This is a genomic window from Bradyrhizobium sp. CCBAU 51745, from assembly GCF_028128715.1.
Classification (GTDB): domain Bacteria; phylum Pseudomonadota; class Alphaproteobacteria; order Rhizobiales; family Xanthobacteraceae; genus Bradyrhizobium; species Bradyrhizobium manausense.
On record NZ_LBJP01000085.1, the window covers coordinates 115,344 to 230,686 of the forward strand.

Consider the following 115,343-nt stretch of genomic DNA (forward strand, 5'->3'; position numbering starts at 1 on the left):
AGGCCGGCGTGATCGAGCCGAACATGAACGGCGCAAACACGCCCGCAACCGCAGCAAGCCCGAGTCCAATTCCGAACGCCGCGGCCGAGACACGATCGACATCGATGCCCGAGGCCAGCGCCTCGTCGCGTCGCGACATCACGGCGCGCGTCAAGGTGCCGAGCCGCGTGCGATAGAGATAGACGTAAACGAGACCGATCGCGACCAGGCTGATTCCGGCAGCAATCACCCACGGCGCGGGAAATCCCTGGCCGAGGATGCGGATCGGACCGTTCTGCGGCTTGCCGCCGAACAGCTGGACCTTGATGGTCGAGAACACCGTGCCGAGCAGCCGGCTCTGGATCGAGCGCTCGCTGGTGCCGGCGAAGATCGTGGTGATGGCTTCGACCACCTGCGACAGGCCGAAGAACAGGATGATCGACAGCATCTCGGGATTTGCCGATCCCTGCAGACGCGGCACCAGCACCCAATAAAGCAGCGTGCCGACCAGCAGAAACAGCACGAATGCCAGCGGCACCGCAAACAGCGGGTCGATTCCGGCCAGGGTGACGACGCCCAGCGCCACGAAGGCGCCGAGCATCAAGACGTCGCCATGCGCAAGGTTGACGATGCGCATGACGCCGAAGACGAGATTGAGCCCCATACCGACCAGGCTGAAATACAGCCCGAACAGGACGCCGGCGACCAACGCGTAGGTCAACATCAGCAGCCGACTCCCAGCACTTGCTCAGCGGGGTTTCCCGTCATGGACGCGGATAGACCGGCTTTCCGGTCGCCGTCTCATGGGGATAGATCGAGATGAACTTGAGATGCCCGTGATCGCCAAGCTCGAGCTGGCCGAGCGGCGTGAGCTCACCGATCTGACCGCCCATCTCATCGAGCGCGAACGTGCCGTCCAGCGTTTGCAGCTGGTTGGACAGGCTGAAGGTTGCCTTGCGCAGCTCGAGCTGATCGAGGCTGGTCGCGACCGACAGGGTCTTTTCGATCACCAGAGCCGTGGTGTAGCCGGCAACCGAGTTGAAGCCGAACTCGACCTTGCCGTCAGGATATTTCTTGTTCCAGGCCGCTTTGTACTCGTCGATGTTCATGCCGAAATTCACCGGATATTTCAGCTCTTGCGGCGGCACGTAGGTGAAGACGTGCTCCAGTCCCTTCTCGCCGACGTTCTTCTCGAGCAGCTCGGTCTCCAGACCGGCATAGATCGAGAACAGCATCTTGAAGACGACGCCGACGTCCTGAACGTTGCGAAGGAAGGCGATGTCGTTCGGCGCATAGCCGAAGTGAATCACCGCGTCCGGGTTGGTGTTGGCGATGTTGTTGATGATGACGGTGTAGTTGGTCGTCTCGGTGGGAACGCCCTGATCGTAGACGATCTCGATCGGCGCGCCCGATTCCTTGACGAACTTCCGGAAGGCATTGGCCTGCGTGCCCGTGAACTCGTTGGTCGCATAGAGGATCGCGACCTTCTTGATGCCGAGGCCAGGTCCATCATGCGAGACGAAATCGGCGACCGGCTTCGGCCAGACGGTCGACACCGGGTCGGCCATCAGGGCGATGTAGGGATTGTCCTTGGAGAAGAAGCTGGCGCCCGTACCGGTCTGGTCGAACAGGAACATCTTGTGGTCGCGAGCAATCGCAACCGCAGGCGCGGTCAGCACCGAGCCGGAATCGGCAACCAGAAGATCGACCTTATCCTGGGTGATGAGCTGATTGTACAATGTCGCCGCGGTCGCCGTGTTGCTCTGGTCGTCATAGGCAACGAGCCTGATCGGGATCTTCTTGTCGAACGCCTTCACATAGACGCCGCCTTCGGCGTTCTTCTGTTCGACCCACAGCTTCAGCCCATAGTGAACCGGCATCGAGATCGAGGCATAGCGCCCGCTCGAGGCGTAGAGCGTTCCGATCTTGATCTCGGCCGGCGCATCCGCAGCAAGGGCCGGCGCAGCGAAGGTCAGACCTGCAACCAGCGCAACGCCTACTGATCTCAACATGGAATCCTCCCGATCTCTTCTTGTCTCGGCACTTATGTACCGTGCGAACTTACTGGCACACAAGCACGCCGTCAGCAATTGTGCGCATGGTGGAATACGGGGCGTGCAGAGCTCAGTGCTGGACCGTTGACGCGCGATAGTCAATTGGCGCATCAAGATTGAAACAGACGAGCATCGAGTTCTCGCCTTTGGGAGGAGCTGCCGACATGGCCGAACCGCAGCGCGCACGACCGAAACCAACGCCGGAGACCCAGCATTTCTGGGACGGCACCAAAGCGGGCGAGCTGCGCCTGCAACGCTGCGATGCCTGTGCGCATGTCTACTTTCCGCCGCGCCCGTTCTGCCCGTCCTGCGCCTCACGCAAGGTCTCCGTCTTCAAGGCGAGCGGCAAGGGTTTCCTCTACAGCTACGTCATCAACCACCGCCCTGCCGCGCCGGGCTTCACGCCGCCTTACGCGATCGCTGTCGTTGAGCTCGACGAGGGACCGCGGATGATGAGCAACATCATCGACTGCCCGCAGACGCCGGAGGCGCTCGCGCTCGACATGAAGCTTGAGGTCGCGTTCCAGCAGCTGGACGACAAGATCACCCTTCCCATATTCCGTCCGGCGAAGGGGTAAGCCATGCGCAAGAACCAGGTTGCCGTCGTCGGCGCGGCCGAGACCACCGAACTCGGAATCATCCCCAACGCCTCGCAGCTCCAGCTCCACGCGGATGCAGCACTCAATGCGATCGCCGATGCCGGGCTGAAGCTCTCCGACATCGACGGCTTTGCCACCGCGGTCGAAACGCCACAGCAGGTCTGCCACTATCTCGGCATCAAGCCGACCTGGGTGGACGGCACGTCCGTCGGCGGCTGCTCGTTCATGCTGCACGTCCGCCATGCGGCCGCCGCGATCGAGGCTGGTCTTTGCAAGACCGTGCTGATCACCCATGCCGAGAGCGGAAAGTCGATGATCGGCAAGGCGCCGCGCTCGATCCCCGCCGACAGTCTGCAGGGCCAGTTCGAGGCGCCCTATGGCGTCTACGGCCCGCCCAGCATGTTCCCGATTCCCGTGCTGCGCTTCATGAAGACCTATGGCATCACCCATGAACAGCTCGCGTCGGTCGCCGTCGTGCAGCGCGAATGGGCGGCCAGGAATCCGCGGGCGATGATGAAGGATCCGATCACGGTCGCCGACGTGCTGAACTCGCGCATGATCGCCTATCCGTTCCGGCTGCTGCAGTGCTGCCTCGTCACCGACGGCGGCGGCGCGCTGATCCTCACCTCGGCCGACCGCGCCAGGGATTTTCCGCGCAAGCCCGTTTATATCATGGGCACCGGCGAGAGCGTGGAAACGCCGATGGTGAGCCAGATGGAGACGTTCAACTCCTCGCGCGCATTCAAGACCGCGGGACCGCTCGCGTTCAAGGAGGCCGGCATCGCGCACAAGGACGTCGATCACCTCATGATCTACGACGCCTTTGCGCATTTGCCGCTGTTCGGGCTCGGCGATCTCGGTTTCATGCCGTACGAGGAGACGGGCAAATTCATCGCTGATGGCAACACGCGGCCGGGGGCTAAGCTTCCGCTCAACACCAATGGCGGCGGCCTCTCCTACATGCATTCGGGCATGTACGGCATGTACGCGCTGCAGGAGAGCGTGCGCCAGATGCGCGGCATCGCACCGGCGCAGATAGCGAATGCGAAGATTTCCGTGTGCCATGGCGTCGGCGGCATGTTCGCGGCGTCAGGCACGATCGTGTTTACGAATGAGAGGTAACAGCCCGTCATTCCGGGGCGCGCTTAGCGCGAACCCGGAATCTCGAGATTCCGGGTCTGGTGCTTCGCACCATCCCGGATTGACGGACAAAACAGGAGGCACCACATGAGCAAATCACTGCAGGACAAGGTCATCATCGTCACCGGCGCAGGCCGCGGTATCGGGCGCGAGATCGCGCTGCTCTGTGCGGCCGAGGGCGCCAAGGTCGTTGTCAACGATCCCGGCGCGGCTGCCGACGGCGCCGGCTCGAGCGCCACGCCCGCCGAAGAGGTGGTCGAGGAGATCAAGAAGCGCGGCGGCACGGCGGTCGCCAATTTCGAGTCGGTCGCCGAAGCGATCCCCGCCAGCAAGATCGTCAAGACCGCGACCGATGCCTTCGGCAGGCTTGATGGCGTCGTCAACAATGCCGGCATCCTGCGCGACATGATCTTCCACAAGATGAGCGTGGAAGCATTCGAGGCCGTCATCAAGGTGCATCTGATGGGCTCGTTCTATGTCAGCCACGCCGCCGCGCGCATCTTCCGCGAGCAGGAAAGCGGCTCCTTCGTGCACTTCACCTCGACCTCGGGCCTGATCGGCAATTTCGGCCAGGCCAATTATGCCGCCGCCAAGCTCGGCATCGTCGGGCTGTCGAAATCCATCGCGCTCGACATGGGCCGCTTCAACGTGCGCTCCAACTGCGTGTCGCCGTTCGCCTGGACCCGCATGATCGGTACCATCCCGACCGAGACCGAGGCCGAGAAGGCCCGGGTCGAGAAGATCAAGCAGATGGGCCCGGAAAAGATCGCGCCGATCTGCGCCTATCTGCTCTCCGATGCCGCCAAGGACGTCACCGGGCAGATCTTTGGCGCACGCATGAACGAGCTGTTCCTGTTCAGCCAGAACCGCCCGTTGCGCTCGGTCCATCGCAGCGAAGGCTGGACGCCGCAGTCGATCGCCGAACACGGCATGCCGGCGCTGAAGGGCTCGTTCTACAAGCTGGATCGCTCCGCGGATATTTTCCCCTGGGATCCGGTGTAACGCTGCGCCACCGTCATTCCGGGATGGTCCGAAGGACCAGACCCGGAATCTCGAGATTCCGGGTTCGCCCTTCGGGCGCCCCGGAATGACGGCTAACCCGTATTCCTCAATCCCGCCGAGATGCCGTTGATGGTCAGCTGAATTCCGCGCAGCACCTGCTCGTCCGGGTTCTGCGCGCGATGCTCCCTGAGCAGCTCGACCTGCACGTGGTTGAGCGGATCGAGATATGGGAAGCGGTGACGCACCGAGCGCTCCAGCAGCGGGTTGCCCTGCAGCAGGCGGTCCTGCCCCATGATATCGAGCAGCGTCTCGATGCAGGAATGCCATTCGCGGCGGATGCGGCCGAAGATTTTTTCGCGCAGCGCCTCATCAGGCACCAGCTCGGCATAGCGTGAGGCGATCGCGATCGAGCTCTTCGCCAGCACCATGTCCATGTTCGACAGCAGCATGCGGAAGAACGGCCATTCCCCGTAGAGCTCTTTCAGGAACGGCATGCCCTTGTCGGGATGGTCTGTGATCCACTGCTCGACCGCGCTGCCGAAGCCGTACCAGCCCGGCAGCATCAGGCGGCATTGCGCCCAGGAGAACACCCAGGGGATCGCGCGCAAATCCTCGATCGCGCGGGTCTTCTTGCGCGAGGCCGGACGGCTGCCGATGTTCAGCGTCGCGATCTCGTTGATCACGGTCGAGGACCAGAAATAATCGACGAAGCCCTCGGTCTCGTAGACAAGACCGCGGTATGCCCTAAAGGCGAGATTTGAAAGCTCGTCCATCGCGATCAGATATTCGCGGCGCGGCGCGCTCTCGCGCGGCCGCAACAGGCTCGCATCCAGCGTCGCCGCAGCCAGGATCTCCAGATTGTTGCGTCCGACTTCGGCGTTGGAATATTTCGACGAGATGATCTCGCCCTGCTCGGTGATGCGGATCTGGCCGTTCACGGCGCCGCCCGGCTGGGCGACGATAGCGTCATAGCTCGGCCCGCCGCCACGGCCGACCGAGCCGCCGCGGCCGTGGAAAAGGCGCAGCCGCACATGATGACGCTCGAATACCTCGACGAGCCCGATCTCGGCCTTGTAGAGCTCCCAGCCCGAGGTGACGAAGCCGCCATCCTTGTTGCTGTCGGAATAGCCGAGCATGACTTCCTGCACGCTGCCACGGCTGTCGACGAGGCGACGATAATCGTGCAGCGACAGCATGCGGTCCATGATGCCTGAAGAGGCCTGCAGATCCTCGATGGTCTCGAACAGCGGCACGATGTTGATGGCGCTGCGCCCGGAGGGATGGACCAGGCCGACCTCCTTGAGCAACACCGCGACCTCGAGCATGTCGGACATGCCCTTGCACATCGAGATGATGCACTGGGGAATCGCGTCCGAGCCGAACTTCGCATGCGCCTCCGCGGCGGCATGGAAGACGTTGAGCTCGCCCATGGTCTCATCGCTGTACTTGACGAAGGGCGAGACCAGCGCGCGCGTCGAGCGCAATTCGTTGGTGAGGAGCGAGATGCGCGCCTCCTCGCCGAGCGCGAGATAGGACATTCCGGGGTTGGCGGCGTCGATCAGCTCGGCAATGGTGCGTTCGTGCACCGCCGAGTTCTGGCGGATGTCGAGCCGCGCCAGATGGAAGCCGAAGCAATCCACCGCGCGTCGCAGCAGCCGCAGCCGGCCGCGCGCGATGACGCGGGCGTTGTTGGAGATCAGCGAGCGGTGCAGCACGTCGAGATCGGCCTGCAGCTCCTTGACGCTTCCGTAGGGCGCGCCCTTGCCGACCGGCCGGCGGGTGATCTCGACCTCGAGCTTCTCGGCCGTCGCGGTCAGGCGCGCATAGATGCCTGAGACCGCAAGGCGATAGGGCTCGCCGCTCCGGTGCGGCGAGGTGTCGGGCGAGCGCTCCGCGAGGTTACGGAGCTCCTCGGAGACATCGGCGAGATGGGCGGCGATCGACAATTCCGAGCCGAGCACGTGGAGCTCGTTCAGGTAGAATTGCATCACACGGCTCGACTGCAGCCGCAGCGTGCCGCGCATCACGTCGGCGGTGACGAAGGGATTGCCGTCGCGGTCGCCGCCGATCCAGCTGCCCATGCGCAGGAACGAAGCGAGCTCGCTGGCGGCCTGCTCGCCGCCGTCCTCCAGCCGGTCTTCCAGCGCGTTGACCAGTCGAGGTACCTCGCGCAGGAAGGTGTAGTCGTAGAACGACAGGCCGTTGGCGACCTCGTCGAGCACGGTGAGCTTGGTGCGGCGGAGCAGATTGGTCTGCCACAACGTCAGCACCTCGCGGCGAAGCTGCTCGTCGCTCGCGGCGGCCTCGTCCGCGGTCAGCGCAACCCGCTCGCGGCGGTCGAGCAGCGCGGCGATCTCCATCTCGCGGTCCATGGTGCTCTTGCGACGGACTTCGGTCGGATGCGCGGTCAGCACCGGGCTGACCAGCGCGGTCTTGAAGAAGCTGCGCAGCGCGTCGGCGCCGATGCCGGCGGCCTTGGCCTTGGCCAATGTTTGCGCCAGCACGCCGGACCCGTTGGCGGCGCTGCGGCTGCGCATCTGGCGGATGTTGTTCTGGTCCTCGGCAATGTTGGCGAGGTGGGAGAAATAGCTGAAGGCGCGGACGATCCGAACCGTCTCCGAGGTCGACATGCTGTCGAGGATCTGCTCGAGCTCGCGGCGGGCAATCCGGTCCTCGTCGCGGTGGAACCGGATCGAGGTCTGCCTGATGCGCTCGACCAGGTCGAACACGTCGGCACCTTCCTGGTCGCGCACCGTGTCGCCCAGGATGCGTCCGAGCAGGCGGATATCGTCGCGCAGCCGGACATCGGCCTCCAGCGCCTGGACGTCCTCAGGCCGGTTCGGGCGAAGATCGGCAGCGTCGGATGGTACGGTCTGGAGGGACATGGCTCGCTCCTTTTTCTAGAGCTCCCAATGGCTCCCCGGCGGACCGAGTGTGCGATATTTTTCTGCCGCAGTGCAAGACGAAGTTGGGGGCGGTGCACACAGCCGCCGCTGGGGCCGGCGGCCCGGCAGAGTCAGGCCGGCACGATCACCTTGCCGATCGGCCAGAGCGCGATGCCGGCGAGCTTCAGATGGGCCCAAGCAAAGGGAAGGCCGATGATGGTGATGGCGAAGAGCACGGCGGTCAGGAGGTGGCCGAGCGCCAGCCACCAGCCGGCCAGAACGAGCCAGATGATGTTGCCGATCACCCCGAGGGCGCCGGTACCGATGTCGCTCATGCCGGTGACCTCGTCACGACTGACCGCGCGCGAGCCGAACGGCAGCAGCGTGTAGATGGCGATGTTGAACGCCGCCCGCGCCCAGGGCAGCCCGATGATGGTGATGGCCATGATCACTGAAGCCACCAGCCAGCCGAAGGCCATCCAGGCCCCGCCGATGAGAATCCAGATCAGGTTGAGCAGGATGGAAACTGGGGACATGAGTTTAAGAACCCTGGGATGATCCGGAGGCCAATGACCCCACTTATATAGGTGGGAAAATCGTCGTTGCGAAGGCGGCACCCACTTCATCGAATTGACGCACGCATTGCCCAGAATGGCACGGCGTTTGAAACATTCGGGGCGCAATGGCATTGCTGTCGCGGCCATCGGGGCCTAGGGGGGGTCGCATGTCCGATTTCGTCATCGAGGAAGGCCTGCCCTATCCACTGGGTGCCCATTGGAGCGGCAACGGCACCAACTTCGCGGTATTTTCAGCCAATGCAACCAAGGTGGAAGTCTGCTTGTACGATGGCGATCGCGAGACGCATCGCTTCGAGCTGCCGGAATATACCGATCAGGTCTTCCATGGGTACATCAGCGGCGTCGGCCCCGGCACCTTTTATGGCTATCGCGTCCACGGGCCCTATCAGCCCGACGCCGGTCATCGCTTCAATCCCAACAAGCTGCTGCTCGATCCCTATGCCCGCGCCCATGCCGGGAGCCTGACCTGGAATCCGGCCGTGTTCGGCTACATCATGGAGACGGGCGACGATACGACCTTCGACGAACGCGACAGCGCGCCGTTCATGCCGAAATGCGTCGTGGTCGATCCTGATTTCGACTGGCAGGCCGAGGCGGCGCGCCAGAACGTCCATTGGGACGAGACCATCGTCTACGAGACCCACGTCAAGGGTTTTACGAAGAAGCATCCTGCGGTGCCGGACAACCTGCGCGGCACCTATGCCGGCTTCGCCGCGCCTGAGATGATCGCGCATCTGACATCGCTCGGCGTGACCTCGATCGAGCTGCTGCCGGTCCATTCCTTCATCAACGACGACAATCTTCTGAAGAGGAACCTGGTCAATTACTGGGGCTACAACACTATCGGCTTCTTCGCACCCGACCCGCGCTACGCCTCCGACGTGCCGAATTCCTTGCGCGAGTTCAAGGAGATGGTCTCGAAGCTGCACGGCGCAGGCCTCGAGGTGATCCTCGACGTCGTCTACAACCACACCGCCGAAGGCAACGAGCTTGGGCCGACCCTATCCTTCAAGGGCATCGACAATGCGAGCTATTATCGCCTGCTGCCCGACCGGAAGCGCTATTACATCAACGACACCGGCACCGGAAACACCGTCAACCTGTCGCATCCGCGCGTGATCCAGATGGTGATGGACAGCTTGCGCTACTGGGCCGGCCATATGCATATCGACGGCTTCCGCTTCGACCTCGGCACCATTCTCGCACGCGAGGTCTACGGCTTCGACGAGCAGAGCGGATTTCTCAAGGCGATGGATCAGGATCCGCTGCTGTCGACCGTCAAGCTGATCGCCGAGCCCTGGGACTGCGGACCCGGCGGCTACCAGGTCGGCGGCTTCCCGCCCGGCTGGGCGGAGTGGAACGACAAATATCGCGACACGGTGCGCGATTATTGGCGCGGCGAGGCGCCGCCCTCCGCCCTCGCCTCGCGGCTGCTCGGCTCCGGCGACATCTTCGGCCGCTGGGGCGGCCGTCGCTCATGGGCCAGCGTCAACTTCATCACGGCTCATGACGGTTTTACGCTGAACGATTGGGCGAGCTACAACGACAAGCACAACGAAGCCAATGGCGAGGGCAACCGCGACGGTAATTCCAGCAACCGCTCCTGGAATTGCGGCGTCGAAGGCCCGACGGACAACCAGGAGATCGTCGCCCTGCGCGAGCGGCAGAAGCGAAACATGCTGGCGACCCTTTTGCTCTCGCAGGGAACGCCGATGCTGCTCGGCGGCGACGAGTTCGGCCGCACCCAGCAGGGCAACAACAACGCCTATTGCCAGGACAGCGATATCTCCTGGTTCGACTGGACGATGGGCGAGCATGCGCAGAAGCTGCTCGCCTTCACCAAGCGGGTGATCCAGCTGAGGCGCGACTATCCGATCCTGCGCCGCAGCCGCTTCCTCACCGGCGTGCATGATGCGCAGCTCGACATCCGCGATGTCGTCTGGATCAATCCCAATGGCAGCGAGATGTCGAGCGCCGAGTGGGAGAGCGGCTGGCTGAAATGCTTCGGCGCCGTGCTCGACGGCCGTGCACGCAAGACGGCCATCCCGCGCCACGGCGAGGACGACAGCGTGCTGATCATCCTCAACAGCTATGAGGGCGAAGTCGACTTCAAGCTGCCGCACACCACGGCCGGACCGTGCTGGTCGCTGCTGCTCGACACCAATGCCGCCGACGGCGCATCCGGCGTCCGGTTCGACTTCGACAGCGTCTACAAGGTACCGGGCCGGTCGTTCCTGTTGTTCGTCGGCGGAGAGCTGGTTTAGAGGTCAGCCTGTAGCCCGGATGGAGCGCAGCGAAATCCGGGGCCTTTGCATCCGGAGAGTTAAGTCCCGGATTGCGCTTCGCTCCATCCGGCTACAGGGCGTTTAAATCTTCCGCCCCGCCTGCTCCCAATAGGGATCTCGCAGGCGGCGTTTGAAGATTTTTCCGGAGTCCTCGCGCGGCAGGCCCGTGCGGATCTCGATATGCTTCGGGACCTTGTAGTCGGCGAGTGAGCTCTTCAATCGCGCACGGATGTCGGCGACGCCGAGCGTGACGCCCGGTTGCGGCTCGACCACCGCCATCAGCGCCTCGCCGAACTCGGCATCGGGGATGCCGAACACGGCGCAATCATGCACGCCCGGGATGGCATGCAGCACCGACTCGATCTCGGCCGGATAGATGTTGACGCCGCCTGATATCACCATGTCGCGCTTGCGGTCGCAGATGAAGACGTAACCATCTTCGTCGATATAGCCGACGTCGCCCGAGGTGATGAAACCGTCGCGGTCGATTTCGGCGCGCTTCTCCGGCTTGTTGTGGTAGGTGAAGTCGGCAAGCCCCGCCATGCGGGAATAGATCTCGCCGATCTCGCCGACGCCGAGCAGGCGGCCGTCGTCGCCGATGAAGCGCAGCTCGGCGCCGGGTGAGATCTTGCCGACCGTACCCGGCTTCCTGAGCGCGTCCTCGGAGGTCGCGAAGGTGACGGCGCTGGACTCGGTCGAGCCGTAGAATTCATAGATCACCGGCCCCCACCACTCGATCATGGCGCGCTTGACGTCCGCCGGACAGGGCGCGGCCGCGTGAATGACGTGACGGAGCGAGGAGACGTCGTACTTCTTGCGGACCTCCTCCGGCAGTTTCATCAGGCGGATAAACATGGTCGGCACCATGAAGATGGTGTCGATCTTGTACCGCTCGATCAGCTCGAGAAACTCTTCCGCCTCGAAGCGCGGCATCAGGACCAGCGCGCCGCCGAGCTTGCCTGCACGGATACCGAACGAGTTCGGCGCGGAGTGATAGAGCGGACCTGGCAGGATCGCGCGGGCGCCGGGTTTCAACCCATAGATCGTCGCACGCATACGCTCGCCGGCCGCCTGCTGCTCCGGCGTCGGGGCGTTGCGACGTACACCCTTGGGATGACCTGTCGTGCCTGACGTGTAGATCATGTTCATCGGCTGCGGCACGACCGGGCCGTCATAGGGCTGATACTGCTCGAGCCAGGACTCGAAATCGATTGCGAAGTCCGGCGTCTCGAGGTGATCGGGATCGATCTTGTAGGTCTTCAGGATTTCCGGTGGCGTCGGCACGCTGAGCACGGTGACGCCATCAGGAATCGCATCGCGCAGGACGTGCAGCATGTCAGCATGTCCGATCAGCACGGAGGTGCCGGTGTCACCGAGGATGTAGTTGATCTCCTCCGGCTTGAAGTGCCAGTTGATCGGCACGCCGTAGGCCCCAAGCCGCATCGCGGCGTAGGCGGCCTCGAGGAAGGCGATATCGTTGCGCATCAGCATGCAGACGCAATCACCTTGCTCGACACCTGACATGGCGAGCCCGGACGCGATGCGGTCGGCGCGATCGGCGACCTCGGTGTGGGCACGGCGGCGGTCGCCGGAGACGATGCCGAGAAATTTGGACGTTTCGCTCATTCTTGTTTTCCGATCTTTCGTCGGGTTTCGACAGAGGCACAATCATGGTCGTCATTCCGGGGCGATGCGAAAGCATCGAACCCGGAATCCATGTCACGGCAGGGAATGCGGCGGGATGGATTCCGGGCCTGCGCCTGCGGCGCATCCCGGAATGACGAACTCAATCCACATACTTCGCGGCGCGCTTCTCCAGGTTCGACCGCACCGCTTCGGTCTGGTTCGGGCTGCCGATCAGCTTCTGCTGCTCGACCGACTCCGCAAGCAGCGCAGGTCCTGGATCGACCGAGAGATTGTTCAGCAGTCGCTTGGCGGCGCGGATCGCATCGGGGCTCTTGCCGGCGATCTCACGCGCGACTTCGAGCGCCGCAGCGCGCGGATCATCGCAGATGCGAGTGGCGAGACCGTAACTCATCGCTTCCTGCGCGGAGAAGATCCGGCCCGTGTAGGTGAGATCGCGCAGGATGTCGTCGCGCACGAGGCTCGCCAGGATCGGCGTGCCTGCCATGTCAGGCACGAGGCCCCATTTGATTTCCATGATCGACATCCGCGCATCGGCGCTCAGGAAGCGCATGTCGGCGCCGAGCGAGAGCTGGAAGCCGCCACCGAAGGCAACGCCGTGCACGGCCGCAATCACCGGAACCGGAAGCTGGCGCCAGCCCCACACCGCTTGTTGCGGGAAGTTGGCCTGGCCATGCGTCCGCTTGGTGAGATCTCGATTTTCGCCACCCGGAATTCCGTTGCCGCCCTTCTCCTTCATGGCGGCAAAACGTCCCATGTCGAGACCAGCGCAGAAGGCGCGGCCCTCGCCAGACAGCACGACAGCGCGTACGCCTTTTTCCCGGGAAAGACGCTCGGTTGCCGCGACAAGCGCCTCGAACATGGCTTGATCCAGCGCATTCATCTTGTCGGCGCGCACCAGGCGCACGTGGGCAACGCCTTCCGAGATCGAGATCGAGACGCGCTCTTCCATGGATGAATTCTCCCCTGTTCTTGTTCGGTGCCGCTTTACAGAAAGCTGACGGCCGGATTTAGTCAATCGACCAATTAACTGACGATACGTACGGGAGAAACAGCCATGTTCAAGGAAAATCTTCTGGCTGGTCGGCGCATTCTCGTGACCGGCGGCGGCACCGGGCTCGGCAAGTCGATGACGGCGCGCTTCCTCGAACTCGGCGCCGAGGTGCACATCTGCGGCCGGCGCAAGATCGTCTGCGACGAGACGGCGATCGAGCTGATGGGTGAGTATGGCGGGCGCGTCACCAGCCACGGCGTCGATATTCGCAACGCGCTCGCCGTCGAGGAGATGATCGACAACATCTTTCGCGACGCGCCATTGACTGATCTCATCAACAACGCTGCGGGCAATTTCATCTCGCGCACGGAAGAGCTGTCGCCGCGCGGCTTCGATGCGGTCGCCAACATCGTCATGCACGGCACGTTCTACGTGACCCATGCGGTCGGCAAACGCTGGATCGCGCTGAAGCAGCCCGGCAACGTCGTCTCGATCACCACGACCTGGGTGCGCAACGGCTCACCCTATGTGGTGCCGTCGGCCATGAGCAAGTCGGCGATCCACGCCATGACGATGTCGCTGGCGACCGAATGGGGCCGCCACGGCATCCGCCTCAACACCATCGCACCCGGGGAAATTCCGACCGAAGGCATGAGCAAGCGCATCAAGCCCGGTGACGAGGCCGGCGCGCGCACCAAGGCGATGAATCCGATGGGCCGGGTCGGGACCATGGAGGAGCTGCAGAACCTCGCGGTGTTCCTGATCTCCGGCGGCTGCGACTGGATCAATGGCGAGACCATCGCCATGGACGGCGCCCAGGCGCTCGCCATGGGCGGCAATTTCTACCAGCTCCGCGACTGGAGCGACGACGACTGGAAGACCGCGCGCGAGAGCATCATGGCGCAGAACGAGAAGGACCGGGCGAAGCGGGGGTAGTCTCTCTCTCTGTGTAGAGAGCAGCACGGAAGTTTCGCTCCGCGCTCAAGCGTCGTCCCGGCGAAGGCCGGGACCCATACTCACCGAGAGTAGTCTGGCGAAGGCTGGTCGTGACCTGTCTTCGCAAAATTGTGTTTAGTGGTTATGGGTCCCGGCCTTCGCCGGGACGACGACGTTGAGAGAGTAGCGCCCTCCCCACCTTGTCTTCACCCGCGGATGACGCCACACTCCCCAGCCATAAAAACAAAACACCGCGGGAGAAACATGTCTACACAGCCATTGGCTGACCTCGCCGACATGGTGCGCGAGCGCGCCAAGAGCCGCGGCAACGCGACCGCCTTCGAGTTTGAGGGCCGCGTGACCAGCTTTGCCGAATTCGACGTCAACACCAACAAGGTCGCCAACGCGCTTCTCGCGATGGGCGTGAAGAAGGGCGACCGCATCGCCTATCTCGGCAAGAACAGCGATTTCTATTTCGAGCTGCTGATGGGCGCGATGAAAGCCGGCGTGGTGATGGCGCCGGTGAACTGGCGGCTCGCAGGACCCGAGGTCGCCTTCATCGTTTCCGACTGCAAGGCGCCCGTGCTGTTCGTGGGACCGGAATTCATCACGCAAATCCGTCAGATCAGGGACCAAATCCCGGGCGTGCGCACGATCATCACGACCGAGGGCGGCGCGCCGGAGTGGCAGGATTTCACGGCCTGGCGGGACGCGCAGAGCGGCGACGACCCGAAGGTTGCGATCGACACCCGCGACATCGCGATCCAGCTCTACACGTCAGGCACCACGGGCAAGCCAAAGGGCGCGATGCTGAGCCATGCAAACTTCCTCAACCTCGTGCAGACAGGCAATGCCGAGGACAAGCCGGAATGGAACCGGTGGTCGACCGACGACGTGTCGCTGGTCGCGATGCCGATCTTCCACATCGGCGGCTCGGGGTGGGGCGTGATGGGGCTCTATCACGGCGCACGCGGCGTGATCGCGCGCGAGTTCGATCCGACCAAGGTGCTGGATTTTTTCGAGCAGTCGGGCATCACTAAACTGTTCATGGTGCCGGCCGCGATGCAGTTCGTGGTGCGGCAGCCGCGCGCCAAGACGGTCGACTTCTCGCGGCTGAAATACATGCTGTACGGCGCCTCCCCCATTCCGGCGGCGCTGCTGAAGGAATGCATCGAGGTCTTCAAATGCGGCTTCGTGCAGATGTACGGCATGACCGAGACGACAGGCACCATCGTCGCACTGCCGCCGGAGGACCATATCGAGGGGCTGGAGCGGATGCGCTCGGCCGGCAAGGCGCTGCCGGGCGTCGAGATCGCGATTCTGGATGCTGACGGCCAACCTCTGCCACCGCGCCAGGTCGGCGAGATCGCAACGCGTTCCGGCTCCAACATGGCCGGCTATTGGAATTTGCCGGAGGCGACCGCCGCAACGCTGCGCAGTGACGGCTGGCTGCGTACGGGTGATGCCGGCTACGTGGACGAGGACGGCTACCTCTACATCCACGATCGCATCAAGGACATGATCATCTCCGGCGGCGAGAACATCTACCCCGCCGAAGTCGAGAGCGCGCTGTGCGATCATCCCGACGTCGCCGAAGCCGCGGTGATCGGGGTGCCCGACGACATCTGGGGCGAGGCGGTCAAGGCCGTCGTGGTGATGAAGCCGGGCAAGCAGGCAACCGCCACCGACATCATCAACTTCACCCGGACGCGCATCGCCGGCTACAAGACGCCGAAGAGCGTGGAGTTCTTGCCGGCGCTGCCGCGGAATCCCAGCGGCAAGATCCTGCGGCGGCAATTGAGGGAGGCGTATTGGACGGGGAAGGATAGACGGGTAAATTGATCCGCAGGTGCCGTAGGGTGGGCAAAGGCGCGAAGCGCCGTGCCCACCATCTCGTTCCGTATTCAAGGGATCCTGGGCACGCTTCGCTTTGCCCACCCTACGGCACCGGTGCAAGCCTCAATGCTTCCCCGGACCCATATAGCCGAACAAGAAACCCGCCACTTTGCGCATCTGGATCTCCTCACTGCCCTCGGTGATGCGGTAACGCCGGTGATGCCGATAAATGTGCTCGAACGGCTTGTGGCGTGAATAGCCCATGCCGCCGTGGACCTGCATGGCGCGGTCGGCCGACTCACAACAAAGACGGTTTGCAATATAGTTGCACATCGAGACACGGTCGGAGAGCGTGCGCTCGATCTGCTCCTCGGTGAGCTGGTCCATCTCCCAGGCGGTCTTGCGGATCAACAGGCGCAGCATCTCGGCTTGGGTCGCAAGCTCAACCAGCGGAAACTGGATCGCCTGGTTCTCGGCAAGCGCCTTGCCGAACGGCTTTCGCTCACGGGCGTATCTGACGCTCTCGTCAATGCAGTAGACGGCAGCGCCCAGCGAGCTCGCGGCCTGGCGGATGCGGTTTTGATGGACAAAGCATTGCGCCAGCGACAGCCCGCGGCCGACCTCGCCGAACAGTGCATCTTCAGGCACGAACACGTCCGTAAAGCTGACACGGGGATGGTCGGTCGGCATGTTGAAGGTCCACATATATTCCTCGACCTTCACGCCGTGGCTCTTGGCCGGCACCAGGAAGCAGGTGATGCCGCGCGCGTCGCCGTCATTGCCTGACGTGCGCGCGAACAGCGCGCAATGCGTGGCGACATGCATGCCCGTCGTCCACATCTTCTCGCCGTTGATGATCCAGCCCTTGACGTTGTCTCTGACCGCAGGCACCGCACGCGTCTCCATATGCGTGGCGTCCGAGCCGTGATGCGGCTCGGTCAGGCCAAAGGTGATGCGGTACTTGCCCTTGATCGATCCGTCGATCATCGCTTTCTGGTCGTCGCGGCCGTAGCGGTCGAGCATGGTGACGACGGGGAAGTTGCCGACGATGGAGTGCTCGTTCTGGAGGTCATTGTGGAGGCCAAGGCCCTTCGCGGCAAAATGCTCGCGGATCACCGCCATCCAGAGGTTGGAGCCGTCCTTGCCGCCATATTGCTTGGGCACCGGAAAGCGCAGATGGCCAGCCGCATCCGCAAGGTCTTTCGCCTTGCGCAGCAACGCTTCCCATTCATGCCGTGGCAGGCCGCCATTCTCGAAATCGGTGCGCGCCCATTCGCGGCGATGATCGAAAAAGCGGATGTTGTCGTCGACCTGTTCCAACGGCTTGATTTCGCGCTCAATGAAGCGATCGAGCTCTCCGAGATAGGCGACGAGATCGGCAGGCAGTGAGAAATCCACAGGTTCTCTCCCGGATCGATTTTATCGTTTTGCGTTAAGGCGCTAGGCGCGCTTTTGCTTCGCACGATTAAGGTGAGAAGAGCGCGCGCAAGTCAAGCAAGCCGACGCGTGTGAGGCGCGCAGGGCGCACCCGCGCAATTCGATGGCGCTCTCGCGCTGTGGCGCGATAGTATAATTCCATTATTCCTTCACGAGAAAATGCGGGAGCGCGCGATGGAGCTGAAATTTTCAAAGGTGGAGCGCAAGGGGCCGATCACGATCGTCACGCTGTCGCGGCCCGAGGTCTACAACGCGCTGCACATCGACGCGCATTTCGAGCTCAACAAGGTGTTCGACGATTTCGCCGCGGACCCCGAGCAATGGGTGGCCGTCGTCACCGGCGCCGGCGACAAGGCATTCTGCGCCGGCAACGATCTGAAATGGCAGGCGGCCGGCGGCAAGCGCGGCTGGGACAAGGGCGGCTTTGCCGGCCTCACCTCGCGTTTCGACTGCGACAAGCCGATCATCGCCGCGGTGAACGGCGTCGCCATGGGCGGCGGTTTCGAGATCGCGCTGGCCTGCGATCTCATCATTGCCTCGGAGAATGCGACCTTCGCCCTGCCCGAGCCGCGCGTGGGCCTTGCCGCACTCGCCGGCGGCCTGCACCGGCTGCCGCGTCAGATCGGCCTGAAGCGCGCCATGGGCATGATCCTCACCGCGCGTCATGTCAGCGCCAGGGAAGGTCATGAGCTCGGCTTCGTCAACGAGGTGGTGCCGCAGGGCGAGGCGCTCGCCGGCGCGCTGCGCTGGGCGGAAATGATCACGAAGAACTCGCCGATGTCGATCCGCGCCTCGAAGCAGACCATCCGGAAGGGCCTCGCCGTGTCGCTCGAGCAGGCGATCGAGGAGCAGCGCGAATATCCGGCCGTGAAGGCGATGGTGGCCTCGCAGGATTACATCGAGGGGCCGAAGGCGTTTTCCGAGAAGCGGCCACCGAAATGGGTGGGGAGATAAGGGCAGTCTGTCATTCCGGGGCGCGCCCTCTTGGGCGCGAGCCCGGAATCCATCGGGCTTCGGCGACGGTGGATGAATGGATTCCGGGCTCGTCGCTACGCGACGCCCCGGAATGACGGCGGAGAATGTGGCCGCCGCCTAGCCACCTCGCCCCAGCTCGCGCTTGTAGGACGCATAGTTCGGCTGGTCGACGGCAAGCTTTTCCATCGTAGTCGCCCACAGATGCTCGGCGAGGCCCGGCGTTGCGAGATCCATCTCCCCCTTGGCGATGCGCCCGGCGAGCACGCGGTTCAGCTCGGTGACCGAGCCGTCAACACCGAGCAGCGCACGCAGCCGCTCGACCTCCTTGGCGTCACTCCCCGCCTCCCGCGTCAGCTGTCGCGTGACGAGATCGAGGATGTTGATCGCAACGCGCAGCTTGAAAGCCTGATGGCCCGATATCAGCGGCGTGATGTCGTTGCGGAGGAAATCGGCGACCGCCTTGGTCAGCTCGATCGGTGTCGGTTCGTCCTGCATGCCTAATCTCCCCGCGGCGCGAGCAGCCGCAACAGATCGATCTCGGTCTCCGAGGCGCGGCGTCCGATCATGGCGCGTTCCATGGAATGATCCGGCCCCTCGCGGAATCGCTGCATCATGCCGCCGCACATGATGCCCCAGCGCAGGGTGCCCATCACTTCCCAAAACCTGACGCGCGCTGCATCGACCTTGCGGCCGGCAGCCTCATAACCGGCGAACAGCTCCTCGCGCGAGCCAAAGCCGCCGACAGGCTTGTCGATCTCGCCAAAGCGCCATGAGTTCACGCAGACCCAGCCAAGATCTTCCATGGGATCGCCGAGATGGGCGAGCTCCCAGTCCAGCACCGCCCGGACACCGTCGGCCCCGATAATGAGATTGCCGTTGCGGAAATCGCCATGGACCAGCGTCACTTCAGTCGACGGGCCCGGATCGTGGTCGCGTAGCCACCGCAGCGCAAGCTCGAACACCGGCTTTGGCCAGTTCAGGCTGCGATAGTCGCGATCGAACTCCGAGATCTCCTGCGTCGCGCTACGGCTCCGCAAGCCGGGCAATTTCTCCAGCGGAAGCTGATGCAAGCCCGCGAGCACACCGCCGATCTGCCGCGCCAGGATGGGACGCGCCGCCGCGAATTCATCATCGCGGAGAATCTTGCGGGCAATGGTCTCGCCCTCGACCCGCTGCATGATGAAACCGGTGCCGAGATCGTCATCCGGCGTCAGCACATGCATCACGCGCGGCGACGGCACGCCGGCCTCGAAGGCCAGCTGCATCAGCTGCGCTTCCGCCGCAAGCCCCGCCGCGCGCGTTGGCGCAGCACCATAGCCCTTCGGCGAACGGCGCAGGATCGCGCCGATCGGGCCGTTGGGATGGGTGATGTCGAAGCGCCAGGTCTCCTGGCTGGCGCCGCCCGACAGCTTTGCCGCGGAGGTAGCGCCGGTTGCGCCCGGACACCAGCGCTGGACGCTGCGGGAAAGCTCCGCCTCGATCATTTGCCTTTGATCATTTGCCGTTGAATTTGGCCGGCCGCTTCTCGAGGAAGGCGCCGACACCCTCGCGGAAATCCTGGGTATCGCCGGCACGGAGCTGACACTGGAATTCGAGATTGAGCTGCTCTTCGAAGGAATTTTCCGGGCTATCCCAATAGAGCTTGCGGATCAGCGACAGAGCGACCGTCGGGCCACTGGCGAGGTCGCGCGCGAGCTTCATCGCCTCCTCCATCAGCACGCCGTCATCATAGACGCGGTTGACGAGGCCCCATTCCAGCGCCTTCTCGGCCGGCAGCCGTTCGCCCATCAGCGACAGCTCGACCGAACGCGCCTTGCCGATCAGCCGCGGCAACAGCCAGGTCGAGCCGCAATCCGGCACGAGGCCGATGCGGCGGAACGCTTGCAGGAAGTAGGAGGAACGCGCGCACAAGATCATGTCGCCGAGCAGCGCGAAGCTCATGCCGGCGCCGGCGGCGGGGCCGTTGACGGCGGTCACGATCGGGCAATGCAGGTTGCGGATGCGGCGCAGGAACGGATGGAAGCCGGTCTCCAGCGTCAAGCCGGCCTTGGTCTTCTTCGACTGGTCGTTGCGGCCTTGAAGATTTGCACCGGTGCAGAACGCGCGGCCCGCGCCGGTCAGAACGACGCAGCGCACCTCGTCCTTTTTCTCCTCGATCGCGTCGAGCGCATCGGAGAGGCCGCCCAGCATGTCCACGGAGACCGCGTTCATCACCTCCTGATGGTCGAGCTTGAGGATCGCGACCGCACCATCGAATTCGAGCGTGACATGTTTGAACTGCATGGTTTCCTCGTCAGTTGCGGCGCGATGTTTCGCAGGCCGGAATTTGGTTTTGCCGGGGCGCATATTTGATTTTTGGCGCGGTCTTGTCCATGGTGATCATGGCATAACAAGCAATCTTGCGCGCAGGGGCTGATGCGCGACATACCAAGACGTCTTGCCAAAAACAGGAAACGCGCCACAAAATCCGGGGGAACGGGCAAATGTTTTCACACGTCATGATCGGCACCAACGATCTCGACAAGGCCAAGGCGTTCTACGACGCGCTGCTCGGCACGCTCGACGTGCGTCCGGCCAAGGTCGATGGTCACCGCATCTTCTACTTCACCAGGACCGGCGTGTTCTCGGTGACTAAGCCGATCAACGGCGAGCCGGCGACCTGCGCCAATGGCGGCACCATCGGCTTTGCCGCCAACTCGCCCGAGCAGGTCGACAGATGGCACGCTGCCGGCGTCGCCGCCGGCGGAACGCCGATCGAAAACCCGCCCGGCATCCGCGAGGGCGCGGGAAACAAGCTCTATCTCGCTTACTTACGCGATCTCGATGGCAACAAGATCTGCGCGATGCATCGGATGCCGAGCTGAGCTGCAGCAACCACCACTGTCATGCCCCGCGAAGGCGGGGCATCCAGTACGCCGCGACTTCTCGGTTCTATCATTGCGGCCTCTGGAATACTGGATCGCCCGGTCTTCGCCGGGCGATGACAGCGGAGAGTGAGGCGCGTGCCTGCCGCCTCCGTCCGCACCATTCAAACAACATTTCAAACGTCTCGCGAAAATTCCATCGCATGGCATGGCTCGCGCGAAAAAATACGCGCTCGCACTTTCGGGACGCTGCGACTATTCTCCCGGCCAACACGATCAGCGCCCCCGGGAGGAACAATGACAAAACACGCCTATATTCCCCGCACCACCAACTACACGCTCAATCCGGGCGATGAGCTCAATGACCTGCGCATGTCGGACCAGGTCCGGCCGCTCTACGATCACGTCAAGAAGTTCATCCGCGAGACGGTCGAGCCGATGTCGATCGAGTTCGCCAAGGCAGGCGAAGGCAAGGAGGACCGCTGGAGCTTTACGCCGGAGCAGCTCGAGGTGCTTGAGGTCGCCAAGAACAAGGCCAAGAAGGAAGGCCTCTGGAATTTCTTCCTGCCTGATGACGAGACCGGCCAGGGCCTGAAGAATCTCGATTACGCCTATATCGCCGCCGAGCTCGGCAAGAGCCCGCTTGCATCCGAGACCATGAACTGCTCGGCGCCCGACACCGGCAACATGGAGGTGCTGGAGCGCGTCGGCACCAAGCAGCAGAAGGAAAAGTGGCTGAAGCCGCTGCTCAACGGCGAGATCCGTTCGGCCTATGTCATGACCGAGCCGAACGTCGCCTCCTCCGACGCCAAGAACATCTCGACCACCGCCAAACTCGTCGGCGACGAATGGGTCATCAACGGCGAGAAGTATTACATCTCCGGCCTCGGCGACCCCCGCTGCAAGATCCTCATCGTGATGGTGAAGACCAATCCGGACGCAGCGCCGAGCAAGCAGCAGTCGCAGATCCTGGTGCCGCGCGATACGCCGGGCGTCGAGGTGCTCGGGCCCATGTACGTGTTCGGCCAGGACCATGCGCCGCGCGGCCACATGCATATGCGCTTCAACAATGTGCGCGTGCCGAAGGAGAACATGCTGCTCGGCGAGGGTCGCGGCTTCGAGATCTCACAGCTGCGCCTCGGGCCGGGCCGCATCCATCACTGCATGCGGACCATCGGCAAGGCCGAGAAGGCGCTGGACCTGATGGTGCAGCGTGGCCTCACCCGCGAGGCTTTCGGCAAGAAGATCGCCCATCTCGGCGGCAACATGCAGATCATCGCGCAGGCGCGCTGCGAGATCGAGGCGATGCGGCTGATGGTGCTGAAGGCGGCGAAGGCGATGGACGTGCTCGGCAACAAGGAGGCCCGCGTCTGGGTCTCCATGGTCAAGGCGATGGTGCCCGAGCGCGCCTGCAAGATCATCGACCAGGCGATCCAGATGCACGGCGCCACCGGCATCTCGCACTGGACCCCGCTGGCCGAGATGTACCAGGACGTCCGTCATTTGCGCTTTGCGGACGGTCCAGACGAGGTGCACTGGATGGTGGTCGGCCGCCACGAGCTGAGCATGGCGTAGAGGTCTCTCCTCTTCCCGCTCGGGAAGAGCCATAGGGTGGGCAGAGGCGCGCTCTTCGCGCGCCGTGCCCACCATCTCGGGCGTCACAAAGAGTGGTGGGCACGCTTTCGCTTTGCCCACCCTACGCAGTTCGAGCTACGTCGCCGGCGCGAGCTTGTCCTGCGTCTTGGTCTCGAAATCGGATGCGTCGTGGCGCTCGTGGAGCTGGCTGGCGGGATCGCCGGAGACACGGTTGACCATGCGGCCCCGCTTCACCGCGGGGCGCTTCGCGATCTCATCGGTCCAGCGCTGCACGTTCTTGTAGTCCTGCACGGACAGGAACTCGCCGGCGCCGTAGACCAGCCCCTTGGCGAGCGCGCCGTACCACGGCCACACCGCCATGTCGGCGATCGTATACTCCTTGCCTGCGAGATATTCGTTGTCGGCCAGACGCCGGTCGAGCACGTCGAGCTGGCGCTTGACCTCCATCGCAAAGCGATCGATGGCGTACTCGATCTTGAACGGTGCGTAGGCGTAGAAATGGCCAAAGCCGCCGCCGAGATACGGCGCACTGCCCATCTGCCAGAACAGCCATGACATCGCCTCGGTGCGGGTCTTGGTGTCCTTGGGCAGGAAGGCGCCGAACTTCTCGGCGAGGTAGAACAGGATGGAGCCGGATTCGAACACGCGGATCGGCTCGGGGCCGGAGCGGTCCATCAGCGCCGGGATTTTCGAGTTCGGGTTGATGTCGACGAAGCCACTGCCGAACTGATCGCCATTGCCTATTCTGATCAGCCACGCATCGTATTCAGCCCCCTTGTGGCCGAGCGCCAGAAGCTCCTCCAGCATCACCGTCACCTTCACCCCGTTCGGCGTCGCCAGCGAATAGAGCTGGAGCGGATGCTTGCCGACCGGCAGTTCCTTGTCGTGGGTGGGGCCGGCGATCGGCCGGTTGATGCTGGCGAACTGACCGCCATTCTCCTTGTTCCAGGTCCAGACCTTGGGCGGCACGTAAGGGGTATCGGTCATGCGATTGCTCCGGCGGAAAGATGCGCCTGCATTAATTAGCCCGCGAATAGCCGATCGCAAGCCCCGCCGGCTCTGCGTCCGGCGCGGGCCTCAGGCCATCGTCATGCAGTCCGGCCGGCCCAGCCTGCGCCACTGCTGATCTGGCCCACTCGACGACATCTTCCGGAGCCGAATGGTTCGTCCGCGACGCAACGCCTGCGCGCAAGATGCTCGCCCGAATCCGGCGTGGCATCATTGGCAAGGAAGGCCTGGCGTCGAACGGCCCGCCAAGCCAAACAAGAAGAGCACCACCAAGGCCGCCGGGGGAGAGGACCATGAAATCGCCGATCTGCGACATGCTGGGCATCGAGTTCCCGCTGCTCGCCTTCAGCCATTGCCGCGACGTCGTTGCCGCCGTCAGCCGCGCCGGCGGTTTCGGCGTGCTGGGCGCCACCGTCCACACGCCCGATACGCTCGAACGCGAGCTGAAATGGATCGACGATCACGTCGATGGCAAGCCCTACGGCATCGACGTCCTGATCCCGGAAAACATCTCTACATCAGGCGAAAAACACGTCACCTGGAAGAGCCTGGAAGCGCGCGTGCCGCAGGAGCACCGCGCCTACACGCGCGACCTCTTGAAGAAGTACGACATCGAGCTGACGACGACAGAGGTGGACGACGACCAGCCGCAACCCTTCGATGCCGAGACCGCGCTGGAGCTGCTGAAAGTCTCGTTCAATCATCCGATCCGGCTGATCGCCAACGCGCTCGGCGTGCCGCCCAAGGCCATGATCGAGATGGGCAGGAAGCACAACGTGCCGGTTGCGGCCCTGGTCGGCGCCAAGGAGCACGCGCTGCGCCAGGTCGCGGCCGGCGTCGACATTCTCGTGGTGCAGGGCACCGAGGCCGGCGGCCATTGCGGCGAGGTCTCAACCATGGTTCTGGTGCCTGAAGTGATCAAGGCGATCAAAAAGGTCCGTGACGTGCCGGTGCTGGCCGCCGGCGGCATCATGACGGGACGACAGATGGCGGCCTGCATGGCGATGGGCGCAGCCGGCGCCTGGACCGGCTCGGTGTGGCTGGCGACAGTTGAATCCGAGACCAGCGAGATCTTTCGCGAGAAGATGATCGCGGCATCATCACGCGATGCGGTCCGCTCCAAGGGCCGCACCGGCAAGCCGGCGCGGCAGCTTCGCTCGGTCTGGACCGATGCCTGGGACCGCGCCCCCGAAAGCCCGGGCGCGCTGCCGATGCCGCTGCAAAGCATCGTCAGCCGCGACGCCTTCGATTCGATCGACCGGGCAGCTGCCGCCGGCAACGCCAAGGCGCGCGCTCTCGTCAGCTATTTCGTCGGCCAGGGCGTCGGATTGATCGACAGCGTGAAATCGGCCGGCGCCGTGGTGCAGGAGTTCAAGGAAGAGTTTGCCGAAGCCATCGAGCACATGAATGCACTGGTGGCGGAGTGACGGTGTACGTGGCCAGAGCAACGCCCAGCAGCCCATCCTTCGAGGCTCGCCCGCCGGCGCGTTGCGCCGCCGGCCTCGCACCTCAGGATGACGCTTCCTCCGTAGCCGTCACCCTGAGGTGGCCGCTTCTTCAGCGGCCCTCGAAGGGCGACGGCGTGCCCAGGACCTGAAACGTAAAGCAAGAAGAAATGACCAGTTTCCCCATCCCCGATCACCGCATCCCCGTCATCGTCGGCATCGGCGAGATCGTCGACCGCCCCAAAGAGATCACCGACGGCCTCGAACCGCTCGACCTGCTCGAACGGGCCTTGCAGCGCGCAGAAGCCGACGCCGGCGCAAGGCTGATCGGTGAGGTGCAGTCGCTCGACGTCGTCAACTTCCTGAGCTGGCGCTATCGCGATCCGGAGAAGCTGCTGGCGCAACGGCTCGGCATCACACCGGCGCATTGCTATTACGGCCCGGTCGGCGGCGAGAGCCCGATCCGCTACATCCACGAGGCGGCAAAGCGCATCGCGCGCGGTGAGTGCACGGTAGCTGCCGTCTGCGGCGCCGAGGCGCAATCGACCGCGACGAAAGCCGATCGCGCCGGTGTCAAGCTGCCATGGACACCGTTCGCCCATGACGTCGAAGAGCCCAAGCGCGGCGCAGCGTTCCAGAAGCCCTTGGCGGTGAAGCTCGGCGTATTCCGCCCCGTCACGGTCTATCCGTTCTACGAGGCCGCCTCCTCCGCGCATTGGGGCCAGACACCGCACCAGGCGATGGCGGAATCCGGCACACTGTGGTCGCGCTATTCGGAAGCCGCCGCGCAGAATCCAAATGCCTGGCTGAAGCGGCGCTATACGCCTGACGAGATCACGACGCCGACGGCGGACAACCGGCTGATCGCCTGGCCTTACAACAAGCTCATGGTCGCCAACCCCAGCGTCAACATGGGCGGTGCGCTGTTACTCACCAGCCTTGCCAAGGCGCGCGCGGCCGGGATCGCCGAAGACAAGCTGGTCTATCCGCTTGGCGGCGCTTCGGCCGAGGAGCCGCGCGACTATCTGCTGCGCGACCAGTTTTATGAGAGCCATCCGCAGAACGCCGTGCTGAAGGCCGCGATGGATCTCGCGGGCGGCGACGGCAAGAAGTTCGACGCGATCGAGCTCTATAGCTGCTTTCCGTGCGTGCCGAAGATGGCGCGGCGAACGCTCGGCCTTTCCGCCGACGTACAGCCGACCGTGACCGGCGGCCTCACCTTCTTCGGTGCGCCGCTCAACACCTACATGACGCATGCGGCCTGCGCCATGGTGCGCCGGATACGCGGTGGCGACAAGCTCGGCCTGCTCTACGGCCAGGGCGGTTTTGTTACCAAGCATCACGCGCTGGTCGTGTCGAAGATTGCGGCGCGCGACGCGCTGGCACAAGAGACGAGCGTGCAACGCGAGGCCGATCGCAACAAGGGCGCGGTGCCGCAGTTCGTCACGGAGGCCTCAGGCAAGGGCAAGGTCGAGAGCTTTACGGTGCTCTATGGCCGCGGCGGAGATGTCGAGCACGGCGTGGTGATGCTGCGGACGGAAGATGACCGGCGCACGCTGGCGCGGATTCCGGCGAGCGACGAGGGCACGCTAGGGCATCTGCTGAACATGGACCGCACGCCGGTCGGCTCGCTCGGCGACATCACGATGGCCGCCGACGGCGTTCCGGAGTGGCGGGTGGCTTGATCTCGTAGGGTGGGCAAAGCGAAGCGTGCCCACGTCTTGGCTATTTGATGAAAAGACGTGGGCACGGCGCAAGAGCGCCTTTGCCCACCCTACAAGACCGCGAGCTCGATCTTCCTGCCGAGATCGCGGGCGAGTTGGATGCAATTTAGCTCACGCCGCGCGAACGTTGGTCAGGAATTTGCTGACCTCGTTCTTCAGCCGGCTCGAATCGTTGGACAGCATCTGCGCCGCCGAGAGCACCTGCGAAGAGGCCGTGCCGGTCTCGGTCGCACCGCGCTGCACGTCGGTGATGTTGGAGGAGACTTGCTGGGTGCCCTGTGCCGCCTGCTGCACGTTGCGGGCGATTTCCTGGGTCGCGGCGCCCTGCTCTTCCACCGCGGCCGCGATGGCCGAGGAGATTTCCGAGAGACGCTCGATGGTCGAGGAGATCTCCTTGATGGCGCCGACCGAGTCGCTGGTCGCCGCCTGGATGCCGGAGATCTGCTGGCCGATCTCGCCGGTCGCTTTCGCGGTCTGCTCGGCGAGCGCCTTCACCTCGGAGGCAACCACCGCGAAGCCGCGGCCGGCTTCACCGGCGCGCGCCGCCTCGATGGTGGCGTTCAGCGCCAGCAGGTTGGTCTGGCCGGCAATGGTGTTGATCAGCTCGACGACATCGCCGATACGCGAGGCAGCCTTGGAGAGCTCGCTGACCCGCTCGGTGGTGGCGCGGGCCTGGCCGACGGCGTCGCCCGCCATCCGCGCAGATTCCTGCACCTGCCGGCTGATCTCGCCGACCGAGGAGGCCATCTCTTCGGTCGCGGAAGCCACCGACTGCACGTTGGTGGAGGCTTCTTCCGACGCAGCGGCAACCGTGGTCGCCATCCGCTGCGAGCGGTCGGCGGTCGAGGTCAGCGTCGAGGCGGAGGCCTCCAGCTGGCTCGATGCCGACGACACGGTCTGGACGATCTCGCCGATCATGGTCTCGAACTCGCGGGTGATGTTGTCGACACGGCGGCCGCGCTCGATCTTGGCTTCGGCATCGGCGGCTGCCGCCTCGTCGGCGGCCTTCTTGGCGATCAGGGCCTCCTTGAAGACCTGAAGCACGTCGGCCATGGCGCCGATCTCGGTCTTCTCGCCCCGGTGCGGGACTTCGGCGGAGAGATCGCCGCGGCCGAGCGCCTGCATCGGCCGTGTGATCGAGTCGATGCCGCTGGAGACGTCCTGGACGAGGTAGAAGCCGACGCCGATGCCGGCGATCATGGCAGCACCGAGGATGACCGCGAGCAGCATGAACGCGAAGGAGTAGCTGTCGGCGGCATCCTTTGCCGCCTGATCACCGCCCTTGGTGTTGAGCTCGATATCCTTCGCCAGGACCTCGTCAGACTTCAGACCGATCTTGTTGACGGTCTTGGCATTCAACTCATGCGCCGCGTGCGGGACCTTGCCAAACTCGTTGCGCGACAATTCCATGACGTCTTCGGCGCCCTTCTGGTATTCGCTCCACAGCTTCGACCACTCCGTATAGAGCGCCCGCTCTTCCGGCGAGGTGATCATCGCCTCGTAGGCCTTTCGGGATTTACCCAGCGCCTCGGTCACGACCGCCGCAGTCTTTTCCTGCGCCAGCTTATCGTCCAGCGTCTCGGACAGCATGTGCTCGCGAACGACGTTGCGATAGGTGATGACCGCGGCCCGCATCTCGCCAAGCACCCGCACGCTCGGCATCCAGCTCGTGGTGATGTCGACGGTATTGGCATTCATCGACCGCATCTTCATGACGGCGAGCAGGCCCATGCCGGCCATTGCGGCCAGCAGGAACGCCACGACACTGATGATCTTGGCGCGGATGGAGATAGTGGCGAGCATAATCAGGTCTCTTGTGCTGGCGCGGGCGCGTCCGGGTGTCTTAAGGATCAACCAAAGGGAGCTGCGCCGACATCTGGCCGAAGACCAAATGCGACGACTCCGCGCCGATAAGGAACCCGAAAGAGATGAACAGCGCGCTAAGAATGCCCTGCGCTCAGCGCATGAGCCTCATCGCATCCGAGAAAAACTCCGGCCCGCCGAAATTGCCTGATTTCAGTGCAAGCAGCATCTCACCTGCGGCAGCGCCAACAGCGCGCAGCACCGGGACGCCCGCCGCGATCTCCACTCCGACGAGAAACCCGGGAATCCTTAATCGGTCGACGACGGCCCCGGACGTCTCACCGCCCGCGACGATCAGCCGCCGCACGCCTGATTTCACGAGATTTTCCGCGATGTCGGCCATCGTCTGCTCGATCGCGTGTCCGGCGGCGTCGCGGCCGTGGCGCGACTGAAGGGCAGCGACGTCGGCCGGCGTCGCGCTCGATGCAATCAGCACCGGCCCCTGGGCCAGTCGTTCCCTCGCCCAGTCCAGCGCGCGCTGCGCTTCATTTGTCCCCGTAAGAATACGGTCGGTGTCGAGATGCAGTACCGGCATGACGCGTTCGGCGTTGGCGATCTGCTGCAAGGTGGCTTGCGAGCAGCTTCCGGCGAGGCACGCCACCTGTCCGCCGACGGCGGCCCCCTGCTCGCTGCTGGCCGCGGCCGACTTGACCTTGCCGGTCGACACCAGCGCGCGGGCGAGCCCGAGGCCGATGCCGGAGGCGCCGACCGAGAGCCGATGCTCTGCGGCGACAAGGCCGATGGTCTCGAGGTCGCGGTCGAACACGGCGTCGATGATCGCGGCTCCAATGCCCTTGCCCGAGAATTCGGCAAGCCGGCTGCGCACGGCCTCCGCCCCGCGCGAGAGGGTCGCGAGATCGACGAGCCCGACCTGCGTCTTGCTCTGGCGCGCCAGCGCGCGCACCAGGTTGGAATCGCGCATCGGGTTGAGCGGGTGGTCCTTCAGCGGGCTCTCGTTCAGCGGCACGGCGCCGACGAACAGATTGCCCTGATAGACGGTGCGGCCGGTCTCGGGAAAGGCCGGCGTCACCAGCACGACGGCCTCGCCGCAATCGGCACGCAGCGCGTCCATGACCGGACCGATATTTCCGGCATCCGTGGAGTCGAAGGTCGAGCAGATCTTGAACAGCACATGGCTCGCGCCGCGGCTGCGCAGCCATGTCTCGGCCGCACGCGAGCGCGACACCGCGAGCCCCGGCTCGATCGAGCGGCTCTTCAGCGACACCACGACGGCGTCGACTTCGGGCAGATCAAGATCATCCGCGGGCACGCCGATGGTCTGCACGGTGCGCAGGCCCGCGCGCGTCAGCGTGTTGGCGAGATCGGAGGCGCCGGTGTAGTCGTCGGCAATGCAGCCCAACGCAAGTGTCACGATTTCACTCCCGCATAGGGCTTGAACCAGGCGAGACCATCAGTGGTCTTGCCGCGCGGATTGTATTCGCAGCCGACGAAGCCGGCATAGCCGAGCCGGTCGAGCTCTTCGAACAGGAATGGATAGTTCAGCTCCTCGCCATCGGGCTCGTTGCGCGAGGGAATGCTGGCGACCTGGATATGGCCGATGATCGGCATCATCTCGCGCAGGCGCATGGTCACGTCGCCATGGATGATCTGGCAGTGATAGATGTCGAACTGGAGCTTCAAGTTGGGCAATCGCAGCTCCTGGATCAAATCGCGCGCGAAGCCGAAATCGTTGAGGAAGTAGCCGGGCACGTTGCGCGGATTGATCGGCTCGAGCACGATGTCGATGCCGTGGGCTGCGAAGAACTCGGCGGCCCATGCGACCGATTTGTAGAAGGCCTCGATCGCGAGGCGTTCGCCGCGGTTGGCGATGCCCGCCATCAAATGCAGCCGCTTCACGCCGGTGGCCCTGGCGTAGGGCAGCGCCGTCTCCAGGCTCGCCTTGAGATCATTGAAGCGTGAGGGAAGCGCCGCAAAACCTTTCTCGCCCGCGTACCAGTCGCCCGGCGGCAAATTGAACAGCGCCTGCGTCAGGCCGTTGCGCTTGAGCCGCTCGCCAACCGCTTCCACCGGATGCTCATAGGGAAAGAGAAATTCAACGGCGGTGAATCCGGCCTGCGCGGCCGCATCAAAGCGATCGAGGAACGGCACCTCGGTGAACATCATCGAAAGGTTGGCGGCGAAACGGGGCATTGCAGATCCTCTTACTTGTCGCCGGGAAGCTTGACGCCGGTGACCTGCGCATACATTCGCGCCACCGACGCGTCGTCATCGCGGCCCATGCCTGCGGCTGAGGTCATCAGGAACATCTGCAGCGCGGCGGCCGAGACCGGCACCGGGAATCTGGCGCTGCGCGCCATGTCCTGGATGATGCCGAGATCCTTCACGAAAATCTCGACGGCACTGCGCGGCGTGTAATCGCCGTCGAGCACGTGCGGCATGCGGTTCTCGAACATCCAGGAATTGCCCGCGGATGCGGTGATCACCTCATAGACCTTGCGGATGTCGAGGCCTTGCTTGGCCGCAAACGCCATCGCCTCCGAGGCAGCCGCGATGTGGACGCCGGCAAGCAGCTGGTTGATCATCTTGAACGCGGCGCCCTGGCCTGCGGCATCGCCGAGCTCGTAGAGCTTGGCCGCCATGGCATCGAGCGCGGGGCGCGCTTTGGCGAAGGCGGCCGCACTGCCGGAGGCGAGGATCGTCAGCTCGCCTTGCGCCGCCCGCTGCGCGCCGCCGGAGATCGGCGCATCCAGATAGTGCCGGCCGGTCGCTTCCAATTGCCTGGCGAGACGACGCGCGACGTCAGGATCCATGGTGGCGGAGGAAATGAAGACGCTGTCCTTTGGCAGGGTTTCGGCGACGCCGTCCTTGCCGAACAGGATCGTCTCGGTCTGCGCCGCATTGACGACGACGCTGACGACGATGTCGGCGCCCTTGGCCGCCTCGGCCGGCGTCGCGGCTCCGGCCCCGCCATCCTTGACGAAACGCGCAACCGCATCAGCCGAAACGTCGCAGCCGGTCACCGTGTGGCCGGCCCGCTTCAGCGAGGTCGCCATGCCATATCCCATCGAGCCGAGCCCGATGACGGCGATGCGCTGATTTTGTGTCGTGGAGGCGGACATGCAACTGACCCTTCAACTAGACCTTGCGAACGTTTCCTGGAGGACCGCCTTTGCGGCGGCTCGTGATCTCGAATAACACGGCTTGGCCGCGCTGCCAAAGCGTGAGACAAGCAGGCATGACGGCCATGAAAACCGAAACGAGCATTGAAACAAGGCTACGCGAGGATATCTGCCGGTTCGGACGGTCCCTGTTCGAGCGCGGGCTGACGCCGGGCTCATCAGGCAATATCAGTGTCCGACTGGATGGCGGCGGCTGGCTGGTGACGCCGACCAATGCCTCGCTCGGCTTCCTCGATCCGGCAAAGCTGTCGCGGCTGGACGAGCAGGGCCGGCTGGTTTCGGGCGACGCGCCGACCAAGGAAGTTCCACTGCACACCGCGCTCTACGACACGCGCGGAAGCGCACGGGCGATCGTGCATCTGCACTCCACGCATTCGGTCGCGCTCTCGATGCTGCCGGAGATCGATCCACGCGCCGCGCTGCCGCCGATGACGGCCTATTACCTCATGAAATGCGGCGCCACCGCGCTCGTGCCCTATTACCGCCCCGGCGATCCTGCGGTGGCCGATGCGATCAAGGGGCTGGCCGGGAAATATTCATCCGTATTGCTCGCCAATCACGGCCCTGTCGTCGCCGGCGACACGCTGGAAGCGGCCGTGTTCGCGACGGAGGAACTGGAGGAAACGGCGAAGCTGTATCTGCTGCTGCGCGGGTTGAACCCGCGGTATTTATCGCCGGAGCAGGTGAAGGATCTGGTGCAGGTGTTCGGGGTGACTTTGCCGGAGCACGAGCACGAGCATTAGAGCCCAGCTCTCTCCTCGTCATTGCGAGCGCAGCGAAGCAATCCAGAATGCCTCTGCGGAGAGACTCTGGATTGCTTCGCTGCTCGCAATGACGGAGGATGTGGCGATGGCCGCCCACCACACCCACCGCCGTCATCCCCGCGCAACCGCGAAGCGGTTGTCGCTGGAGGTGCGAGCCTTGCGATGCGCTTGCATCGCAAGGTGAAGCCTCGAAGGATGGGCTACAGGCGCGTGCGGCGCATCCTTCGAGGCGCGCAAGGGCGCGGTACCTCAGGATGACGATTGTGGAGGCAGCCCTGGCGGCTACAGCCCCAGATACGCCTTGCGCACGTCCGGATTGCCCTTGATCTCCGCCGACGGGCCCTGCATCAGCACGCGGCCGGTTTGCAGGATGTAGGCGCGGTCGGCGATCTCCAGGCATTCGGCCATGCGCTGCTCGACAATCAGGACGGTCATGCCGGAATCCCGGATCAGCTTCACCGCCTGAAAAATCTCGTCGACCAGTTTGGGCATGATGCCCTGCGAGGGCTCGTCCAGCATCAACAGCCGCGGCCGTGTCATCAAGGCGCGTCCAATGGCGAGCATCTGCTGCTCGCCGCCGGAGAGCGTTTCGGCGCGCTGCTCGAGCCGTTCGGACAGGCGCGGAAACAGCTTGAAGACCAGATCGAGCGGTTCTTCGCGGTTGGCCTCGCCGCGATAGAGATAGCTGCCGAGGCGCAAATTGTCGCGCACGGACAGACGCGGGAACAGGCGGCGGTTCTCCGGCACATAGGCAATGCCAGCGGCCGTGATGTGATGCTGCGCCATGCCGTTGAGCAGCTTGCCGTCGAAGGTCACGGTGCCCGAGCGCGGACGCTCGGCACCGGCGATCGATTTGAGCAGCGTCGACTTGCCGGCACCGTTGGCCCCGGCGACACAGACGATCTCGCCCTTGCTGACCTCGATACTGACCGCGGAGATCGCGACCAGGCCCTGATAGGCGGTCGTGATTTCATGCACCGACAGCATGACGATCTCCCAGATATGCCTTGATCACCTTGGGATCGCGCACGACCTCAGAAGGCTTGCCCTCGACCAGGACCTTGCCGAGGTCGAGCACGATGGCGCGATCGACCAGCGGCATCACGATCTCCATGACATGCTCGACCATCAACACCGTGATGCCGGCATCGCGCACCTTGCGCACCAGTGCCACGCCGGTCTGCGCCTCGGTCGGCGTCAGGCCGGTGAGGACCTCGTCGAGCAGCAGCAGCTTTGGCTCGGTCGCGAGCGCGCGGGCGACTTCGAGACGGCGCTTCTCGGCCGGCACCAGATCGCTCGCGAGCACGTCGGCGCGCGCGGCAAGGCCGGTGAACTCCAGCACCTGGTGCGCCTTGCGGCGCGCCTCACGCATCACCGTGTTGCGGACGAGCGCACCGACAATGACGTTGTCGATCACGGTCATGGTCTCAAAACTCTTGACCACCTGGAAGGTGCGCCCCACCCCGCGCTGGCAGCGCTCGGCCGCCGGCAGATGGGTGACGTCCTCGCCGTCGAACCAGATCGAGCCCTGCGTCGGCGGCAGAACGCCGGCAATGAGATTGAACAACGTCGACTTGCCGGCGCCGTTGGGACCGATCAGGCCGACGATCTCGCCGCGACCGACCGAGATTGAGACATCGCTGTTGGCGACGAGGCCGCCGAACCGCTGCCAGACGCCCCGGGTTTCAAGGAGCGCGGTCATCGCGTGGCTCCTTTCGCTTTCGAACGAGAGAGCAGGCTCACAAGTCCCTGCGGCAGCGCCAGCGATATCAAGACGATCAGCGTGCCGTAGACGATGAGATCCACGCCGCGGCCGGAGCCGCCGATATAGGAGCGCGTCAGCTCCGTCATCGGGATCAGGATGGCCGCGCCAAGCACCGGCCCCCACAGCGTGCCAATGCCGCCGAGCACAGCCGGCAGCGCCATCAGCAGCGAGAACTGGAAGCCCATCACGCTTTCAGGATCGATATAGGCGAGGAACTGCGCGTAGAAGGCGCCGCCGACGGCGACGAGGAACGCGGAGACCGCCGCCGCCCCCATCTTGGAATTGAACACGACGACGCCCAGGCTCTCGGCCGCTTCCGGATTGTCCTTGACCGCGCGCCACCAGAAGCCCCATTTGGAGTCCTCCAGCCACCAGGTGACGAACCAGGCGATGCAGCACAGCGCCAGCGCGAAATAGAAATACGGCAGCTTGCTGCGCATGAACTGGAATTTCAGCCAGCTGTCGCCGCGTACCGGAATGGTGATCCCCATCGCAGCGCCCGCCCATTCCCAGTTCTGGAACAGCAGGAGCCCGATCTCGGCGATGACGATGGTCGCGATCACGAAGTAATGGCCGCGGAGGCGAAAGAAGGGATAGCCGAGCCCCATCGCGATAACAGCCGCGATCCCGCCGCCCGCCAGCATGCCGAACCATGGCAACACGCCGAACTTGGTGAACAGCAGCTCGGTGGTGTAGGCGCCGATGCCGAAATAGAGCGCGTGGCCCAGCGAGATCTGTCCGCAATAGCCGGAGAGGATGTTCCAGCTCTGCGACAGCGCCGCATACATCAAGGTCAGGACCAGGATGTTCTGTACATAGACGTTCTTGACGAACAGCGGCGCGAGCGCGGCAAGCGCGGCCAGCACCGCGGCAATGATGAGATCGCGGCGGCGCCGCGCGGCAAAATTCTTGTCCATCACATCGACCCGAACAGGCCACGCGGCCGAATGAAGACGACGAGCAGGTACACGGCATAGATGCCGACCGACTTCAGCGACGGCGGCAGCATCAGGGCGGTGACCGCTTCAACCAGGCCGACAATGATGCCGCCGGCAAAGGCGCCGAACACACTGCCGAAGCCACCGAGCGCCACCGTGACATAGGCGATCAGCGCAAAGGACGCGCCCACGTCGGGGTAGATATAGAAGAACACCGCCATGATCGCGCCGGCGAGACCGACCAGCGCAGCGCCAAGGCCCCAGCCGAATGCGAAGACGCGGTTCTTGTCGATGCCGACCAGTGCGACCGCACCGGGATCTTCGCGCGTAGCCTCCAGCGCGCGGCCGAAATCGGTGCGATGGATGAAGAAGTAGAGGCCGGCAAAGGCGGCGATCGAGACCAGCGCACCGACCAGCTGGGGCTCCGGCAGGAAGATGCCCGCAACCGAGACGGTTTTGCCGCCGAGCCAGGACTGCGGAATGCTGCGATAGTCCGGCGTGAAGAACAGCTGGGCCAGTCCGCGCATGACGATGGCGAGACCGAACGTGGTGAAGATCTGCACCATGCCGGCATTGGTCTTGGCCCGCATCGCGAACCGTACGATCAACAGGTAGATCACCGCGCCGAACACGAACATCGCAGCCGCGACCAGCGGTGCCGAGAGCAAGGGATCGATGGCGAAAAACGCGAACAGGAAGAAGGACGCGTACATCGCGATCATCAGGAACTCGCCATGGGCGAAGTTCGTGACGTCCATCAGGCCGAAGATCAGCGCGAGGCCGACGGCGATCAGTCCGTAGAGCAGGCCCATCAACAGGCCGCTCGCGAGACTTTGGACAATGGTTTCGACTGTCAGCAACTTGTCCCCCAGAAAAAGCCCTCACCCCGAGGGGCGACATCGAACGCGCATCGCAAAGGACGGGCGTGCCCTCGTCTTAGCCGACGCGGCCCTCCGCCTTACTCCCCATGACCAGGATCGGAAGCTATCGTGCGAGCTTCCGATTCTTTCCTCACTTCATCGGCCAGACAGCTTCGGCTACCGCCGCCTGCGCCGGGAAGATGGTAACGAACTTGCCGCCGATATATTGCAGCAGCACCGGATCGGCGTCGTTGTTCTGGCCCATGTCATCGAACTTGACCCGCTTCCAAGGCATGATGGTCTGCTCGCCCGGAATGTCGGTTGCAGCCATCGCATCGCGGATCTTCTCGCCGTCAGTCGACTTGGCGCGGTTGATGGCGTCCGCAATCACGATCATCGCCATGAATTGCCGCGACGTGTTGTCGTTGAGATCCTTGCCCGACTTCGCCTTGAACAGATCGTTGATCTTGCCGACCATCGGCCGCTTGGCGGCGAGATCGAGCGAGAAGCTGCCGCGGGTGATCGCGCCGTCGAGCTTGTCGCCGACGGCATCGTAAAGGGCCTTTTCGGAGAAGCCGGCCGCCTGGGCCAGGATCGCGTTCGGCTTGTAGCCGAGCTCGGCCATGGTCTTGACCAGCAGGATGCCGTCCGTGGTGTAGCTCGAGGGCAGCAACACGTCGGCATTGGCGGCCTTGAGCTGCTGGACTTCAGCCGACAGCGACGGCGAGTTGGCGCGGTACTTGATGTCGGCGACGATCTTGTAGCCACGCTCGGTTGCGAGCTTGGTCTGGGCGTTGGCGGAGTCGGTGCCGAAGATCGTGTCTTCGTGGAACAGTGCCAGCGTATCGGCCTTGACGCCCTTCTTTTTCATCGAGTCGAGGAAGTCGAACATCGCCGCCGAGAACATCTCGTCATGCGGCGAAGCGCGGAAATAGTACTTCAGCCCGCGGCGATGCAGGCTGGGCGAGGAATTGTCCGCCGACAGGAACGGGACCTGGTAACGCTCGCAGATCTGGCTGACCGTGACCGCGACCGCGCTCTGATAGGAGCCGAGCACTGCGCAAACCTTCTCCTGGGTGATCAGTCGCTCGGCTTCGGCGCGTCCCTTTTGCGGGTCGCCCTGGTGGTCGGCGTACACCATGCGGATCTTGGCACCACCGAGACCCGGCAAGCCGACGCCCTTTGCCAGCGGAAGGACGAAGTCCTGATCGTTGTTGATGATGTCGATTGCGGTCTCGAATGCGCGCTGCGCATCGACACCGACCTGGGCGCCGGCACCCGACAGGGGATAGGTCGCGCCGATCACCACCTCGGACGTTTGCGCGCGTGCGGCTAGCGGCAGCAGTGCGGCAGCGGCGGTGGCTCCGAGCAGAACGTCGCGGCGAGTGATCGTCATTGGCTAAGTCCCCTGTTATTCGCGCGTATCGAATGAAACGATTGGCAAACTGCGTAAAGCCCGAAGAAGCAGCAAACGCTGCCTACTAAATCACGGCCATGTTCCTGTTCTTCAGATCCGTCACCAGCATCAAGCCGGGCGAATGCGTGATTGCGAAAGGTAGCTTGGCGGCGTTGATCACCGATTGCGGCGTCACGCCGCAGGCCCAGAACACCGGAATCTCGTCATCGGCAACAGGTACGGGATCACCATAATCAGGCTTGGCGATATCCTTGATGCCGATCAAATGCGGATGGCCGAGATGCACGGGGGCACCGTGCACGGCCGGATAGCGCGAGGTGATCTGCACCGCGCGGATCGCATCGGCCGGCTTGAACGGACGCATCGAGACCACCATCGGGCCGGCGAACGGCCCTGCTTCGCCACAGGCGATGTTGGTGCGGTACATCGGAACGCGCACGTTCTCTTCGATGTGACGGATCGGCATGCCCTCGTCGAGCAACGCCTCTTCGAACGAGAACGAGCAGCCGAGTACGAAGGTCACGAGATCGTCGCGCCAATAGCTGGTGACATCGGTAGGCTCGTCCACGACCTCGCCGTCACGCCAGACACGGTAGCGCGGCACGTCGGTGCGGATGTCGAGGTCGGCGCCAAGCGCGGGGATGTAGGGGCTGCCGACATCAGACATGCCGATGATCGGGCACGGTTTCGGATTGAGCTGGCAGAAGCGGTGGAAGGCGCTGGCGTATTCGGCGGGAAGGATCGCCAGATTGCCCTGGACGAAGCCAGGGGCGACCCCTGCGGTGGATCCGACCTGGCCGCCGCGATAGGCCAGCCGCGCCTGGCGGCTCGGGAGCGTGTCGGGCGTTTCAGTTTGCTGCACTGCCACCAAAACAGTCATTTCATCGACCTGCCTATGAACTCGACAAGCCTAGCCAACATCAAGCATACTATAAAGTCTAATCGTCCTTTTTAATCGATATCGATAAAGTAACTTTATCGATCGGGAAAATCCTTCCAATGCTGGACTTCAGGTCGATCGAAACCTTCCTCTGGGTTGTGAAGCTCGGCAGCTTCCGCGGCGCCGCGGCGCGGCTCAATACCACCCAGCCGGCGATCTCCCAACGCATCGCCCAGCTCGAACGCGAGATGGGCGTCAAGCTCCTGAACCGCGACCATCGCGTGGCCTCGCCGACCCCGAGCGGCCGGCAGATGATGGTCTACGCCGAGAAGCTGATCGGCTTGCGCGCCGCGATGATGGCCGAGATCGGCGATCGCTCTGCCATGCGCGGCGTGATGCGGCTCGGTGTCGCCGAGACCATCGTGCACACCTGGCTGCCGCGGCTGGTAAAGAGCGTCAACGAGATCTATCCGAACCTGTCGCTGGAGATCGAGGTCGACATCACGCCGAACCTCACCGCGCGATTGCTCGCGCAAGAGATCGAGCTCGCTTTCGTGGTCGGACCGCTGTCGGCCTCGGGCGTGCACAACCGCATGCTCGCCGACTATCCGATCGGCTTTCTCGCCAGCCCGTCACTCGGGCTTGGCCACGGGCCTGTCACGCTCGCCGATCTCGCGCGGTTTCCGATCATCACCTTCCCGCGCAAGACCAGGCCCTACGAGGTGGTACGCGAGGTGTTCGACCGGCCCGACTTGCCGCCGATCCGTCTTCACGCCTCCGCCTCGCTCGCCACCGTGATCCACATGGCGGTGGAAGGCCTCGGCATCGCCGTGATCCCCGACGCCATCGTCGAGAACGAGCTCGCCGACGGCCGGCTGCAATTGCTCGACACCGACCTTCAGATCGCACCGCTGACATTCACGGCGAGCTGGCTCGCCTCCCCCGACGTCGTCGCAGTGCAGCGCGTCGCCGAGCTTGCATGTCAGATTGCGCAGAGCAGCCTCGCGGTTGACGCGCCCGCGCTGGCGCGTCATTGAAAAAGGCGCCGGACAACCTTTCCCGTCCTTCCGGGATGGTGCGCAAGCACCAGACCCGGAATCTCGAGATTCCGGGTTCGATGCTTCGCATCGCCCCGGAATGACAGCGAATAATGGAAGAGACGCATGAGCCGAGCCGCGACCAACCTTCAAATCGATTCCGCCCGCCTTTGGGGCTCCATCCACGAGACCGCGCAATTCGGCGCGACGGCCAAAGGCGGTGTGCGGCGGCTGACGCTCAGCCGCGAAGACAAGCAGGTTCGCGACTGGTTCCGAAAGGCTTGCGAAGACGCCGGGCTTGAGGTTCACACCGATGCGCTCGGCTCGCAATTCGGCCTGCGCAAGGGCCGCGACATGTCGAAGCTGCCCGTCGGCATCGGCTCGCATCTCGACACCCAGCCGACCGGCGGCAAGTATGACGGCATTCTGGGAACGCTCGGCGCGCTCGAGGTGATCCGGACGCTGAACGACGCCGGTATCGAGACCGAAGCGCCGATCTGCATCGTCAACTGGACCAATGAAGAAGGCTCGCGCTTCGCACCGGCAATGATGGCGTCCGCCGCTTACGTCGGCGATTTCACCACCGACGATATCCTGTCGCGCAAGGACATCGACGGCACCACCGTCGGCCAGGCGCTCGACAGCATCGGCTACCGCGGCGACAAGCCGGTCGGCTTCCTGAAACTCGGCTGCTTTGTCGAGCTGCACATCGAGCAGGGACCAATCCTCGAAGCCGAGGGCAAGACCATCGGCGTGGTCGATTCCGGCCAGGGCGTGCTGTGGTACGACGGCAAGATTTCCGGCTTCGAGAGCCATGCGGGATCGACCCCGATGCCGCTGCGGCGCGATGCGCTGGCGACACTGTCGGAGATCGTGCTGGCAATGGAGGCCATCGCGAAGAAGCACGGACCAAACGCCGTCGGCACCATCGGCGAAGCCGTGATCGCAAAGCCCTCGCGCAACGTCATTCCCGGCGAGATCGCCTTCACCATGGATTGCCGCAGCGCCGATGGCGCGATCATGGATGCGCTCGATCGGGACTTACGCGCCGCCATCGCCGAGATCGCTGCACGCCGCAAGGTCGAGGTCAAGATCGATCTGGTCTGGCGCAAGGCACCGACACATTTCGATCCGAAGCTGATCGCCGCGGTCGAGAATGCCGCCAAGACGCTCGGCTACTCCTCCCGCCGCATTACCTCCGGTGCCGGCCACGACGCCTGCAACCTCAACACCATCATGCCGGCAGCGATGGTCTTCGTCCCCTGCAAGGACGGCGTCAGCCACAACGAGCTGGAAGACGCCACGCAGCCCGACTGCGCCGCGGGCACCAACGTGCTGATGCACACCGTGCTGGCGGTTGCCGGCGTCGCATCCTGATCGGAGATAGACATGCGCGGAGTTTTCGTCGACGCCAATGAGGCGCTCGCCGTCATCATGGAGCGGCTGGAGAAGCCCGGTGATCCCAAGGTTCGCATCCACAGGGATCCCGACATCAAGCCCGAGCAATATCCTGAGATCCTCGACGGCGCCGAGATCGCGATTGTCGACCACACGGCGCTTCCGACCGAGGTTGCGAAGAAGTGCACGGGGCTGAAGCACGTCGTATTCCTTGGCACCGGCGCACGCAGCTACATGAACCCGGAGGAGCTCGCCGAGCTCGGCATCTCCGTGCATCTGATCAAGGGTTATGGCGACACGGCGGTGGCGGAATCCGCGGTCGCTCTGATGTGGGCCTCCGCCCGCGTCATCGCGATGATGGACCGCGAGATGCGCGCCGGAAACTGGCTGCGCGAGGGCGGCATGCAGCTCACCGGCAAGACGCTCGGCCTGATCGGCTTCGGCGGCATCGCGGCGGAGGTCGCACGGATCGCGTCCGGCAGCGGCATGAAGGTGATCGCCTGGAACCGCTCGCCGAAGAGCCATCCGGGCGTCGAGTTCACCGATCTCGACACGCTGCTGGCGCGGAGCGACGTCGTATCCCTGCATCTGCTGCTCAACGACGAGACGCGCGGCATGATCACCCGCGAGAAGATCGCCAAGATGAAGCCGGGCGTCGTCTTCATCAACACCGCGCGCGCCGCCATCGTCGACGAGCAGGCGATGATCGATGCTTTGAACTCGGGCCATATCCGCCATGCCGGCTTAGATGTCTTCAACATCGAGCCGCTGCCGGCGAATCATCCGCTGACGAAGATTCCGAACGTGACGCTGTCGGCGCATTCCGCCTTCCGCACGCCGGAAGCGAGCGAGAACCTGATTGAGGCGGCATGGGTCCATTGCCGCCGGATCGTGAATTCGTAGGGTGGGTTAGCCCTGCAGATGCGCAGGGCGCATCTGCTAGGCATAACCCACCTCTTTGGTTCCTCGGAGACGGAAGTGGTGGGTTACGCCAAGGGACTGCGCTTCGCGCAGCCCGGGGCTAACCCACCCTACGCCCCCATCAAATCGTGAAGGGATAAGAGCAACAACAATGGCCGACTATCGCACCATCAAGGCGGAGCCGCTCACCAACGCCATCCGCGCCATCGTCAAGGCCGGCGGCTCCTCGGACCGCGAAGCCGAGCTCGTGTCGACCAACTTGGTCGAAGCCAATCTCAGGGGGCATGACTCACACGGCGTCGGCATGATCCCGCGCTATGTCCAGAGCGTCGTCAATGGCGGCCTCGCCGTGAACGCGCACGTCAAGATCGTGCTCGACACCGGTCCGCTGCTCACCCTCGACGGCCTCACCGGCTACGGCCAGGTGATCGGCCATGAAGCGATGGAGCTCGCGGCCGCGCGCGCCAAGCAGAACGGCGTGTGTCTCGTCGGCCTCTCCAATTCGCACCACATCGGCCGCATCGGCCACTGGGCCGAGCAGTGCATCGACCACGGCCTCGTCTCGATCCACTTCGTCAACGTGATCTCGCGCCCGATCGTGGCGCCCTGGGGCGGCAGCGATGCGCGCCACGGCACCAACCCGTTCTGCGTCGGCATTCCCCGCAGGGGTAAGGAGCCGATCGTGCTCGACTTCGCCACCAGCCGGATCGCGCAGGGCAAGACCCGCGTCGCCCACAACAAGGGCGCCGAGCTCGAGCCCGGCACCATCATCGATCATGAGGGCAAGCCGACCGTCAATCCGCGCTACACCGTGATCCCGCCATACGGCGCCATCCTGCCATTCGGCGAACACAAGGGTTCGGGGCTCGCGCTGGTTTGCGAAATTCTTGGCGGTGCGCTCTCCGGCGGACAGGTGGTCAAGGGCCCGTCAGACGGCAAGTACAACGTCATCAACGGCATGCTCTCGATCATCATCGATCCAGCCAAGCTCGGCACCGCGGAGAATCTTGCACGCGAGGTCGAAAGCTTCGTCGCCTGGCACACCGGCTCGCCTCCCGGCCCCGGCGTCGACAAGGTCAAGATCGCCGGTGAACCCGAGCGCGAGACCAAGAAGAAGCGGCTCGCGGAAGGCATTCCGGTCGATCCGACCACCTGGCACGAGATCATCGAGGCCGGAAAGAAGTTCGGGCTGGACCAGGCGGCGATCGAGAAGATCGCGGGCTAGCTACGACCGAAGCTTATGTTTTAATCGTAGGGTGGGTTAGTCGTGCAGAAGCGCGAAGCGCATCTGCGCGACGTAACCCACCCTGTTCGTATCCGCGGGAACAGAAGAGGTGGGTTGCGCCCAGCGGACCACGCTTCGCGCGGCGCGCAGGGCCAACCCACCCTACGCAGGGTCACCCGCCTCAGTCCACCATATCCGCAACCGCCTTGCCGCAAGCCGTGGTATCGGCATTGCCGCCGAGATCCTTGGTGCGCAGCGTACGTTCTGCCAGCGTGCGCTCGATCGCCTCGACGATCGATTTGCCGGCTTCCTTCTCGCCGAGATGCTCGAACATCATCGCACCGGACCAGATCATGCCGATCGGGTTGGCGATGCCCTGCCCCGCGATGTCAGGCGCCGAGCCGTGCACCGGCTCGAACACCGAGGGGAAATTGCCTTCAGGGTTGATGTTGCCCGACGGCGCGATGCCGATGGTGCCGGTGCAGGCCGGGCCGAGATCGGAGAGGATGTCGCCGAACAGGTTGGAGCCGACGACGACGTCGAACCAGTCAGGGTGCAGCACGAAGTTCGCGGTGAGAATGTCGATGTGGTACTTGTCCCACTTCACGGACGGATACTTCTTGGCCATCGCCTCCACGCGCTCGTCCCAATAGGGCATGGTGATGGAAATGCCGTTCGACTTGGTCGCCGAGGTCAGGTGCTTCTTCGGCCGCGACTGGGCGAGCTCGAAGGCGAATTTCAGGATGCGGTCGACGCCGGTGCGGGTCATCACCGTCTGCTGCGTCACGAACTCCCGGTCGGTGTCGGGGAACATGCGGCCCCCGACCGAGGAATATTCGCCTTCGGTGTTCTCGCGCACCACCCAGAAATCGATGTCGCCGGGCTTGCGGCCCGCCAGCGGCGACGGCACGCCGGGCATCAGCCGCACCGGGCGCAAATTCACATATTGGTCGAACTCGCGGCGGAACTTGATCAGCGAGCCCCACAGCGAGACGTGATCCGGAATCTTCGCCGGCCAGCCGACCGCGCCGAAATAGATCGCGTCGTGCTTGCCGATCTTCTCCTTCCAGTCCTCAGGCATCATCTGGCCGTGCTTCTCGTAATAGTCGTAGGACGAGAAGTCGAAATGATCGAAATGCAAGGACACGCCGTGCTTTTTCGCCGCCGCCTCCAGAACGCGCAGGCCCTCCGGCATCACTTCCTTGCCGATGCCGTCGCCGGGAATGACCGCGATGCGGTATTGTTTCTTGCTCATCGAGAACGTCCTTGGTTGGTCCGGCAGCCGCCGTCGTTTTGACCGCACTGCAATGGACCAAAGTCGGCAGCAGTGCAACGCTGCACTGCAATGTTGACCGTGGCGCAACCGAACGCCTACTGATTTCATCCGGTACCCATTCTGCGAGTAGCTCCCATGGATCTGCATCTGCGTGGCAAGCGCGTCCTGATCACAGGCGCGTCCAAGGGCATTGGCGCCGCCGCCGCCGAGGCGTTTGCCGAGGAAGGCGCAAACCTCCTGCTCGCCGCCCGCAGCGGCGATCAGCTCAAGGCGCTGGCCGACCGCCTGCGCTCCGCGCATCAGATCGATGCCGCGACGAGTGTCGTGGATCTGCGCAAGGAAGAGGACGTGGCACGGCTCGCCAAGGACGCCGCCGATATCGACGTGCTCGTCAACAATGCCGGCGATATCCCCGGCGGCTCCATCGACAAGATCGATGAAGCGACCTGGCGCCACGCCTGGGATTTGAAGGTGTTCGGCTACATCAACCTGACGCGGCATATCTACGCGCAGATGAAGGCCAAGGGCGGCGGCGTCATCGTCAACGACATCGGCGCAGCCGGCGAAAAGTTCGACGCCAATTACATCTGCGGCAGCGCCGGCAATGCCGCGCTGATGGCCTTCACCCGGGCGCTCGGAAGCAAGAGCCTTGCCGACAATATCCGAGTGGTCGGCATCAATCCCGGTCCCGTCGGCACCGATCGCCACGTCAGCTTGCTCAAGACCCGCGCAAAACACCAGTTCGGCGATGAGAGCCGCTACAAGGAATTCCAGAAAGGCCTGCCGCTCGGCCGCCCCGCGCATGCGCGCGAGATCGGCGACCTCATGGCGTTCCTGGCATCGGATCGCGCCGGCTATACGTCCGGCGTGATCTACACGGTGGACGGCGGCATCAGCGCCGGCTGGAGCTAACTCTGTCCTCGTCATTGCGAGCGCAGCGAAGCAATCCAGACTGTCCCCGCGGATCCATTTCTGGATTGCTTCGCCGCGCTCGCAATGATGAACTCAAATAAGCACAGGAGCTAAATACTTGTCTCAAGACCTGATCCGCGAAACCGCGTGCACCGTCGTCGACATCTTGCGCTCCGGCGACGTCTCTCCGCTCGAGCTGCTGGAGGTGCTGGAGAAGCGCGTCAAGGATGTCGACGGCAAGGTGAACGCGTTGCCGATACTGTGCTTCGATCGCGCGCGGACGCACGCGAAGGCCCTGATGCAGAAGCCGGCCGGTGCGCGCGGGCTGCTGGCGGGGCTGCCGGTGCCGATCAAGGACCTGACCGATGTCGCAGGCGTGCTGAACACGCAGGGCTCGCCGATCTTCAAGGACAACATCCCAGCCAAGTCCGACCTCATGGTCGAGAACCTCGAAGCCAATGGCGCGGTGGTCTACGCAAAATCCAACACGCCGGAGTTCGGCGCCGGCGCCAACACCTTCAACGACGTGTTCGGCGCGACGCTCAATCCCTGGGACACGACGAAATCGGCGGCAGGCTCGTCAGGCGGCGCGGCCGTGGCGCTCGCCACCGGCATGGCGTGGCTCGCAGAAGGTTCCGACATGGGCGGCTCCTTGCGCAGCCCGGCGGCTTTCTGCGGCGTTGTCGGCATGCGGCCGAGCATCGGCCGCGTCGCGCATACGCCCAAGTCGGCCATCAACCGCAATCTCGGCGTGGTCGGCCCGATGGCGCGCAATGTCGAGGATCTCGCGCTGCTGTTAGATGCCATGAGCGGCGACTATGCGGAGGATCCGCTCTCGCTGCCGGCACCCACAACCTCGTTCCTGTCGGCGGCGCAATCGCCCAAAAAGCCGAAACGCATCGCCTATTCGCCCGATCTCGGCATCACACCCGTCGATTCCGAAGTGAAGGCGATCACGCGCAAGGCCGCCGAACGCTTCGCGGAGGCCGGCGCCATCGTCGAGGAGGCGCATCCGGACTGGCGCGAGGCGCATGAATGCTTCCACGTGCTGCGCGCCTTCGATTTCGCCATCACCAAGGCCAATCTGCTGCGCACCAAGCGCGACCTGCTCAAGCCCGAGGTGATCTGGAACATCGAGGAGGGCCTCAAGCTCACGGTCGATCAGCTCGCCCGCGCCGAAGCCCAGCGTGTCGGCATGACCGCGCGCGCGATCGAGTTCTTCAAGACCTACGATCTGCTGCTGACGCCGACCACGATCGTGCCGCCCTTCCCGATCGAGCACCGCTATGTCGCCGAATGCGCCGGCAAGCGGTTCGAGAATTACATCCAGTGGCTCGGCATCGTCTACGCCATCACGCTCGCCTGCTGCCCGTCGCTGTCGCTGCCCTGCGGCTTCACCGCCTCGGGCTTACCGGTGGGTGTCCAGGTCGTCGGCGCACCGCGCGCGGATGCGAAGGTGATCGCCGGCGCGAAGGTGCTGGAGGACATTTTGGGCGTGCGCGGGCAGACGCCGATCGATCCCAGGGTGAAGTAGCCGCTCTCGTGCCCCCGACGCAGCGCAGCACTCGCGCGCTGCACCTTGTCCGGGACACGAGAAGCCTCACCTTCCCCTGGCCTCCAGGCTGCGGCTGTAGCGCGACATCGCGAAGCAAAAGACGAAATAGATCGCGGCAACGAAAATGTAGACCTCGACCGAAAACTGCTGCCAGGCCGGATCGATGATCGCGGTCTTGGCGGTCGTCAGCAGATCGAAGATGCCGATGATCAGCACCAGGCTGGTGTCCTTGAAGAACGCGATGAAGGTGTTGACCAGCGGCGGGATGACATGGCGGATCGCCTGAGGCAGCACGACCAGGCGATGTTTGCGCCAGTAGGACAGCCCGAGCGCGTCGGCCGCTTCATATTGCCCGCGTGGCACGGCCTGGAGACCGCCGCGGATCACTTCGGCAAGATAGGCCCCTGCGAACAGGATGATCGCGATCTGCGCGCGCAGCAGCTTGTCGATGTTGAACCCCGCGGGCATGAACAGCGGAAACATCACGCTCGCCATGAACAGCAGGCTGACCAGCGGCACGCCGCGGATCAGCTCGACATACAGCACCGAGAGCGAACGGATCGCCGGCAGCTTTGAGCGCCGGCCGAGCGCGACCAGAATGCCGAGCGGGAAACCGAACGCCAATCCGAACGTCGCCAGGATCAGCGTCACCGGCAAGCCGCCCCAGCGATCCTGAGAGACGAACGACAGTCCGAACAGGCCGCCCCACATCAGCACGCTGATCAGCATGAGCGCGCCGATCCAGAGATAGACCAGCTCGCGCCGCCACAGGGCGCGGCGGGTGGAGAGAAAGTACAGCGCGATGAACAGCGCGACCGACAGCGCCGGCCGCCACTGCTCGTCGAACGGATAGGTCCCGAACAGGATGAAGCGGTACTTTTCAGGAATGATCGCCCAGCAGGCACCTAAGCCGCGCACGGCCTTGCAGGCGCTGGAATCGTTGGCCGGCGTGAGCCAGACCGCGTTCGCGATGCCCCATTGCACGAAGCTGATCACGCCTTTGGCCAGCACCGCCAGCAGGATGATCGAGAGAATGCCGTTGGCGATCGACGAGAACAGATTGGTGCGCAGCCAACGCAGCACCGGGTTGCCGATTTGCGGGCGGCGGGCGGCTCGTGGCAGATCCGGCATGTCGGTGATCGCGGTCATGCTCAGCGCTCCGCCAGCGCGATGCGCGCATTGTACCAGTTCATGAAGAAGCTGATGCCAAGACTGATAGTGAGGAACACGGCCATGATCAGCGAGATCACCTCGATCGCCTGGCCGGTCTGGTTCAGCGTGGTGTTGGCCACCGAGACCACGTCCTGATAGCCGATCGCGACCGCGAGCGAGGAGTTCTTGGTCAAATTGAGATACTGGCTCGTCATCGGCGGCACGATCACGCGCAGCGCCTGCGGCAGAATGATCTGCCGCAGCATGAAGCTGCGGCGCAGGCCGAGTGCGCTGGCGGCATCCCACTGCCCGCGCGGCACCGATTGGATGCCGCTGCGCACGATCTCGGCGATGAAGGCCGAGGTGTAGGTGACGAGCGCGATCAGCAGCGCAAAATATTCCGGCGCGAGCGTCAGCCCACCGACGAAGTTGAAGCCGCGCAATTGCGGCCATTCGATCGTCCAGGACACGCCGAGCAGCAGCGACATTGCGGCCGGCAGCACGGCAATGAGGCCGAGCGCAAAGGGCCAGGCCGGGCGCGGCTTGCCGTCGCGCATCTGCTGCGCGACCAGCCATCGCCTGAGGACAAGGAACGCAATGAAGCCCAGCACGGCGGTGCCGAGCACCGAGAGCTGCGGCGACAGAATCGGGATCGCCGGCAGGATCAGGCCGCGATTGGAGAGGAACACGCCGTCGATCGGCCGCCACGCCGCGCGTGCGGCCGGCAAACCCTGCATCAGCACGTACCAGAACAGGAGCTGAAGCAGCAGCGGAATGTCGCGCAGGACCTCGACATAGACGGCGGCAAGTCGCGACAGCAGCCAATTCGCCGACAGCCGCGAGATGCCGATCAGCGTGCCCAGGATGGTCGCGAGCACGATGCCGATCACCGCGACGCGCAGCGTGTTGGCGACGCCGACGACGAAGGCCCAGAGGTAGCTGTCTCTCGGATTATACGCGAGCAGGCTGTCGGCGATCGGCATGCTGGCCTCGCGGCCGAGAAAGGCAAAGCCGGTGGTGATGCGGCGCGCCGAGAGGTTGGTGACGGTGTTGGACCAGAGGAAGACGATGACGGCAACGGCAATGCCGACCACCAGCACCTGCCAGAACAGGCCCCTCAATTCGTTTGGCCCGAGCGCGCCAAGGAAACTGCGGCGCGGCGGCGGCCTGGGATCATCTGAGGTCACAGCACAAAAATCCTTCTCGAAAACAGCGATTTCCGGCGGCGCGCATCAACTGTTGCATCAAAATCGTTTCCATGCAACAAATGTTTCATGGTCGTATCAGCGAAATCCTCGCCGTTGAGCGAACTGCGCATTGCGTTGCCATCGCTCCCCCTGCGCTTGCAGGAGGTCGGACGTTTTGTCGCGGCCAACGATTACGACGCCACCACCCGCTCGATGCGTGATCTCGCGGCGGAGGCCGGCGCCGATCCTGCCGCGTTCACGCGCCTTGCCAAGGCGATCGGCTATTCCGGCTGGGATGAATTGCGCGCGGCGCTGACCGAGGCACGGCGGCCGTCCGAGACCTCGCCGTTCTCGGCTCGCGCAAAAGGGCGCCGCCACGGCCCGCATGCCGACGTCACGCTCATCACCGACAAGCTCGAGGCCGAAGCCGCCGGCCTGCCGCGCATCTCCGCTCACGCGATCGCGGACGCGGCCCGCGCGCTGCACGATGCAAACCGAATCTGGATCACCGGTTATCGCAGCTGCCGCAGCGTCGCCGAATTGCTCAACTACGAACTCAGGCTGTTCCGGCCCGAGCAGGTGCAGATCGTCGGCGCCTCCGGCCCCGACGATCTCGATCTCGGCGCGTTCCGTCCCGGCGAGGCCGTGATCGTGATCGGCTTCATGCCCTACACCAATGCCAGCGTCCGCGTCGCACAGGCCGCCTATCACGCCAGCGCAACGCTGATCGCGATCGCCGACAGCCTGGCCGCGCCGATGGCCGAAGGCGCCGATCACGTGCTGCTGTTCGAAGCAGCCTCCTCACCCGGATTCTTCCCGAGCCTCACCGGCGCGCTCGCGATCGCGCAGTCGCTGGCCGCGGTAACGTTCTCGCTCGGCGGCACGGCCGCCAAGAAGCGCCTTCAGGATACCGAGGCGCGGCTCGCCGCAGCCTCCACCTATGTCTCGAAGAAAGGTTGACCCATGAGTCCCCCCACCACCCGCGTGCTGCACCGCTCGCTGCGAGAGACGCCGCCGAAGGCGATCGGCGGCGAAGGCGTCTATCTGTTTGGCGAGGACGGACGGCGGGTGATCGACGCTTCCGGCGGCGCGGCGGTGTCCTGCCTTGGGCATCAGCATCCGCGTGTGATCGCCGCGATGGCGAAGCAGGCCTCGACGCTCGCTTATGCGCACACTGCGTTCTTCTCCTCCGAGCCGGCCGAGGCGCTCGCCGAAAGGCTCGTCGGCGATGAGCCCGGCGGCCTCGCCTACGCCTATTTCGTCAGCGGCGGATCGGAGGCGATCGAGGCCAGCATCAAGCTCGCGCGGCAATATTTCATCGAGCGCGGCGAACCGCAGCGGCAGCATTTCATCGCACGACGCCAGAGCTATCACGGCAATACGCTCGGCGCGCTCGCCGCCGGCGGCAATGCCTGGCGCCGCGCGCCCTACGCACCGCTGCTCTCGGCCGCCTTCAGCCATGTAACACCGGCGTTTGCGTATCATGAGCAGCACGACGGCGAATCCGACGCGCAATTCGTGGCGCGCCTCGCCGCTGAGCTCGAAGCGGAGTTTCAGCGGCTTGGCCCCAACACGGTCGCCGCGTTCCTCGCCGAGCCCGTCGTCGGCGCCACCGCCGGCGCGGTGACGGCGCCGGACGGCTACTTCAGGGCCGTGCGCGAGATTTGCGACCGGCACGGCGCGCTGCTCATTCTCGACGAGGTCATGTGCGGCATGGGCCGCACCGGCACCACGCACGCCTGGCAGCAGGAAGGCGTCGCCCCTGATATCCAGGCGATCGCAAAGGGTCTTGGCGGCGGCTATCAGCCGATCGGTGCGATGCTGGCGAGCAGGGCGATCATCGACACCATCCGCGCCGGATCTGGCGCGTTCCAGCATGGCCACACTTATCTCGCACATCCCCTCGCCTGCGCAGCGGCGCTCGCCGTGCAGGACGTGATCCGCGAGGACAATCTGCTCGAGCAAGTGAAGCAGCGCGGCAAGCAGCTCGAGCAGCGGCTCACCGAGCGCTTCGGCAATCACCGCCATGTCGGCGACATCAGGGGACGCGGCCTGTTCTGGGCGATCGAGCTCGTCGCCGATCGCGCCAAGCGCACATCTTTCGATCCGGCGCTCAAGCTGAACCACAAGATCAAGGCGGAAGCGTTCGCCAACGGGCTCGGCTGCTATCCCGGCGGCGGCACCGTGGACGGCGTCCGCGGCGACCATGTGCTGCTGGCGCCACCTTATATCGCGTCTGCAGATGAGATCGACCAGATCGTCGACAAGCTCGGCATGAGCGTCGACAACGTGTTGCGTAGTGTCAATCATTGAGGGGAGAGTAGCATGATGAGGAAAGTGGTTATCGCAGCGGGCGTGCTCGCGGCATCGACGGTGGTCGCCCAGGCGGCGATGCTCGATACGGTCAAGAGCCGTGGCACGCTGGTGTGCGGCGTCAGCGCCGGCTTTGCCGGCTTCTCGGCACCGGACTCGCAGGGCAATTACAAGGGCCTCGACGTCGACTATTGCCGCGCGCTCGCCGCCGGTGTGCTCGGCGATCCCAACAAGGTGCGCTATGTCGCGCTGACCGCACAGAACCGCTTCACGGCGCTGCAGTCCGGCGAGATCGACGTGCTCTACCGCAATTCGACGCAGACGTACCTGCGCGGCGTGACGCTTGGCCTGCGCCAGGGTCCGATCAATTTCTACGACGGCCAGGGCTTTGTCGTGAAGAAGGACCTCGGCGTGAAGGAGATCAAGGATCTCAAGGGCGCCACCGTCTGCGTCGCGCAGGGCACCACGCACGAGGTCACGCTCGGCGATTACGGCCGCGCCAACGGCATCGACTGGAAGCCGCTGGTGTTCGACCGCGTCGACACCATGTATCAGACCTTCTTCGGCGGTCGCTGCGATGCCATGACCCAGGACGCCTCGGCGCTCGCCGGCGCAGTGACGACCGCGGCGCCGAACCCGGCCGACTACGTCGTGCTGCCGCAGACCATCAGCAAGGAGCCGCTCGGCCCCTTCACCCGCAATGGCGACGAGGTCTGGAGCGACATCATCACCTGGCTGCACTACGGCCTGATCGAAGCCGAGGAGCTCGGCGTCACCCAGGCCAATGTCGACGAGATGACGAAGTCGCAGACGCCCGCCATCCAGCGGCTGCTCGGCACCACCGGCGATCTCGGCTCGCGGCTTGGTCTCGACAACAAATGGCTGGTCACGGCGATCAAGGCCACCGGCAATTACGGTGAGATCTACGAGCGCAACGTCGGCAAAGCGAGCCCGCTCAAGCTCGAACGTGGCCTCAACGGCCTCTGGAGCAAGGGCGGCCTGATGTACGCAGTGCCGTTCAAGTAAAGCCGCATGTCCCGGACGCGCTGCGGCGTTCCCGGCGATGCGAAGCATCGTCCGGTACGCCGCTGCGCAGAGCCGGGGACCCAGCAGCTACAATGGGCCCCGGCTCTGCAGCGCAATACTTCGCATTGCGCTGCGTCCGGGGGCACGAGACCTCCCAGGTAGTCACGTTCAATGACGACATCTCCTCGCATCGCCCTGATTCATGCCCTCAAGCACTCCATCGCCCCGATCGAGGCGGCGTTCGCACGGGCGTGGGCGGAGGCGCGGCTGATGAACCTGCTCGACGACAGCCTGTCGGCGGATCTGGCGCGTGACGGCAAGCTTGGCGACGCCATGACGGAGCGCTTCCTCGCGCTCGGCGATTACGCCGCAGCCACGGGCGCGAACGCGATCCTGTTCACCTGCTCGGCCTTCGGCCCCTGCATCGAAGCGGTCGCGCGCGCACACGCACCGATGCCGGTGCTGAAGCCGAACGAAGCCATGATCGAGCGAGCGGTGACGATGGGCAAGCGCATCGGCCTGCTCTCCACCTTCCCGCCAACGTTGGCCTCGATGCCGCCGGAGTTTCCGGCCTCCGTCCAGATCGTGCCGAAACTCGCCGAGGGCGCGCTGGCCGCACTCGATCGCGGCGACCGCGCCATGCATGACCGGCTGATCGTCGAGGCGTCAAAAGACCTGCGCGACTGCGACGTGATCGCACTGGCCCAGTTCAGCATCGCATCATCAGCTCCGCTGGTCGCGGAGGCCACCGGCCGTCCGGTCGTGACGACGCCGGACAGCGCGGTCGAGAAGCTGAAGGGGCTGTTGAAGGCAATGCCTTAAGCGCCCGCCTTCTTGCGCCGCTGCGCGTCCTTGATCGCAACGGCGAGCGCGGCCTTCGTCTCGTTGACGAAATCCTCGACCAGCTCCTCGCGCGTGGCATGCGCGGCCTCGCCGGTGAACAGGCCCTGCGCGGCCAGCATCACCACGCCGTGCAGCGCCGCCCAGATCTTCAGCGCCTGCCGCTCGCGCAAATAGCCGACCGCGGGGGCCTCCAGCGCTTCGATCACGAGCGCAAAAGTCTCCCGCGTGGCCTCGTGCAGCTCGCTGCCCTTGGCCGCGCAAGAGACGGTGCGGGACGCAAACATCAAACGGTAGACGCCGTTACGGCGCAGACCGAAATCGAGCGTCGCCTGCGCCAGCCGTGACAATTTCGATTGCTTCGACGGCTTCGTCATGGCTTCGCGCAACATCGCGCTGAACTGCCGGAAGGCCTCGGCCGTCGCCGCGGCCAGCAACGCCTCGCGATCGGCAAAATGCCGGTAGGGTGCCGGCTGGGAGACGCCGAGCTGCTTTGCCAGCGCCTTGATGCTGATCGCTTCCGCCCCGCCCTGCTCCGCCTCGCGCAACGCGGCCTTGATCAGGGCGTCACGGAGATCGCCATGGTGGTAGGTATTCTCGGGCTTGCGGGCGAGTTGCGATCGCATGTTAGGGGCAAGCCTATAAGTTTGCGCTTGACAGGGGAAGCCTGCCGCGAATGTAATAGCATATAACTTAGAATGAGCGGCAAATGCCGCCGACAATAGACAAGAGGAACGCGCAGCCCTCGGGCTACGCGCACACGACCGAGGGAGCCGCAATGGCAGAACGACTGAAAGTTCACGTCGATCCCGACAAATGCCAGGGCCATGCACGCTGCAAGGCGCTGGCGCCTGAATTGTTCGAGCTCGACGAATACGGCAACGCCCACGAGGCCGGAGATGGCACAGTTCCGCCAGGGCTCGAAGACAAGGCCTGGCTTGCCAAATCCAACTGCCCGGAAATCGCGATCGATGTGATCGAGGAGTAGCGCGGCGCCCGCCCGCGCGTGCCTTCAGCGAACACGAGCCTCAAGGGATTCTTCCGATGTCCGATGTCAGCCAGCCCGTCGCCCATCCGCCCGTGACCGACTGGGTCAACGATTTCGACCACACCGATCCGCAATGGACGGACGATCCGTTTCCGATCTGGGAGGAGCTGCGCGCCGCGAGTCCGATCGTGCACACCGAGCGCTTCCTCGGTTGCTACATGCCGACGACCTACGAGGCGGTGCGCGCGATCGCCAACGACACCGAGCATTTCTCCTCGCGCCGAATCATCGTTCGCGACGTCCGGCCCGAGGTCGCGAGGAACGCGGCCCCGCCGATCACGTCGGACCCGCCTGTGCACAAGCCGGCCAAGCAATTGCTGCTGCCGCCCTTCACGCCGGATGCGATGAAGAAGCTGGAACCGCGGATGCGGGCGATCTGCAACGAGCTGATCGACGGGTTCATTGCCGACGGCAAGGTCGACGCCGCCGCGCGCTACAGCAAATACATCCCGGTGCGGGCCATCGCGCACATGCTCGGCATTCCCGAAAGCGACAGCGATCTCTTCATCAACTGGATTCACATGATCCTGGAGCTCGGCATCAGGGACGAGAGCAAGCTGCTCCAGGCCGTGCAGGAGATGAGCGACTATTTCAGGACGCATATCGAAGAGCGCCGGTCGAAGCCGACCGACGACCTGATCTCGTATCTGATGAATGCCCGGGATCGGGAAGGCCAGCCGCTGGAAGAGTCGCACGTGCTGGGTTCGCTGCGGCTGCTCCTGATCGCCGGCATCGACACGACCTGGAGCGCGATCGGCTCCTCACTGTGGCATCTCGCCCGGACGCCTGTAGATCGCGAGCGGCTGATCGCCGAGCCAGGTCTGATTCCCACCGCTGTGGAGGAGCTGCTGCGCGCCTATTCGCCTGTCACGATGGCCCGCGAGGTGGTCAAGGACACCACGGTCTCGGGCTGTCCGGTCAAGGCGGGCAACATGGTGCTGCTGTCCTTCCCGGCCGCCAACCGGGACCCAAAAATGTTTCCGGACGCCGACAAGGTCGTGATCGATCGCCGGGAGAACCGCCATGCCGCCTTCGGCCTCGGCATCCACCGCTGCGTCGGTTCCAATCTGGCGCGAATGGAGATGCAGGTTGCGCTCGAGGAATGGCTGAAGCGAATTCCGGACTTCGCCCTCGATCCCGCCGGCACCGTGACCTGGTCGCAGGGCACGGTGCGGGGACCTCGCCAGTTGCCATTTCTGCTGGGAAAGGCGATGTAGGCACCCAGACAATAGACTTCTGGGAGGCCGGACGTGACAGAGCAAGCAATCGAACCGGCCTCTGACCATTTCGACATCGCCGACGCCAAGCGGCGAATCAAGGCGATCTTCATCGGCTCCGTCGGCAATCTCGTCGAGTGGTACGACTTCTACGCCTATACGGCCTTCGCGCTGTATTTCGCCCCGGCCTTCTTTCCCGGCAACGATCCCGTGGTGCAGCAATTGAATGCCGCCGTGATCTTCGCGGCGACCTTCCTGATGCGCCCGCTGGGCGGCTGGTTCTTCGGCTACCTCGCCGACCATTACGGCCGGCGCATCTCGCTGACCCTGTCGGTTGTCTTCATGTGCTTCGGCTCGCTGATCATCGCGCTGACGCCGACCTATGCGACGATCGGCTTCGCCGCGCCTGTGATCCTGGCGCTCGCCCGGATCATCGAGGGCCTGAGCTTAGGCGGCGAATACGGCGCCAGCGCCACTTATTTGAGCGAGGTCGCCGATCCCAGGCGTCGCGGCTTCTATTCGAGCTTCCAGTACGTCACCCTGATCGGCGGCCAGCTGACCGCGATCATCGTGCTATTGCTCCTGCAAAAGGTCTTCCTGACGCCCGATGAGCTGAAGGCCTGGGGCTGGCGCATTCCGTTCGCGATCGGCGCGGCGCTCGCGATCGTTGCCGCGGTGATGCGGCGCAATCTGCACGAGACCGAGGCGTTCGAGGAGGCCAAGAGGGTGGTGAAGCCCTCAGGCTCGATCACCAATCTGCTGCGCTATCCGCGCGAGCTGCTGCTGGTGGTCGGCCTCACCGCCGGCGGCACCGCCGCCTTCTACACCTTCACCACCTACATGCAGACCTTCGTCAAGCTCTCGGTCGGGCTGACCGAGGACCAGACCACCTTCGTGATCTTCGGCACGCTGGTGTTCGCGACCATCCTCCAGCCGATCTACGGCGCGATCTCCGACAAGATCGGCCGCAAGCCGCTTTTGATCTTCTTCGGCGTCGCCGGCACCCTCGCGACCGTGCCGCTGCTGATGACGCTGAAGGAGACCAAATCGCCCTTCATGGCGTTCATCCTGATCAGCTGCGCCTGGCTGTTCGTCGCCGGCTACACCTCGATCAACGCGGTGGTGAAGGCCGAGCTGTTTCCAACCACTGTCCGCGCGCTCGGCGTCGGGCTACCCTATGCCATCACCGTCTCCATCTTCGGCGGCACGGCGCCGGCGATCGCACTCTATTTCAAGACCATCGGGCACGAGCAGTGGTTTTACTACTATCTCGCCGGCATCATCTTCCTGTCGCTGATCATCTATTCCACCATGCGCGACACCAAGCGCGAATCCGCGATGCATCGCCACGAGTAGCTGACTTCGAGTAAACCATGGCCGACGAAACGCCATCCAACAGCAAGCTGACCCGCACCAAGGAAAAATGGGCGCGCGAAGGCCGCTTCCTTACCGGCAAGGTCACGCGCCCTGAAGACCAGCGGTTGCCGCCCGGCCAGCATCTGACAAAGGACTGGCCGGTGCTCGATCTCGGTGTCGTGCCGCCGGTGTCGCGCGAGCGCTGGCGGCTGGACGTCTACGGCGCGATCGATAATCCCATATTCTGGACTTTTGCAGATTTCGCCGCGCAGAAGCAGGAGCAGTTCACCTCCGACATCCATTGCGTGACGACCTGGTCACGCTACGACAATCAGTGGGAAGGCCTGGCCACGCGCGAGCTGCTCGCGGTCTGCCAGCCGCGCGAGGATGCGCGCTTCGTCGTGTTGCATTCCTATGACGGCTACACCACCAACCTCGCGTTGGAAGACTTTGCCGCCGAGGATGCGCTGCTGGCCCATAGCTGGTCGGGCCAGCCGCTGTCGGAGGAGCATGGCGGCCCTGTCAGGCTCGTCGTGCCGCATCTGTATTTCTGGAAGAGCGCCAAATGGCTGCAAGCCATCGAATTCGTGACCGAGGATGCGCCGGGCTTTTGGGAAGTCCGCGGCTATCATAATCGCGGCGATCCCTGGGCCGAGCAGCGCTATTCAGGGGACTAGCCTCAAGCAAACAAGGGGGAGCCCATGCCGACCGAACGCTTCCAGTTCACCGGTGAAGGCGGTCATCAGCTCGCAGCGGCGCTCGAGTTGCCGGACGGCGAGCCCGCAGCCTACGCACTGTTCGCGCACTGCTTCACCTGCGGCAAGGACGCGCTCGCTGCAAAACGCATCTCGGTCGCGCTCGCCGCCAAGGGCATCGCGGTCCTGCGTTTCGACTTCACCGGCCTCGGCTCCAGCGAAGGCGATTTTGCCAATTCGACCTTCACCTCGAACGTCGCCGATCTCGTGCGCGCGGCCGATCATCTCCGCACGTCCCGCAAGGCCCCGTCGATCCTGATCGGCCATAGCCTGGGCGGCGCCGCGATCCTGGCGGCCGCCGGCAAGATTCCTGAGGCAAGAGCCGTCGTCACCATCGCAGCACCCTCCGACCCGGCTCATGTCACCGGCCTGTTCGGAGAACATGTGGATGCGATCCGCGCGCAGGGTGAAGTCGAGGTTTCGCTTGCCGGACGCCCGTTCCGGATCAAGCGCGAATTCCTCGACGACATCGTCGAGCACGAGCTGATGAAGGACATCACCGGCCTGCACAAGGCACTGCTGGTGATGCACTCGCCCGTTGACGACACCGTCGGCATCGACAATGCGACCAAGATCTTCGTTGCAGCCAGGCATCCCAAGAGCTTCGTCTCGCTCGACGACGCCGATCATCTGCTGACCAAGCCGGCCGATGCGCTCTATGCGGCCGACGTGATCGCCGCCTGGGCCAGCCGCTACATCGACACGGCAAAGACCGCAAAAGCGATCGATCTCCTCGATGAACCACGCAAGGTCGTGGTCCAGGAAACCCGCAAGAGCAAGTTCGACCAGCTCATCACCGTCGGGCCGCATCATCTCGTGGCGGACGAGCCGAAAGCGGCCGGCGGCGAGGATGCCGGCCCCGGCCCCTATGATTTCCTGCTGGCGGGCTTAGGCGCCTGCACCTCCATGACCATGCGCCTTTATGCTGACCGCAAATCGTTGCCGCTCGACCGCGTCACCGTCACGCTGAAGCACGCGAAAATCTACGCCAAGGACTGTGCGGAATGCGAGACGCGCGACGGCATGCTCGACCAGATCGAGCGCGAGATCGCGATGGACGGCGCGCTCGATGCCGAGCAGCGCAAGAAGCTGATGGAGATCGCCGACAAGTGCCCGGTGCACCGGACGCTGACCTCGGAGATCCGTATCGTGACCAAGGCCGTGGATTAGAAGCATGCCGCCATCGTTCGCACCGCCGCAGCTATCTCGCTCTCGCGCCAGGCCGCAAAGCCGAGCAGCAGGCCATGATCGCGCGGCTTGCCCAGCGCCAGGCTGGATAGTGCGCGCGCTTCAACGCCGGCGTCGACCAAGCGCTTCACCACCGCCTGATCGGCGCGCCCTCGTTTCAGGCGGGCGACCAGCTGGATGCCGCCCTGGGGCACCTCGACCGTCAGCGCCTCGCCGAGATGGCGTTGCAGCCCGTCGACGAGATGATCGCGCCTGAGATGGTACAGCCGGCGCATCCGGCGCAGATGTGCCAGGAAATGCCCGTCAGTGATGAACTCGGCGAGCGCCTCCTGGATGTGGCTGGATGCGATCAGGCCGATATGCCGCTGCGCAATCTCGAATGTGCTGACCAGCGCCGGAGGCACGACGAGATAGCCGAGCCGGATATCCGACGTCATCGCCTTCGAGAAGGTGCCGACATAGAACACGCGGCCATGGGCATCGAGCCCTTGCAGGGACGGCACCGGGCGGCTGTCATAGTGGAGTTCGCCATCGTAGTCGTCCTCGACGATCCAGGTCCTGCCGGGCCCTGCTTGATCCGAGAAACGCGGTGCGGCGGGCCAGCGACATCAGCCGCCCGGTCGGATGCTGATGCGACGGCGTCGTGAAGATGAGTTTTGGCGCGGCCATCCCAGGCATCTGCTGCATGCCCTGCTGATCCAGCCCGATGCCGGTGACGCGCGCGCCAGAGGCACGAAAGCCGGCCGCCGCGCCGGGATAGCCGGGATCTTCGACATAGACCTCATCGCCCGGCGTGATGAGCACGGCCGCAATCAAGGTCAGGGCGGCCTGCGCGCTCGGCAGGATCATGATCTGGTCCACGGCTGCGCGAACGCCCCTGCTGGCCGCGAGGTAATGCGCCAGCGCCTCGCGCAGCCGCGCGCGGTTGACCGGACCAGGCTCACGCTTGGCGGCACGCACGGCGCTGCGGCGCAGGCACCGCGCCCAGACCTCGTTCGGAAACTCTCTTGCATCGCCATGCCCCGGACGCAGCGGCTTGAGCGGCGCCTGATAGGACATCGGCCAGTCGGTCTGCTTGAGCTTTGAAGCCCAGGGTGAAAGCCGAGGCCTGGCGGACCGGGCCTTCGGTCCGGCAACGCCCATGCCTTCGATCCGCTCGCCGCCATCGACGGTCACCACAGGACGACGTCCACGCGATGCGGCGAGATATCCCTCGGCGGCAAGCTGCTCGAACGCATAGGTGACGGTGTTGCGTGAGACACCGAGATCGCCGGCGACCCTGCGGCTGGACGGCAGCGCGCAGCCCTTGGCGATGCGGCCGGCCGCGATCAGGCCGCGAAGCTGGCCCGTCAGTTGCGCCACCAGCCCCTGCTCGTCGGCGCGGTTCAGGACGATCAGGCCGGAGATCATGCTGTCCGAAACTGGCACTCTATTCCTTTCCAATCTGGCGCTTTTTCAGGTGCCAGTCCGGATGCTATCCACCGCACCGGACCGCTTCAAGGACCTTGCGATGAACTCTTCCTTGTCTCCCCGCGCCGCCGTCGGCCTGTTCCTGATAGTTGTGCTGGCCTGGGGCGTGAACTGGTCGATGACCAAGCAGATCGTGCAGTTCCTTCCGCCGCTGTGGACGTCGGCGATCCGGAGCTGGATCGCGCTGGCCGGCTTGTTCGTGATCCTTAAGGCGAGCGACAATCTGGTGATCCCGGAGCGGCGCGACATCCCTGTCATCCTCAGCGTGGCGCTGCTGCACATGACGATATTCTCTGTCCTGGTCGCGGCCGGTGTGCGCTTCCTGCCCGCGAGCAAGGCGATCGTGCTCGGCTACACCACGCCGCTGTGGGTCGCGATATCAGCCCCCATGCTCGGCAAGGATACGCTGACCGCACCCAAGCTTGCCGGCGCCTTGTTCGGCCTGGTCGGCCTTGCCGTCATCCTGAATCCCAACTCGATCGACTGGAGCAATCGCAACGTCCTGCTCGGCGCCGGCATGGTGATCCTCGCCGCGATCTCCTGGGCCGCGAACATCATCTATCTCCGGGCGCATCGCTGGATCGGCTCTCCGCTCCAGCTCCTGATCTGGCAGCTGCTGGTTGCGACCATCGTGCTCACGGCATTGGCCGTCATCACCGATGGCCTGCCGCACGCGGCATGGTCATGGAAGCTGGTGCTGCTGCTCCTGTATTCCGGCCTGGTCGGGACGGCGCTGGCCTATTGGGCGATGTCGATGGTCAACAGGAGCATCTCGGCGCTGACGACGGCGCTCGGCACCACGGGGACGCCGCTCGTCGGCATCGCCAGCGCGGCGATCCTGCTGGGCGAGCCGATCGACATCAGCCTCGTCATCGCAGCCGCGCTGATCGTGACCGGCATCGGCCTTGCGACCTTGGGCGATCGGATGTTGCGCCGTCAGGCGACTGCGAGCGGCTGAACGCGCAGGGCTCCGCGCAGGCCCGCCGCCGTGCCGAGCACGATGCCGGCGACTGCGATGAACGAGCCGACCGCAAGCGTCGAGATGCCGGTGAGCCCCTGCCCGATCGAGCAGCCGAACGCCATCACGCCGCCGATCCCCATCAGCGCGGCGCCGGTGCCTGAGCGCAGCATGTGACGCGGCGAGGAATAGCCTTCGAGCTTGAAGCGACCGGTGGCGAGCGAGGTGAGCAGGCTGCCCGCGAAGACCCCGCCCACGGTCGCAATTCCGAAGTTCGGCGTTAGCCCGGTCGAGAGCATCGCATATTGCAGACTATCGGCGATCGGCGCGACGAAGGTGAGCGAAGTCACCGGCACCGGATTGAACTCGTCCGCACCGAGATAGCCGGTGACATACCAGCCGCCGGCAACGAGAAGGCCCACGATGACGCCCGCCGCGACCTGGCCCGGCGAGCGGCGAAACGGTGGATGAGCGAAGGCAAACAGGATCAGCGCAACGACGATCACAGCCGCGGCCAGCGCGCGCGCAACCAATTCAGTGACACCGACCGTCGCGAGCACCGATGGCAGCGAATTCATGGTGACGGTGATCTGCGAGGCCTGGACCAGCGCAATGCGCGCCGGCGCAATCAGGCCCTTGAGCGTCATCTGCGCGGCGACGGCGAGCACGATCACGACGACGAAGGAGCGGAGATTGCCGCGGCCGAGCAGCACCAGCGCGCGCGAACCACAGCCGTTCGACAGTACCATGCCGTAGCCGAACAGCAGGCCGCCAAGGAACAGCACCGGCACCGAAAAGGTGGGTTGCAGATAGATCGACTTGCCGAGATCGACCATGCCGCTGCCGGCGAGGAGCTGGCTCGCAACAATCGCAACCGCGATCGCCAGCGCGTAAGTTCGCACCAGCCGCCCATCCCCCTCCGCCAGCCATCCGCGCATGCTGCTCATCAGGCAGAAGCCGCTGAGCAGGCCGACGGAGCCGTAGACAAGGCCGATAACGAGGCCGGCGAGGATGACGAGTTGGGTGGATACCATCGATAGCTCTCAGACCTCTCGCCATTTTCCGTCATTGCGAGCCACCGGGTCCGCGCAAAGCGCGGCCCGATGACAGGCTCCGCGAAGCGATCCAGACTGTCTCCGCGGAAAGACTCCGGATTGCTTCGCCGCGCTCGCAATGACGAGCTTCATGGCCGCAGGATGACCCTATCGCGCGACGAGCCGGCCACGGCGACATAGGCCTCCTTCGCACGCTGCAGCGGATAGATCGCACTCGCCTTGATCGGGAACGGCTTCAAACGCCCACTCGCAAAGCCCGATTCCAGGTCGCGCAGCACCGCGCCTGTCGCAGCCGACGACAGGCCGAGCGTGTCGATGCCGACATAGGTGTGCTGGCCGCGATAGAATTCCAGAATGTTGAACTGCACGATGCGGTCGATCGCGGCGATCAGGATCTGGCGACCGCGCAGGCCGAGCGACTTGTGCGCGGCCTGGAAATAGGGATCGCCGACCGTGTTGAAGACGATGTCGGCGCCCTTGCCGCCGGTCAGCTCGCGCACGCGCGTGGCGACATCGGTTGTGGAAGCGTCGATCACCTCGATCGGCGCATTGCTGTGGCCCTCATAGGCCTCCGCCTTGCGCACCACGCCGATGACGCGCGCACCCTGCCAGGTCGCGATCTGCACCGCTGATTGCCCGACCTTGCCGTTGACGCCGAACACCAGCACGGTCTCGCCCGGTTTCGGAACACCGGCGCGGCGAAAGCCTTCCATCGCGGTGACGAAGGGCACGCCGATGCCGGCGGCCTCCTCCCATGACACCGTGTTCGGCTTCTCCACCACGGCATCGGCTTCGACGACGAGATGGCTCGCATGCGTGCCGTCGCGGCGGATGCCGAGATCGCCGGAGGAGCCGAACACCTCATTGCCGACCGTGCCGGCCGGACCATCGATCACCACGCCGGCGTAGTCGCGGCCCGGCGTGCGCGGGAACACGGCGTAAGGCATCAGTCCGGTCGCAGCCTTGACGTCGGATGGATTGACGGCGGCGGCCTTCACCTCGATCAGCAGATCGTTCGGGCCACGCGCGAGCGTGCGACGCTCGACATCGGGGGCAAGCGCAGCAGCGTTTTCGGCCTTGCTATTGAGGCGAACGCAGCGTGCTTCGATGGTCATGGTATCGGCTGGCGACATGGGAAAGGCCCGCGATTTCTCGCGGGCCTTGTCGCCTCTGGGGGCGGTCAAGTCAATCCGTCAACTCAGTCCTTGATCAATCCTTGCTCAATCCTTGGGCCGCTTGTCGTAGAGCCGCTTGGCCTTGCCGAGCGAGCGCTCAAGCGTGGCCGGCGCGACCACCTGGACCCTGGAGCTGACACCGATCGTGTTCTTGATGTGGGTCGAGATCCGGTCGGCATGGTCGACGAGGCCGCGGCCATCCCAGCTCTCGGGCCGGGCCTCGGCGATGATGGTCAGCTCGTCCATGCGGCCTTCGCGGGTCAGCTCCAGGATGAAGTGGCCGCCGCACCAATCGGTCGCGAGCAGCACCTCCTCGATCTGGGTCGGGAACAAATTGACGCCGCGCAGGATGATCATGTCGTCGGAGCGGCCCGTCACCTTCTCCATGCGCCGCATGCCCGGCCGCGCGGTGCCCGGCAGCAGCCGGGTCAGGTCGCGGGTGCGATAGCGGATCACGGGGAACGCTTCCTTGGTCAGCGAGGTGAACACCAGCTCCCCCTTCTCGCCATCAGGCAGCACCGCGCCGGTCTCGGGGTCGATCACTTCGGGGTAGAAATGGTCTTCCCAGATGTGCAACCCGTCCTTGGTCTCGATGCACTCCTGCGCAACACCGGGGCCGATCACCTCGGAGAGGCCGTAGATGTCGGTCGCGTCCATATCGAAGGCGTCCTCGATCTCGCCGCGCATCGCATTGGTCCAGGGCTCGGCGCCGAAGATGCCGATCTTGAGCGAGCATTGGCGCGGATCGAGCTTCTGCCGCTTGAACTCGTCGAGGATCGCCAGCATGTAGCTCGGCGTCACCGTGATGATGTCGGGCCTGAAATCATTGATGAGCTGCACCTGCCGCTCGGTCATGCCACCGGAGATCGGAACCACCGTGCAGCCGAGCTTCTCGGCACCGTAATGCACACCGAGCCCGCCGGTGAACAGGCCATAGCCATAGGCATTGTGGATGATCATGCCGGTGCGGCCGCCGGCGGCGCGGATCGAGCGCGCCATGACGTCCGACCAGGTGTCGATGTCGCGCTGGGTATAACCGACCACGATCGGTTTGCCCGTCGTGCCCGAAGAGGCATGCACGCGCACCAGCTTTTCGCGCGGCACCGCAAACATGTTGAAGGGATAATTGTCGCGGAGGTCCGTCTTCACCGTGAACGGAAATTTCGCGAGATCGGACAGCTCGCGAAAGTCCGAGGGACGCACGCCGGCCTTGTCGAAGGCCTTGCGATAATGCGCGACATTGTCATAGGCGTGCTTCAGCGACCAGGCCAGCCGCTGCGTCTGCAGTGCCATGATCTCATCGCGTGAGGCGCGCTCATGCGCGTCCATCTCGGCCTTATGGACGTGGCCGCCTTCCTTCAGCTTCGTCGAAGCCATTCTCGTTTCCCCACATATATGTTCTTCTCTTTATTGATCTTGCCTCGGCAGCCACGTGCCCGGAACGACACGCGAATGCCCACGGAATTCGGCAATGACGGTCTCGCCTGATGTGACGCGCACATCATAGATGCCGGAGCGGCCGCCGCGGCTCACCTCGCGCGCCGTCGCAACGAGGCGGTCGCCGAGCCTGCCGGGCTTGAGAAAGGTGATCTGCCCCTGCGCCGCGACGACGCGCTCATTGTGCGAGTTGCAGGCAAAGGCGAAGGCGGAATCGGCGAGCGTGAAGATGAAGCCGCCATGGGCGATGCGCTGGCCGTTGACCATGTCCGGACGCACAATCATGGCCAGCGTCGCGAAGCCGGGGCCGATCTCGACGATCTCCATGCCGAGGCCCTTGGAGGCGTCGTCCTCGGCCCACATCGCATCGGCACAGGCGCGGGCGACATCCTCAGGCGACAGGGCGGCTTTGACGTTCACGCGCTTCTCCCGGTGAAATGCTTGCTCATGATGTTCTGCCTGATGGCCAAGACTGTCAAACGTGGTCGTAGTCGACCACGACCAGTTCCGACGATGGCTTGGCCTGGCAGGTGAGAACAAACCCGGCCTTGAGCTCCCAGGGCTCCAGCGAATAATTGATGTCCATGGGCGCCTCGCCCTCAACCAGCTTGGCGCGGCAGGTCGAGCACATGCCGCCCTTGCAGGCAAAGGGCAGATCCACGCCGGCGCGCAGCGCGGCATCGAGGATGGCCTCGTCCTCGGCGACCGGCACGTCGCGGCGCTTGCCGTCGATGATCAGCGATGCGATCGCCTTCGGCGGCGCATCTGAAACAACAACTTTCCTCGGCCGCGGCTTGCCGCCGAACTCCGAGACGAAACGCTCGACATGGATGCGCTCCTCCGCAATGCCGAGATCGCGGCATGTCGCCTCGATCTCCTCGCTCATGCCCAGGGGACCGCAGATAAAGACGTGGTCGACACTGTCGGCTGGCACCAGCGAGCGCAGCAGCACCCGCACCTTGCCGCCGTCGAGCCGGCCATGCAGAATCGGGATATCCTGCTCCTCACCGGAGATGACATGGAAGATCGAGAGGCGATCGATGAAACGGTCCTTCAGCTCCTCGAGCGCTTCCAGGAACATGATGTTGTCGGTCGTGCGGTTGCCGTAGAACAGGAAGAAGCGGCTGTCCGGCTCACGCGCCAGCACGCCCTTGACGATCGACAGGATCGGCGTGATGCCGGAGCCCGCGGCAAAGCCGACATGGATGCGCCCGGTCTCGGCCGGAGGGATCACACCAAAGCGCCCGGTCGGCGTCATCACGTCGAGCTCATCGCCGCGTTTCAGCTCCTCCGCGGCCCAGCTCGAAAACGCGCCGCCGTCCACCTTCTTCACGGCAATGCGGATCTCGCCGTCGTCAGGGCCGGAGCAGATCGAATAGGAGCGGCGCACCTGCTCGCCGTCCAGCGTGGTGCGCAGCGTGAGATACTGGCCGGGGCTGAAAGCATAGTCGTCGGCGAGCTCGCGCGGGATGGCGAAGGTCATCGAAACGGCGTCCGACGCCTCGCGGCGGAGGTCGTTGACGGCCAGGCGGTGAAAGCGCGGTGCGGCGGCGGACATGGTCAATGACACTTGAAATAATCGAAGGGTTCGCGGCAGGCCTTGCAGCGCCAGAGCGCTTTGCAGGAGGTCGAGCCGAATTCGGACAGCAGCTCGGTCTTCTCAGAGCCGCATTGCGGGCACGCGACGGCTTGCTCGCCGAACAGCGCGCGGCGTGAGCTTGAGGCTTGCGGTGGCGCGATGCCGTAGGCACGCAGCTTGCGGCGCCCCTCCTCGCTCATCCAGTCCGTGGTCCAGGCCGGCGACAGCACCGTGCGCACCGTCGGACGATGGAAGCCGGCGCGCTCCAGCGCGATCTCGATTTCCAGCGCGATCATGTTCATGGCCGGGCAACCCGAATAGGTCGGGGTGATCGCGACCTCGACATGATCGCCATCGAGAGAGACATCGCGCAGCACGCCGAGATCGGCAATCGTCAACACCGGAATTTCGGGATCGACCACGCTCGCCGCAGCGTCCCAGGCGCGCTGACGCAATTCACGGTCACGCTCGAGCACCATCACCATGTCTGCCCCGGGAAGGTTCGCTGCATCGATTGCAGCTCGGACAGGAGGTGGCCGAGATGCTCGCTGTGCCGGCCGGAGCGGCCGCCCTGCTGCATCCAGTCGTTCTGCGGCAGTATAAGCGTTGCCTCGCTGACGACGTCGGACAGCGTCGTCAGCCAGTGGCCGCGCAGGGTGCCGGGATCGATCGCGGTTCCGGCGTGGATCAGCGCGCGTTCGCCGTCGTCGACGGCGAACATCTCGCCGGTGAAGGCCCAGAGGTGATCGATCGCGGCTTGCGCGCGTGCGTGACTTTCGTCCGTGCCATCGCCGAGCCGGACGATCCATTCGGAGGCGTGGCGCAGATGATAGGCGCTTTCCTTTTCCGACTTCGCGGCGACAGCCGCGAGCGTCGCATCGCGCGAAGCCATCATCGCGCGCCAATAGATATCGGCGAAGGCGGAATAGAAGAACTGCCGCACCAGGGTCTGGGCGAAGTCGCCGTTGGGCTGCTCGACCAGCAGCAGATTGCGGTACTGCCTGACGTCGCGCAGATAGGCGAGCTTGTCCTCGTCGTTATCCCCGCCCTCGACCTTGGCGGCATAGGTGTAGAGCTCGCGTGCCTGACCGATCAGGTCGAGCGCGATGTTGGAGAGCGCCATGTCCTCTTCCAGCATCGGCGCATGCCCGCACCATTCCGACAGCCGGTGGCCGAGGATCAGCGCATCGTCGGCGCGCCGCAGCGCGTAGAGCACCAACGGAGTTTCGGAGACCTGGATGTTGGCGGAAGACATCACATCACCCCCATCACATGTGCCCCACTTCCTCGGGCACCTCGTAGAAGGTCGGATGCCGGTAGATCTTCGATTCCGCCGGCTCGAACATCATGCCCTTCTCGGCGGGGTCGCTCGCGGTGATCGCGGTCGACGGCACGACCCAGATCGACAGGCCCTCGCCGCGGCGGGTGTAGATATCTCGGGCGGCTTGCAGCGCCATGGTGGCGTCGCTCGCATGCAGCGAGCCGACATGCTTGTGCGCGAGCCCGTTGCGGCTGCGAATGAAGACTTCCCACAGCGGCGTGTTCGGCGTGGCCATCCTGATCTCCCTATTCCGCGGCTTGCGCGGTCTGACGCTGCGCGCGCTTGGCGGCAAAGGCGGCAGCCGCTTCGCGCACCCAGGCGCCCTCATCATGTGCCTTGCGGCGCGCGGCCATGCGGTCGCGGTTGCACGGGCCGTTGCCGGCGAGCACCTGCTTGAACTCGGTCCAGTCGATCTCGCTGTAGCGCCAGTGACCTTCGGCGTCCTGGGTCATGCCGGGATCGGGAATGGTGAGGCCGAGATATTGCGCCTGCGGCACGGTGGCATCGACGAATTTCTGGCGCAGCTCGTCGTTGGAGAAGCGCTTGATCTTCCACTTCGTCGAAGTGTCGCTGTGCTGGCTCGTCGCATCGGGCGGACCGAACATCATCAGCACCGGCCACCACCAGCGGTTCAGTGCATCCTGCGCCATCGCCTTCTGCTCGTCCGAGCCGCGGCACAGCGTCAGCATGATCTCGTAGCCCTGGCGCTGGTGGAACGACTCCTCCTTGCAGACGCGGATCATCGCGCGGGCATAGGGTCCGTAGGAGCAGCGGCACAGCGGAATCTGGTTCATGATCGCGGCGCCGTCGACCAGCCAGCCGATGGTGCCGATGTCGGCCCAGGTCAGCGTCGGATAATTGAAGATCGAGGAATATTTTGCTTTCCCCGCGAGCATGGCGTCGACCAGCTCCTCGCGCGAGGAGCCGAGCGTCTCGGCAGCGGCATAAAGATAGAGCCCGTGACCGCACTCGTCCTGCACCTTGGCCAGCAGCGCGGCCTTGCGGCGCAAGGTCGGCGCGCGCGTGATCCAGTTGCCTTCGGGCAGCATGCCGACGATTTCCGAATGGGCGTGCTGGGAGATCTGGCGGGTCAGCGTCTTGCGGTAGGCCGCCGGCATCCAGTCATTCGGCTCGATGCGCTCCTCGGCATCGATGCGGGCCTGGAACTGCGCAGCCTTGGCCGCATCCTCAAGACCGCGATCGTCGGTCTCGGCCGTGTTCAGCGCCTGGGTATACATGCGCAGTCCTCCCAATTTGTTGGAGGCAACATATAACAAAAATTACGTCATGCAAGATATTTCTGTAACATAAAAAAGGAGCCTAGCCTTTCTTCTCTTCTCCCCTCGTGGGAAGACGGGCCGGGCTCCAGTGCCCTATGCGGCCTCGCCTCGTGGCCCTCCGAAGCCCGCCGGTGTCTGTGTCGTGGCCTGGCTGATGCCGCGCGAGCGTCAATGATTGGTCAACAACTACTGCTCGGGCACGTAGCTCTCCGCAACCGAAAATAGGCTCGGAAGACTGCGATACCACGTCGCGAGCCAAGCTATGCTCACCAACAGAGCAATGCCGACAACGCTGACAAGGATCTGGGCGACGATGCCGTCGCTGACCTGCACGAGGATCCAGTAAGCGGCAAAGGAAAGGAATACGCCGAAGCAGAATACAGGCAGCGAGCGCTGACCACACAGGATCACTGGCCGCAGCCGTTTGGAACTGAGCCAGTGCGCGTCCGGTGGAAGGAAATGCAGCAACACGATCAGTGTGGCCACGAAATGCGTGAGACGCAGCGGGTCGAGGTTGGTTTTGTCGATTGGATAAATTGCACGACTTAAAGCCTCTGGCACAAATCCTTCCAAACTTGGCACATGCCATGTCATGACGATCAGAAACGCGAATATGAGCAATGCCACCGCGACAACAGTGACCGAGCGAGACAATGCTGTGGACCTTATCCTTGGCCCGCTACCAAAACCGCACCAGATCCCGAATACAAACAAGAACTGCCATGCGAACGGGTTGAAGTACCATTTGCCTCCTGGGAACGAGGGTAAATTCCAATCGAGATGCCGAGCAACAAAATAAACCATCGCAGAGGCGAGCAGGGTCAAGTTCGGTCGCCGCAGCAGGCACCACAACAGTGCTGGCGCAGCGAGAACCAGCACGATGTAGAGAGGAAGGACATCGAGGTTGACTGGCTTATACCTTAGCATAAGGGCCTGGCCGATCATGATATCGGGACGATTGAGAAATTGCGCCACATTGAACACGTCCTTGTACATCGGGTTGTCAAAGCGAGCCGCGGTGCGCGCGACTTGCGCGACAAAAAACAAGAACAGGAAGATGTGCGCGACATACAGCTGCGACGCTCGCGTCCAAAGCCGCTTCGCTGCGGCTAAGAGCAGCCCGTTCCTGACGGCTGGTCCATACGCAAACCCGATCGAATAGCCCGAGGCATAGACGAAGAATTCTGCAGCGTCGCTGAAGCCGAAGTTGCGAAGGGTGAACCAATTGCAGAAGTTATTTGGGATATGGTCGAGGAAGATGATCCACTGTCCGATGCCGCGGATGAAGTCGAGCCGTAGGTCGCGTTCAGGTGGCTGTAAGAGAAGCGTCATGCGCGGCCCTGCGCTACTTGCACCCATGTCCTGAGCCCTCCGCAGAACTGTTTCAGGCTGTCGCGTGAGGCCGCCGCTTAAGTTGATCTAGCTCAAAGCCGCTGTCGAAAAGGAAGATCCGTTGATGGCCGATGTGGGATTTCGCGTCACCTCGCGTTCACACCGCTATCGAGGGCATAAGCGGACTTCGTTCAAATGTGGGCCGGGCGGGACCAAAGTTGGGTTGTATCGCCTTCGGGCTTCGAGCGAGGCTGGGACCAAGGCTTCCGACATGTAAGGGTTTTATTCCTAGGAATATATCCACAGGAAACTGTCGCTCTCTTCGAATTGGCGCAGGGGGCAGCTTGATCTAGCGCAAGGAACGAACTTCGGAGCGTCCCACGTTGGTGTCGTGAATTAGCAAACCCCTTGGAGACAGCAATGAAGCACGCACGTTCCACTCTCGTGCTGACCGCCCTTCTCTCGACGCTGCTGACAACAACAACTTATGCGGCATCGAAGCATCAGCCACAGATAACCCAAGCCCACTACGACGCGATGGAAAAGTGCGTCTCCCAAACACTCGAGGCACTGCCCGGAACCCCGTCACAGGGAAACGGCCTCTCGGATCGGCGGAGGGCGATGTACATGGAATGCGCAAGAAAGGCTGGCTTTAGGCCTTGAGTTTCTTTGAAACTGAGAATTGTCTGGGACAGTCCGACAATTGTCGACGGCTTGGGGATTTGGGGCGATCAGGCCGCGCTGCAAATCCTCCGGTAGTCAACGGCTGATCGATCATCCGGCACAGTTGGCGCTGCAATACGCAGCTCGCGCGGCTTCAGCTACCGAACCTCCGCTCCAACAGCTTTCGCGCCGACGGCAATGGCCCCTTCTCATTGCTTCCATGGCCGTCAAGCCATTGTTCGGACGGGACAAGCAGCGCGCGATAGATCTCGCCGCAGAGCGCGCGGGCCGCCCTGCCCGGCCAGTCCGCCGGCAGCAGGCTTTCGGGCAGCAGCGGATCGCGCAGCACGACGCGGCGGTAATAGTGGATCAGGAGGATGCGCGCGGTGAAGGCGTCGGCCTCGGACAAATCCGTGCCGCGCGCGAGCGCGGCGCGCAGCGGCTCAAAGGTCTTCATGAATTTCAGATAGGCGTCGGCGGTGCGCTCCAGCGGCCAGCTCGCGCTGAGCAGGCGACGGCCGCTGTCATCCTCCGCCGACACCTCGAGGCGGATCGCGCCCGCGGCCTCGTCAGGCACCGGCACCCCTGATGGCGCGACCCACACGCCCGGCAACGGACTGCCGAAGCCGGCATTTCGCAGCGCCTCGCGCGAGGCGTCGCGGTCTTCACCGTTGCCGATCAGCAGCAGCTCGAAGCGGCCGGTCCAGTCCGACGGCGGCGGATCGTAGATGTGGCGCGTCGCAGCCTCGAACGTCTCGCGTCCCTTCTCGGCGAGACGATAAAAACTGTTGCGACCGACCTTCTCGCGCGTCAGCCAGCCATCGGCGGCAAGGCGCGACATCGCCGTGCGCACCACGCTGCCATCGATGTCGAGACCCTCGAAGAACGCCAGCAGCGTGCCGAGCCACACCGAACCGCCGCGCGGCACAATGGCATCGCCAAACATGGTGATGACGATGGAGCCCGTGCGCGACGGCTCACGCTTGAGCTGGTCGATGATACGAGAAAGCGGATGCGCCATGCGGCAGGCTTAGCGCGTTTGGTGCGGGCGCGACAATGGATGGGAGCGACGCCTGCCTCTTCTGCCTCTCCCCTGCGCGCACGCCTCGTCCTTCGAGACGACCGCTTCGCGGTCTCCTCAGGATGAGGCTGAGCAGGCATCGGCACCCGCTAAACAGCTGCCACACACCCAGGCCTCATCCTGAGGGCCCGCCAGAGGCGGGCGTCTCGAAGGATGCGCCACGGGGGAGCCGCTCTCAAATGCGATTGCCCTGCAACGTGCGGGGAGAGGCGAAGAACTACCTGTCCGGATCGGGATAGGCCAGGCTGCGCCAGCCGCTGCGATCGAAGGGGCGCCATTGGCCTTCCTTCTGCGCGAGGCGGTCGGCCACCGCATAGACGACGGCGGGATGGTGACCCATGCCGCAATGGCTGCTCTCGACCTCGATGCTCTCGGTCTGCGCGCCCGTCTTCTCCATGCAGCCCTGCCAGGCGCAGACGCCATCGGTGCGGCTGAAGATGGCGGTGGTCGGGACCGGCGGCGGCGCAGCGAGGTCGCCGCCGAAGCGCGGGTCGACCTCGTCGGCGCGGCGGCCGCTGGCCCATTCATAGACGCGCCAGGCATTGGTCGATCGAGGATTGCCGGCGAAGGGGCTGCCGAGCGTAATCACCTGGCGCACACGATCGGGCATCATCTTGGCGAGCTGGCGCGCATAGAGGCCGCCAAGGCTCCAGCCGACCAGGCTGATCTTGCGACCGTGGGTGTCGTTGAGCTCCTCGACCAGATCGACCATCGCATGCTGCACGCCCGGCCGCAGGCCGTAGTTACGGCCCTGGCGCCAGCCGCTGACGGCGTAGCCCTTGCTGGTGAGAAAGGTGCGCAGCGCGCGCGTGGAGACATCGGAGGCGACGAGGCCCGGCAGCACCAGCACCGGATGGCCGTCGCCGCGCGGCGCAAGGCTCAGCAGCGGCAACGCGCCGAGGAACGCGCCGAACTCGTGGATCGCGCGCCCTTCCAGAAACATCAGAGTACGGGACGGCGGACGCAGCGTCTGGGCGGTAGCGGTCATCAATGGATCCCCTTGGGAAGAATTCCTGAACAGCCCGCCGGCCGCGATATCGGCAACGGGCACGAATTCCAATACGCCGGCTTCTTGATCGTTCCGCAGCGCAACATGAATCAGCTAGGCGGCCGGTTCCCGATATTCAAGCGGGAGAGACACGGGGCCACAATAGGCCCGCGCGTTAATGCTGTCAGGCGTGACGCAAAAGTCACAACAATCGGAGCAGGAATTCGCCCGTGTAGAGCGCAAGTCCCGCGAGCCCGCCGATCAGCGAGCCGTTGAAGCGGATGTATTGCAGGTCGCGGCCGATGTTGATTTCGATCAGCGAAATCAGCTGCGCCATGTCCCACGCCTTGACCTGGTCGGAGATGAAGGTCGAGACGCCGCTCTTCTGGTCGGCGACGAAGCTGCGCAGCACTGTGACCAGGCCCTGGTTGATCTCGCCGCGCAGCTCGGCATCGCCGGCGAGCGCTTCGCCCGCCGCGACGAACATGCCGGCGAGATGATGCTGCAGCACCTGGGTCTCGCCGGATGCGCTGCGCTCGATGAAGGAGCGCGTGTTGGCCCAGACGGTGCGGGCGAGATCGGCAAGCTCGGGCCGCGCCAGGAAATCGCGCTTCAAGCCGTCGATGCGGTCGATATAGGCCCGGTCGGTGCCGAGCCGGTCGACGAAGCTGAGCACCATGCGGTCGAACTCGCCGCGGAACGGATGCCTGGGATCGCTGCGCACCTCGTTGAAGAACGCGGTGGCGGACGAGACGATCTTGTTCACGAGAAACTTGTCGGCGCGATAGAGCTTGAGCAGGGTCGGCAATTCCGCGCGCACCTTCTCGCGGATCATCGCCATCGTTTCCTTCTGGTTCAGCGTCTCGTGCATCACGCGCAGGAGATCGTCGAACAGGATCTGGTGCCGCCCCTCCGCGACGAAGCCGCGCAGCGTGCCGGCCGCGAGCGGTGCGAGGTCGATCGCCTGGATTTGTGTCGACATGCGGCGAATGATGAAGGTCATCAGGCCGGAGCTTTCGGTCGCGGACACCGCCTCCGGCAGCAGCCGCAGCGCAAAGCGCGCGAGGTCATCGCTGCGCTTGCGGTCGCGCAGCCAGTCGGCGACGAAGGAGCCGAAATCGATCTCCTTCAGCTTGGCCTCGACGGGACCGGCCTCGAGGAAATGGACCTGGATGAACTCGCCGAGCTTGTCGGCGATACGGGCCTGGTTGCTCTGGATGATGGCCGTGTGCGGAATCGGCAGGCCCAGCGGCCGCTTGAACAGCGCCACCACGGCATACCAGTCGGCGAGGCCGCCGATGGTCGCGGCCTCCGCAAAAGCGGCGACGAAGCCGAACACGGGATGCACCGGCAGCAGCCATTTTGCGACGATGAACAGAGCAAGCGTCGAGGCCAGCACCAACGTCGCCAGCGCTTTCACGCGGCGAAGCTCCGCGGCGCGTTCGGCGTCGCCAGGGGTGTCGAATGAGAAAGTGGCGGGGCGAGTCATTGTGAATTGGAGACTACGTCATTCCGGGACGATGCGAAGCATCGAACCTCAGGTACGCAATTGCGCACCTGAGAATCTCGAAATTCCGGGTTCGCCCTTCGGGCGCCCCGGAATGACGGGGGATGATGACGGCAGCGCAAACAAAAGGCCCGCCGAAGCGGGCCTCAAAACACAGTTTCAACTCAACGCAACAAACTCAACCACACAATCAGGCGGTCTTGTAAACCTTGGCGAAGTTATCCTGAGCGGACTTCGCACCGTTGGCGGCGAGCTTGCCGAGATAGTCGGCGGTCGCCTTGGTGCGCGAGACGAACGCTTCGCCGCGGGCGCGGAGCAGGCTCGACTGGATCTCGACGGCTTCGCTGAACGACTTGGCGGACGCGAGCTTGTCGATACCCGAGAAGAACGCCTCGGCGTCCTCGTAGATCGCCTGCTGGATGTTGCGGCTGATCTTGCCGGCTTCAGTGACGGACTCGGTCACCGCGTTCTCGACGGCGGCGGTCACGCGCTCGGAGCCAGCGAACACCTCGGCAGCACGGTCCTTGGCGGTGTTGGCGGTCTTCTTGACGAATTCGCGGGCAGCCTCGGGAACTTCCAGGTTCTGGATGTTCTTGAAAGCGTCTTTGAAGCCCTCGAAAGCGCTGTTGGTTTCGGTGGTCATGGGGGTTCTCTCCATCCTCATTAGGTTGAGCTATGGGCTCACCCCGTCCTCGATGGCCCGGGGCACTGGATATATGGCATTGTTAATTGTGCGACGCAATATTCATGGTGCAATGCGGCATCACGAATTCGTGATCAGCCTTATCTGGAGGCATTCTGATGCCTCCCTGCCCCCGCCGCCTACTGTGCATGGGGTTGTTTTGCGGTTTTTGGCCGGCGGGGTGGCGCTTTTAGTGCTGGACGGCACTTCTTAGTGCTGGACGGCACTTCTTAGTGCTGGACGGCGCCTGGCAGCCCATAGGCCTCCATCTGGGCCTGGACCTGCGCGATGTTGTGGCCGAGCACAACGATATCGTGGGTCTTGCCGTCGACGTCCCGGACATGGTCCCGGAGCAACGCCTCAGCCTTGAAGCCGAGGCTTTCGAACAGCGCGATCGCGGCCTGCTGGTCGACCGTCATCTGGACCGAGAGCTTCTCCAGCCCCGCCCCGAGCGCGAGCGCGAAGGTCTCCTGCGACAGCGCCTTCCCGACCCCCTTCCCGCGCACGTCCTGCGAGACCACCATGCGGATCTCGCCGACATGGGGCGACCAGGAATGCGGGTCGCGCACCAGGGTGCCGCAGCCGACGACCGTGCCACCCCTGACCGCGAGCAGGCTCTGAATGGCGCCGCGCTCGATCTCCTTGACCCAGGCCGACAGCACCTTCGGCTCGCTGATGTTGCGCGGCAGGAACAGCAGGTCATGGGTCGGCAGGCCTTTGCCGAAGGCAAGCACGGCGGCTTCATCGGCGGCCGACATCAGGCGGATCTCGATATCGCCGGCGTCGGTCTTGACGTGGCGCGGATAGGTACGCTGCTCACTCATGTCGATCGTGTCCCCAGCCAGGAATCCAGTTTCGGCCATAGCCGCTTGATGGCATTGGCGCCGGCGACCAGCGAGACGTGACCGCCTTTCAGCATCACCTCTTCCTTGTCCGCCGAGCCGATCTTCGCGATCAGATGTTTGGCCGCGTCATAGGGCACGATGTGATCGTGCTCGGCGACCGCGTGCAGGATCGGCACCTTGATGTTCGCGAGCTTTGCCGGGCGGCCGCCCACCGACATGGTGTCGTTGTAGAGCTTGTTGTCCCACATCAGGTCCTTGGTGATGGTGCGAAAATATTCACCGGCCAGCGGCAGCGTGTCGGTCGCCCAGCGGTCGAACATCCGGTACGACTTCACGAACTCGTCGTTCCAGATGTTTTCCCAGAGCTGGATCTGGCTCGCCGCGCGCGAGGCCGGACGCAGCATCTCGAACGACGACAGGATCATCTCCGGCGGCACGTTGCCGACGCTGTCGACGAGGCGGTCGACGTCGAAATAGCGGCGGTCGGAGAAATTGGAGAACAGCTTCATCTCGCGGAAGTCGATCGGCGTGGTGAAGCAGATCAAATTCTTCATCGGCCCGTCCGGAAAGATCGAGCCGTACAGCAGCGACAACACGCCGCCGAAGCAATAGCCGATGACAGAGACGTCCTGCTCGCCGGAATCGGCCTGCACGCGGCGGACGCAATCGGGTATGAAGTCGAGGACATAATCCTCCATCCGCAGGCTTCGCTCCTCCGGCCGCGGCGCGCTCCAGTCCAGCATGTAGACGTCGTAGCCGCGCTTCAACAGGAACTCGATGAAACTCTGGCCAGGCACGAGGTCGAGGATGTAACCGCGATTGGTGGTTGCCATCACGATCAGCACCGGCACGCGGTAGATCTCGTCCGACATCGGCCGGTAGTGATAGAGGCTCATCGTGCCGCGCGAATGCAGCACGTCCTTCGGGGTCGATCCCAGCGTCGGACCCGAGGTCGAGAAATATTCGACGCCCTTGATGCTGCGCTGGATGGCGCGCTGCACCTCGGCCTGGATGCGCTCCGGGATGCTAGCGAAATCAAGTCCCGTCGGCGCGTTCATTTCGGCCCTCCGCCTTCGGATGGCGGACGTTTGGTACGCGGCGGCCGCAGTGCGGCATCGACCGGCGATCCGCCCGACGCCGCCGACATCTGGCTGAGCATCGACTTGATCTCGCCGATCTGACTCTCGATGGCTTGCAGCCGCTCGGCGATGCCGGTCATCTGCTCGCGGCTCGGCAGGTTCATCGAGAGAAGATATTTCTCCATGAGATCGCCGAACTGCTTCTGAGCGCCCGCAGCAGCACCGCCGGCCCGATTCATGGCCTGCGAGAATTCAGGCGTCTCCATCGCCTTGGTGGCGAAGGAGTTGAAGCCCTTCTCCATCTCGCCGACCATCTTCTGCCACAGGGCGACAGGGTCGGTGATCTTGTCGGTCATCGGCGTCCTCCAGGTCACGAGGGCTTCTTGCGCCCCTCTTTTGCCGCCATACCACACCGTTGCGACGGGCCGGTCAACGGCTAAGCGACAGGCTGATGTCGTACGGCTTCTTTGCGGCGGCAAACCATGCGATACAATTCCGGCCTGCCACAGGGGAACAATCCGGTGAACGCTTCCGCCCATCAGCCGCCGCAGACCGTTCGCGCCAACGGCATCGACATCTGCTACGAGATTTTCGGCAACGACAATGCCGAGCCGCTTCTGCTGATCATGGGGCTCGGCGCGCAGATGATCCACTGGGACGATGGCTTCTGCGAGCAGCTTGCCGCGCGCGGCTTTCGCGTGATCCGCTTCGACAATCGCGACATCGGGAAGTCGAGCCATCTCACGGGCGGCAAGCGGCTGACGCCGCTCGAATTGATGAAGCTGCGCTTCCTCAGGATTCCCGTGGCCGCTCCTTACAAGCTGATCGACATGGCCAAGGACACGGTCGGCCTAATGGATGCGCTCGGCATCAAGTCTGCGCATCTGGTCGGAGCGTCCATGGGCGGCATGATCGCGCAGGAAGTGACGTTGTCGTTTCCCCAGCGCGTACGCTCGTTGACGTCGATCATGTCGACGACGGGCAATCCGCGTGTGCCGCCGCCGACGCGGGAGGCTGCCGCGATGTTGATGGCGCCGCCCCCGCGCAGCAAGGAAGAGTTCATCACGCGCTTCGGCGAGACCTGGAAGATATTGCGGGCCGGCTCCTTTCCCGAGGAAGAAGCGCTCGATCCAGGTCGTGCCGAACGCGTCTTCGCCCGCGGGCTCAATCCCGCCGGCGTCGGCCGGCAACTCCGCGCCGTGCTGGCCTCCGGCAGCCGCAAGGAACGGCTGCATGGCGTGAAGACGCCGACGCTGGTGATCCATGGCTCCGTCGATCCGCTGGTGCGCCCCGAGGGCGGCAAGGACACGGCGGAGTCAATTCCGGGCGCAAAGCTGTTGATGATCGAGGGCATGGGCCACGCGCTGCCGATGCGGTTCTGGCCGGAGATCATCGGCGCGATCGACAAGCACGCGCATGGCGCCGCGGCCAAAGCGGCTTAAGCCTTCTTCGCGATCCAGATCACGTGGCGCGCCCCGCCGCCTTTGCCGGTGGCGCGCACATTGATCTCGTTGACGTCGAAGCCGGCGCGGCCAAGTCGTTTGGTGAAAGCGGGATTGGGCCCCGATGACCAGACGGCGAGTACACCGCCGGGCCGCAGCGCCGCCTTTGCGGCCGTCAATCCGCTCGCACTGTACAGTGCATCGTTGCCTTTCCGCGTAAGCCCCTCCGGTCCGTTATCGACGTCGAGGAGAATGGCGTCGAAGGCCGAGCTCTTCGCTCGGATGATTTGGCCAACATCGATTTCGCGGATGCTCACCCTGGCATCATCGAGACTGTCGCCGAAGACCTCCGCCATCGGACCGCGCGCCCACGCCACCACCGCTGGCACCAGCTCGGAGACCACGATCTTCGCTTTGGCCCCAAGCGCGGCCAGCGCCGCGCGCAGCGTAAAGCCCATACCGAGGCCGCCGATGAGGACGACGGGTCTTGCCACCTTCTCGATCTGCTTCGCTGCGAGCGTTGCGAGGGCGGCTTCGGAGCCCGACAGGCGGTTGTTCATCAGCTCATTGGTGCCGAGTTTGATCGAAAACTCCTTGCCCCGCCGCATCAGGCGGAGCTCCTCGTCCGAGCCGGGGATTTTGGCGGTGTCGATTTTTTCCCAGGGAATCATGGGAGACGTTTAGCACGATTGGGCTGGCGGTCACCCGCCGGCCCAGACGTCCAGCACGTAGCGGTTCTTCGTACCCATCTCCTCAATCCAGCGGGCGCCCGCGGCCGCATCGCTGCCGCTCCTCTCGCGGTAGATCGCGACCAGCGCCGCCTTCACGTCGGGCTCCATCCTGCTGCCGTCGCCGCAGACATAGATGATTGCGCCCTGCTCGATCAACGGCCAGACCTTGTCTTTCTGCGCGGCGAGGACGTGCTGCACATAGGTCTTCGGTCCGTCCGCCCGCGAGAACGCGGTGAACAGCTCGGTGATGCCGCTCGCAGCAAGCGCCGTGAGCTCATCCGCGTAGAGGAAGTCCTGGTCCGGATGGCGGCAGCCGAAAAACAACATGGACGGTCCGAGGCTGGCGCCCTTGGCCTTGCGCGCGGCGCGCTCCTGGAGGAAGCCGCGGAACGGCGCGAGCCCCGTGCCGGGACCGATCATGATGATCGGCACGGACGGATCGTCGGGAAGCCGGAAACCGGCCTTGGTCTCGCGCACGGTGGCGTAGACCGTGTCGCCCGCACGCCGGTTGGCGAGATAGTTCGAGCAGATGCCCTTGTACGTACCGCGCCCGGAGGCCGCCGGTCCTTCGACCACCCCGACGGTGACGCTGCAACGCGCAGGATCGACCGACGGCGAGGACGAGATCGAGTAATAGCGCGGCGCCAGCAGCGAGAGCATTTCCAGATAGACGTGGAACGGCAACTCGCAAGCCGGATATTCAAGCAGGAGGTCGAACACTGATTTGCGCTTGCCCAGGATCTCGGTCCGGTAGCGCTCGAGCGTTTCAGCCTCCTCGCCGACAAAGGCCAGCAGCTTCGGCTTGGTGACCGGACAGCGGGTGTGCTCCGCCATGGTCTGGATCTGCTTCCGTGTCGCCACCTGCTGCAACTCGACAAACTCGCTGAGCAGGCGTCCGACCGACACGGCATTGCCAACGGGCAATTGCGCGCGGCGGCCTTCAGCCACCTGAAGCCTGATCTGGTCGGCCGGCAGGAAGCCGAAGCGGCGGGCAACGGAGTCCACCAGCGTCGGATCGTTGCGCGGAACGACGCTCAGGTGATCGCCAACCCGATAGCTGATGTTGGCCGGCAGCTGCACCTCGATATGGCGCGTCGATCGCTCCGACGGATTTGCACCGGACTTGTTCTGAAGCTCGTCATTGATAAGCACCTTCATCGCGACCGCGCCGCCCTGTGCGACAATGGTGTTGACGGCCGTCACCGCGACAGGCTCGATCGCGTAGAGCGGATCATCCTCCGCGGTGCGGGTGAAATTCCAGTCGATGCCGAATTCCTTGGTCGCGACCTGGGCAGCCGCCGGGAACCATTTCTGGAACTGGCCGTCGAGATCGCTGCGCGCATCGCCCTCGCCGCGCGGATAGACCGCGCGTGCGCCATGCTTGGACATCTGCTCGTCGATGAAGCGCGGCACCGATTGATAGGTTGCGGCCCAGTCGCTGTTGCCGCAGCCGAACACGGCGTAGCGCACACCGGCAAAGGCATCCTTCGGCAAATCCTCGCCCAGCCATTTGACGAATTGCGTCGCATTATCGGGCGGAGCGCCGTTGTAGGATGCGCAGATGATCAGCACGCCGCCCTGCTGCGGCAACTTCCCGACATACTCGTCGAGCGGCCCGAGATGCACGGCAAAGCCGTTGATCTCGGCAAGATCGGCCATGCGCGTCGCGAGCTCCTCAGCCGTGCCGAGATTGGAGCCGTAGAGCACCAGCATCGGCGTGTTATGGCCTGGCCGTGTCGTCGGCTGGCGTGGTGCCTTTGGCGCAGAAGCCGCAGCCGCGACCGGGCCGCCATAGGCGCCACGCTCGCGATCCGCACGCGGACGCACCTTGATCTTGAAGCCTTCCGGCTTGATCGTCAGCGTTTCCTTCAGGTGCATCTGATAGCGCTGGTGATCGATCAGCTTGAAGCGCTGGAGGATCATGCCGAGCGCTAGCGCCGCCTCGTGCATGGCGAAGCCGCGTCCGATGCAGGCGCGCTGGCCGTTGCCGAACGGCTTCCAGGCATTGATCGGCCGCTTGGCCTCGGCTTCCTTGCTGAAATTCTCGGGATCGAAGGCATCGGGCTTGGGTCCCCAGACGCTGGGGTCGCGATGCAGCGCGGTCACCAGGATCGTGACGAACGTGCCCTTCCTGAGCTTGTACTTGCCGCCGCCGATGGTCTCGTCGTTCAGCGGCGAGATGCCGTAGGCCGGCGCTGGCGGCCACAGCCGCAGCGCCTCCTTCAGGATCTGTGTGATGTAGGTAAGCTGCGTCACCTGCTGATAGGTCGGCTTGGCATTGACGTCGGGGCCGAAGACGCGGTCGACCTCGTCATAGGCCTTCTTGAGAATGTCCGGATGCTTCAGCAGCGCATAGAGCGTGTAGGACAAAAGGCCGCTGGTGGTCTCGTGACCTGCGATCAGGAACGTGTTGATCTGGTAGCGAATGTTGACATCGTCGAGCTGCTCGCCGGTCGAGCGGTCGACGCCGGTCATCATCGCGGCGAGCATGTCCTTCTTGTCGTCAATGCCTTCCGCACTCTTGCGGCGCTCGGCGATGATCTCGTCGACCATCTTGTTCATGAAAGCGACGTCTTCGCCGAGCGTCTTCCGCCGCTTCTGCATCCAGAGCTGCTCGAACGGCAGGCCGCGCGTCATCATGATGGTTTCGAGCGAGCGCACCAGCGACTCGACGAAGGGATGGTAGTCGCGCCGGTAGAACGAGTTGAAGCGGTAGTCGAAGCCACAGAGGCCGATGGTGTCGAGCGTCAGCGCGGTCATGTCATGGACGACGTCGATCTCGTCGTCGGCGTTCAGACGCTCCCATTTCTGGACGAGCTGCTCGGCGATGTCGACCATGCTCGAATGATAGGACTGCATGGCGCGATTGCCGAAGGGCTGCAGCAGAATATTGTGCGCCTTGCTCCAGTTCGGCTCCTTGGTATCCGCCGTGAACAGGCCGTCGCCCCCCACCGCCCGCACGCGCCGCAACGCACCGCGCACCGTCTTGTCGAAGCGCTTCTCGTCGGAGAGCTCGTCGACGAGATCATGGCCGGACACGACGACGATCGGCGAGCCCATCATGTCGAGCCAGAAGATCGGGCCCAGTTCCTTGGCAAGTCGGGTCAAATGCTGCACGGGTGCGGCCGAGTCGAGCGACAGCATGTTGCCGACCACCGGCTTGGTTGGCGGCTGCGGAATCGGATCCAGACGGTTCTTCGATGACATAAAAAACGTTTCCCCCTGCCGCGATCGCCAACTTCGTCATTGCGAGGAGCTCGCGACAAAATTGCGGAGCAATTTTGCGCTAGCGATGAAGCAATCCAGACCGTCTCCGCGGATGCATTCTGGATTGCTTCGCTTCGCACGCAATGACGAGCTAGCCGAACCGCCTTCTACGCCATTCGATCAGCTTGCTGCTGACCTCTTCCGGCTTCTCCTGCTGCGTCCAATGGCCGCTGTCCTTCACCAGGTACTTCTCGAGGTCAGTCACCAGTCTCTCCATGCCGTCGGCCGCCGACGGCGGCAGCACCGCGTCGTTCTCGGCCATGATCATCAGCGAGGGCACGGTGATGTGGTGATCGAGCCCTTTCGAGCGTTCCCAATTGCGGGTGAAATTGCGATACCAGTTGATGCCGCCGGTGAAGCCGGTTCTTGTGAACGTGTCGACGAACACCTTCTTCTCGTCCGCCGACAGGATCGGCGTGCGCGGATCATGCCTGGCGTCGTAGTTCGCGATCATCTGCGGGAACGCCAGGTTGATGCGGGGCGAAGCACCAATGCCGGCAATCGGCTGTTCCTCGGGCGCACCGGGAGGGCGCGCAGCCGGCTTGCGCATGAAGGCGTCAAACGTCTGCTCGACGCGGCTGCCAAAGATCCTGTCCGGCTCGCGCGCGGGGTCCTGGAACTGGACGATATACATCTGGTCGCCGAAGCGCTGACGGAACAGCGCGATCGGATCCATCGGCGCGCGATCCCAATGCGGCGTGTTGACACCGACGACCCCGGCAACGCGTGAGGGGTGCCGCAACGGCATCTGCCAGACGACGAAGCCGCCCCAATCGTGGCCGACGAAGATCGCCTTCTCGAGGTTGAGATGATCGAGCAATCCGACGAGATCGCCGGTCAAATGCTCCATATCATAGGCTTCGACCGGCTCGGGCCGGTCGGTCGCGCCATAACCGCGCTGATCGGGCGCGATCACGCGGATGCCGGCCTCGCTCAGCGCCTTGATCTGGTGGCGCCAGGAGAAGGCAAGCTCCGGCCAGCCATGGCACAGCACAACCGGCGGCTTGTCGGTCACTGGGCCCGCATCGTAATAGCCCATGCGGATTCCGTTCGTCTGCGCGAACTGGAGCGGCGGCATTTCAATCATCGCTTGTTCCTTATTCCGCGGCGCCCTTGATGTCGGCCGCCGGCGGCCCATAGGCCGCTTCGAGCGCGGCGAACTCCTCCGGCAGCATGTCGCACATCACCTGCACATGCGGGATGATGTTGGCGCCGACGATGAAGCCGAAGTCGAGCTGGTCGCGATAGCTCTGCACGGTGATGTTGAGCGCCTGCCCGTGGGTCGAGATCGACACGGGGAAGATGTGCAGCAGCTCTGCGCCGGCGGCGTAGAGCGTTTGACGCGGCCCCGGCACGTTGGACACGGTGATGTTGGCGGCCGGCGGCAACACGTCCGACAGATTTGAGCGGCTGTAGAGCAGCGCCAGGATCTGCACCATGATCGGCGCGCCCAGCATCGAGATGTTGGAGACCTGCGGCATCAGCGCGCGCAAGGGATGCGACATCTCCTTGGACTTGGTCGACTGCGCGATGATCGCCTCGAGCCGCGCCTTGGGATCCGCGACATTGGTCGCGATCGAGCAGATCATGCCGAACACCTGGTTGTTGGCCTCGGTGTTGCCCTCCTCGCGCAGCGAGATCGGCACGGCGGCGGTCAGGGACTTCGCCGGCAGCGTACCGTATTGCAGCAGATAGCGGCGGACGACTCCGGAGGCCAGCGCGAGCACGACGTCGTTGAGCTTGCCGCCGGCCTGCTTGGCCAGCGCCTTCGCGCGCGACAGCGAGATCGATACGCCGGCAAAGCTCCGCTCCGACGAGATCGTCTTGTTGAGCATGGTCGGCGGCGACACCATGCTGGCAAGACTCTCGCGCGACTTGGGATCGGCGATCTTGCCGAGTACGTCGGACACGCTCTTGAGCACGGTCGGGATGTTGCCGGCGAAGCGCACGGCGCTTTCGATCTGGTACATCGCGTTGTCGAACAGGATCGAACCAATATCGCTCTTGCCGGTGCGCGGCAGTTGCAGATTCTTCGCAGCCGTCGACGCTTCGAGCGGCTGGCTGAAGAGCTGCTGATAGGAATCGAGCAAGTTCGCGGCGATGTCGCGCGGCTCCTGCCCGGGCTTCGACCCGCCCGTCGGCGGCTCGACCTTTCGCGGGATCGGCGAGATGTCGTAGATCATGTTGGTCAGCGCCGCACCGGCGCCGCCGTCGATGGCGGCATGGTGCATCTTGGAATAGAGCCCGACCTCATTGTCCTTCATGCCCTCGAACACGTAGAACTCCCAGAGCGGGCGGGCACGATTCAAGAGCTTGGCATGCATCCAGCCGACGATGCGCTCGAGCGTGGCGCGGTCGCGCGGCGCCGGCAGGCTAGCGCGGAAGATGTGACGATCGATGTCGAACTGGTCGTCCTCGACCCAGGTCGGATGATCGATGTCGAGCGGCGCCTTCTCCAGGCGCGCTTTGAGGATCGGCGCAATGTGCAGCCGCGAGACGATCATCGCCTTGAAGTCTTCGAAGAAGTCGCCCTTGTAGTCGTCAGGCAGGCGAAAGATCGCCATGCTGCCGACATGCATCGGCATCTCAGGCGTTTCCAGATAGAGAAACGATGCGTCCAGCGACGACAGTTTCTTACCGTCAGCCATAGTTCCCTCCCGAATATTCGACGGGCGCCTTTGACGGCGCTTCTCGTCAGACCGATACTGCCCGCTCCGGCGGGGCATATGCAATGGCAAACGGCCCTCTGCGGTCAAATGGCCAGAACTCCCCCTCCGGTTGCGCCAGGCGATCGGCCACGGCCCACAATGCCGCCGGGTTCACTCCGAGCCCAATATGGCTGGCGAAATACACTTCAATATTCTCGGCCCGGTCCGAGGGGTGCAGCAGGCAAGTCCGCCAATTCACGACGCCGTCTGCGCGCGAATAAATCGACGTCGCCGGCACCTTGAGATCACCGGCGATCGCCTCGCGCAGTTCGGCAAAGTTTTCAACCCGCTCGCCGGACAACGCCTCATACAGCGCGGTCGCATTGGTCGCCCGCACATCATTGGCAAAGGGGCTGCCGAGTGTGATGACATAGCGGACCAACTCAGGTGCCTGAAGCGCGAGATCCCTGGCATAGACACCGCCGAGGCTCCATCCGACCAGGCTGACCTTGCGTCCACTTGCGGCGTGGATCTCGGTGAGACGGGCGAGCAAGGTTTCCCGCATCCGCGCCAGCCCGCCGAGATTCCGGCCCATGCGCCAGGCATGTGCCTCATAGCCGAGTTCGCGCAGATAGCGCCGCATCGGCGCCATCGACAGATCGCTGGCGAGAAAGCCCGGCAGCGCCAGCACCGGATGGCCGTCGCCCCTGGGCGCGCGCATAAGCAGCGGTGACAGCAACACGCTGGCGTTGAATTCGAACAGGCCGCGCGCCTCCGCGAGCAGCAGGCCGAGGGCCGGCGGACGAAGCCGGCCCGAGCCTGGCCCCGCCTCGCGCGCGTCGGACATTACTTCTTCTTGTCGCCGCTGCGCGGGGCGCCGAGACCAGCCATGGTCACGAACATGTCCTGAAACCGTTCCGCCAGCTTGGGATCGAAGGTGAACCAACTCTGGATCAGCGATTCCGGCGAGACCTTATCGATATTGCTCAGGACCTGCTGCTGCAGCTTATCCATGACGGCAATCTGCATCGGCGAGACATCCGGCAATCCGAAGAACTGGCGGGCCTCGAGGGGGGTACAGTCGATTTCGATATTAACTTTCATGTGCCCTCCGGATGAGATTCGAGCGGCGTCAGACAGTATCGCCGCGACATGGTGTGCGACGCAAGCGACCTGAGCCGGGGACGGGACACCGGCCTGCCGCGATCGGCGGATATGGTCAATCAAATTGTCGGCGCGAACGGGCGCCGGCGGGCCATTTCCACCTCATTTTCGAGGTCCGACCCGGCCGAAAGTTCAATGTCGCTCGCGCGCCTGTCTCCCTTAAAAGACTGGTCAGCATTGCTGCAAAGCGGTGCAACTTGGCGCGTTCCTTGCTGGAATGGCGCTTGCACGGGTCGAGAAACTCTGGGCAACATGGATCGATCAGCCCCGCCGAACAATCAAAAATGACGGTCGGGGCGAGTGAAGAGGGTCAAGAATGTCAGTCGGACGAAGTCTATTTGCGGCGACGCTCGCCGGTGCGCTTGCGTTGGCGGTGTCGCCGGTGTCGAGCCAGACGCTGCGCTACGCCAACCAGGGTGAGCTGAAATCGCTCGACCCCTACACCCTGAACGAGTCGACCACCAGCGCGCATCTCGGTCATGTCTATGAGGGCCTGGTCGCCCGCGGCAAGGACCTGAAGATCATCCCGGCGCTTGCCGAAAGCTGGGAGACGCCGGAGCCAACGCGCTGGCGCTTCCATCTGCGCAAGGGCGTGAAATTCCACAATGGCGACCCCTTCACCGCTGACGACGTGGTGTTCTCGGCCGAGCGCGTGCGGGCAAAAGGTTCAAACTTCCTCAGCCGCGTCCCGGCCGATGCCAAGGTCGTCAAGGTCGACGATTACACGGTCGATTTCGTCCTGAGCTCGCCCAATCCCATCCTGACGGCGCTGTGGGCGACCTGGTACATCATGGACAAGAAATGGGCAGAGGCGAACGATGCGGTGGCACCGACGCCGGCCGCGGCGACGACCCCGAGCTATGCCTCGCTCCATGAGAACGGCACCGGTCCCTTTACCATCGAGAGCCATCAGCCGGGCGTGAAGACCGTCTTCAAGGCCAATCCGAACTGGTGGGGCAAGCCGGAGCATAATCTGAAGGAAATCGTCTTCACCCCGATCTCAAACCCGGCCACGCGTGTCGCAGCGCTGTTGTCGGGCGAGGTCGACGTGATCGAGCCGGTTCCGGTCCAGGACATCGAGCGCGTCAAAGCGAGCCCCAACGCCACCGTGCTGACAGGACCCGAGCTCCGCACCCTCTTTGTCGGCATGGATCAGGCACGTGACGAACTGCTGTATTCCAACGTCAAGGGCAAAAACCCGTTCAAGGACGTTCGCGTTCGTGAAGCCGTTTACCGGGCGATCGACATCGAGCTGATCAAGAATCGCGTCATGCGCGGACTCTCCACGCCGTCCGCATTGATGGTGGCACCGGAGATCTTTCCCTCGAAGGATTTCACCCGGCCGAAGTTCGATCCGGACGCCGCCAAGAAGCTTCTGGCAGACGCAGGCTATGCTGACGGTTTCGAGGTGACGATGGATTGCCCGAACGATCGCTACGTCAATGACGCCGCGATCTGCCAGGCGATCGTCGGCATGCTCGCCCGCATCAACATCAAGGTGGACCTGCAGGCACAACCGAAGGCCCAGTATTTCGCCAAGGTGCTCAAGCCCGGCGGCTACAAAACTTCGCTGTACATGCTGGGCTGGACCCCGGATACGCTCGATTCCCAGAATGTGCTGCATGACATCATGGGCTGCCGCGACGATCCCAAGGACCCCAATCGCGGTGAAGCCAATCTCGCCGGCTATTGCAACAAGCAGTTCGACGAGCTCGCCGACAAGGTTCTCGTGGAATCCGATACGGCCAAGCGCGATCTCCTGATCAAGCAGGCTTTCGAGCTGTCGATAAAGGACTGGGCCTATATCCCGCTGCACCAGCAGGCGCTCGCCTGGGGCGTGTCGAAGAAGGTGAAGCTGACCCAGGGCGCGGACAACATGGTCAGGCTCTACTGGGCGACCATGCAAGGCGAGTAGGTGTCGGCTAGTTGTGGAAGTCCCGGAAGCCATCGCTTTCAAGATCTGGCTTCCGGGACTTGTTGTTTCGGGCTAACGCAATGATGCGTGCTGCTGAAGAGATGTGAAAGGAACAGATGCTCGCTTTCACACTACGCCGGGCAATCCAGGCCGTCGGCGTCATGATCGCCGTTGGAATCATCGCGTTCTCGATGTTCCGCTTCGCCGGCGATCCCGTGAACCAGATGGTCGGGATGGATACGTCGGGCGCCGAACGCGCCGCGATCCGCAAATCGCTCGGCCTCGACGATCCCGTCATCGTGCAGTTCGGCCGCTATCTCGGCAACGCTGCGCAGTTCAAGTTCGGGGTGTCCTACCAGTTCCGCCTGCCTGTCACCAATCTGCTGATGGAGCGGATGCCGGCGACGCTCGAGCTGGCCATCGTTGCCACGATCTTCGCGATGCTCAGCGGCATCCTGATGGGCGTTTATTCGGCGCTGCGCCGCGACAGCTGGCTCACGCATATATTCCAGGCCGTCTCGCTGATCGGCATCTCGCTGCCGACCTTCCTGATCGGCGTCCTCATGATCTACCTGTTCTCGGTGACGCTCGGCTGGCTGCCCTCGTTCGGGCGGGGAGACGTCGTGCATATCGGCTGGTGGACCACGGGCCTGCTGACCTTATCAGGATTGAAGGCGCTGATCATGCCCGCGATCACGCTTGGCCTGTTTCAGATGACGCTGATCATGCGGCTCGTCCGCGCCGAAATGCTGGAAGTGATGCGGACCGACTACATCCGTTTCGCCCGCGCCCGCGGCCTCAGCACACGCGCGATCCATTTCGGGCACGCCCTGCGCAACACGATGGTTCCCGTGATCACGGTGGCCGGCCTGCAATTTGGCTCGGTCATTGCTTTCGCGATCATCACCGAGACAGTGTTCCAGTGGCCGGGCATGGGGCTCCTGTTCGTGCAAGCCGTTCAGAACGTCGATATCCCGATCATGGCGGCCTATTTGATGATGGTGTCCCTGATCTTCGTCACCATCAATCTCGTGGTTGATATCCTCTATACCATCGTCGATCCGCGGCTGCGCTCGACGGTCAGCCGGGCACACTGACATGAGCGAAGCTGTCGTTCCGCATACAACCGAGAAGCGCCCTGCGGCGCCGCCTGGCCGGTTCAGGCGCGCGCTCGACGGCGACGTGTTCTACTCGTTCCGCCGCTCCAAGATCACCATGATCGCGGCGGGTGTGACGCTGCTGTTCTTCCTGGTCGCGATCTTCGCTTCGGTGCTGTCGGTGCAGAATCCGTTCGACCCGGCGCAGCTCCAGCTGATGAATTCGCGCATCTCGCCGCTCTGGACCGCCGACGGTCAGAGCCCGTTCCTGCTTGGCACCGACGAGCAGGGCCGCGATGTGCTGTCCGCGATCCTCTACGGCCTGCGCATCTCGCTGCTGGTCGGGGTGCTCGGCGTGGTCTTGTCAGGCGCGATCGGCATCCTGCTCGGCTTGACGGCCGGCTATTTCGGCGGCGCGGTCGACGGTTTGATCATGCGCATCGCCGATGTGCAGCTCTCCTTCCCGGCCATCCTGATCGCGCTTCTGATCAACGGCATCGCCAAATCGGTCTTCGGCAACAAGCTCGACGAGATGAGCATGCTGGCGGTCCTGGTCTTTGCGATCGGGTTGAGCTTTTGGGTGCAATATGCCCGCACGGTGCGTGGCTCGGTCCTGGTCGAGAAGAACAAGGATTATGTCGCGGCCGCGCAATTGATCGGCCTGCCCGCCCCCGTGATCATGCTGCGCCACGTGCTGCCGAACACCACCGGGCCGATCCTCGTGATCGCCACCATCAACCTCGCGCTCGCCATCATCACCGAGGCGACGCTGTCGTTCCTCGGCTCGGGCATGCCCGAGACCATGCCGTCGCTCGGCACGCTGATCCGCATCGGCAACGGCTATCTGTTCGCAGGCGAATGGTGGATCGTGGCCTTCCCCGGAATTGCACTTGCGGCGTTGATCCTGTCGATCAATCTGCTCGGCGACTGGCTGCGCGACGCGCTCAACCCCAAACTCCGATGAGTCTACAGCGTTCATGACCGAACCCGTCCTCTCCGTCCGCAATCTCAAGGTCGAGTTCGCCTCGCGCCGCGGCACACTGCGCGCCATCGACGGCGTCTCGTTCGACATCGCCAAGGGCGAAGTACTCGGCGTGGTCGGCGAATCCGGCGCCGGCAAGTCGGTGACCGGGCTTTCAGTGATCGGCCTGATCGACCCGCCCGGCCGCATTGCCGGCGGCGAGATTCGCCTCGCCGGCCTGCGCATCGACGATCTGCCGCCGGAGGAGATGCGACGCGTCCGCGGCAAGCGCATCGGCATGATCTTCCAGGATCCGCTGACCTCGCTCAATCCGCTGTACAAGGTCGGCGACCAGATTGTGGAGACGATCCGGACCCATCTCAATTTATCCGAACAGGCCGCGCGCCGCCGCGCCATCGATCTGCTCGCCGAGGTCGGCATTCCCGCGCCCGAAAAGCGCATCGACGGCTATCCCCATGAATTCTCCGGCGGCATGCGCCAGCGCGTGGTGATTGCGCTCGCGATCTGTGCCGAGCCGGAGCTGATCATCGCGGACGAGCCGACCACCGCCCTCGACGTCTCCGTGCAGGCGCAGATCATCTCCCTGATCAAGCGGCTCGGCCGCGACCACGGCACCGCCGTCATGCTGGTGACCCACGACATGGGCGTGATCGCCGAGACCTCGGACCGCGTCGCGGTGATGTACGCCGGCCGTGTCGCGGAGATCGGTCCGGTGCAGGATGTCGTCAAGAACCCGCTGCATCCCTATGCCAAGGGCCTGATGGGCGCGATCCCGACACTTGCCGGCGACGACAAGCGCCTGGTGCAGATCCCCGGCTCGATGCCGCGGCTCTCGGCCATCCCGCGCGGCTGTTCGTTCAACCCGCGCTGCGCTTTCGCATTCGACCGCTGCCGCGTCGACCGGCCCGAGCCGCTGCCGCACGGCGCGCAATCGGTCGCCTGCCATCTCTATGACACCGTGCCGGCGGAGACCGCGGCATGAGCACGCCTTTCGTCCAGGGCACAAATCTGCGCCGCGTCTTCGACGTTTCAAAGCCCTGGCTCAACCGCGTGCTCGAAGGTGGGCATCTCGAATTTCTCAAAGCCGTCGATGGCGTCACCTTCGACATCAAGAAGGGCGAGACCTTTGCTCTCGTCGGCGAGTCCGGCTCGGGCAAGACCACGGTGGCCCGGATGGTCGTCGGCCTTTTGCCGCCGAGCTCCGGCGACGTCCTGATCGACGGCATCTCGATGACCGATCCGCGACAGGCGCAGGCGCGACGAAAGCTGCGCCGCCGCATCCAGATGATCTTCCAGGATCCCTATGCGAGCCTGAACCCGCGCTTCCGGGTCGATGCCATCATCTCCGAGCCGATCCGCGCCTTCGACCTGATCCAGGGCGAACGCGACATCCAGGCCCGCGTCGGCGAGCTGCTCAGCCTCGTCGGCCTGCATCCTGACGATCGGTTGAAATTTCCGCACGAATTCTCCGGCGGCCAGCGCCAGCGTATTGCGATCGCGCGGGCGCTCGCCTCCGACGCCGAGTTCATCGTCTGTGACGAGCCGACTTCGGCGCTCGATGTCTCCGTGCAGGCACAGATCCTGAACCTGATGCGCGACCTCCAGGACAAGTTCGGCCTGACCTACATGTTCATCAGCCACAACCTCGCCGTGGTCCGCCACATGGCGAGCCGCGTCGGCGTGATGTATCTCGGCCGCATCGTCGAGATCGCGGAGGGACGCGAGCTGTTCTCCAACCCGCGCATGCCCTACACCAAGATGCTGCTCGGCGCCGTACCCGATCTCGCCATGAGTGGCCGCCAGCGCATTCCGGTGAAGGGCGAGATTCCGAACCCGATCAATCCGCCTGCCGGCTGCGCCTTCAATCCGCGCTGTCCGCTGGCGTTCGAGCTTTGCCGCAAGGAAGTTCCGAAACTTATCGACGGCGTCGCCTGCCATGCCGTGAACACCGCGCCGGTCCCGGCATAACGCGCGCGTGCCATGCGGCCTGTGCATTTGGCATCCCAGGGCCTGATGTGATCAATTGCGCGCGCCGTCAACGAGGTAGCCCATGGCCAGCATCGTCAATCCGGATCCCTTCACGACGCGTCCCGAGATCGAGGGCACGTTTGGGGTCGTCGCCTCAACGCACTGGATCGCGACCGCCGTCGGCATGGCCATCCTGGAAAAGGGCGGCAACGCGTTCGATGCTGGTGTCGCCACTGCTTTCACGCTTCAGGTCGTCGAGCCGCATCTGAATGGCCCCGGCGGCGATGTGCCTGTCATCGTCCACGACGTGAAGCGCGGCCGCACCGAGGTGATCTGCGGCCAGGGCCCGGCGCCGGCGCGCGCCACCATCGCGCATTACAAGAGCGAAGGCCTCGACATGGTGCCCGGCACCGGCCTGCTCGCGGCCTGTGTTCCCGGCACCTTCGAATCCTGGATGATGCTGCTGCGCGACTACGGCACCATGCGCGTGCGCGACGTGCTGGAGCCCGCGATTTCTTACGCCCGCGACGGCTACCCGCTGGTCGAGCGCGCCTGCGCGACGATCCAGACGGTCGAGCAATTGTTCCGCAAGCACTGGCCAACCTCGGCCGCGGTCTATTTGCCGAACGGCGAGGTGCCGAAGCCCGGCACGATCTTCACCAACAAGACGCTGGCCGGGACTTACGCCCGCATCCTCAGCGAGGCCGAGAGCGGCGGCGGTGGTCGTGACGCCGAGATCGAGCGTGCGCGCAAGGCCTGGTCGCAAGGCTTCGTTGCGGAAGCCATCGACAAGTTCTGCCGGACGCAGGAGGTGATGGACGTCAGCGGCTCCCCGCATCGCGGGGTGCTCTCCGCCGACGACATGGCGCGCTGGCAGCCGACCGTCGAAGCGCCGCTGACTTACGATTACGGCCGTTACACCGTCTGCAAGGCCGGGGTCTGGAGCCAGGGCCCGGTGACGCTGCAGCAGCTCGCGCTGTTGAAGGGCTTTGCGCTCGACGGGCTCGATCCGACCGGGCCGGAATTCATCCATCTCCAGATCGAATGCGCAAAGCTCGCCTTCGCCGACCGCGAAAAATTCTACGGCGATCCGAAGTTCTCCGACATCCCGATCGCGACGCTGCTGTCGGATGCGTACAACGACGAGCGCCGCAAGCTCGTCACCGACAGGGCCTCGCTCGACTTCCGGCCCGGCACCGTCGAAGGCTTCGGCGGCGTGGTCAAGCTCCGCCGCGCCGAAGGGCAGCGCGAGGCGGTTGGCGCGCTCGGCGCCGGCGAACCGACCGTGGGACGCTTCGGCGAGGTGCGCGGCGATACCGTGCATTTCGACATCATCGACAAGGCCGGCAACATGGTGTCCTCGACGCCGTCGGGTGGCTGGCTGCAATCCTCGCCTGTTATCCCCGAGCTTGGCTTCTGCCTCGGCAGCAGAGCCCAGATGTTCTGGCTTGAGGAAAACCATCCCGGCTCGCTCGCGCCCGGCAAGCGGCCGCGCACCACGCTGTCACCGACCATGGCATTGCGCGACGGCGAGCCGTATCTGGCCTGGGGTTCGCCCGGCGGCGATCAGCAGGACCAATGGATCACGCAGTTCTTCCTGCGCCACGTCCATTGCAATCTCAATCTCCAGGAGTCGATCGACGCGCCGGCCTGGCACTCGGAACATTTCCCGATCTCGTTCTGGCCGCGCACCGCGCGTCCCGGCGTGCTCGTCGTCGAGAACCGCGTGCCGAAGGCAGCGATCGAGAATTTGCGCGAGCGCGGACATATCGTCGAGGTCGGCCCCGACTGGTCGGAAGGCCGCCTCACCGCGGCCTCGCGCGTCGGGGTGCGCCGGCGCGCCGCCGCCAATCCGCGCGGCATGCAGGGCTACGCCGCAGGACGCTGAAGGCAGCACATGACCTGGTCGATCATCGCGCGAGACCCTGCCACCGGCCAGTTCGGCATTGCGGTCGCAACCCGCTTCTTCGCTGTCGGCGCCCGCGTGCCCTACATTGCGGCCGGCCTCGGCGCCATCGCGACCCAGGCCTTCGTCAATCCCTATTACGGCATCGACGGCGTCAAGCTGCTGCGCGAAGGCCTCAACGCCCATGACGTGCTCGCCGCGCTGCTCGCGACAGACGACGGCCGCGAGAGCCGGCAAATCCATATCATGGATGCGAGCGGTGCGATCGCCGCGCATACCGGACGCGACTGCGTCGACTGGTGCGGCCACATCGCCGGCAGCGGGTTCTCGATCGCCGGCAACATGCTTGCGGGTGCCGATGTGCTCGCCGAGACGGCGAAGACCTATATCGCCAATGACAGCCTGCCCTTCCCGCGCCGCCTGCTCGCGGCAATGCGCGGAGGCGAAGCCGCCGGCGGCGACAAGCGCGGCAAGCAATCGGCCGCGCTGCTGATCCACGGCGAGGAGGAATGGCCGGCGCTGGACATCCGCGCCGACGACCATCCCGATCCACTCGGGGAGCTCGAACGGCTCGAACGGGTCAGTCACGAGCTCTGGGTCCATTTCCGCCCGTCCATGCCGACCCGGAAGAACCCGGCCGGCAACACCGATCGCAGCGTCATCGAGGCCAGCATCGCCGCGGCGCGGGCGAGACAAGCATGAGCCCTCTCATCGAGATCAGGGACCTTCGTGTCCGCTTTCACGGCGACGACGGCCGTATCACCCACGCCGTCGACAGCGTCGATCTCAGCGTCGCCAATGGCGCGACACTCGGTCTCGTCGGCGAATCCGGCTGCGGCAAGAGTGTGACGTCGCTGGCGATCATGGGCCTGCTGCCGAAGCAGACGACTGAGATTACTGGCGCGATCCGCTTCGACGGTTTTGACCTGCTGAAGACCCCGGACCAGACCCTGCGGGACCTCCGCGGCAACCGGCTCGCGATGATCTTCCAGGAGCCGATGACGTCGCTCAACCCGAGCTTTACGATCGGCGACCAGATCATCGAGACGATCCTGCGCCATCGCGGCGGCTCGCGGAAAAGCGCGCGCGAGCGGGCCATCGAGCTGCTGCGCCGCGTGCACATCCCCTCGCCCGAGCGACGCGTTGACGAATATCCGCACAAGCTCTCCGGCGGCATGCGCCAGCGCGTGATGATCGCGATGGCTCTGGCCTGCGATCCGCAGCTCCTGATCGCGGACGAACCGACCACTGCGCTGGACGTCACCTTGCAGGCGCAAATCCTGGAGCTGATGCGCGAGTTGAAGGCGGCGAGCGGCGCCGCCATCCTCCTGATCACCCACGATCTCGGCGTCGTCGCGGAAGTCTGCGACGAGGTCGCGGTGATGTATGCCGGCGAGATCGTCGAGCGCGCGCCGGTCGACGAATTGTTTTCAGCGCCGCAGCATCCCTACACCGTGGGCCTGCTTGGCTCGATCCCGCGCCTCGACCATCGCGCCGAGCAGCTGGCGACCATCGAAGGCATGGTACCGAACATGGCGCAGCCGCCCGCCGGCTGCCGCTTCGCCGCGCGCTGTCCGTTCGTGCTGGAGGCCTGCACCAGGGCGCCGCCGCAGCTGATAAACGTCAGCCCGAACCACGTCTCGCGCTGCATCCGCGCACCGCTCGAAGTTTTGGTGTCGTGATGGCGCTGCTCGAGGTCAACGGACTGGTCAAGCACTTCGTCGCCGAACGCTCGCTGTTCGGCCGGGCGCGGGCGCATGTCAAAGCGGTCGATGGCGTGACGTTCTCCCTGGAGGCGGGCAAGACTCTCGCCCTGGTCGGTGAATCCGGTTGCGGCAAATCCACTGTTAGCCGTCTGGTGCTGCGGCTGATCGAGCCGGATGCAGGCAGCGTGCGGTTCGACGGCCGCGACCTGCTCTCGCTCGACGCCGATGCGCTGCGCAAATTCCGCCGCGAGGCGCAGATCATCTTTCAGGACCCCTACGCCTCGCTCAATCCGCGCATGACGGTCGCGCAGATCCTGACCGAACCGCTGGCGCTGCACGATCTCGTTCCACCGGCGCAGCGGCCACAGCGCGTCGCGGAGCTGCTGCGGCTGGTCGGGCTCGAGCCGCGACTGGCCCGGCGCTATCCGCACGAATTCTCCGGCGGCCAGCGCCAGCGCATCGCCATCGCCCGCGCGCTTGCGGTCGAGCCGAAGCTGATCATCTGCGACGAGCCGGTCTCGGCGCTCGACGTCTCGATCCGTTCGCAGATCTTGAACCTGCTGCGCGAGCTTCAGGACCGGCTTGGCCTCGCCTACATCTTCGTCTCGCATGACCTCGCCGTGGTCAAACACATCGCCGACCGCGTCGCGGTGATGAATCTCGGCTGCATCGTCGAAGAGGCCGACGCAGACGAATTGTTCGCCCAGCCCCGCCACCCCTATAGCCGCGCTCTGCTGTCGGCGATCCCGCTGCCCCGGCCTCACGCCAAGCGGGCGAAGGTCGTGCTGCAAGGCGAGATCCCGAGCGCGCTCAATCCGCCGGCGGGTTGCCGCTTCCACACCCGCTGCCCCTTCGTGATCGACCGCTGCCGCACGTCAGCGCCAGCGCTGGTGGCCGACAGCGCGGGCCACGCCACCGCCTGCCACCGCGTCAGCGAGCTGCCCCCGGCCGACGCGATACTGCCCGCAGCGGCCGGATTTTCCCCGGCACTGGCAAAATTAGTCGCGGCCTTCAGCCGAAAGACGGAAGGCGCGAACCCGGCCGGTGTTGGTATACAGAGTGCAAGGCCACCAACCACGTAGCCCGAGCAATGGGGACTGTCCGATGAAGATGTTTCGCCTGGCCGCGACGGCTGCCGTTGCCCTGCTGACGCTTGGAGCCGCGCAGGCCCAGACCACGCTGCGGATTGGGCTTGCCGAGGACCCTGACATTCTCGATCCCACCATGGCGCGGACCTATGTCGGCCGCATCGTGTTCGCCGCCTTCTGCGACAAGCTGTTCGACATCGACGAGAAGCTGAACATCGTGCCGCAGCTCGCGCTGTCGAGCGAGACCGTCGATGATGGCAAGGGCCTCGTCATCAAGCTCCGCCCCGGCGTGAAATTCCACGACGGCGAGCCACTCGATGCGGACGCCGCCAAATTCTCGCTGGAGCGTCACTTGACCTTCCCCGGCTCGTTCCGCAAGCCGGAGCTCGCCTCGGTCGACCACATCGATGTCGTCGATCCCCTCACCATCAAGCTGGTGCTGAAATCGCCATTCTCACCGCTGCTCGCCCAGCTCACCGATCGTGCCGGCATGATGGTGTCGCCGAAGGCGGCGAAGGAAGCCGGCGACAAGTTCGGCCTGCACCCGGTTTGCGCCGGTCCCTACAAATTCGTCGAGCGCGTGCAGCAGGATCGCATCGTGTTCGAGAAGTTCGCCGACTACTGGAACAAGGATAACGTCTTTATCGATCGGATCGTGTTCCAACCCATCGTCGACGCCACCGTGCGGCTCGCGAATTTGAAATCGGGCGGCCTCGATCTGATCGAGCGCGTGCTCGCCACCGACCTCAAGGAGGTGCGTAGCGATTCACGGCTGAAGGTCGCGACCGCCATCGAGCTCGGCTATCAAGGCATCACGCTGAACATCGGCAAGGACAAAGCCAAGGGCCCGCTCAGCCAGTCCGCCAAGGTGCGGCAGGCGCTCGACCTTGCCATCGACCGCGAGGCGATCAACCAGGTCGTCTTCAACGGCGAGTTCCAGGTCGGCAATCAATGGGTCAATCCTGATCACCCCTACTATCAGAAATCCCTTCCGGTCCGTGCGCGCGACGTGGAGAAGGCCAAGGCCCTGCTGAAGGAAGCTGGCGTGAAGCCGCCGGTCAGCGTCGATTTCCTGGTGCCGAAGGGCGCGGAAAACGAAACACCGGCGCAGATGATCCAGTCAATGGCCGCAGAAGCCGGCTTCGACATGAAGATCCGCGTGACCGAGTTTGCGACCGGGCTAAAGCAGGCCGAGGCCGGCGATTATCAGGCCTTCTGGCTCGCCTGGAGCGGCCGCATCGATCCCGACGGCAACAGCGTCGTCTTCCTGCACAGCAACGCGCCTCAGAATTACAGCGACTGGAACAATGCGCAGGCCGACAAGGCGCTGGAGGACGCGCGGCTGGTGACCGACCCGGCCAAGCGCAAGGCCAGCTACGAAATCCTGGCCAAGCTGGCCCAGGACGAAGAGCCCATCCTCTATCTCTACCATCGCCGCATCATCATTGCGCACACCACCAAGCTCGAAGGTTACAAGCAGATGCCCGACGGCCTCGTGCGCGTCGTCGGCCTGAAGCTGAAGTGACGCCAAGCGGATGCTGAACTTCCTCGCCCGCCGGCTTGCGCAGATCGTCCCGACGCTGTTCTTCGTGTCGGTGCTGATTTTCTCGCTGCAGCAATTGCTGCCGGGCGATCCCGCCCTGGTGATGGCGGGCGAAGAACGCGATCCTGCCGTGATCGAGCAAATCCGGCACCAATACCGGCTCGATCAACCCGTCCCCGTGCAATACGTCTACTGGATCAAGGGCGTCCTTGTCGGCGACTTCGGCGAATCCCTTCGCAACAAGATGCCGGTGCGCGAGCTGATCGCGCAAAAGCTGCCGGTGACGCTGCAGCTCGGCGCCATGGCCATCATCATCGCCTTCCTGATCGGCATCCCCGCCGGCATCGTCGCGGCCGTGAAGAAGGGGACGGCCTGGGACTACGGTGCCAATTTCTTTGCGCTGTGGGGCATCTCGACGCCGAACTTCTGGCTCGGCATCATGCTGATCTTCCTGTTCTCGATCGAGCTCGGCTGGCTGCCTGCCTCCGGCTATGTGCCGCTGACCGAGAACTGGCGCGCGAGCCTGGCCGCCACCATCATGCCGGCTTTCGTGCTCGGCAACGCCATCGCCGCGATCCTGATGCGGCATACCCGTAGCGCCATGCTGCAGGTGCTGGAGAGCGACTATGTGCGCACGGCGCGCGCGAAAGGCCTGTCCGAGCGCTCGGTGATTCTCAAGCATGCGATGCGCAATGCGCTCACGCCCATCATCACGCTCGGCGCGCTCGAACTCGGCACGCTCCTGTCCGGCGCCGTGCTGACCGAGCAGATCTTCTCCATTCCCGGCTTCGGCAAGCTGATCGTCGACGCCGTGTTCAACCGCGACTACGCCGTCGTGCAGGGTGTGGTGCTGGTGACCGCCACGGTCTACATCACGCTCAATCTGGTCGCCGACCTCGCCTATATCCTCGTCAATCCGCGGCTGAGGGGCTAGGCCATGACCGACGCCGTGCTTACGGCCACCCCCATCACTGATACCGGCGAGCTGGACAGCCCGGCGCGCCGGGCGCGGCGTCGCCTGTTCAAGCGCAAGGCGGCGGTTGCGGGCCTCGTGGTCCTCATCGTTTTCATCCTGCTCGCACTGCTGGCGCCTCTGCTCGTGCCCTATGATCCCATCGCGACGAGCTGGAGCCTGGTGCGCAAGCCGCCGACGACCGCGCACTGGTTCGGCACCGACGAGCTCGGCCGCGACATCCTGAGCCGCGTCATCTATGGCGCACGCGCCTCATTGCTGGCCGGCCTGATCTCGGTTGCGATCGCGCTCGGCATAGGCGTTCCTCTTGGCCTGGTGTCCGGCTATCGCGGCGGATTCGTCGATGCGCTGATCAGCCGGATCACCGATGCGATGCTCGCCTGCCCTTTCCTGATCCTGGCCATCGCGCTGGCGGCGTTCCTCGGTCCGAGCCTCGGCAATGCCATGATCGCAATCGGCATCTCGGCGACGCCGGTCTTCATCCGCCTCACCCGCGGCCAGGTGCTGAGCGTCAAGGCCGAGGACTATGTCGAAGCTGCTCGCGCGCTCGGCAATCCGCCCTGGCGGATCGCGGTCTCCCACATCCTGCCGAACATCCTGCCCGCGCTGCTGGTCCAGGCGACCTTGTCGATCGCCGCGGCGATCATCGCGGAAGCCGCCCTGTCGTTCCTTGGGCTCGGCCAGCAGCCGCCGTCGCCGTCCTGGGGCAGCATGCTGAATGCGGCGCAACGCTTCCTGACCCAGGCGCCCTGGATGGCGATCTGGCCGGGGCTGGCGATCTTCCTCGTGGTGCTGTCACTGAACCTGCTCGGCGACGGCTTGCGCGATGCGCTGGACCCACGGCAGCGTTAGATCACCACCTCACGCATCACGCGGCGACAATCCATCTCATATTCCAGGTCGACCACCGGCGGCCGCGCAAAGTGCCAGGTCAGGCCCGAGCGCAGCGCGCCGCGCCGTACCAGCTCGTCGACCAGCGCATGATGGAAGTCGTGCACGGAATAGGCCTGGACGCCGGTGGTGTCCTTCCAGCCGAATCCAAATGCCGCCATCCGGTTCTCCATCTGCGAGGTCGTCGTGAAGCGCACCTTCTCGCGCAGGCCTTCCGGACTGAGGTCGCGATAACGCACGGTACGTTCGACATAGGTGCCGCTGCCTTCGCGCGCCTCGGCGCCACCGGCGATCACGAAGGACGGCGCCTTCGAAGTCGCCGGACGCGTGAACGAGAACGCATGGAAGGACGGCTCCGCGGGCGGATCGATTTCCGGACAGACATTGCTGCGTGCCACCGGATTGGTGCTGCCGTCGAAGATGCCCCACTCCGACAGCGTCTTCACATAATGCAGGTTGAAGGCGCGAAAGCCTTCCTCGCTGAAGGCCGCGGGCGAGCGCAGCTCGCAGGCACAGAAAGCCGTCAGCGGACGTCCTTGCGCCTGGATGTAGTTTGCAGCCAGCGCAAACCCGTCGGCCAGCGGCACCAGGCGATCGAACCTGACGCGCTCGATCTCATAACCGTCGTCGGCAGCAGCACCAGCAGAATACTGGAACACGGAGGGGATGAACCGGTAATTTCCGGCGGAGAATTCACGCGTCATGTCTAACCCTAATCCAGCTGGATGCGAATGCCTTTGGCGCCGTTGAGCAGGCGTCTCAAGTGAAAGCCGGCGAGCGGATCGTCGGCGTGCATCCCGACCAGCGCGGCGAAGGCCGGCATCGCCGCGGCGTCGCCCGCCTCCATCCTTGCAAATGCCTCGGCATATTGTGCCGTCGCGGGCGCATCAAACTTGTCCTGCGGCAGCGGCTCGAACGCGCGCAGCGGTTCGCTGCGTCCGCGCAGCATCAGATCACCTACCGGGCGCCCCTGAAAGCTCGCCACCGCCTCGGCGACACTGGAGCTGACGCAGATGCGGGTGCCGAGCTGCTTGTTGGCGGCCTCCAGCCGCGCTGCGATGTTGATCGTGTCGCCATAGGCGGTGTAGTCGAAGAAACGATTGCCGCCGAAATTGCCGACCAATGCGGATCCTGCGTGAATGCCGATACGGGTCGTGCCGAAATTCACACCCCTGGCCTTCTGGCGCACGCAAAAATCCTGCGCCCAACGGTCGAGATCGTGCGCGCAGGCGACCGCACGCGTCGCATAGTCGGGCTGATCGCCGGGCGCATTGAACAGCACGTGGATCGCATCGCCGATGATCTTGGCAACCGTCCCCTCATGCGCGAAGATCACTTCGGTCATCCCACCGACATATTCGTTGAGGAGCCCGCCCAATGTCTCGGGCGCTGCGCTCTCGACCAGCGATGTGAAGCCGGTGATATCAGTGAATATGACGGCGACATCGCGCCATTGCACCTCGATACCCTCGCTATCGCTGCCTGCCGCCAGGCGTTTGGCGAGCTCGGGCGAGAAGTGGCGCGACAGCGCGGCGTGGGCCCGTTCGGCTTCCGCCTGACGGCGCCGCACCTCGCGTAGCATCTCGATGTGGCGAAGCGTCTTCTCGATCGTCGTTTCGAGGTCGGCGAAGTCGATCGGCTTGGTGAGAAAATCGAACGCGCCGCGGTTCATGGCGGTGCGGATATTGCTCATATCGCCATAGGCCGAGACGATGATGGTCGACTTCTTGTCCTCGGCTTCCTGCAGCTTCTGCAAGAGCGACAGCCCGTCCATCCTGGGCATGTTGATGTCCGAGACCACCATGTCGACATGCGGGTTCTGCTCGAGCGACTCCAGCGCCTCGATACCGTCGCGTGCGAACATGATGGCGAGAAGCCCGTCACGGATCTTCCTGCGGAATTTCTGCAGGATCAGCGCCTCGAGATCGGGCTCATCGTCGACGAAGAGAATAGTCGGGGTCATGCCGCCTGCTCGAGCCTCGTGTCGATCTGCTGGCGCAGCTGCGCGAAGTCGATCGGCTTGGTGAGGAGCCCGCTGGCGCCGCGCTCGATCGCCTTGCGATGCGTCTCGGCATCACCGTAGGCCGTGATCATGATCACAGGAACATTCGGATGCTCGGCGCGCACCCTGGGCAGCATATCAAGCCCGCTCATGCCGGGCATGTTGATGTCGGACAGGATCAGGATCAGCGAGGGATCGCGCACCTCGGCGGCACGCTTCAGCGCATCGGGCGCAGAGGGTGCGAACTCCATCTGGAAACGGCCGGCACGCAGGTCGCGCCGGAATTGCTGCCGGAACAGCGCCTCGACATCGGGCTCGTCATCGACGACCAGGATGTAAACGTTCACGTCTTGCCTCCCGAAGTGCCGCTTGCCGCCATTGCGCGCGGCAGGGTGATGATGAATTCGGTGAAGGCACCGGGTGTGGTGTTCACGTCGATCGTGCCGCCGTGCTGCTTCACGACGATGTCGTGGCTCATGGACAGGCCAAGCCCGGTGCCCTCGCCTGCCGGCTTGGTGGTGAAGAAGGGATTGAACATCTTCTCCTTCACGTCCTGCGGAATACCCGTGCCGTTGTCGCGTATCCGGATCTCGACCTTATCGCCGAGATTTTTCGTCGATGCGCTCAGGGTCGGCTCGAAGCCGTCGGCTCCGCTCTCCTTGCGCTTGGCCGCCGCATAGAAACCGTTCGAGATCAGATTGAGGAAGACGCGGGTGATTTCCTGCGGGTAAATATCGACCATGCCGGCTGCGGGGTCGAAGTCGCGCTTGAGCGTGACGTTGAAGTTGGACTTCTCGGCCCGCGCGCCGTGATAGGCCAGATTGAGGCTTTCCTCCAAGATCGCGTTGATGTCGGCGGGGCGATGCTCGCCAGAGCCTTCGCGCGAATGCAGCAGCATGTTCTTCACGATGGAATCGGCACGCCTGCCGTGCTGCACCACCTTGTCGAGATTGCCCTTGAGCATGTGGGTCAGCTCGTCGACCTCTTCCTTCGCCTTGCTGTCGAGCTGCGCCGATTGCAGAACTTCGTTCAGTTCGTCGATCAACTCCATCGAGAGAGACGAGAAATTGTTGACAAAGTTGAGTGGGTTCTTGATCTCGTGCGCGATGCCGGCGGTGAGTTGGCCGAGCGAGGCAAGCTTCTCGGTCTGGACCAGACGGTCCTGGGCGGTGCGCAGATCGTCGAGGGATCGCGATAGCTCTCTGGTGCGCTCCTGGACTTCCTCGAACAGGCGCACATTCTCAATCGCAATCAGAGCCTGATCTGCAAAGGTCGTGGCGAGCTCGATCTGCTTTTCACTGAACGGACGCACGACATGCCGCGTCAAGACGAAGACGCCGATGGGCGCTCCCTCCCGCAGCAACGGGACACCCAGCATCGTACGCACGTTGGAGCGTCTTCTCGCAGACGAAGGTGCATACTCCGGATCGGCCTGCACATCGGGAATATGGACTGTCCTGCAATCGAGCAGGGTGCGTCCGACGACACTTCCCCGCTCCGGCACGGAAGCAAATGTCCGAAGCTTGTTCTCCTGCTCCGCATCGAGGCCGCAGCTCGCTGCCAGATAAAAGGCGCCATCGCGGGGCCGGAAGATCGTTCCTTCGTCGGCATCGCACAGGCGGGCAGCCGATCCCACCAGCGTGTCAAGCACGGTCTGTAGATCAAATGTCGAACGGCTGATCACCTTCAGCACATCGGCGGTCGCGGTCTGCTGCTGTAGCGCTTCCCGCAATTCTGCCGTCCTCTGCTCGACCTTGTTTTCGAGGTCGGCGTAGGATTCCTGCAGCCGCGAGCCCATGTCGTTGAACTGGTCCGCGAGCCCTTCCAGCTCGTCGCCGGTCTTGATCGAGATGCGCTGGGAGAAATCGCCGCCGCCCATCCGCTCGGCGCCGCTGCGCAGTGCCTGGATCGGGCCGACCATGCGGCGCGCCAGGAAAATCCCCGCCAGCACTGCGAAGATCGAGGCAGCGAGCAGCACGATCGCGAGCCGCTGCAATGAGGCATAGAGCGAGGCATAGGCCTCCTCGACCGGCAGCTCGACGAACATGGTCCAGTGTAGCGGCTCGATCGGGGCCGAGGCGGTCAGAACCTTCTGGCCCTGGATGTTGATCGCCTCCTGAAGCGCATCGGGCATGACGCCGCCGCCGGCCTGCGCTGCGCGGACCTGTGCGAGGCCGGACATGTCGGTATTGCGCAGCACCAGGCTGATGTCGGGATGGGCGATCAGCCGCCCCTCGGGGCCGACCACATAGGCGTGCCCATGCTGGCCGACCTTGATCTGGGAGACGACGTCCCAGATGAGCTTCAAATTGACTTCCGCGATGCTGACCCCGGCATCCTTCCTGGCCCCGGCCAGCGCCAGTGTCATGTAGGGCTCGGACTCGCGGCGAAAATACACCGGTCCATAATAGACCTTGTGCGCGACGGCTTCGGTGAACTTCGGATCGCTCGACAGATCAACGCCGCTGTCGATCGCGTCCATCGCCAGCCGCGAGACGCGCAGCCGCTCTTTGCCGGTCGAATCCAGCTGGGCGAGCTCGGTGATCGCAGGCACCTGACGCAGCAGCCGCAGCGCATCGAACCGGCGCGGCTCGATCGAACCCGCAGACCAGGGCAGCTGCGTGGTCCAGCCGAGCTGGCTCTCGATCTCCTTGATGAACTGGCTGATTTTGGCGGCGGCCGCCTCGGCCTGCTCGTGCTGGACCCGGATCAGGGCGGCCTTGTGTTCCCTGTAGTAGAACAAGACCTCGAACAGGCCATTGGTCAGCAGGGCGACCGCAACCACGGCCACGAACAGCGCGACATATTTGGTGAACAGGCGGGTCCTGATCCCCCGCCCCGTCGTGGCGGACCCGGCCGCGCTCGGCAGGGTCCTGGTCTGCGGGGTGTCGGGATGGACGGAAATGCTCATTTCCCCGAGCCTAGCAAGAAGGCCGCACCTTGTCTCTCGCCACGGCGGGCAAGGTTACTCGATGACCTCGTCGGCAAGTGCAAGCAAGGTCGGGGGAATTTCAAGGCCGGTGGCCTTGGCCGTCTTCAGATTGATCACCAGGGGATAGCGGGTCGGCTGCTCGAATGGCAGATCGCCGGGATTGGCACCGTTGAAAATGCGGGCGACGAGGGCGGCCGCCCGCTCGAAGGATTCCAGCACATCCGCTCCGTAAGACATCAGCCCTCCGTCGCGAGCGAGATCGGCATTTTCGTAGATCGCCGGCAGTTTCCGGTGGACGGCGAATTCGTACACGCGCTTGCGGTTGAGAATGGTGAGTGCGTCGGCCACCATCAGGATGCCGTCCGGCGGATCGGCATTCATCACGGAGAAAGCCTCCTCGAAATCATCGGGTTCGCGGACACCTAACGCCTGCACGGACAGCCCGAGCGCCTGTGCAGCCTTCGCGGACGCCTGGTAGCGCATTGTCATGCCGAGGTCGTCCTTGTTCCAGAGCATTGCGACCTTGGTCAATTTCGGCGACATGTCCTTGAGCAGCGACAGCCGCTTGGCGCTGAGTGTCGCTGCGACGTCCGAAATCCCGGTGATTTTGCCGCCTGGATGCGCCAGGCTCTCGATCAGCCTGGTTTCGACGGGATCACCGATGCCACTGGCCGCCACGGTGGGAATGTCGGCCGCTTTGGCCGCCATTGCCGTCGGATAGCCAACGATCACGACGGCATCGACTTTCGCAGCCTTCAGCTCTGCAATCAGCGCGGGGAGCTTCGCGACGTCGCCCGCCGCCCCGCGCGCTTCAATGGCCAAGTTCTGGCCAAGCTTGAAACCGCGCTCGCCGAGCACCTTGATCAGGATCTTGCCGCCAGGACTGGTCTCCGTGATCGGTGCGATCGGCGTCAGCGTGCCCAGACGGAACATCCTGTCGCTCTGAGCCGCGGCCGAGCACGGCCCCAACAGCGAGACACAGCCGAGCCCTGCCAGGAATTCGCGCCGCCTCATCACGTCTCCCTTGCCCCTGGCGCAATAGCACGCCAGCCAAGTCTAGCACGAGACAAGAAAAAAGCGGCAATGGCGATGGCCATTGCCGCCCTGCAATCTTTGATTCGGCCGGCCTCAGGTCGGCCGAAGCGCCTTGGCGTTGAGGTCGAGCTCGTTGACCTGCTTGGTACGCTCGGAATCGGCGGCCGCACGATGGTCGGTCGCCAGCACGACGTAAACTGCGGGTAGGACAAAGAGCGTGAACAGCGTACCGATCGACATGCCGGCGACGACCACGAGGCCGATCGAGAAGCGGCTGGCTGCGCCCGCGCCGGTCGCAGTCAGCAGCGGGATCAGGCCGGTCACCATCGCAGCCGTCGTCATCAAGATCGGCCGCAGGCGGATACGAGCCGACATTTCGATGGCCGAGCGGCGGTCCAGCCGTTCATTCACCTGGAGCTCGTTGGCGAACTCCACCATCAGGATGCCGTGCTTGGTGATCAGGCCAACCAGGGTGAGCAGACCGACCTGGGTGTAGATGTTCATGGTCGCCACGCCGAAGAACAGCGGGATCAACGCACCGACGATCGCCATCGGCACCGAGATCATGATCACCAGCGGATCACGCAAGCTCTCGAACTGGGCCGCCAGCACTAGGAAGATGATGATCAGCGCGAACCCGAAGGTGATCGCGAGCTGATTGCCTTCCTGCACATACTGTCTGGAATCCGCGAGATAGTCGTGGCTGAAGCCTTGCGGCAGCTTCTTGGCCTCGCTCTCGAGGAAGTCAACCGCGGCGCCGACGGTCACGCCGGGCATCGGCACGGCCGAGAACGTCGCCGAGTTGAGCTGATTGTAGTGCGTCAGCGAGTTCGGGTCGGTCTTGGTCTGGATCGAGACCACGGTCGACAGCGGGAGCTGTTGGCCGGTGCTGGTCGTCACATAGTAACCGCCAAGCGATTCCGGTGACAGTCTGTTGGCGCGCGGCACCTGCGGGATCACCTGGTAGGAGCGGCCCTCGAGATTGAAGCGATTGATGTAGTTGCCGCCGAGCAGAACCGCGAGCGTACTGCCGAGGTTCTGCATGTTGACGCCGAGATCCTGTGCCTTGTTACGGTCGATCGTGACCACAACGCTGGGCTGGTTAAAGGCGAGGTCGCTGTCGGAAACGATGAACATGCCGCTCTTGCGCGCAGCGTCCTTCAGCCTCTCCATCTGCTCAAAGACGGTCTGGTAGCTCGCGGTGGAATTGATGACCATCTGCACCGGCAGACCGCCCGGACCACCCGGCAGCGGCGGCAGATTGAACGCGAACGCCTGCACGCCCTCGATCTTGGAGAGCTCGGCCTGCACCAGCGGCTTCAGCGCGATCGACGATCGCTTGCGCTCTTCCCAGGGCTTGAGCAGCATGCCGGCGATGCCGCCCTGCGGGCCATTGATGCCGTTCAGCACGAAACGCAGATCGGTCTCCGGGAAGCTCTGAAATTTCTTGTCGAGCTTGTCGCCGTAGAAATCGACATAGTCGATATTGGCGTATTTCGGCGCCTTGGTCACTGCGAACACGATGCCCTGGTCTTCCTCAGGTGCCAGTTCCTTCGAGGTGTGCATATAGAGGAAGCCGACGAGCCCGAGGATCGTGATTGCGAACAGGCCGGTAATTGCCTTGTAATCGAGCGACCGGTCGAGCCTGCGGCCATACCAGCGCGTCAGTGCGCCGAACACCTTGTTGACCAGCTTGGCGAAGCGGCCTTCTTCGGTGTTCTTGAGCAGCACCGAGCACATCATCGGCGACAGGGTCAGCGCAATCACGCCCGATACGATCACTGATCCGGCGAGCGTGAAGGCGAATTCCCGGAAAAGCGAACCGGTGAGACCGCCGAGGAAGCCGATCGGGGCATACACTGCGGCAAGCGTGATGGTCATCGACACGACGGGACCGACGATCTCACGCGCGCCTTCGAGCGCCGACTGCACCGGCGTCTTTCCCTCCTCGAGATGCCGGTGGATGTTCTCCACCACCACGATGGCGTCGTCGACCACGAGGCCGATCGCGAGCACCATCGCGAGCAAGGTCAGCAGATTGAAGCTGAATCCCAGCGCCAGCATCAGAGTGCAGACGCCGATCATCGACAACGGGATGGTGACAACAGGAATGATGACCGAACGCAGCGAGGCCAGGAACAGGAAGATCACCACGATCACGATGATCACGGCTTCGCCAAGCGTCTTCTCCACTTCGTCGATCGAGGATTGGATGAACTTGGTCGAGTCATAGGCGACCTTCATCTTCATCGACGGCGGCAGGTTGCGCTCGAGCTCCGGGAACAGCGCCCTTACACCCTTGACCAGCGTCAGCGGATTGCCCTGCGGCGTCGCGTTCACACCGATGAAGATCGCATGCTCCCCGTTGAAGGCAACACTCGCGTCGGTGCTCTGCGCCGCAAGCTCGACCGTGGCGATGTCCTCCATCCGGACGAAGCCACCGTCCTTGGCCTTCACGATCATCTTCCTGAACTGGTTGACGTCCGTCAGGCTGGTGTTCGTCGAGATGTTGGAAACGATGAGATAGCCCTTGGTCTGGCCCGCCGCGGATTGGAAGTTGTTGGCCGTGATTGCGGCCGCAACATCCGCCGGCGACACACTGCGGCCGGCCATCTTCACGGGATCAAGCCAGAGCCGCATCGCAAAGGTCTGGCCACCAAGAATGTCGGCCGAGGCGACGCCGTCGACGGTCGACAGCACCGGCTGCACCACGCGCGTCAGATAGTCCGAGATCGCCGAGCCTGACAGTTCCTCCGAGGAGAAGCCGAGATACATCACGGCCGTGGTCTGGCCAGTGGTCTTGGTGACGATCGGGTCGTTCGATTCCTTCGGGATCAGATATTTGACCGAGTTCGTCTTGGCCAGCACCTCGGTGAGCGCCTGGTTCGGGTCGAAGTTCAGCTTGATGTAGACCTGGATCGTCGAGGTGCCGAGCACCGAGGACGAGGTCATGTAGTCCACGCCCTCGGCCGAGGCGACCGCCTGCTCGATCGGCGTCGTGATGAAGCCCTGGATCAAATCCGCGGACGCGCCGGGATAGACGGTCGTGATGTTGATGACCGTGTTCGACAGCTTCGGGTACTGACGGATCGGCAGCACCATCGCCGCGCGCAGGCCGATCAGCAGGATCAACAGGCTGACGACGACCGACAGAACCGGGCGCTTGATGAAAATATCAGTAAAGGCCATCGCGGCGATCTCGACTTCTATGTCTCAAGAGACGTGATCCGGCCGGGCCGGATCACGCGAGTGTACTGTCAGTAGCGCGGGGGCTGCGCCGGGATCGGCGGAGCCGGATCGGTCGAAATTGCGACAGCGGCGCCCGACTGCAGCTTGAGCTGGCCGACGGCGACGACCTTGTCGCCCGCCTTCACGCCCTTGATGATCTCGACGCGACCGTTGACCCGATTGCCGGTCTGCACGAAGGTGCGCACTGCGCTCAGCGTCGTCTTGCCGTCCTCGCCCTGCTTCTCGGTGATCATGAACACGGAGTCGCCGTACAGCGTATAGTCGACGGCCGTTTCCGGAACGGTGATCACGGCCGGCTTGTCCGGCAGCACCACCGTGGTGGTCACGAACATGCCCGGCTTCAGGATCTTCTCCGGGTTGGCGATCGTCGCCTGCACGCGAATGTTGCGGGTGTCGGCGGCGATCTGCGGCTCGATCGTGGTGATCTTGCCGTCGAAGGTGCGCCCCGGATAGGCATCGACCTTCAGCCGGACCGGCTGGCCAACCTTGAGGTTGCCCGAGTCCTTTTCCGTCACCGTAAAGTTGGCCCACAGCTCCGACAGATCGGTCAGCGACACGATCGCGGTGCCAGCTGTGAGATATTGTCCGACCTCGACTTTGCGCACGCCGAGCTCGCCGGAGAACGGTGCACGGACCAGCTTCTGCGAGATCAGGGCCTCGGTCTTGGCGATGCCGGCCATTGCCTGGTCGTAGGCGGCCTGAGCTTGGTCCACCGTGGCCTGCGGGCCGAACTGGCGCGATGCCAGCTGCTTGGCGCGGTCCAGCGAGAGCTGCGCGACGGTTGCCTGCGCCTTGTAGTTGGCGAGATCGCCCTGCTCGGGCGCGTCGAACAGCTGCACCAGCGGCGTGCCGGCTTCGACATGGGCGCCCGGCTCGAACTTGATCTCGGTGACGCGTCCATTGACGTCGGCAGTGACGTCGACCTGGTGGACTGCGGCGAGGCCGCCGACCGCAGTGAGCAGGTTCGGTACCACCTCGGACTTCGCTTCGGCCGCGCTGACCATGGTCGGCGGCGGCTTGTTGTTGGCGAAGAACTGCTTGATCATCTGGCCCCGGAAATAATTGAACCAGACGAGACCACCGACGAGCACGCCGAGAAGCGTGCCGACGATGATGAACCAGAGCACCGGCCGAACCGGGCGCTTGGGGGCCTTGCTGTCGATCGGTTCGCCCGAAATCTTGTGTTCGGCTACGATGTTCATGTCATGCGCTCTCTGCAATCGCCGTCTTGTCCACACCCGGGGCCAATTGATGGCCCAGATGCGAAGCAATTGCGGCGTCGTTAAGTCCGATGCCTCTCAGGAGAAACTCACAAAGCTGCCGCTCCAGATCGTTCGCCCCGCCATAGGCGAGACAATGCACTGAAGGCAGCCTGGTCAGCGCGGCGGTCATCACCGTATGATGCGCAAACCAGAACAGGTTGAGCGGTTCGCCGCCACAGGGCCGCGCATCCCCGGCGGCGACGGCGCGTTCGAGCGAGGCGACGAAAACCGCTCCGATCAGCGTCTCGATCTTTGCATATAACAAACGAGCGAATTCGCCATCATCCAGGTGGCTGGTGGCCATCAGTCGCAGCCGCTGGGCGTCTTCCTGGTCGGGGCCGTCGGCGATCTCCAGGAAATGCTGGACCATGCCCCGGATCAGCTCGACCAGGGTGGCCGTCGATGGCTCCCGCTCGAGCAGGTCCATCAGCGCCGGATCCGCCTCGCACTCGTCGCTGAGGATTTCGGCATACAGCGCCGCCTTGGACGGGAAATGCTTGAAGAGCAGCGCCTCGGAAATGGCAGCGGCGGCCGCCACGCTCTTGGTCGTGGTGCCGTTATAGCCGTGTCGGGCAAAGCAACGCTTTGCGGCTCCGAGGATCAATTGACGCCTCAGGTCGCTCGTCATACGCAATGTGCTCATGCTAGTGAGTAAGCACTCACCCACGCAAAAGTCAAGTCAAATGGTGCGGCGCAACCTAAATGGGCGGGAACTGTTGGAAATTGGTCACATCTTACCTCCGCGGGGAGAGCGTCGCCCACGGGGACCAGATTCAGGGGCTGGGGGTCAGATCGGCCGGAAGCCGAGCTCGCCGCGGATCCGATTGACGATGTAAGTCCCGTCCCGGCTCGGCAGGATCCGTTCGACGTTGGCGCTGTCGATCTTCACATTGGCAAAGCGCGGCCCTGCCGAGAGGTCGTGGATGGCTTTGGCGAAGGCTTCGACCTCAGCCATGGTCGAGATTGCCCGGCTATCGGCGATGCCACAGGCCCTGGCGACGCCGGCCAGGTCGGCGGCAGCCGAGGTGTGGCTGGTCTGGCCGCCGGTCTCGCCATAGGCTTCGTTGTCGAGCACGACGATTGAGAGATTGGACGGCTTCTGCACCCCGATGGTGGCAAGGCTGCCCATGCCCATCAGCATCTCGCCGTCGCCGGTAATGACCAGCACCGGCAGTTTCGGTTGCGCCAGCGCGAGCCCCAGCCCGATCATCGCAGCGCCGCCCATGCCGCCCCAGAGATAGAAGTTGCGGGCATGATCGCCCGCCGCAGTGATGTCGTTGGTGGAAGCACCGAGGCCGCCGACGGCAATGGCATCCTTGCGATCAGCCAGCAGCGCGGAGACCACCTTTCGGCGGTCGAGGAGATTAGCCTTGCTCATTTGGTGAAGACCTTGGCGCCGATCAGGCGCTGCGACAGCAGGACGGCGGTGGGCGTGAGCGCGTTGTACGCCTGCGCCGCGGCGGCTTCGAGCACAGCCGGCACCTCGGCTGCGTTCGAGGCACGCAGCACCTTGATGCCGGAGAGTTCGAGCACGCCCTGCGTGGTCGAGCCCATCGGCACCTGCCACGGATTGAACTCGCCCCACTCGCCGCGCATGGTCACGAGGCTGAGGAACGGAAAGCGCAGGATCGGGATCAGCGACAGCATGTTGATGCAATTGCCAACGCCGCTCGACTGCATCAGCAGCACGCCGCGCTGGCCGCCGGTCCAGGCGCCGGCGAGCAGCGCCACGCCCTCCTCTTCCGTGGTCAGGGGAATGCCGCGCATCGTGGACGTGGCCAGCACGCGCTGGATCAGCCTGGAATGGCCGGCGTCGGGCACGTAAGGCACCTGCCGGACGTCGAAGCGTTGCAGGGTCGCGAAAATGTCGTCGGGCCAAAGAGTCTTTGACTCCGGCGCCGTCGTGTCGGCAGCGTCAGCGCGGGCGTGCATTTTTCTGTCCGGTCGGCTAGCAAATCACCGCGAGACTGTAGACGGTGATCCGCACGGCTCGAAAGAGCGAAAATGGCATATCGGTCTCATCAGGCGAGTATGGCGGATGAACGCAAGTGCGAAAGAATTGGCGGCCGGTTTCGATCTGGCGAAGCTGACCAGCGAATTCTACGACGATCCCTACCCGACCTATCGTGCACTGCGGGAGAACGAACCGGTCAAGCGGCTTGCGAGCGGCACCGTATTCCTGACGCGCTATGACGACCTCGTCACCACCTACAAGAACACAAGATCGTTCAGCTCGGACAAGAAGCGCGAGTTCGCGCCGAAATACGGCGACACGCCGCTCTACGAGCATCACACCACCAGCCTCGTCTTCAACGATCCGCCCGCCCACACCCGCGTGCGGCGTCTGATCATGGGCGCGCTGTCGCCGCGCGCGATCGCCGGCATGGAGGGCGACCTCGTCAAGCTGGTCGACGGCCTGCTCGATGCCATCGCCGCCAAGGGCCATTGCGAGCTGATCGAGGATTTCGCGGCCTCGATCCCGATCGAGGTGATCGGCAATCTGCTCGACGTGCCCCGTGACGAACGCGCGCCGCTGCGCGACTGGTCGCTGGCAATCCTGGGCGCGCTCGAGCCGGTCGTGTCAGCCGAGGCGGCCGCGCGCGGCAACAGGGCGGTGACGGATTTCCTCGCCTATCTCGAAACGCTGGTCGCGCGGCGGCGGCAAAAGCCGGGCAATCCCGACCGTGACGTGCTGACACGCCTGATCCAAGGAGAAGGCAACGCCGAGGAGAACGGCGAGCGGCTGACCGAGAAGGAGCTGCTGCACAATTGCATCTTCCTGCTCAATGCCGGCCACGAGACTACGACCAATCTGATCGGCAACGGCCTCGTCGCGCTCGACCGGTATCCCGACCAGAAGCAGCGGCTGATCGACAATCCTGACATGATCAAGACCGCCGTCGAAGAGATCCTCCGCTACGAAAGCTCGAACCAACTCGGCAATCGCATGACCACCGAGAAGGTCGAGCTCGGCGGCGTCATGCTCGAAGCCGGCACGTCGGTGACGCTGTGCATTGGCGCGGCCAACCGCGACCCCGCGCAGTTTCCCGATCCTGAGCGCTTCGACGTCGCGCGCACGCCGAACCGGCACCTTGCCTTCGCCACCGGTGCGCATCAATGCGCCGGCATGGCGCTGGCGCGGCTCGAAGGCGCGATCGCGATCTCGCGTTTCCTGGCGCGCTTCCCGAACTATGCCGTGAGCGGCCAGCCGGTGCGCGGCGGCCGGGTGCGGTTCCGTGGCTTCCTGAGCGTCCCCTGCTCGATCGGCTGAGGCGTGATGACCATCGATCAATTGCGCGAACGCTGGGCCGATCCTGCCCTCACGGTGCTGACCGTGCTGATGGTGCTCATGATGTTCGTGATCGCGCCGTTGCAGGCGCTGGGGCTGTTCGCATTCCAGGTGTCCGAACTCGTGCTGGCGCTGCTGCTCGTCGTCGGCATCTTCGTGATCTCAGGCAGCCCCATCGCAGTGCTCGGCATGCTGATCGCGCTCGGCATGATCGTGACAGGCGCGATCTTGCGGATCAGATCGCCATCCATCCTCGACCTCAATCTGTTTGCCGGCTCCTGGTTCATCGTGGGAACGACGATGGCCTGGGCGGTGGCGCGGCAGACCTTTGCGCCGGGGCGCGTGACCTATCATCGGGTGATCGGTGCCGTGCTGCTGTATCTCACGGTCGCCGTGATCTTCGCGGCGCTCTACACTTTCATCGGCTCGCTCGATCCGGCCGCCTTTGTCAGCATGAAGGTGGAGGACAGTCCGAGCCTTGCGAGCGAGGTGATCTATTTCAGCTTCGCGACGATGACCACGACCGGATATGGCGACGTCGCGCCGCTGCACCCCGTCGCGCGCAGCCTGTGCAACATGGAAGCCATTTTCGGCCAGCTCTATCCGGCGACGCTGCTGGCGCGCCTGGTCACGCTCGAAATCGAGCATCGCAGGCAGGACTCCTGATGAGCCACCGCCGACCAAAAGTCGAAAACAACCCCATGCACAGTAGAGCATGGATCGGCGCAGGATGCCTTGCGGATTCGCCGAAGCAATTGACTTGCCGGGCAAATCAGCGCTGGACGCG

The 115,343-nt window shown here is 64.1% G+C and carries 101 protein-coding genes and 1 pseudogene (1 of these 102 only partly in view); 43 read left to right on the forward strand and 59 right to left on the reverse strand.

From position 1 onward, the window contains the following. Together XH98_RS26195 and XH98_RS26200 are read right to left on the reverse strand one after the other, a co-directional pair. Positions 1–703: the 5' portion of a branched-chain amino acid ABC transporter permease gene (locus XH98_RS26195; RefSeq protein ID WP_083514502.1), read on the reverse strand. The gene continues 221 nt to the left of window position 1, outside the view; only the first 703 of its 924 coding nucleotides appear in the window; the start codon lies at positions 701–703; its stop codon lies beyond the left edge, outside the window. 40 nt (positions 704–743) lie between these two features. Then, on the reverse strand, positions 744–1,991 hold the full coding sequence (locus XH98_RS26200; protein WP_271601920.1) for an amino acid ABC transporter substrate-binding protein: 1,248 nt from the start codon (positions 1,989–1,991) through the stop codon (positions 744–746). A gap of 206 nt (positions 1,992–2,197) precedes the next feature. Here XH98_RS26200 and XH98_RS26205 point away from each other — a divergent pair, with 206 nt between their 5' ends. The 3 genes from XH98_RS26205 to XH98_RS26215 all read left to right on the forward strand — a co-directional run bounded on the left by XH98_RS26205 (position 2,198) and on the right by XH98_RS26215 (position 4,774). After that, complete coding sequence (locus tag XH98_RS26205) at positions 2,198–2,611, forward strand: Zn-ribbon domain-containing OB-fold protein (RefSeq protein ID WP_271601919.1); 414 nt, start codon at positions 2,198–2,200, stop codon at positions 2,609–2,611. Positions 2,612–2,614: 3 nt separating this feature from the next. Beyond that, positions 2,615–3,754, forward strand: a complete 1,140-nt coding sequence (locus XH98_RS26210; protein WP_271620348.1) for a thiolase C-terminal domain-containing protein — start codon at positions 2,615–2,617, stop codon at positions 3,752–3,754. Between the two features lie 105 nt (positions 3,755–3,859). Further along, a complete protein-coding gene (locus tag XH98_RS26215) occupies positions 3,860–4,774 on the forward strand; it encodes an SDR family oxidoreductase (protein ID WP_271601917.1) in 915 nt (304 codons plus the stop codon). A gap of 92 nt (positions 4,775–4,866) precedes the next feature. On the opposite strand, the gene ppc is transcribed toward XH98_RS26215, so the two are convergent. Both ppc and XH98_RS26225 read right to left on the reverse strand, forming a co-directional pair. Next, on the reverse strand, positions 4,867–7,659 hold the full coding sequence (gene ppc / locus XH98_RS26220; protein WP_271601916.1) for a phosphoenolpyruvate carboxylase: 2,793 nt from the start codon (positions 7,657–7,659) through the stop codon (positions 4,867–4,869). A 131-nt stretch (positions 7,660–7,790) separates the two neighbouring features. After that, entirely contained in the window at positions 7,791–8,195 is a 405-nt protein-coding gene (locus tag XH98_RS26225; RefSeq protein ID WP_057752947.1) for a YccF domain-containing protein, read from the reverse strand. 188 nt (positions 8,196–8,383) lie between these two features. Between XH98_RS26225 and glgX the strand changes: the two genes are divergently transcribed. Next, positions 8,384–10,501: a glycogen debranching protein GlgX gene (glgX, locus tag XH98_RS26230; protein ID WP_271601915.1), complete on the forward strand. Its 2,118-nt coding sequence runs from the start codon at positions 8,384–8,386 to the stop codon at positions 10,499–10,501. Between the two features lie 102 nt (positions 10,502–10,603). On the opposite strand, the gene XH98_RS26235 is transcribed toward glgX, so the two are convergent. Both XH98_RS26235 and XH98_RS26240 read right to left on the reverse strand, forming a co-directional pair. Further along, positions 10,604–12,148, reverse strand: coding sequence for an acyl-CoA synthetase (locus XH98_RS26235; RefSeq protein ID WP_271620349.1), 1,545 nt, complete (start codon positions 12,146–12,148; stop codon positions 10,604–10,606). A 160-nt stretch (positions 12,149–12,308) separates the two neighbouring features. After that, positions 12,309–13,118, reverse strand: coding sequence for a crotonase/enoyl-CoA hydratase family protein (locus XH98_RS26240; RefSeq protein ID WP_271620350.1), 810 nt, complete (start codon positions 13,116–13,118; stop codon positions 12,309–12,311). A gap of 105 nt (positions 13,119–13,223) precedes the next feature. Between XH98_RS26240 and XH98_RS26245 the strand changes: the two genes are divergently transcribed. Together XH98_RS26245 and XH98_RS26250 are read left to right on the forward strand one after the other, a co-directional pair. Next, the gene (locus XH98_RS26245) at positions 13,224–14,096 is read left to right on the forward strand and encodes an SDR family oxidoreductase (protein ID WP_271620351.1); all 873 of its coding nucleotides are present in this window, start codon (positions 13,224–13,226) and stop codon (positions 14,094–14,096) included. Positions 14,097–14,360: 264 nt separating this feature from the next. Beyond that, the gene (locus tag XH98_RS26250) at positions 14,361–15,938 is read left to right on the forward strand and encodes a fatty acid--CoA ligase (RefSeq protein WP_271620352.1); all 1,578 of its coding nucleotides are present in this window, start codon (positions 14,361–14,363) and stop codon (positions 15,936–15,938) included. 117 nt (positions 15,939–16,055) lie between these two features. Here the strand turns inward: XH98_RS26250 and XH98_RS26255 are convergent, their stop codons facing one another. Then, positions 16,056–17,330, reverse strand: a complete 1,275-nt coding sequence (locus XH98_RS26255) for an acyl-CoA dehydrogenase family protein (RefSeq protein WP_271620353.1) — start codon at positions 17,328–17,330, stop codon at positions 16,056–16,058. 213 nt (positions 17,331–17,543) lie between these two features. Between XH98_RS26255 and XH98_RS26260 the strand changes: the two genes are divergently transcribed. Beyond that, positions 17,544–18,323, forward strand: coding sequence for an enoyl-CoA hydratase-related protein (locus tag XH98_RS26260; protein ID WP_271620354.1), 780 nt, complete (start codon positions 17,544–17,546; stop codon positions 18,321–18,323). A 138-nt stretch (positions 18,324–18,461) separates the two neighbouring features. Here XH98_RS26260 and XH98_RS26265 read toward each other — a convergent pair whose 3' ends face one another. Genes XH98_RS26265 through XH98_RS26275 form a run of 3 tightly spaced genes read right to left on the reverse strand, consistent with a single transcriptional unit; the run spans position 18,462 to position 20,627 of the window. Further along, entirely contained in the window at positions 18,462–18,839 is a 378-nt protein-coding gene (locus XH98_RS26265) for a DUF6285 domain-containing protein (protein WP_271620355.1), read from the reverse strand. Positions 18,840–18,841: 2 nt separating this feature from the next. Further along, positions 18,842–19,828 (reverse strand): phosphotransferase family protein, encoded by a 987-nt coding sequence (locus XH98_RS26270; RefSeq protein WP_271620356.1) that lies wholly within the window; start codon positions 19,826–19,828, stop codon positions 18,842–18,844. A 10-nt stretch (positions 19,829–19,838) separates the two neighbouring features. Beyond that, on the reverse strand, positions 19,839–20,627 hold the full coding sequence (locus tag XH98_RS26275; protein ID WP_271601906.1) for an enoyl-CoA hydratase/isomerase: 789 nt from the start codon (positions 20,625–20,627) through the stop codon (positions 19,839–19,841). A 200-nt stretch (positions 20,628–20,827) separates the two neighbouring features. On the opposite strand from XH98_RS26275, the gene XH98_RS26280 reads away from it, so the two are divergent. Both XH98_RS26280 and XH98_RS26285 read left to right on the forward strand, forming a co-directional pair. Further along, entirely contained in the window at positions 20,828–21,208 is a 381-nt protein-coding gene (locus tag XH98_RS26280) for a VOC family protein (RefSeq protein WP_271601905.1), read from the forward strand. Positions 21,209–21,505: 297 nt separating this feature from the next. Further along, the gene (locus XH98_RS26285; RefSeq protein WP_271620357.1) at positions 21,506–22,783 is read left to right on the forward strand and encodes an acyl-CoA dehydrogenase family protein; all 1,278 of its coding nucleotides are present in this window, start codon (positions 21,506–21,508) and stop codon (positions 22,781–22,783) included. Between the two features lie 135 nt (positions 22,784–22,918). Here XH98_RS26285 and yghU read toward each other — a convergent pair whose 3' ends face one another. Continuing rightward, on the reverse strand, positions 22,919–23,791 hold the full coding sequence (yghU, locus tag XH98_RS26290) for a glutathione-dependent disulfide-bond oxidoreductase (protein ID WP_271601904.1): 873 nt from the start codon (positions 23,789–23,791) through the stop codon (positions 22,919–22,921). A 314-nt stretch (positions 23,792–24,105) separates the two neighbouring features. On the opposite strand from yghU, the gene XH98_RS26295 reads away from it, so the two are divergent. Both XH98_RS26295 and XH98_RS26300 read left to right on the forward strand, forming a co-directional pair. Continuing rightward, the gene (locus tag XH98_RS26295; RefSeq protein WP_271620358.1) at positions 24,106–25,239 is read left to right on the forward strand and encodes a nitronate monooxygenase; all 1,134 of its coding nucleotides are present in this window, start codon (positions 24,106–24,108) and stop codon (positions 25,237–25,239) included. A gap of 188 nt (positions 25,240–25,427) precedes the next feature. Further along, positions 25,428–26,942: an acetyl-CoA acetyltransferase gene (locus XH98_RS26300; RefSeq protein WP_271620359.1), complete on the forward strand. Its 1,515-nt coding sequence runs from the start codon at positions 25,428–25,430 to the stop codon at positions 26,940–26,942. 150 nt (positions 26,943–27,092) lie between these two features. Here the strand turns inward: XH98_RS26300 and XH98_RS26305 are convergent, their stop codons facing one another. From XH98_RS26305 to ltnD, 4 genes are all read right to left on the reverse strand, one after another. After that, a complete protein-coding gene (locus tag XH98_RS26305; RefSeq protein ID WP_271601901.1) occupies positions 27,093–28,784 on the reverse strand; it encodes a methyl-accepting chemotaxis protein in 1,692 nt (563 codons plus the stop codon). 154 nt (positions 28,785–28,938) lie between these two features. Continuing rightward, positions 28,939–30,216 (reverse strand): 3-oxo-tetronate kinase, encoded by a 1,278-nt coding sequence (gene otnK, locus XH98_RS26310; protein ID WP_271620360.1) that lies wholly within the window; start codon positions 30,214–30,216, stop codon positions 28,939–28,941. Then, positions 30,213–30,995: a 2-oxo-tetronate isomerase gene (otnI, locus tag XH98_RS26315; protein ID WP_271620361.1), complete on the reverse strand. Its 783-nt coding sequence runs from the start codon at positions 30,993–30,995 to the stop codon at positions 30,213–30,215. The genes otnK and otnI overlap by 4 nt, the downstream gene beginning before the upstream one ends. An 11-nt stretch (positions 30,996–31,006) precedes the next feature. Further along, entirely contained in the window at positions 31,007–31,924 is a 918-nt protein-coding gene (gene ltnD / locus XH98_RS26320; protein WP_271620362.1) for an L-threonate dehydrogenase, read from the reverse strand. Between the two features lie 116 nt (positions 31,925–32,040). Here ltnD and otnC point away from each other — a divergent pair, with 116 nt between their 5' ends. Next, positions 32,041–32,727, forward strand: a complete 687-nt coding sequence (gene otnC, locus XH98_RS26325) for a 3-oxo-tetronate 4-phosphate decarboxylase (protein ID WP_271620363.1) — start codon at positions 32,041–32,043, stop codon at positions 32,725–32,727. A 303-nt stretch (positions 32,728–33,030) separates the two neighbouring features. Here the strand turns inward: otnC and XH98_RS26330 are convergent, their stop codons facing one another. The 6 genes from XH98_RS26330 to XH98_RS26355 form a co-directional block, all read right to left on the reverse strand. Then, positions 33,031–33,735 carry an ABC transporter ATP-binding protein gene (locus XH98_RS26330; protein WP_220000852.1) on the reverse strand — a complete coding sequence of 235 codons (705 nt, stop codon included), beginning with the start codon at positions 33,733–33,735 and terminating at the stop codon, positions 33,031–33,033. After that, positions 33,719–34,450, reverse strand: a complete 732-nt coding sequence (locus XH98_RS26335; protein ID WP_271601895.1) for an ABC transporter ATP-binding protein — start codon at positions 34,448–34,450, stop codon at positions 33,719–33,721. The genes XH98_RS26330 and XH98_RS26335 overlap by 17 nt, the downstream gene beginning before the upstream one ends. Beyond that, positions 34,447–35,430 (reverse strand): branched-chain amino acid ABC transporter permease, encoded by a 984-nt coding sequence (locus XH98_RS26340; RefSeq protein ID WP_220000850.1) that lies wholly within the window; start codon positions 35,428–35,430, stop codon positions 34,447–34,449. Before XH98_RS26340 ends, XH98_RS26335 begins: the two co-directional genes overlap by 4 nt. After that, positions 35,430–36,308: a branched-chain amino acid ABC transporter permease gene (locus XH98_RS26345; RefSeq protein ID WP_057753786.1), complete on the reverse strand. Its 879-nt coding sequence runs from the start codon at positions 36,306–36,308 to the stop codon at positions 35,430–35,432. Before XH98_RS26345 ends, XH98_RS26340 begins: the two co-directional genes overlap by 1 nt. A gap of 154 nt (positions 36,309–36,462) precedes the next feature. Then, positions 36,463–37,707 (reverse strand): ABC transporter substrate-binding protein, encoded by a 1,245-nt coding sequence (locus tag XH98_RS26350; protein ID WP_271601893.1) that lies wholly within the window; start codon positions 37,705–37,707, stop codon positions 36,463–36,465. 85 nt (positions 37,708–37,792) lie between these two features. Continuing rightward, positions 37,793–38,608, reverse strand: coding sequence for a putative hydro-lyase (locus tag XH98_RS26355; RefSeq protein ID WP_271601892.1), 816 nt, complete (start codon positions 38,606–38,608; stop codon positions 37,793–37,795). 119 nt (positions 38,609–38,727) lie between these two features. Here XH98_RS26355 and XH98_RS26360 point away from each other — a divergent pair, with 119 nt between their 5' ends. The 4 genes from XH98_RS26360 (at position 38,728) to XH98_RS26375 (ending at position 43,189) form a co-directional block, all read left to right on the forward strand. Next, complete coding sequence (locus XH98_RS26360; protein WP_057753159.1) at positions 38,728–39,645, forward strand: LysR family transcriptional regulator; 918 nt, start codon at positions 38,728–38,730, stop codon at positions 39,643–39,645. 126 nt (positions 39,646–39,771) lie between these two features. Further along, positions 39,772–41,022, forward strand: a complete 1,251-nt coding sequence (locus XH98_RS26365; RefSeq protein WP_271601891.1) for a Zn-dependent hydrolase — start codon at positions 39,772–39,774, stop codon at positions 41,020–41,022. 12 nt (positions 41,023–41,034) lie between these two features. After that, positions 41,035–41,946, forward strand: coding sequence for an NAD(P)-dependent oxidoreductase (locus XH98_RS26370; protein WP_271620364.1), 912 nt, complete (start codon positions 41,035–41,037; stop codon positions 41,944–41,946). Between the two features lie 169 nt (positions 41,947–42,115). Further along, complete coding sequence (locus tag XH98_RS26375; protein WP_271620365.1) at positions 42,116–43,189, forward strand: malate/lactate/ureidoglycolate dehydrogenase; 1,074 nt, start codon at positions 42,116–42,118, stop codon at positions 43,187–43,189. Positions 43,190–43,370: 181 nt separating this feature from the next. On the opposite strand, the gene XH98_RS26380 is transcribed toward XH98_RS26375, so the two are convergent. Further along, positions 43,371–44,444: a tartrate dehydrogenase gene (locus XH98_RS26380; RefSeq protein ID WP_271620366.1), complete on the reverse strand. Its 1,074-nt coding sequence runs from the start codon at positions 44,442–44,444 to the stop codon at positions 43,371–43,373. A gap of 156 nt (positions 44,445–44,600) precedes the next feature. Between XH98_RS26380 and XH98_RS26385 the strand changes: the two genes are divergently transcribed. Together XH98_RS26385 and XH98_RS26390 are read left to right on the forward strand one after the other, a co-directional pair. Further along, complete coding sequence (locus XH98_RS26385; RefSeq protein ID WP_271620367.1) at positions 44,601–45,377, forward strand: SDR family oxidoreductase; 777 nt, start codon at positions 44,601–44,603, stop codon at positions 45,375–45,377. Positions 45,378–45,495: 118 nt separating this feature from the next. Next, complete coding sequence (locus XH98_RS26390) at positions 45,496–46,911, forward strand: amidase (protein WP_271620368.1); 1,416 nt, start codon at positions 45,496–45,498, stop codon at positions 46,909–46,911. 66 nt (positions 46,912–46,977) lie between these two features. Here XH98_RS26390 and XH98_RS26395 read toward each other — a convergent pair whose 3' ends face one another. Beyond that, complete coding sequence (locus XH98_RS26395; protein WP_271620369.1) at positions 46,978–48,081, reverse strand: amino acid ABC transporter permease; 1,104 nt, start codon at positions 48,079–48,081, stop codon at positions 46,978–46,980. Between the two features lie 2 nt (positions 48,082–48,083). Then, entirely contained in the window at positions 48,084–49,271 is a 1,188-nt protein-coding gene (locus XH98_RS26400; protein ID WP_271620370.1) for an amino acid ABC transporter permease, read from the reverse strand. 87 nt (positions 49,272–49,358) lie between these two features. Between XH98_RS26400 and XH98_RS26405 the strand changes: the two genes are divergently transcribed. The 4 genes from XH98_RS26405 (at position 49,359) to XH98_RS26420 (ending at position 53,432) form a co-directional block, all read left to right on the forward strand. After that, the gene (locus XH98_RS26405) at positions 49,359–50,231 is read left to right on the forward strand and encodes a MurR/RpiR family transcriptional regulator (protein WP_271601883.1); all 873 of its coding nucleotides are present in this window, start codon (positions 49,359–49,361) and stop codon (positions 50,229–50,231) included. Positions 50,232–50,234: 3 nt separating this feature from the next. Beyond that, positions 50,235–51,584: an aspartate aminotransferase family protein gene (locus XH98_RS26410; RefSeq protein WP_271620371.1), complete on the forward strand. Its 1,350-nt coding sequence runs from the start codon at positions 50,235–50,237 to the stop codon at positions 51,582–51,584. A 12-nt stretch (positions 51,585–51,596) separates the two neighbouring features. Continuing rightward, entirely contained in the window at positions 51,597–52,610 is a 1,014-nt protein-coding gene (locus XH98_RS26415) for an amino acid ABC transporter substrate-binding protein (RefSeq protein ID WP_271620372.1), read from the forward strand. Between the two features lie 171 nt (positions 52,611–52,781). Beyond that, on the forward strand, positions 52,782–53,432 hold the full coding sequence (locus XH98_RS26420; protein ID WP_271620373.1) for an aspartate/glutamate racemase family protein: 651 nt from the start codon (positions 52,782–52,784) through the stop codon (positions 53,430–53,432). On the opposite strand, the gene XH98_RS26425 is transcribed toward XH98_RS26420, so the two are convergent. After that, a complete protein-coding gene (locus tag XH98_RS26425; RefSeq protein WP_057753181.1) occupies positions 53,429–54,076 on the reverse strand; it encodes a TetR/AcrR family transcriptional regulator in 648 nt (215 codons plus the stop codon). The two genes, XH98_RS26420 and XH98_RS26425, sit on opposite strands and share 4 nt — an antisense overlap. Before the next feature lie 152 nt (positions 54,077–54,228). Between XH98_RS26425 and XH98_RS26430 the strand changes: the two genes are divergently transcribed. From XH98_RS26430 to XH98_RS26450, 5 genes are read left to right on the forward strand one after another with little or no spacing between them, the layout of a single operon-like run. After that, on the forward strand, positions 54,229–54,438 hold the full coding sequence (locus XH98_RS26430; RefSeq protein ID WP_018648108.1) for a ferredoxin: 210 nt from the start codon (positions 54,229–54,231) through the stop codon (positions 54,436–54,438). Positions 54,439–54,494: 56 nt separating this feature from the next. After that, positions 54,495–55,715: a cytochrome P450 gene (locus tag XH98_RS26435; protein ID WP_271620374.1), complete on the forward strand. Its 1,221-nt coding sequence runs from the start codon at positions 54,495–54,497 to the stop codon at positions 55,713–55,715. A 33-nt stretch (positions 55,716–55,748) separates the two neighbouring features. Further along, positions 55,749–57,071, forward strand: a complete 1,323-nt coding sequence (locus XH98_RS26440) for an MFS transporter (protein ID WP_271620375.1) — start codon at positions 55,749–55,751, stop codon at positions 57,069–57,071. A gap of 17 nt (positions 57,072–57,088) precedes the next feature. Then, positions 57,089–57,748: a sulfite oxidase-like oxidoreductase gene (locus XH98_RS26445; RefSeq protein ID WP_271620376.1), complete on the forward strand. Its 660-nt coding sequence runs from the start codon at positions 57,089–57,091 to the stop codon at positions 57,746–57,748. Between the two features lie 24 nt (positions 57,749–57,772). Then, positions 57,773–58,996, forward strand: coding sequence for a bifunctional alpha/beta hydrolase/OsmC family protein (locus XH98_RS26450; RefSeq protein ID WP_271620377.1), 1,224 nt, complete (start codon positions 57,773–57,775; stop codon positions 58,994–58,996). Here XH98_RS26450 and pdxR read toward each other — a convergent pair. Further along, a pseudogene (gene pdxR, locus XH98_RS26455) lies at positions 58,993–60,424 on the reverse strand (MocR-like pyridoxine biosynthesis transcription factor PdxR). The gene XH98_RS26450 and the pseudogene pdxR overlap by 4 nt on opposite strands. 100 nt (positions 60,425–60,524) lie before the next feature. Here pdxR and XH98_RS26460 point away from each other — a divergent pair. After that, complete coding sequence (locus XH98_RS26460; protein ID WP_271620378.1) at positions 60,525–61,442, forward strand: DMT family transporter; 918 nt, start codon at positions 60,525–60,527, stop codon at positions 61,440–61,442. Here XH98_RS26460 and XH98_RS26465 read toward each other — a convergent pair. The 17 genes from XH98_RS26465 to XH98_RS26545 form a co-directional block, all read right to left on the reverse strand. Continuing rightward, positions 61,421–62,476, reverse strand: coding sequence for a YeeE/YedE family protein (locus XH98_RS26465; RefSeq protein ID WP_271620379.1), 1,056 nt, complete (start codon positions 62,474–62,476; stop codon positions 61,421–61,423). The two genes, XH98_RS26460 and XH98_RS26465, sit on opposite strands and share 22 nt — an antisense overlap. A 149-nt stretch (positions 62,477–62,625) precedes the next feature. Further along, positions 62,626–63,630, reverse strand: coding sequence for a quinone oxidoreductase family protein (locus tag XH98_RS26470; RefSeq protein WP_271620380.1), 1,005 nt, complete (start codon positions 63,628–63,630; stop codon positions 62,626–62,628). Positions 63,631–63,717: 87 nt separating this feature from the next. Further along, a complete protein-coding gene (gene paaK / locus XH98_RS26475) occupies positions 63,718–65,049 on the reverse strand; it encodes a phenylacetate--CoA ligase PaaK (RefSeq protein WP_271620381.1) in 1,332 nt (443 codons plus the stop codon). A 30-nt stretch (positions 65,050–65,079) separates the two neighbouring features. Next, positions 65,080–65,529, reverse strand: coding sequence for a hydroxyphenylacetyl-CoA thioesterase PaaI (paaI, locus tag XH98_RS26480; RefSeq protein WP_271620382.1), 450 nt, complete (start codon positions 65,527–65,529; stop codon positions 65,080–65,082). Between the two features lie 55 nt (positions 65,530–65,584). After that, a complete protein-coding gene (gene paaE, locus XH98_RS26485; RefSeq protein ID WP_271620383.1) occupies positions 65,585–66,667 on the reverse strand; it encodes a 1,2-phenylacetyl-CoA epoxidase subunit PaaE in 1,083 nt (360 codons plus the stop codon). 2 nt (positions 66,668–66,669) lie between these two features. Next, positions 66,670–67,173, reverse strand: a complete 504-nt coding sequence (paaD, locus tag XH98_RS26490; RefSeq protein WP_271620384.1) for a 1,2-phenylacetyl-CoA epoxidase subunit PaaD — start codon at positions 67,171–67,173, stop codon at positions 66,670–66,672. Next, entirely contained in the window at positions 67,167–67,943 is a 777-nt protein-coding gene (gene paaC / locus XH98_RS26495) for a 1,2-phenylacetyl-CoA epoxidase subunit PaaC (protein ID WP_271620385.1), read from the reverse strand. Before paaC ends, paaD begins: the two co-directional genes overlap by 7 nt. 13 nt (positions 67,944–67,956) lie before the next feature. After that, positions 67,957–68,244, reverse strand: coding sequence for a 1,2-phenylacetyl-CoA epoxidase subunit PaaB (paaB, locus tag XH98_RS26500; RefSeq protein WP_008136594.1), 288 nt, complete (start codon positions 68,242–68,244; stop codon positions 67,957–67,959). 10 nt (positions 68,245–68,254) lie between these two features. Beyond that, entirely contained in the window at positions 68,255–69,247 is a 993-nt protein-coding gene (paaA, locus tag XH98_RS26505) for a 1,2-phenylacetyl-CoA epoxidase subunit PaaA (protein WP_271620386.1), read from the reverse strand. Between the two features lie 228 nt (positions 69,248–69,475). Continuing rightward, positions 69,476–70,648: an OpgC domain-containing protein gene (locus XH98_RS26510; RefSeq protein WP_271601865.1), complete on the reverse strand. Its 1,173-nt coding sequence runs from the start codon at positions 70,646–70,648 to the stop codon at positions 69,476–69,478. Positions 70,649–71,438: 790 nt separating this feature from the next. Beyond that, the gene (gene paaX, locus XH98_RS26515; protein ID WP_271601864.1) at positions 71,439–72,305 is read right to left on the reverse strand and encodes a phenylacetic acid degradation operon negative regulatory protein PaaX; all 867 of its coding nucleotides are present in this window, start codon (positions 72,303–72,305) and stop codon (positions 71,439–71,441) included. A gap of 277 nt (positions 72,306–72,582) precedes the next feature. Further along, entirely contained in the window at positions 72,583–73,353 is a 771-nt protein-coding gene (locus XH98_RS26520; protein ID WP_271620387.1) for an esterase/lipase family protein, read from the reverse strand. Between the two features lie 202 nt (positions 73,354–73,555). Next, positions 73,556–74,842 carry a DUF445 domain-containing protein gene (locus XH98_RS26525; RefSeq protein ID WP_271601862.1) on the reverse strand — a complete coding sequence of 429 codons (1,287 nt, stop codon included), beginning with the start codon at positions 74,840–74,842 and terminating at the stop codon, positions 73,556–73,558. Between the two features lie 208 nt (positions 74,843–75,050). Then, the gene (locus tag XH98_RS26530; RefSeq protein WP_271620388.1) at positions 75,051–75,503 is read right to left on the reverse strand and encodes a phasin; all 453 of its coding nucleotides are present in this window, start codon (positions 75,501–75,503) and stop codon (positions 75,051–75,053) included. Positions 75,504–75,772: 269 nt separating this feature from the next. Next, positions 75,773–76,366 (reverse strand): GNAT family N-acetyltransferase, encoded by a 594-nt coding sequence (locus XH98_RS26535; protein WP_057753211.1) that lies wholly within the window; start codon positions 76,364–76,366, stop codon positions 75,773–75,775. Next, positions 76,363–77,445 carry a PHA/PHB synthase family protein gene (locus XH98_RS26540; protein WP_271601859.1) on the reverse strand — a complete coding sequence of 361 codons (1,083 nt, stop codon included), beginning with the start codon at positions 77,443–77,445 and terminating at the stop codon, positions 76,363–76,365. Before XH98_RS26540 ends, XH98_RS26535 begins: the two co-directional genes overlap by 4 nt. Beyond that, positions 77,442–77,822 (reverse strand): hypothetical protein, encoded by a 381-nt coding sequence (locus tag XH98_RS26545; protein WP_271620389.1) that lies wholly within the window; start codon positions 77,820–77,822, stop codon positions 77,442–77,444. Before XH98_RS26545 ends, XH98_RS26540 begins: the two co-directional genes overlap by 4 nt. 126 nt (positions 77,823–77,948) lie before the next feature. Here XH98_RS26545 and XH98_RS26550 point away from each other — a divergent pair, with 126 nt between their 5' ends. Then, on the forward strand, positions 77,949–78,908 hold the full coding sequence (locus tag XH98_RS26550) for an alpha/beta fold hydrolase (RefSeq protein ID WP_271601857.1): 960 nt from the start codon (positions 77,949–77,951) through the stop codon (positions 78,906–78,908). On the opposite strand, the gene XH98_RS26555 is transcribed toward XH98_RS26550, so the two are convergent. The 6 genes from XH98_RS26555 to XH98_RS26580 all read right to left on the reverse strand — a co-directional run bounded on the left by XH98_RS26555 (position 78,905) and on the right by XH98_RS26580 (position 86,658). Beyond that, positions 78,905–79,579 carry a spermidine synthase gene (locus XH98_RS26555; RefSeq protein ID WP_271601856.1) on the reverse strand — a complete coding sequence of 225 codons (675 nt, stop codon included), beginning with the start codon at positions 79,577–79,579 and terminating at the stop codon, positions 78,905–78,907. The genes XH98_RS26550 and XH98_RS26555 overlap by 4 nt on opposite strands. A gap of 30 nt (positions 79,580–79,609) precedes the next feature. Next, on the reverse strand, positions 79,610–82,846 hold the full coding sequence (locus tag XH98_RS26560; protein WP_271620390.1) for a bifunctional cytochrome P450/NADPH--P450 reductase: 3,237 nt from the start codon (positions 82,844–82,846) through the stop codon (positions 79,610–79,612). 151 nt (positions 82,847–82,997) lie between these two features. Beyond that, entirely contained in the window at positions 82,998–83,993 is a 996-nt protein-coding gene (locus XH98_RS26565) for an alpha/beta fold hydrolase (RefSeq protein ID WP_271620391.1), read from the reverse strand. 10 nt (positions 83,994–84,003) lie between these two features. Beyond that, the gene (locus XH98_RS26570) at positions 84,004–85,554 is read right to left on the reverse strand and encodes a WS/DGAT/MGAT family O-acyltransferase (RefSeq protein ID WP_271620392.1); all 1,551 of its coding nucleotides are present in this window, start codon (positions 85,552–85,554) and stop codon (positions 84,004–84,006) included. A gap of 46 nt (positions 85,555–85,600) precedes the next feature. Then, positions 85,601–86,401: an esterase/lipase family protein gene (locus tag XH98_RS26575; RefSeq protein ID WP_271620393.1), complete on the reverse strand. Its 801-nt coding sequence runs from the start codon at positions 86,399–86,401 to the stop codon at positions 85,601–85,603. Continuing rightward, complete coding sequence (locus XH98_RS26580; protein WP_057753225.1) at positions 86,401–86,658, reverse strand: DUF6489 family protein; 258 nt, start codon at positions 86,656–86,658, stop codon at positions 86,401–86,403. Before XH98_RS26580 ends, XH98_RS26575 begins: the two co-directional genes overlap by 1 nt. Positions 86,659–87,034: 376 nt before the next feature. Between XH98_RS26580 and XH98_RS26585 the strand changes: the two genes are divergently transcribed. The 12 genes from XH98_RS26585 (at position 87,035) to XH98_RS26640 (ending at position 100,748) form a co-directional block, all read left to right on the forward strand. Then, on the forward strand, positions 87,035–88,633 hold the full coding sequence (locus XH98_RS26585; RefSeq protein ID WP_271620394.1) for an ABC transporter substrate-binding protein: 1,599 nt from the start codon (positions 87,035–87,037) through the stop codon (positions 88,631–88,633). Between the two features lie 116 nt (positions 88,634–88,749). Then, complete coding sequence (locus tag XH98_RS26590) at positions 88,750–89,730, forward strand: ABC transporter permease (RefSeq protein WP_271601851.1); 981 nt, start codon at positions 88,750–88,752, stop codon at positions 89,728–89,730. A 1-nt stretch (position 89,731) separates the two neighbouring features. After that, complete coding sequence (locus XH98_RS26595) at positions 89,732–90,694, forward strand: ABC transporter permease (protein WP_271601850.1); 963 nt, start codon at positions 89,732–89,734, stop codon at positions 90,692–90,694. Positions 90,695–90,707: 13 nt separating this feature from the next. After that, positions 90,708–91,694: an ABC transporter ATP-binding protein gene (locus tag XH98_RS26600; protein WP_057753234.1), complete on the forward strand. Its 987-nt coding sequence runs from the start codon at positions 90,708–90,710 to the stop codon at positions 91,692–91,694. Next, positions 91,691–92,680 carry an ABC transporter ATP-binding protein gene (locus XH98_RS26605; protein WP_271620395.1) on the forward strand — a complete coding sequence of 330 codons (990 nt, stop codon included), beginning with the start codon at positions 91,691–91,693 and terminating at the stop codon, positions 92,678–92,680. Before XH98_RS26600 ends, XH98_RS26605 begins: the two co-directional genes overlap by 4 nt. An 82-nt stretch (positions 92,681–92,762) precedes the next feature. After that, positions 92,763–94,568, forward strand: a complete 1,806-nt coding sequence (locus XH98_RS26610) for a gamma-glutamyltransferase family protein (protein WP_271620396.1) — start codon at positions 92,763–92,765, stop codon at positions 94,566–94,568. 9 nt (positions 94,569–94,577) lie between these two features. Next, complete coding sequence (locus tag XH98_RS26615; protein WP_271620397.1) at positions 94,578–95,288, forward strand: DUF1028 domain-containing protein; 711 nt, start codon at positions 94,578–94,580, stop codon at positions 95,286–95,288. Then, positions 95,285–96,268: an ABC transporter ATP-binding protein gene (locus XH98_RS26620; protein WP_271620398.1), complete on the forward strand. Its 984-nt coding sequence runs from the start codon at positions 95,285–95,287 to the stop codon at positions 96,266–96,268. The genes XH98_RS26615 and XH98_RS26620 overlap by 4 nt, the downstream gene beginning before the upstream one ends. Then, entirely contained in the window at positions 96,268–97,374 is a 1,107-nt protein-coding gene (locus XH98_RS26625; protein WP_271620399.1) for an ABC transporter ATP-binding protein, read from the forward strand. The genes XH98_RS26620 and XH98_RS26625 overlap by 1 nt, the downstream gene beginning before the upstream one ends. Positions 97,375–97,396: 22 nt before the next feature. Continuing rightward, entirely contained in the window at positions 97,397–98,905 is a 1,509-nt protein-coding gene (locus tag XH98_RS26630) for an ABC transporter substrate-binding protein (RefSeq protein ID WP_271620400.1), read from the forward strand. 10 nt (positions 98,906–98,915) lie between these two features. Beyond that, complete coding sequence (locus XH98_RS26635) at positions 98,916–99,857, forward strand: ABC transporter permease (protein ID WP_220000800.1); 942 nt, start codon at positions 98,916–98,918, stop codon at positions 99,855–99,857. Positions 99,858–99,860: 3 nt separating this feature from the next. Then, a complete protein-coding gene (locus tag XH98_RS26640; protein ID WP_271601843.1) occupies positions 99,861–100,748 on the forward strand; it encodes an ABC transporter permease in 888 nt (295 codons plus the stop codon). On the opposite strand, the gene cnbZ is transcribed toward XH98_RS26640, so the two are convergent. The 10 genes from cnbZ to XH98_RS26690 form a co-directional block, all read right to left on the reverse strand. Beyond that, entirely contained in the window at positions 100,745–101,491 is a 747-nt protein-coding gene (gene cnbZ / locus XH98_RS26645; protein WP_271620401.1) for a 2-amino-5-chloromuconate deaminase CnbZ, read from the reverse strand. The two genes, XH98_RS26640 and cnbZ, sit on opposite strands and share 4 nt — an antisense overlap. Before the next feature lie 8 nt (positions 101,492–101,499). Continuing rightward, positions 101,500–102,750, reverse strand: a complete 1,251-nt coding sequence (locus XH98_RS26650; protein WP_271620402.1) for an adenylate/guanylate cyclase domain-containing protein — start codon at positions 102,748–102,750, stop codon at positions 101,500–101,502. Further along, positions 102,747–103,136, reverse strand: coding sequence for a response regulator (locus tag XH98_RS26655; protein WP_057753253.1), 390 nt, complete (start codon positions 103,134–103,136; stop codon positions 102,747–102,749). The genes XH98_RS26650 and XH98_RS26655 overlap by 4 nt, the downstream gene beginning before the upstream one ends. After that, entirely contained in the window at positions 103,133–105,700 is a 2,568-nt protein-coding gene (locus XH98_RS26660) for a sensor histidine kinase (RefSeq protein ID WP_271620403.1), read from the reverse strand. Before XH98_RS26660 ends, XH98_RS26655 begins: the two co-directional genes overlap by 4 nt. 54 nt (positions 105,701–105,754) lie before the next feature. Next, a complete protein-coding gene (locus XH98_RS26665) occupies positions 105,755–106,735 on the reverse strand; it encodes an ABC transporter substrate-binding protein (protein ID WP_271601839.1) in 981 nt (326 codons plus the stop codon). Positions 106,736–106,849: 114 nt separating this feature from the next. Continuing rightward, a complete protein-coding gene (locus XH98_RS26670) occupies positions 106,850–109,945 on the reverse strand; it encodes a MexW/MexI family multidrug efflux RND transporter permease subunit (RefSeq protein WP_271601838.1) in 3,096 nt (1,031 codons plus the stop codon). A 68-nt stretch (positions 109,946–110,013) separates the two neighbouring features. Further along, entirely contained in the window at positions 110,014–111,207 is a 1,194-nt protein-coding gene (locus tag XH98_RS26675; protein ID WP_271601837.1) for an efflux RND transporter periplasmic adaptor subunit, read from the reverse strand. A 1-nt stretch (position 111,208) separates the two neighbouring features. After that, complete coding sequence (locus tag XH98_RS26680) at positions 111,209–111,910, reverse strand: TetR/AcrR family transcriptional regulator (protein WP_271601836.1); 702 nt, start codon at positions 111,908–111,910, stop codon at positions 111,209–111,211. Between the two features lie 144 nt (positions 111,911–112,054). Further along, the gene (locus XH98_RS26685; RefSeq protein ID WP_271620404.1) at positions 112,055–112,645 is read right to left on the reverse strand and encodes a thiamine pyrophosphate-dependent enzyme; all 591 of its coding nucleotides are present in this window, start codon (positions 112,643–112,645) and stop codon (positions 112,055–112,057) included. After that, positions 112,642–113,199 carry a phosphonopyruvate decarboxylase gene (locus tag XH98_RS26690; protein WP_271620405.1) on the reverse strand — a complete coding sequence of 186 codons (558 nt, stop codon included), beginning with the start codon at positions 113,197–113,199 and terminating at the stop codon, positions 112,642–112,644. Before XH98_RS26690 ends, XH98_RS26685 begins: the two co-directional genes overlap by 4 nt. A 106-nt stretch (positions 113,200–113,305) precedes the next feature. Between XH98_RS26690 and XH98_RS26695 the strand changes: the two genes are divergently transcribed. Both XH98_RS26695 and XH98_RS26700 read left to right on the forward strand, forming a co-directional pair. After that, positions 113,306–114,538: a cytochrome P450 gene (locus XH98_RS26695; protein ID WP_271620406.1), complete on the forward strand. Its 1,233-nt coding sequence runs from the start codon at positions 113,306–113,308 to the stop codon at positions 114,536–114,538. A gap of 6 nt (positions 114,539–114,544) precedes the next feature. After that, the gene (locus XH98_RS26700; RefSeq protein WP_271601832.1) at positions 114,545–115,222 is read left to right on the forward strand and encodes a potassium channel family protein; all 678 of its coding nucleotides are present in this window, start codon (positions 114,545–114,547) and stop codon (positions 115,220–115,222) included. Positions 115,223–115,343 lie beyond the last annotated feature (121 nt).

What these genes read in the sequence shown, in the direction of transcription:
- XH98_RS26305 (WP_271601901.1), bottom strand. Translation starts at nt 28,784, where the DNA reads ATGCTCGCCACTATCTCCATCCGCGCCAAGATCATCAGTGTCGTGGCG.
- XH98_RS26240 (WP_271620350.1), bottom strand. Translation starts at nt 13,118, where the DNA reads ATGGAAGAGCGCGTCTCGATCTCGATCTCGGAAGGCGTTGCCCACGTG.
- XH98_RS26395 (WP_271620369.1), bottom strand. Translation starts at nt 48,081, where the DNA reads ATGACCGCGATCACCGACATGCCGGATCTGCCACGAGCCGCCCGCCGC.
- XH98_RS26530 (WP_271620388.1), bottom strand. Translation starts at nt 75,503, where the DNA reads ATGACCACCGAAACCAACAGCGCTTTCGAGGGCTTCAAAGACGCTTTC.
- XH98_RS26540 (WP_271601859.1), bottom strand. Translation starts at nt 77,445, where the DNA reads ATGAACGCGCCGACGGGACTTGATTTCGCTAGCATCCCGGAGCGCATC.
- paaA (WP_271620386.1), bottom strand. Translation starts at nt 69,247, where the DNA reads ATGTATACCCAGGCGCTGAACACGGCCGAGACCGACGATCGCGGTCTT.
- XH98_RS26210 (WP_271620348.1), top strand. Translation starts at nt 2,615, where the DNA reads ATGCGCAAGAACCAGGTTGCCGTCGTCGGCGCGGCCGAGACCACCGAA.
- XH98_RS26245 (WP_271620351.1), top strand. Translation starts at nt 13,224, where the DNA reads ATGTTCAAGGAAAATCTTCTGGCTGGTCGGCGCATTCTCGTGACCGGC.
- XH98_RS26680 (WP_271601836.1), bottom strand. Translation starts at nt 111,910, where the DNA reads ATGAGCACATTGCGTATGACGAGCGACCTGAGGCGTCAATTGATCCTC.
- XH98_RS26460 (WP_271620378.1), top strand. Translation starts at nt 60,525, where the DNA reads ATGAACTCTTCCTTGTCTCCCCGCGCCGCCGTCGGCCTGTTCCTGATA.
- paaB (WP_008136594.1), bottom strand. Translation starts at nt 68,244, where the DNA reads ATGGCCACGCCGAACACGCCGCTGTGGGAAGTCTTCATTCGCAGCCGC.
- XH98_RS26260 (WP_271620354.1), top strand. Translation starts at nt 17,544, where the DNA reads ATGGAGCTGAAATTTTCAAAGGTGGAGCGCAAGGGGCCGATCACGATC.
- otnI (WP_271620361.1), bottom strand. Translation starts at nt 30,995, where the DNA reads ATGCCCCGTTTCGCCGCCAACCTTTCGATGATGTTCACCGAGGTGCCG.
- XH98_RS26410 (WP_271620371.1), top strand. Translation starts at nt 50,235, where the DNA reads ATGAGTCCCCCCACCACCCGCGTGCTGCACCGCTCGCTGCGAGAGACG.
- XH98_RS26360 (WP_057753159.1), top strand. Translation starts at nt 38,728, where the DNA reads ATGCTGGACTTCAGGTCGATCGAAACCTTCCTCTGGGTTGTGAAGCTC.
- XH98_RS26265 (WP_271620355.1), bottom strand. Translation starts at nt 18,839, where the DNA reads ATGCAGGACGAACCGACACCGATCGAGCTGACCAAGGCGGTCGCCGAT.
- XH98_RS26525 (WP_271601862.1), bottom strand. Translation starts at nt 74,842, where the DNA reads ATGACTCGCCCCGCCACTTTCTCATTCGACACCCCTGGCGACGCCGAA.
- XH98_RS26585 (WP_271620394.1), top strand. Translation starts at nt 87,035, where the DNA reads ATGTCAGTCGGACGAAGTCTATTTGCGGCGACGCTCGCCGGTGCGCTT.
- XH98_RS26420 (WP_271620373.1), top strand. Translation starts at nt 52,782, where the DNA reads ATGACGACATCTCCTCGCATCGCCCTGATTCATGCCCTCAAGCACTCC.
- paaD (WP_271620384.1), bottom strand. Translation starts at nt 67,173, where the DNA reads ATGGTGATGGTGCTCGAGCGTGACCGTGAATTGCGTCAGCGCGCCTGG.
- XH98_RS26555 (WP_271601856.1), bottom strand. Translation starts at nt 79,579, where the DNA reads ATGATTCCCTGGGAAAAAATCGACACCGCCAAAATCCCCGGCTCGGAC.
- XH98_RS26600 (WP_057753234.1), top strand. Translation starts at nt 90,708, where the DNA reads ATGACCGAACCCGTCCTCTCCGTCCGCAATCTCAAGGTCGAGTTCGCC.
- XH98_RS26295 (WP_271620358.1), top strand. Translation starts at nt 24,106, where the DNA reads ATGAAATCGCCGATCTGCGACATGCTGGGCATCGAGTTCCCGCTGCTC.
- XH98_RS26510 (WP_271601865.1), bottom strand. Translation starts at nt 70,648, where the DNA reads ATGGGTGCAAGTAGCGCAGGGCCGCGCATGACGCTTCTCTTACAGCCA.
- XH98_RS26650 (WP_271620402.1), bottom strand. Translation starts at nt 102,750, where the DNA reads ATGACCCCGACTATTCTCTTCGTCGACGATGAGCCCGATCTCGAGGCG.
- XH98_RS26405 (WP_271601883.1), top strand. Translation starts at nt 49,359, where the DNA reads ATGGTCGTATCAGCGAAATCCTCGCCGTTGAGCGAACTGCGCATTGCG.
- XH98_RS26615 (WP_271620397.1), top strand. Translation starts at nt 94,578, where the DNA reads ATGACCTGGTCGATCATCGCGCGAGACCCTGCCACCGGCCAGTTCGGC.
- XH98_RS26450 (WP_271620377.1), top strand. Translation starts at nt 57,773, where the DNA reads ATGCCGACCGAACGCTTCCAGTTCACCGGTGAAGGCGGTCATCAGCTC.
- XH98_RS26215 (WP_271601917.1), top strand. Translation starts at nt 3,860, where the DNA reads ATGAGCAAATCACTGCAGGACAAGGTCATCATCGTCACCGGCGCAGGC.
- XH98_RS26670 (WP_271601838.1), bottom strand. Translation starts at nt 109,945, where the DNA reads ATGGCCTTTACTGATATTTTCATCAAGCGCCCGGTTCTGTCGGTCGTC.
- XH98_RS26385 (WP_271620367.1), top strand. Translation starts at nt 44,601, where the DNA reads ATGGATCTGCATCTGCGTGGCAAGCGCGTCCTGATCACAGGCGCGTCC.
- XH98_RS26610 (WP_271620396.1), top strand. Translation starts at nt 92,763, where the DNA reads ATGGCCAGCATCGTCAATCCGGATCCCTTCACGACGCGTCCCGAGATC.
- XH98_RS26425 (WP_057753181.1), bottom strand. Translation starts at nt 54,076, where the DNA reads ATGCGATCGCAACTCGCCCGCAAGCCCGAGAATACCTACCACCATGGC.
- XH98_RS26635 (WP_220000800.1), top strand. Translation starts at nt 98,916, where the DNA reads ATGCTGAACTTCCTCGCCCGCCGGCTTGCGCAGATCGTCCCGACGCTG.
- ppc (WP_271601916.1), bottom strand. Translation starts at nt 7,659, where the DNA reads ATGTCCCTCCAGACCGTACCATCCGACGCTGCCGATCTTCGCCCGAAC.
- XH98_RS26415 (WP_271620372.1), top strand. Translation starts at nt 51,597, where the DNA reads ATGATGAGGAAAGTGGTTATCGCAGCGGGCGTGCTCGCGGCATCGACG.
- XH98_RS26700 (WP_271601832.1), top strand. Translation starts at nt 114,545, where the DNA reads ATGACCATCGATCAATTGCGCGAACGCTGGGCCGATCCTGCCCTCACG.
- XH98_RS26640 (WP_271601843.1), top strand. Translation starts at nt 99,861, where the DNA reads ATGACCGACGCCGTGCTTACGGCCACCCCCATCACTGATACCGGCGAG.
- XH98_RS26675 (WP_271601837.1), bottom strand. Translation starts at nt 111,207, where the DNA reads ATGAACATCGTAGCCGAACACAAGATTTCGGGCGAACCGATCGACAGC.
- XH98_RS26445 (WP_271620376.1), top strand. Translation starts at nt 57,089, where the DNA reads ATGGCCGACGAAACGCCATCCAACAGCAAGCTGACCCGCACCAAGGAA.
- XH98_RS26470 (WP_271620380.1), bottom strand. Translation starts at nt 63,630, where the DNA reads ATGTCGCCAGCCGATACCATGACCATCGAAGCACGCTGCGTTCGCCTC.
- XH98_RS26330 (WP_220000852.1), bottom strand. Translation starts at nt 33,735, where the DNA reads ATGCTGTCGGTGCATGAAATCACGACCGCCTATCAGGGCCTGGTCGCG.
- XH98_RS26685 (WP_271620404.1), bottom strand. Translation starts at nt 112,645, where the DNA reads ATGAGCAAGGCTAATCTCCTCGACCGCCGAAAGGTGGTCTCCGCGCTG.
- XH98_RS26285 (WP_271620357.1), top strand. Translation starts at nt 21,506, where the DNA reads ATGACAAAACACGCCTATATTCCCCGCACCACCAACTACACGCTCAAT.
- XH98_RS26235 (WP_271620349.1), bottom strand. Translation starts at nt 12,148, where the DNA reads ATGAGCGAAACGTCCAAATTTCTCGGCATCGTCTCCGGCGACCGCCGC.
- XH98_RS26560 (WP_271620390.1), bottom strand. Translation starts at nt 82,846, where the DNA reads ATGTCATCGAAGAACCGTCTGGATCCGATTCCGCAGCCGCCAACCAAG.
- XH98_RS26630 (WP_271620400.1), top strand. Translation starts at nt 97,397, where the DNA reads ATGAAGATGTTTCGCCTGGCCGCGACGGCTGCCGTTGCCCTGCTGACG.
- XH98_RS26430 (WP_018648108.1), top strand. Translation starts at nt 54,229, where the DNA reads ATGGCAGAACGACTGAAAGTTCACGTCGATCCCGACAAATGCCAGGGC.
- XH98_RS26565 (WP_271620391.1), bottom strand. Translation starts at nt 83,993, where the DNA reads ATGATTGAAATGCCGCCGCTCCAGTTCGCGCAGACGAACGGAATCCGC.
- XH98_RS26280 (WP_271601905.1), top strand. Translation starts at nt 20,828, where the DNA reads ATGTTTTCACACGTCATGATCGGCACCAACGATCTCGACAAGGCCAAG.
- XH98_RS26205 (WP_271601919.1), top strand. Translation starts at nt 2,198, where the DNA reads ATGGCCGAACCGCAGCGCGCACGACCGAAACCAACGCCGGAGACCCAG.
- paaX (WP_271601864.1), bottom strand. Translation starts at nt 72,305, where the DNA reads ATGGCGCATCCGCTTTCTCGTATCATCGACCAGCTCAAGCGTGAGCCG.
- XH98_RS26370 (WP_271620364.1), top strand. Translation starts at nt 41,035, where the DNA reads ATGCGCGGAGTTTTCGTCGACGCCAATGAGGCGCTCGCCGTCATCATG.
- XH98_RS26605 (WP_271620395.1), top strand. Translation starts at nt 91,691, where the DNA reads ATGAGCACGCCTTTCGTCCAGGGCACAAATCTGCGCCGCGTCTTCGAC.
- glgX (WP_271601915.1), top strand. Translation starts at nt 8,384, where the DNA reads ATGTCCGATTTCGTCATCGAGGAAGGCCTGCCCTATCCACTGGGTGCC.
- XH98_RS26625 (WP_271620399.1), top strand. Translation starts at nt 96,268, where the DNA reads ATGGCGCTGCTCGAGGTCAACGGACTGGTCAAGCACTTCGTCGCCGAA.
- XH98_RS26225 (WP_057752947.1), bottom strand. Translation starts at nt 8,195, where the DNA reads ATGTCCCCAGTTTCCATCCTGCTCAACCTGATCTGGATTCTCATCGGC.
- cnbZ (WP_271620401.1), bottom strand. Translation starts at nt 101,491, where the DNA reads ATGACGCGTGAATTCTCCGCCGGAAATTACCGGTTCATCCCCTCCGTG.
- XH98_RS26335 (WP_271601895.1), bottom strand. Translation starts at nt 34,450, where the DNA reads ATGACCGCGCTCCTTGAAACCCGGGGCGTCTGGCAGCGGTTCGGCGGC.
- otnC (WP_271620363.1), top strand. Translation starts at nt 32,041, where the DNA reads ATGACGGCCATGAAAACCGAAACGAGCATTGAAACAAGGCTACGCGAG.
- XH98_RS26435 (WP_271620374.1), top strand. Translation starts at nt 54,495, where the DNA reads ATGTCCGATGTCAGCCAGCCCGTCGCCCATCCGCCCGTGACCGACTGG.
- XH98_RS26365 (WP_271601891.1), top strand. Translation starts at nt 39,772, where the DNA reads ATGAGCCGAGCCGCGACCAACCTTCAAATCGATTCCGCCCGCCTTTGG.
- XH98_RS26580 (WP_057753225.1), bottom strand. Translation starts at nt 86,658, where the DNA reads ATGAAAGTTAATATCGAAATCGACTGTACCCCCCTCGAGGCCCGCCAG.
- XH98_RS26575 (WP_271620393.1), bottom strand. Translation starts at nt 86,401, where the DNA reads ATGTCCGACGCGCGCGAGGCGGGGCCAGGCTCGGGCCGGCTTCGTCCG.
- XH98_RS26665 (WP_271601839.1), bottom strand. Translation starts at nt 106,735, where the DNA reads ATGAGGCGGCGCGAATTCCTGGCAGGGCTCGGCTGTGTCTCGCTGTTG.
- XH98_RS26355 (WP_271601892.1), bottom strand. Translation starts at nt 38,608, where the DNA reads ATGACTGTTTTGGTGGCAGTGCAGCAAACTGAAACGCCCGACACGCTC.
- XH98_RS26690 (WP_271620405.1), bottom strand. Translation starts at nt 113,199, where the DNA reads ATGCACGCCCGCGCTGACGCTGCCGACACGACGGCGCCGGAGTCAAAG.
- paaE (WP_271620383.1), bottom strand. Translation starts at nt 66,667, where the DNA reads ATGTCCGCCGCCGCACCGCGCTTTCACCGCCTGGCCGTCAACGACCTC.
- paaC (WP_271620385.1), bottom strand. Translation starts at nt 67,943, where the DNA reads ATGTCTTCCGCCAACATCCAGGTCTCCGAAACTCCGTTGGTGCTCTAC.
- XH98_RS26270 (WP_271620356.1), bottom strand. Translation starts at nt 19,828, where the DNA reads ATGATCGAGGCGGAGCTTTCCCGCAGCGTCCAGCGCTGGTGTCCGGGC.
- XH98_RS26535 (WP_057753211.1), bottom strand. Translation starts at nt 76,366, where the DNA reads ATGAGTGAGCAGCGTACCTATCCGCGCCACGTCAAGACCGACGCCGGC.
- XH98_RS26570 (WP_271620392.1), bottom strand. Translation starts at nt 85,554, where the DNA reads ATGGCTGACGGTAAGAAACTGTCGTCGCTGGACGCATCGTTTCTCTAT.
- XH98_RS26375 (WP_271620365.1), top strand. Translation starts at nt 42,116, where the DNA reads ATGGCCGACTATCGCACCATCAAGGCGGAGCCGCTCACCAACGCCATC.
- XH98_RS26695 (WP_271620406.1), top strand. Translation starts at nt 113,306, where the DNA reads ATGAACGCAAGTGCGAAAGAATTGGCGGCCGGTTTCGATCTGGCGAAG.
- XH98_RS26545 (WP_271620389.1), bottom strand. Translation starts at nt 77,822, where the DNA reads ATGACCGACAAGATCACCGACCCTGTCGCCCTGTGGCAGAAGATGGTC.
- XH98_RS26200 (WP_271601920.1), bottom strand. Translation starts at nt 1,991, where the DNA reads ATGTTGAGATCAGTAGGCGTTGCGCTGGTTGCAGGTCTGACCTTCGCT.
- XH98_RS26250 (WP_271620352.1), top strand. Translation starts at nt 14,361, where the DNA reads ATGTCTACACAGCCATTGGCTGACCTCGCCGACATGGTGCGCGAGCGC.
- XH98_RS26550 (WP_271601857.1), top strand. Translation starts at nt 77,949, where the DNA reads ATGCGATACAATTCCGGCCTGCCACAGGGGAACAATCCGGTGAACGCT.
- XH98_RS26620 (WP_271620398.1), top strand. Translation starts at nt 95,285, where the DNA reads ATGAGCCCTCTCATCGAGATCAGGGACCTTCGTGTCCGCTTTCACGGC.
- paaK (WP_271620381.1), bottom strand. Translation starts at nt 65,049, where the DNA reads ATGGCTTCGACGAAGCTGAAGGAAGGCGGCCACGTCCATAAGGCCGAG.
- XH98_RS26275 (WP_271601906.1), bottom strand. Translation starts at nt 20,627, where the DNA reads ATGCAGTTCAAACATGTCACGCTCGAATTCGATGGTGCGGTCGCGATC.
- XH98_RS26350 (WP_271601893.1), bottom strand. Translation starts at nt 37,707, where the DNA reads ATGACGATCACTCGCCGCGACGTTCTGCTCGGAGCCACCGCCGCTGCC.
- XH98_RS26660 (WP_271620403.1), bottom strand. Translation starts at nt 105,700, where the DNA reads ATGAGCATTTCCGTCCATCCCGACACCCCGCAGACCAGGACCCTGCCG.
- ltnD (WP_271620362.1), bottom strand. Translation starts at nt 31,924, where the DNA reads ATGTCCGCCTCCACGACACAAAATCAGCGCATCGCCGTCATCGGGCTC.
- XH98_RS26590 (WP_271601851.1), top strand. Translation starts at nt 88,750, where the DNA reads ATGCTCGCTTTCACACTACGCCGGGCAATCCAGGCCGTCGGCGTCATG.
- XH98_RS26300 (WP_271620359.1), top strand. Translation starts at nt 25,428, where the DNA reads ATGACCAGTTTCCCCATCCCCGATCACCGCATCCCCGTCATCGTCGGC.
- XH98_RS26520 (WP_271620387.1), bottom strand. Translation starts at nt 73,353, where the DNA reads ATGACCGCTACCGCCCAGACGCTGCGTCCGCCGTCCCGTACTCTGATG.
- XH98_RS26380 (WP_271620366.1), bottom strand. Translation starts at nt 44,444, where the DNA reads ATGAGCAAGAAACAATACCGCATCGCGGTCATTCCCGGCGACGGCATC.
- XH98_RS26340 (WP_220000850.1), bottom strand. Translation starts at nt 35,430, where the DNA reads ATGGACAAGAATTTTGCCGCGCGGCGCCGCCGCGATCTCATCATTGCC.
- XH98_RS26465 (WP_271620379.1), bottom strand. Translation starts at nt 62,476, where the DNA reads ATGGTATCCACCCAACTCGTCATCCTCGCCGGCCTCGTTATCGGCCTT.
- yghU (WP_271601904.1), bottom strand. Translation starts at nt 23,791, where the DNA reads ATGACCGATACCCCTTACGTGCCGCCCAAGGTCTGGACCTGGAACAAG.
- XH98_RS26595 (WP_271601850.1), top strand. Translation starts at nt 89,732, where the DNA reads ATGAGCGAAGCTGTCGTTCCGCATACAACCGAGAAGCGCCCTGCGGCG.